General features: G+C 67.1%; 101 protein-coding genes, 3 tRNA genes and 1 pseudogene (2 of these 105 only partly in view). 59 read left to right on the plus strand and 46 right to left on the minus strand.

Annotated features, from left to right (window positions below; genetic code table 11):
- The 7 genes from C5E06_RS16110 to C5E06_RS16140 form a co-directional block, all read left to right on the plus strand.
- Nucleotides 1–2,090 carry the 3' portion of a DUF6049 family protein gene (locus C5E06_RS16110; protein WP_104307571.1) on the plus strand. Its footprint begins 325 nt before the window's first position, so only the last 2,090 of its 2,415 coding nucleotides appear in the window; its start codon lies beyond the left edge, outside the window; the stop codon is at nt 2,088–2,090.
- 2 nt (nt 2,091–2,092) lie between these two features.
- Complete coding sequence (gene murJ, locus C5E06_RS16115) at nt 2,093–4,174, plus strand: murein biosynthesis integral membrane protein MurJ (RefSeq protein ID WP_219820235.1); 2,082 nt, start codon at nt 2,093–2,095, stop codon at nt 4,172–4,174.
- Between the two features lie 71 nt (nt 4,175–4,245).
- Nucleotides 4,246–5,238: a thioredoxin-disulfide reductase gene (trxB, locus tag C5E06_RS16120; RefSeq protein WP_104244178.1), complete on the plus strand. Its 993-nt coding sequence runs from the start codon at nt 4,246–4,248 to the stop codon at nt 5,236–5,238.
- Nucleotides 5,239–5,329: 91 nt separating this feature from the next.
- On the plus strand, nt 5,330–5,653 hold the full coding sequence (gene trxA, locus C5E06_RS16125; RefSeq protein WP_104244011.1) for a thioredoxin: 324 nt from the start codon (nt 5,330–5,332) through the stop codon (nt 5,651–5,653).
- A gap of 24 nt (nt 5,654–5,677) precedes the next feature.
- Nucleotides 5,678–6,163 carry a Cys-tRNA(Pro) deacylase gene (ybaK, locus tag C5E06_RS16130; RefSeq protein WP_104244013.1) on the plus strand — a complete coding sequence of 162 codons (486 nt, stop codon included), beginning with the start codon at nt 5,678–5,680 and terminating at the stop codon, nt 6,161–6,163.
- Between the two features lie 150 nt (nt 6,164–6,313).
- Complete coding sequence (locus tag C5E06_RS16135; protein WP_104244015.1) at nt 6,314–7,636, plus strand: PLP-dependent aminotransferase family protein; 1,323 nt, start codon at nt 6,314–6,316, stop codon at nt 7,634–7,636.
- Between the two features lie 35 nt (nt 7,637–7,671).
- Entirely contained in the window at nt 7,672–8,634 is a 963-nt protein-coding gene (locus tag C5E06_RS16140) for a D-alanine--D-alanine ligase (RefSeq protein WP_104307572.1), read from the plus strand.
- Nucleotides 8,635–8,808: 174 nt separating this feature from the next.
- Here the strand turns inward: C5E06_RS16140 and C5E06_RS16145 are convergent, their stop codons facing one another.
- The 8 genes from C5E06_RS16145 to rpmH form a co-directional block, all read right to left on the minus strand.
- Nucleotides 8,809–9,783, minus strand: a complete 975-nt coding sequence (locus tag C5E06_RS16145; RefSeq protein WP_104307639.1) for a ParB/RepB/Spo0J family partition protein — start codon at nt 9,781–9,783, stop codon at nt 8,809–8,811.
- 458 nt (nt 9,784–10,241) lie between these two features.
- On the minus strand, nt 10,242–11,165 hold the full coding sequence (locus C5E06_RS16160; protein WP_104244018.1) for a ParA family protein: 924 nt from the start codon (nt 11,163–11,165) through the stop codon (nt 10,242–10,244).
- Nucleotides 11,166–18,197: 7,032 nt separating this feature from the next.
- Nucleotides 18,198–18,836 carry a 16S rRNA (guanine(527)-N(7))-methyltransferase RsmG gene (rsmG, locus tag C5E06_RS16165; RefSeq protein WP_104244020.1) on the minus strand — a complete coding sequence of 213 codons (639 nt, stop codon included), beginning with the start codon at nt 18,834–18,836 and terminating at the stop codon, nt 18,198–18,200.
- 280 nt (nt 18,837–19,116) lie between these two features.
- Nucleotides 19,117–19,626, minus strand: a complete 510-nt coding sequence (locus tag C5E06_RS16170; RefSeq protein WP_104244022.1) for a R3H domain-containing nucleic acid-binding protein — start codon at nt 19,624–19,626, stop codon at nt 19,117–19,119.
- A gap of 39 nt (nt 19,627–19,665) precedes the next feature.
- Nucleotides 19,666–20,676 carry a membrane protein insertase YidC gene (yidC, locus tag C5E06_RS16175; RefSeq protein ID WP_104244024.1) on the minus strand — a complete coding sequence of 337 codons (1,011 nt, stop codon included), beginning with the start codon at nt 20,674–20,676 and terminating at the stop codon, nt 19,666–19,668.
- 31 nt (nt 20,677–20,707) lie between these two features.
- Nucleotides 20,708–21,007: a membrane protein insertion efficiency factor YidD gene (gene yidD / locus C5E06_RS16180; protein ID WP_104244026.1), complete on the minus strand. Its 300-nt coding sequence runs from the start codon at nt 21,005–21,007 to the stop codon at nt 20,708–20,710.
- On the minus strand, nt 21,007–21,399 hold the full coding sequence (gene rnpA / locus C5E06_RS16185; protein ID WP_104244028.1) for a ribonuclease P protein component: 393 nt from the start codon (nt 21,397–21,399) through the stop codon (nt 21,007–21,009). The genes yidD and rnpA overlap by 1 nt, the downstream gene beginning before the upstream one ends.
- A gap of 4 nt (nt 21,400–21,403) precedes the next feature.
- Nucleotides 21,404–21,541, minus strand: a complete 138-nt coding sequence (gene rpmH, locus C5E06_RS16190) for a 50S ribosomal protein L34 (RefSeq protein WP_068484134.1) — start codon at nt 21,539–21,541, stop codon at nt 21,404–21,406.
- Nucleotides 21,542–21,962: 421 nt separating this feature from the next.
- Between rpmH and dnaA the strand changes: the two genes are divergently transcribed.
- The 9 genes from dnaA to C5E06_RS16235 all read left to right on the plus strand — a co-directional run bounded on the left by dnaA (nt 21,963) and on the right by C5E06_RS16235 (nt 32,433).
- Entirely contained in the window at nt 21,963–23,429 is a 1,467-nt protein-coding gene (gene dnaA, locus C5E06_RS16195; protein ID WP_258064842.1) for a chromosomal replication initiator protein DnaA, read from the plus strand.
- 479 nt (nt 23,430–23,908) lie between these two features.
- Nucleotides 23,909–25,048, plus strand: a complete 1,140-nt coding sequence (dnaN, locus tag C5E06_RS16200) for a DNA polymerase III subunit beta (protein WP_104244032.1) — start codon at nt 23,909–23,911, stop codon at nt 25,046–25,048.
- Between the two features lie 3 nt (nt 25,049–25,051).
- Entirely contained in the window at nt 25,052–26,233 is a 1,182-nt protein-coding gene (recF, locus tag C5E06_RS16205; RefSeq protein ID WP_104244034.1) for a DNA replication/repair protein RecF, read from the plus strand.
- Nucleotides 26,226–26,714, plus strand: coding sequence for a DUF721 domain-containing protein (locus C5E06_RS16210; protein ID WP_104244036.1), 489 nt, complete (start codon nt 26,226–26,228; stop codon nt 26,712–26,714). The genes recF and C5E06_RS16210 overlap by 8 nt, the downstream gene beginning before the upstream one ends.
- A 165-nt stretch (nt 26,715–26,879) precedes the next feature.
- A complete protein-coding gene (gene gyrB, locus C5E06_RS16215; RefSeq protein ID WP_104244038.1) occupies nt 26,880–29,102 on the plus strand; it encodes a DNA topoisomerase (ATP-hydrolyzing) subunit B in 2,223 nt (740 codons plus the stop codon).
- A gap of 17 nt (nt 29,103–29,119) precedes the next feature.
- On the plus strand, nt 29,120–31,774 hold the full coding sequence (gene gyrA, locus C5E06_RS16220; RefSeq protein WP_104244040.1) for a DNA gyrase subunit A: 2,655 nt from the start codon (nt 29,120–29,122) through the stop codon (nt 31,772–31,774).
- Nucleotides 31,775–31,785: 11 nt separating this feature from the next.
- Nucleotides 31,786–32,193 (plus strand): DUF3566 domain-containing protein, encoded by a 408-nt coding sequence (locus C5E06_RS16225; RefSeq protein WP_104244042.1) that lies wholly within the window; start codon nt 31,786–31,788, stop codon nt 32,191–32,193.
- 54 nt (nt 32,194–32,247) lie between these two features.
- A tRNA-Ile gene (locus tag C5E06_RS16230) sits at nt 32,248–32,321 on the plus strand.
- Between the two features lie 39 nt (nt 32,322–32,360).
- A tRNA-Ala gene (locus C5E06_RS16235) sits at nt 32,361–32,433 on the plus strand.
- A 220-nt stretch (nt 32,434–32,653) separates the two neighbouring features.
- Here C5E06_RS16235 and C5E06_RS16245 read toward each other — a convergent pair.
- The 4 genes from C5E06_RS16245 to C5E06_RS16260 all read right to left on the minus strand — a co-directional run bounded on the left by C5E06_RS16245 (nt 32,654) and on the right by C5E06_RS16260 (nt 36,907).
- A complete protein-coding gene (locus C5E06_RS16245) occupies nt 32,654–33,823 on the minus strand; it encodes an ATP-binding protein (protein ID WP_104307573.1) in 1,170 nt (389 codons plus the stop codon).
- 89 nt (nt 33,824–33,912) lie between these two features.
- On the minus strand, nt 33,913–34,758 hold the full coding sequence (locus tag C5E06_RS16250; RefSeq protein ID WP_258067710.1) for an NAD(P)-dependent oxidoreductase: 846 nt from the start codon (nt 34,756–34,758) through the stop codon (nt 33,913–33,915).
- A gap of 176 nt (nt 34,759–34,934) precedes the next feature.
- A complete protein-coding gene (locus C5E06_RS16255; RefSeq protein WP_104244046.1) occupies nt 34,935–36,566 on the minus strand; it encodes a cation acetate symporter in 1,632 nt (543 codons plus the stop codon).
- Nucleotides 36,563–36,907, minus strand: coding sequence for a DUF485 domain-containing protein (locus tag C5E06_RS16260; protein WP_104244049.1), 345 nt, complete (start codon nt 36,905–36,907; stop codon nt 36,563–36,565). The genes C5E06_RS16255 and C5E06_RS16260 overlap by 4 nt, the downstream gene beginning before the upstream one ends.
- Nucleotides 36,908–37,241: 334 nt before the next feature.
- Here C5E06_RS16260 and C5E06_RS16265 point away from each other — a divergent pair, with 334 nt between their 5' ends.
- From C5E06_RS16265 to C5E06_RS16285, 5 genes are all read left to right on the plus strand, one after another.
- Nucleotides 37,242–37,982, plus strand: a complete 741-nt coding sequence (locus C5E06_RS16265; protein ID WP_181063009.1) for a LuxR C-terminal-related transcriptional regulator — start codon at nt 37,242–37,244, stop codon at nt 37,980–37,982.
- 198 nt (nt 37,983–38,180) lie between these two features.
- Nucleotides 38,181–39,056: a MetQ/NlpA family ABC transporter substrate-binding protein gene (locus C5E06_RS16270; RefSeq protein WP_104244053.1), complete on the plus strand. Its 876-nt coding sequence runs from the start codon at nt 38,181–38,183 to the stop codon at nt 39,054–39,056.
- 151 nt (nt 39,057–39,207) lie between these two features.
- The gene (locus tag C5E06_RS16275; protein WP_104307574.1) at nt 39,208–40,260 is read left to right on the plus strand and encodes a methionine ABC transporter ATP-binding protein; all 1,053 of its coding nucleotides are present in this window, start codon (nt 39,208–39,210) and stop codon (nt 40,258–40,260) included.
- A complete protein-coding gene (locus C5E06_RS16280) occupies nt 40,257–40,916 on the plus strand; it encodes a methionine ABC transporter permease (RefSeq protein WP_104244057.1) in 660 nt (219 codons plus the stop codon). Before C5E06_RS16275 ends, C5E06_RS16280 begins: the two co-directional genes overlap by 4 nt.
- A 157-nt stretch (nt 40,917–41,073) precedes the next feature.
- Nucleotides 41,074–41,532: an NUDIX hydrolase gene (locus C5E06_RS16285; protein WP_104307575.1), complete on the plus strand. Its 459-nt coding sequence runs from the start codon at nt 41,074–41,076 to the stop codon at nt 41,530–41,532.
- Here the strand turns inward: C5E06_RS16285 and C5E06_RS16290 are convergent.
- Entirely contained in the window at nt 41,529–42,449 is a 921-nt protein-coding gene (locus C5E06_RS16290; protein WP_104307576.1) for a DMT family transporter, read from the minus strand. The two genes, C5E06_RS16285 and C5E06_RS16290, sit on opposite strands and share 4 nt — an antisense overlap.
- Before the next feature lie 68 nt (nt 42,450–42,517).
- Between C5E06_RS16290 and C5E06_RS16295 the strand changes: the two genes are divergently transcribed.
- The gene (locus C5E06_RS16295) at nt 42,518–43,387 is read left to right on the plus strand and encodes a LysR family transcriptional regulator (protein WP_104307577.1); all 870 of its coding nucleotides are present in this window, start codon (nt 42,518–42,520) and stop codon (nt 43,385–43,387) included.
- Between the two features lie 34 nt (nt 43,388–43,421).
- On the opposite strand, the gene C5E06_RS16300 is transcribed toward C5E06_RS16295, so the two are convergent.
- The gene (locus C5E06_RS16300; protein WP_104341950.1) at nt 43,422–44,027 is read right to left on the minus strand and encodes a hypothetical protein; all 606 of its coding nucleotides are present in this window, start codon (nt 44,025–44,027) and stop codon (nt 43,422–43,424) included.
- Nucleotides 44,028–44,158: 131 nt separating this feature from the next.
- On the opposite strand from C5E06_RS16300, the gene C5E06_RS16305 reads away from it, so the two are divergent.
- Entirely contained in the window at nt 44,159–44,698 is a 540-nt protein-coding gene (locus C5E06_RS16305) for a peptidylprolyl isomerase (protein ID WP_104244184.1), read from the plus strand.
- Between the two features lie 21 nt (nt 44,699–44,719).
- Nucleotides 44,720–45,595 (plus strand): rhomboid family intramembrane serine protease, encoded by an 876-nt coding sequence (locus tag C5E06_RS16310; protein WP_104307578.1) that lies wholly within the window; start codon nt 44,720–44,722, stop codon nt 45,593–45,595.
- 154 nt (nt 45,596–45,749) lie between these two features.
- On the opposite strand, the pseudogene C5E06_RS16315 reads toward C5E06_RS16310, so the two are convergent.
- A pseudogene (locus C5E06_RS16315) lies at nt 45,750–45,983 on the minus strand (cell division protein CrgA); the annotation flags it as partial.
- Between the two features lie 151 nt (nt 45,984–46,134).
- Between C5E06_RS16315 and C5E06_RS16320 the strand changes: the two are divergent.
- On the plus strand, nt 46,135–47,025 hold the full coding sequence (locus tag C5E06_RS16320; protein WP_181063010.1) for a class E sortase: 891 nt from the start codon (nt 46,135–46,137) through the stop codon (nt 47,023–47,025).
- Complete coding sequence (locus tag C5E06_RS16325) at nt 47,025–47,219, plus strand: hypothetical protein (RefSeq protein ID WP_104307580.1); 195 nt, start codon at nt 47,025–47,027, stop codon at nt 47,217–47,219. The genes C5E06_RS16320 and C5E06_RS16325 overlap by 1 nt, the downstream gene beginning before the upstream one ends.
- A gap of 85 nt (nt 47,220–47,304) precedes the next feature.
- On the opposite strand, the gene pknB is transcribed toward C5E06_RS16325, so the two are convergent.
- The 7 genes from pknB to C5E06_RS16360 all read right to left on the minus strand — a co-directional run bounded on the left by pknB (nt 47,305) and on the right by C5E06_RS16360 (nt 56,446).
- A complete protein-coding gene (pknB, locus tag C5E06_RS16330) occupies nt 47,305–49,080 on the minus strand; it encodes a Stk1 family PASTA domain-containing Ser/Thr kinase (RefSeq protein WP_104244186.1) in 1,776 nt (591 codons plus the stop codon).
- Nucleotides 49,081–49,264: 184 nt separating this feature from the next.
- Entirely contained in the window at nt 49,265–51,064 is a 1,800-nt protein-coding gene (locus tag C5E06_RS16335) for a protein kinase (protein ID WP_104244074.1), read from the minus strand.
- Complete coding sequence (locus tag C5E06_RS16340; protein WP_104244076.1) at nt 51,061–52,521, minus strand: penicillin-binding protein 2; 1,461 nt, start codon at nt 52,519–52,521, stop codon at nt 51,061–51,063. The genes C5E06_RS16335 and C5E06_RS16340 overlap by 4 nt, the downstream gene beginning before the upstream one ends.
- Nucleotides 52,518–53,912, minus strand: a complete 1,395-nt coding sequence (locus C5E06_RS16345) for an FtsW/RodA/SpoVE family cell cycle protein (protein ID WP_104307581.1) — start codon at nt 53,910–53,912, stop codon at nt 52,518–52,520. The genes C5E06_RS16340 and C5E06_RS16345 overlap by 4 nt, the downstream gene beginning before the upstream one ends.
- Nucleotides 53,896–55,146: a Stp1/IreP family PP2C-type Ser/Thr phosphatase gene (locus tag C5E06_RS16350; RefSeq protein WP_181063011.1), complete on the minus strand. Its 1,251-nt coding sequence runs from the start codon at nt 55,144–55,146 to the stop codon at nt 53,896–53,898. The genes C5E06_RS16345 and C5E06_RS16350 overlap by 17 nt, the downstream gene beginning before the upstream one ends.
- A gap of 2 nt (nt 55,147–55,148) precedes the next feature.
- The gene (locus C5E06_RS16355) at nt 55,149–55,739 is read right to left on the minus strand and encodes an FHA domain-containing protein (protein WP_104300370.1); all 591 of its coding nucleotides are present in this window, start codon (nt 55,737–55,739) and stop codon (nt 55,149–55,151) included.
- Nucleotides 55,736–56,446 carry a DUF3662 and FHA domain-containing protein gene (locus C5E06_RS16360; RefSeq protein ID WP_104244082.1) on the minus strand — a complete coding sequence of 237 codons (711 nt, stop codon included), beginning with the start codon at nt 56,444–56,446 and terminating at the stop codon, nt 55,736–55,738. Before C5E06_RS16360 ends, C5E06_RS16355 begins: the two co-directional genes overlap by 4 nt.
- A 222-nt stretch (nt 56,447–56,668) precedes the next feature.
- Here C5E06_RS16360 and C5E06_RS16365 point away from each other — a divergent pair.
- Nucleotides 56,669–56,753, plus strand: a tRNA-Leu gene (locus C5E06_RS16365).
- Nucleotides 56,754–56,980: 227 nt separating this feature from the next.
- A complete protein-coding gene (locus C5E06_RS16370; RefSeq protein ID WP_258067713.1) occupies nt 56,981–58,462 on the plus strand; it encodes an MFS transporter in 1,482 nt (493 codons plus the stop codon).
- 97 nt (nt 58,463–58,559) lie between these two features.
- On the opposite strand, the gene C5E06_RS16375 is transcribed toward C5E06_RS16370, so the two are convergent.
- Nucleotides 58,560–59,834 (minus strand): alpha-amylase family glycosyl hydrolase, encoded by a 1,275-nt coding sequence (locus C5E06_RS16375; protein ID WP_104307582.1) that lies wholly within the window; start codon nt 59,832–59,834, stop codon nt 58,560–58,562.
- 121 nt (nt 59,835–59,955) lie between these two features.
- Between C5E06_RS16375 and C5E06_RS16380 the strand changes: the two genes are divergently transcribed.
- On the plus strand, nt 59,956–60,876 hold the full coding sequence (locus C5E06_RS16380) for an aldose 1-epimerase family protein (RefSeq protein ID WP_104307583.1): 921 nt from the start codon (nt 59,956–59,958) through the stop codon (nt 60,874–60,876).
- A gap of 67 nt (nt 60,877–60,943) precedes the next feature.
- Here C5E06_RS16380 and C5E06_RS16385 read toward each other — a convergent pair whose 3' ends face one another.
- Entirely contained in the window at nt 60,944–61,873 is a 930-nt protein-coding gene (locus C5E06_RS16385) for an N-acetylglucosamine kinase (protein WP_104307584.1), read from the minus strand.
- 78 nt (nt 61,874–61,951) lie between these two features.
- On the opposite strand from C5E06_RS16385, the gene C5E06_RS16390 reads away from it, so the two are divergent.
- The 4 genes from C5E06_RS16390 to C5E06_RS16405 all read left to right on the plus strand — a co-directional run bounded on the left by C5E06_RS16390 (nt 61,952) and on the right by C5E06_RS16405 (nt 65,095).
- Entirely contained in the window at nt 61,952–62,659 is a 708-nt protein-coding gene (locus tag C5E06_RS16390; RefSeq protein ID WP_104307585.1) for a hypothetical protein, read from the plus strand.
- Between the two features lie 190 nt (nt 62,660–62,849).
- A complete protein-coding gene (locus tag C5E06_RS16395) occupies nt 62,850–63,668 on the plus strand; it encodes a CoA ester lyase (RefSeq protein ID WP_258063482.1) in 819 nt (272 codons plus the stop codon).
- Between the two features lie 162 nt (nt 63,669–63,830).
- The gene (locus C5E06_RS16400) at nt 63,831–64,295 is read left to right on the plus strand and encodes a peroxiredoxin (RefSeq protein WP_219819525.1); all 465 of its coding nucleotides are present in this window, start codon (nt 63,831–63,833) and stop codon (nt 64,293–64,295) included.
- A gap of 101 nt (nt 64,296–64,396) precedes the next feature.
- On the plus strand, nt 64,397–65,095 hold the full coding sequence (locus C5E06_RS16405; protein ID WP_104307586.1) for a GNAT family N-acetyltransferase: 699 nt from the start codon (nt 64,397–64,399) through the stop codon (nt 65,093–65,095).
- A gap of 45 nt (nt 65,096–65,140) precedes the next feature.
- Here the strand turns inward: C5E06_RS16405 and C5E06_RS16410 are convergent, their stop codons facing one another.
- The 4 genes from C5E06_RS16410 to nucS form a co-directional block, all read right to left on the minus strand.
- Nucleotides 65,141–66,349: an ATP-binding protein gene (locus C5E06_RS16410; RefSeq protein WP_219819524.1), complete on the minus strand. Its 1,209-nt coding sequence runs from the start codon at nt 66,347–66,349 to the stop codon at nt 65,141–65,143.
- Nucleotides 66,350–66,366: 17 nt separating this feature from the next.
- Entirely contained in the window at nt 66,367–66,849 is a 483-nt protein-coding gene (locus tag C5E06_RS16415) for a DUF3224 domain-containing protein (RefSeq protein ID WP_104300385.1), read from the minus strand.
- Between the two features lie 51 nt (nt 66,850–66,900).
- A complete protein-coding gene (locus C5E06_RS16420) occupies nt 66,901–67,668 on the minus strand; it encodes an HAD hydrolase-like protein (protein ID WP_104307587.1) in 768 nt (255 codons plus the stop codon).
- A gap of 71 nt (nt 67,669–67,739) precedes the next feature.
- On the minus strand, nt 67,740–68,435 hold the full coding sequence (nucS, locus tag C5E06_RS16425) for an endonuclease NucS (protein ID WP_104244101.1): 696 nt from the start codon (nt 68,433–68,435) through the stop codon (nt 67,740–67,742).
- 178 nt (nt 68,436–68,613) lie between these two features.
- Here nucS and C5E06_RS16430 point away from each other — a divergent pair, with 178 nt between their 5' ends.
- Nucleotides 68,614–70,290: an alkaline phosphatase gene (locus C5E06_RS16430; protein ID WP_219820237.1), complete on the plus strand. Its 1,677-nt coding sequence runs from the start codon at nt 68,614–68,616 to the stop codon at nt 70,288–70,290.
- Nucleotides 70,291–70,397: 107 nt separating this feature from the next.
- Here C5E06_RS16430 and C5E06_RS16435 read toward each other — a convergent pair whose 3' ends face one another.
- The 3 genes from C5E06_RS16435 to C5E06_RS16445 all read right to left on the minus strand — a co-directional run bounded on the left by C5E06_RS16435 (nt 70,398) and on the right by C5E06_RS16445 (nt 73,814).
- Nucleotides 70,398–71,030, minus strand: a complete 633-nt coding sequence (locus C5E06_RS16435; protein WP_104244103.1) for a LysE family translocator — start codon at nt 71,028–71,030, stop codon at nt 70,398–70,400.
- A 127-nt stretch (nt 71,031–71,157) separates the two neighbouring features.
- Nucleotides 71,158–72,276 carry a hypothetical protein gene (locus C5E06_RS16440; protein WP_104307588.1) on the minus strand — a complete coding sequence of 373 codons (1,119 nt, stop codon included), beginning with the start codon at nt 72,274–72,276 and terminating at the stop codon, nt 71,158–71,160.
- Nucleotides 72,277–72,452: 176 nt separating this feature from the next.
- On the minus strand, nt 72,453–73,814 hold the full coding sequence (locus C5E06_RS16445; RefSeq protein ID WP_258067717.1) for an MATE family efflux transporter: 1,362 nt from the start codon (nt 73,812–73,814) through the stop codon (nt 72,453–72,455).
- Between the two features lie 142 nt (nt 73,815–73,956).
- Here C5E06_RS16445 and C5E06_RS16450 point away from each other — a divergent pair, with 142 nt between their 5' ends.
- Complete coding sequence (locus tag C5E06_RS16450) at nt 73,957–75,969, plus strand: M13 family metallopeptidase (RefSeq protein ID WP_104307590.1); 2,013 nt, start codon at nt 73,957–73,959, stop codon at nt 75,967–75,969.
- An 86-nt stretch (nt 75,970–76,055) separates the two neighbouring features.
- Here the strand turns inward: C5E06_RS16450 and C5E06_RS16455 are convergent, their stop codons facing one another.
- Nucleotides 76,056–76,598, minus strand: a complete 543-nt coding sequence (locus tag C5E06_RS16455; RefSeq protein ID WP_181063012.1) for a hypothetical protein — start codon at nt 76,596–76,598, stop codon at nt 76,056–76,058.
- 133 nt (nt 76,599–76,731) lie between these two features.
- Nucleotides 76,732–78,084 (minus strand): glutamyl-tRNA reductase, encoded by a 1,353-nt coding sequence (locus tag C5E06_RS16460; RefSeq protein WP_104244113.1) that lies wholly within the window; start codon nt 78,082–78,084, stop codon nt 76,732–76,734.
- Between the two features lie 143 nt (nt 78,085–78,227).
- On the opposite strand from C5E06_RS16460, the gene hemE reads away from it, so the two are divergent.
- The 12 genes from hemE to C5E06_RS16520 all read left to right on the plus strand — a co-directional run bounded on the left by hemE (nt 78,228) and on the right by C5E06_RS16520 (nt 89,207).
- Nucleotides 78,228–79,361 carry a uroporphyrinogen decarboxylase gene (gene hemE, locus C5E06_RS16465; RefSeq protein WP_258067719.1) on the plus strand — a complete coding sequence of 378 codons (1,134 nt, stop codon included), beginning with the start codon at nt 78,228–78,230 and terminating at the stop codon, nt 79,359–79,361.
- On the plus strand, nt 79,358–80,827 hold the full coding sequence (locus C5E06_RS16470) for an NAD(P)/FAD-dependent oxidoreductase (protein ID WP_104307592.1): 1,470 nt from the start codon (nt 79,358–79,360) through the stop codon (nt 80,825–80,827). Before hemE ends, C5E06_RS16470 begins: the two co-directional genes overlap by 4 nt.
- A 97-nt stretch (nt 80,828–80,924) precedes the next feature.
- Nucleotides 80,925–81,248, plus strand: a complete 324-nt coding sequence (locus C5E06_RS16475) for a hypothetical protein (protein WP_104244117.1) — start codon at nt 80,925–80,927, stop codon at nt 81,246–81,248.
- A 30-nt stretch (nt 81,249–81,278) separates the two neighbouring features.
- The gene (locus C5E06_RS16480) at nt 81,279–81,740 is read left to right on the plus strand and encodes a phage holin family protein (protein WP_104307593.1); all 462 of its coding nucleotides are present in this window, start codon (nt 81,279–81,281) and stop codon (nt 81,738–81,740) included.
- Complete coding sequence (locus C5E06_RS16485; protein WP_104244121.1) at nt 81,733–82,029, plus strand: DUF3618 domain-containing protein; 297 nt, start codon at nt 81,733–81,735, stop codon at nt 82,027–82,029. The genes C5E06_RS16480 and C5E06_RS16485 overlap by 8 nt, the downstream gene beginning before the upstream one ends.
- A gap of 60 nt (nt 82,030–82,089) precedes the next feature.
- Nucleotides 82,090–82,902, plus strand: a complete 813-nt coding sequence (hemQ, locus tag C5E06_RS16490; protein WP_104244123.1) for a hydrogen peroxide-dependent heme synthase — start codon at nt 82,090–82,092, stop codon at nt 82,900–82,902.
- An 89-nt stretch (nt 82,903–82,991) separates the two neighbouring features.
- Nucleotides 82,992–84,185 carry a ferrochelatase gene (locus tag C5E06_RS16495; RefSeq protein ID WP_258064853.1) on the plus strand — a complete coding sequence of 398 codons (1,194 nt, stop codon included), beginning with the start codon at nt 82,992–82,994 and terminating at the stop codon, nt 84,183–84,185.
- Nucleotides 84,182–85,105, plus strand: a complete 924-nt coding sequence (gene hemC, locus C5E06_RS16500) for a hydroxymethylbilane synthase (RefSeq protein WP_258067721.1) — start codon at nt 84,182–84,184, stop codon at nt 85,103–85,105. Before C5E06_RS16495 ends, hemC begins: the two co-directional genes overlap by 4 nt.
- A 33-nt stretch (nt 85,106–85,138) precedes the next feature.
- Nucleotides 85,139–86,053 carry a uroporphyrinogen-III synthase gene (locus tag C5E06_RS16505; RefSeq protein WP_104244129.1) on the plus strand — a complete coding sequence of 305 codons (915 nt, stop codon included), beginning with the start codon at nt 85,139–85,141 and terminating at the stop codon, nt 86,051–86,053.
- A 96-nt stretch (nt 86,054–86,149) separates the two neighbouring features.
- The gene (hemB, locus tag C5E06_RS16510) at nt 86,150–87,175 is read left to right on the plus strand and encodes a porphobilinogen synthase (protein WP_104244131.1); all 1,026 of its coding nucleotides are present in this window, start codon (nt 86,150–86,152) and stop codon (nt 87,173–87,175) included.
- Nucleotides 87,172–88,524, plus strand: coding sequence for a glutamate-1-semialdehyde 2,1-aminomutase (hemL, locus tag C5E06_RS16515; RefSeq protein ID WP_104244133.1), 1,353 nt, complete (start codon nt 87,172–87,174; stop codon nt 88,522–88,524). Before hemB ends, hemL begins: the two co-directional genes overlap by 4 nt.
- 47 nt (nt 88,525–88,571) lie before the next feature.
- A complete protein-coding gene (locus C5E06_RS16520) occupies nt 88,572–89,207 on the plus strand; it encodes a DedA family protein (protein WP_104300405.1) in 636 nt (211 codons plus the stop codon).
- Nucleotides 89,208–89,351: 144 nt separating this feature from the next.
- Here C5E06_RS16520 and C5E06_RS16525 read toward each other — a convergent pair whose 3' ends face one another.
- On the minus strand, nt 89,352–90,011 hold the full coding sequence (locus C5E06_RS16525) for an FMN-dependent NADH-azoreductase (RefSeq protein ID WP_104300407.1): 660 nt from the start codon (nt 90,009–90,011) through the stop codon (nt 89,352–89,354).
- Between the two features lie 80 nt (nt 90,012–90,091).
- Between C5E06_RS16525 and C5E06_RS16530 the strand changes: the two genes are divergently transcribed.
- Complete coding sequence (locus C5E06_RS16530) at nt 90,092–90,439, plus strand: helix-turn-helix domain-containing protein (RefSeq protein ID WP_104307595.1); 348 nt, start codon at nt 90,092–90,094, stop codon at nt 90,437–90,439.
- A 22-nt stretch (nt 90,440–90,461) separates the two neighbouring features.
- On the opposite strand, the gene C5E06_RS16535 is transcribed toward C5E06_RS16530, so the two are convergent.
- Nucleotides 90,462–91,481 (minus strand): acryloyl-CoA reductase, encoded by a 1,020-nt coding sequence (locus C5E06_RS16535; RefSeq protein WP_104307596.1) that lies wholly within the window; start codon nt 91,479–91,481, stop codon nt 90,462–90,464.
- Nucleotides 91,482–91,590: 109 nt separating this feature from the next.
- Between C5E06_RS16535 and C5E06_RS16540 the strand changes: the two genes are divergently transcribed.
- On the plus strand, nt 91,591–92,067 hold the full coding sequence (locus tag C5E06_RS16540; RefSeq protein ID WP_104307597.1) for a GNAT family N-acetyltransferase: 477 nt from the start codon (nt 91,591–91,593) through the stop codon (nt 92,065–92,067).
- Nucleotides 92,068–92,177: 110 nt separating this feature from the next.
- Nucleotides 92,178–93,530, plus strand: a complete 1,353-nt coding sequence (locus C5E06_RS16545; RefSeq protein WP_104244143.1) for an ABC transporter substrate-binding protein — start codon at nt 92,178–92,180, stop codon at nt 93,528–93,530.
- Between the two features lie 428 nt (nt 93,531–93,958).
- On the opposite strand, the gene C5E06_RS16550 is transcribed toward C5E06_RS16545, so the two are convergent.
- The 5 genes from C5E06_RS16550 to C5E06_RS16570 all read right to left on the minus strand — a co-directional run bounded on the left by C5E06_RS16550 (nt 93,959) and on the right by C5E06_RS16570 (nt 99,349).
- On the minus strand, nt 93,959–94,765 hold the full coding sequence (locus tag C5E06_RS16550; protein ID WP_104243553.1) for an ABC transporter ATP-binding protein: 807 nt from the start codon (nt 94,763–94,765) through the stop codon (nt 93,959–93,961).
- Complete coding sequence (locus C5E06_RS16555; protein WP_181058078.1) at nt 94,762–95,781, minus strand: ABC transporter ATP-binding protein; 1,020 nt, start codon at nt 95,779–95,781, stop codon at nt 94,762–94,764. Before C5E06_RS16555 ends, C5E06_RS16550 begins: the two co-directional genes overlap by 4 nt.
- Complete coding sequence (locus C5E06_RS16560; protein ID WP_104300418.1) at nt 95,774–96,754, minus strand: branched-chain amino acid ABC transporter permease; 981 nt, start codon at nt 96,752–96,754, stop codon at nt 95,774–95,776. The genes C5E06_RS16555 and C5E06_RS16560 overlap by 8 nt, the downstream gene beginning before the upstream one ends.
- Before the next feature lie 10 nt (nt 96,755–96,764).
- Nucleotides 96,765–98,042, minus strand: coding sequence for a branched-chain amino acid ABC transporter permease (locus tag C5E06_RS16565; protein ID WP_104243549.1), 1,278 nt, complete (start codon nt 98,040–98,042; stop codon nt 96,765–96,767).
- A gap of 374 nt (nt 98,043–98,416) precedes the next feature.
- On the minus strand, nt 98,417–99,349 hold the full coding sequence (locus tag C5E06_RS16570) for a rhodanese-related sulfurtransferase (protein WP_104307598.1): 933 nt from the start codon (nt 99,347–99,349) through the stop codon (nt 98,417–98,419).
- A 61-nt stretch (nt 99,350–99,410) separates the two neighbouring features.
- On the opposite strand from C5E06_RS16570, the gene C5E06_RS16575 reads away from it, so the two are divergent.
- The gene (locus C5E06_RS16575) at nt 99,411–100,343 is read left to right on the plus strand and encodes a DNA-3-methyladenine glycosylase (RefSeq protein WP_104307599.1); all 933 of its coding nucleotides are present in this window, start codon (nt 99,411–99,413) and stop codon (nt 100,341–100,343) included.
- Between the two features lie 196 nt (nt 100,344–100,539).
- Nucleotides 100,540–100,953: an Hsp20/alpha crystallin family protein gene (locus C5E06_RS16580; RefSeq protein ID WP_104243543.1), complete on the plus strand. Its 414-nt coding sequence runs from the start codon at nt 100,540–100,542 to the stop codon at nt 100,951–100,953.
- Nucleotides 100,954–101,094: 141 nt separating this feature from the next.
- Here the strand turns inward: C5E06_RS16580 and C5E06_RS16585 are convergent, their stop codons facing one another.
- On the minus strand, nt 101,095–102,534 hold the full coding sequence (locus tag C5E06_RS16585; protein WP_104307600.1) for a xylulokinase: 1,440 nt from the start codon (nt 102,532–102,534) through the stop codon (nt 101,095–101,097).
- 155 nt (nt 102,535–102,689) lie between these two features.
- The gene (gene xylA, locus C5E06_RS16590) at nt 102,690–103,883 is read right to left on the minus strand and encodes a xylose isomerase (RefSeq protein WP_104307601.1); all 1,194 of its coding nucleotides are present in this window, start codon (nt 103,881–103,883) and stop codon (nt 102,690–102,692) included.
- 221 nt (nt 103,884–104,104) lie between these two features.
- On the opposite strand from xylA, the gene chvE reads away from it, so the two are divergent.
- From chvE to C5E06_RS16610, 4 genes are all read left to right on the plus strand, one after another.
- Nucleotides 104,105–105,226, plus strand: coding sequence for a multiple monosaccharide ABC transporter substrate-binding protein (chvE, locus tag C5E06_RS16595; RefSeq protein WP_104300638.1), 1,122 nt, complete (start codon nt 104,105–104,107; stop codon nt 105,224–105,226).
- A 162-nt stretch (nt 105,227–105,388) separates the two neighbouring features.
- Nucleotides 105,389–106,903 carry a multiple monosaccharide ABC transporter ATP-binding protein gene (gene mmsA, locus C5E06_RS16600; RefSeq protein WP_308471374.1) on the plus strand — a complete coding sequence of 505 codons (1,515 nt, stop codon included), beginning with the start codon at nt 105,389–105,391 and terminating at the stop codon, nt 106,901–106,903.
- 50 nt (nt 106,904–106,953) lie between these two features.
- Nucleotides 106,954–108,108, plus strand: coding sequence for a multiple monosaccharide ABC transporter permease (gene mmsB / locus C5E06_RS16605; RefSeq protein WP_104243587.1), 1,155 nt, complete (start codon nt 106,954–106,956; stop codon nt 108,106–108,108).
- A 140-nt stretch (nt 108,109–108,248) separates the two neighbouring features.
- Nucleotides 108,249–109,400, plus strand: a complete 1,152-nt coding sequence (locus C5E06_RS16610) for an ROK family transcriptional regulator (protein WP_104243534.1) — start codon at nt 108,249–108,251, stop codon at nt 109,398–109,400.
- A gap of 113 nt (nt 109,401–109,513) precedes the next feature.
- On the opposite strand, the gene C5E06_RS16615 is transcribed toward C5E06_RS16610, so the two are convergent.
- Nucleotides 109,514–110,494 carry a beta-ketoacyl-ACP synthase III gene (locus C5E06_RS16615; RefSeq protein ID WP_104307645.1) on the minus strand — a complete coding sequence of 327 codons (981 nt, stop codon included), beginning with the start codon at nt 110,492–110,494 and terminating at the stop codon, nt 109,514–109,516.
- Between the two features lie 108 nt (nt 110,495–110,602).
- On the minus strand, nt 110,603–110,995 hold the full coding sequence (locus C5E06_RS16620; protein WP_258063385.1) for an META domain-containing protein: 393 nt from the start codon (nt 110,993–110,995) through the stop codon (nt 110,603–110,605).
- A gap of 41 nt (nt 110,996–111,036) precedes the next feature.
- On the opposite strand from C5E06_RS16620, the gene C5E06_RS16625 reads away from it, so the two are divergent.
- The 3 genes from C5E06_RS16625 (at nt 111,037) to C5E06_RS19520 (ending at nt 112,960) form a co-directional block, all read left to right on the plus strand.
- Entirely contained in the window at nt 111,037–111,414 is a 378-nt protein-coding gene (locus C5E06_RS16625; RefSeq protein WP_104307602.1) for an ankyrin repeat domain-containing protein, read from the plus strand.
- Between the two features lie 108 nt (nt 111,415–111,522).
- The gene (locus C5E06_RS16630) at nt 111,523–112,023 is read left to right on the plus strand and encodes a DUF1990 family protein (RefSeq protein WP_104307646.1); all 501 of its coding nucleotides are present in this window, start codon (nt 111,523–111,525) and stop codon (nt 112,021–112,023) included.
- Between the two features lie 40 nt (nt 112,024–112,063).
- Nucleotides 112,064–112,960 carry an AraC family transcriptional regulator gene (locus C5E06_RS19520; protein ID WP_219819580.1) on the plus strand — a complete coding sequence of 299 codons (897 nt, stop codon included), beginning with the start codon at nt 112,064–112,066 and terminating at the stop codon, nt 112,958–112,960.
- A gap of 33 nt (nt 112,961–112,993) precedes the next feature.
- On the opposite strand, the gene C5E06_RS16640 is transcribed toward C5E06_RS19520, so the two are convergent.
- Both C5E06_RS16640 and C5E06_RS16645 read right to left on the minus strand, forming a co-directional pair.
- Nucleotides 112,994–114,208 (minus strand): MFS transporter, encoded by a 1,215-nt coding sequence (locus C5E06_RS16640; protein ID WP_104307603.1) that lies wholly within the window; start codon nt 114,206–114,208, stop codon nt 112,994–112,996.
- 92 nt (nt 114,209–114,300) lie between these two features.
- A protein-coding gene (locus C5E06_RS16645) for an FUSC family protein (RefSeq protein WP_104243527.1) crosses the window boundary here: on the minus strand, nt 114,301–115,343 show its final stretch. It continues 1,096 nt past the right edge of the window; only the last 1,043 of its 2,139 coding nucleotides appear in the window; its start codon lies off the right edge, out of view; it ends in the stop codon at nt 114,301–114,303.

The raw sequence follows: 115,343 nt of genomic DNA on the forward strand, positions 1-115,343 counted from the left end.
CGGTCGGTTCGTCGACGATCGACACGAGGTTCGCGTTGAATGCGTGGAGCTCCTCGAGCAACGAGTCCGCGGTTGACCGGCTCGACGTCGTCGCGGACCTCGCAACGGAGAGCGTCCCGCCCGGGGAGACCGAGCTCGTGAACGTGTCGGTATCTGCGGAGGGGCTGCCGTTCGCCGCCACCGACGACTTCGGTCCCCGAGCCATGGCCGCGACCCTCACGAACGGTGACTCGAAGCTCGCACAGGCGCGTTCCACGATCGTGCTCAACGGTGTCGCTGCCGCTGAGCCGACGCTCGTCTCGACCGTCGTTCCCATCACCTCCGGCCTGTTCGTCGACGCCGATGAGGCGCTGCTCAGCAGCGCGCGGCTCGCCGAGGAGACGGCCCCGGGCGGGCGCCTCGAGAAGATCCTCACCGCGGTCGAGGCCAGCCCGAACTCGACGGTCGCGATCGACCCCCGCCTCCTGGCCTCGATCCGCGTGCTCGGTTCTGCAGCCCCGCAGTCGGCGCTCACATGGCTGGACCGGCTGACGGCGATCGACAATCAGACGTTCGAGCTTCCCTTCGCAGATGCGAGCCTCACCCTCCAGTCGCAGTGGGGGGCCCAGCAGCCGCTGGAGGTCACGAACTTCGACTTCGACATCGATCCCGCGAACTTCGCCGATCCCGCGGAAACCCAGACGCCGACGCCGACGCCGACGCCGACCGAGAGCGCCGACACCGGGACGCTCACCCCCTCCGAGGACGAGGCGGCGGGCACCGACGCAGAGGGCAGCTCGGAATCGTCCTCGTCCCCCGAGGCGACCACGACCGAGTCCCCCGCGCCAACCGCCACAGAGGATCCTGAGCCGGTCGCACCGCCGCTGCCCACGACCGAGAGCCTCGTCAGCTTCCCGTACACGATGAGCGGCGTCGTCTGGCCGCAGGCTGGCACCGTCCAGTCGGCAGACCTCGACAGGTTCCGCGACTGGGGCGGCGAGTCCCTCATCCTGGACGACTCCAACACGGGGGTCAGCGCGGACGCGGACTTCACCGAGAGCGCGCAGGCCACGGTCGCAGGCTGGAGCGCGGTCATCGCCGAGAAGACCCTCGACGACGCGATCGACGACGCCGTGCACGCCACCACGGACGAGGAATGGAACGAGGCGGCGACGCGCATCGCGACGCTCCTGGCCGTCGTGACGCGCGAACTCCCCTACGAGCCGCGCACGCTGGTCGGCACGGTGACGCGCGACGAGTTCGACGGCGATCGCCTCGCACAGACCCTGCAGTTCGTGGATGGGCTGAGCTGGGCTTCAGCGACACCGCTGACGTTCCCGAGCGACGCCGACACCGGGCGGCGGGAGGCCTCCCTCATCGACGGAAGCGTCGGCGAGTCCGCGTTCAACCGCATGACGAACGTCATGCAGACCATCGAGCGCGCGCAGGTCATCTCGACGATCTTCGAGGACCCGCAGGACTACAGCGACCCGGTCCGAGTCGCCGGCATCGGTGCCCTCGCAACCGGGTGGGCGACCACACCGGCAGAGGCGCAGACTGCCGTCAGCGGGCTCCGCAACCACGTCACGCTCACGGAGTCGTATGTCCAGCTCGGGGACACGAGCGAGGCGCTCATCGTCGGCCGCGACACCGAGCTGCCGCTCTTCGTGTCCAACGCGATCCAGGACCGCAAAGTCACCGTGCTCGTCGAGTTGAGGCCGACGACGGGCGCCGTCGAGACTGGCGACGCCGTCGCCCTCACGATCGAGCCGAACTCGATGTCGCGGGTCGGCATCCCCATCAAGGCGATCGCCAACGGACCGACGTACGTCACCGTGAACGTCATGACCCCGGATGGCGAGCAGCTCTCCTCGACGAAGCAGATTCGCCTGGATGTGCGCGCCGAATGGGAGAGCATCGCGATCCTCGTCGCGAGCGCCGGCTTGGCCGTGCTCTTCATCGCGGGTCTCGTGCGCACCATCCGTCGTCGGCTCGCGGCAGTGGCCGGACCCGGAGCCGAGCCTTCGGACGCTCAGACCTCCGCCGAGGACAGCACCCAAGCCGACGCGGCTGACACCCAGACCGCCGACGCGGCGAAGACCGAGGAGTAGGCATGGCTCAGGGCATCGCTCGGGCGAGCGCGCTCCTGGCATCGGGCACCATGGTGTCTCGCGTGCTGGGCTTCGTGAAGGCCATCGTCATCGCGCAGACGATCGGTGTCATCGGCGTCTCCGCCGACGCCTACGCCGGGGCGAACCAGCTGCCGAGCAACATCTACTCGATCATCTCGGTCGGGCTCCTCAACGCCGTCATCGTGCCGCAGGTCGTCAAGGCAGCGAGACACGAAGACGGCGGTCAGCTCTACGTCAACAGGCTCGTGACGCTCGCCATGGTGCTGCTGGGCGGGCTGACGATCCTCGCGACCGTAGGCGCGCCCATCATCGGCGCGCTCTACGGCGCGAGCCTCAGCCCCGAACAGCTGGGGCTCCTCGTGGCGTTCGCCTACTGGTGCATGCCGCAGATCTTCTTCTACGGCATGTACGCCGTCCTCGGCGAGATCCTCAACGCCCGCGGCCTCTTCGGGCCGTTCGCGTGGGCGCCCGTCATCAACAACGTCGTCGGCATCGCAGGCCTGCTGCTGTTCAGCTCCGTGTTCGGCGCCGACCCGACGGGTACCGGGCGCAACATCGACTCGTGGGACCCGACGATGATCGCGACGCTCGGCGGCACCGCCACGCTCGGCGTCGCGATGCAGACGATCGTGCTGCTGTTCTTCTGGCGTCGCGCCGGCCTGCGCTTCGGCCTGGACTTCCAGTTCCGCGGCACGGGCCTCGGTCAGGTCGGCAAGCTCGCCGGGTGGACGCTCGGCATGCTGCTCGTCATGCAGCTCGCCGGCCTCGTCGAGACGATCGTCGCCTACCTGGCATCCGGTGAGAACGCGTCGATCGCGGCCATGCAGAACGCGTTCCTCATCTTCGCGCTCCCGCACGCCGTCATCGCCGTCTCGATCGCCACTGCGTTCTTCACCCGCATGAGCGCGGCGATCAGTGACGACAGACCCCAGGACTTCATCCGCGACCTCTCCGAGGGCTCGCGCCTCATCGGCATGTTCTTGCTGTTCGCCGGGTTCGGCCTCGCACTCGTGGCTGTGCCGTTCGCGCGGATCTTCGCGACGACGGATGCCGGCATCAACTCGATCGCGGCGATCCTCATCGCGTTCCTGGTCGGCCTCATCCCATTCAGTGGCCTGTTCCTCGTGCAGCGCGCCTTCTACGCGCTCGAGGACACCAAGACCATCTTCTTCGTGTTCCTCTTCACGTTGCCACTGCACATCTTCGGCATGGCGCTCGCCGCGATCGGGCCGGTCGAGCTCATCGTCGTGGGCCTCGCCCTGATGCAGTCGATCATGTCGACCCTGCGGCTCGCGATCCTGCTCTTCATCCTGCGGAAGCGGATGGGCCAGCTCGACTTCGCGAACATCGTTCGCTCCTACGTGCGCTTCACGATCGCGGCCATCGCTGCATCCATCCCAGCCCTGATCGTCATGGTGCTGCTCGGCACGTTCCAGGAGGACGGCTTCCCCCGCTCCGGCATCTTCCAGGCGCTCGTCTCGTGCGCGATCGGCGCCGGCATCATGGCCCTCTTCTACTTCCCCCTGCTCTGGCTGCTCAAGTCACCCGAGTTCCGGGGCTTCGCCGGCCCACTCCTGGCTCGTTTCGGCATCAAGCCCGGCCCGCCATCGAGTCCAGCCCGCCCCGGCGAGGAGGGGCTCGACGAGGATGACCTTCCGGCGTTCCCAGAAACCGTCTCCGTTGGCGCGGAGGACTCGGCACCGACGCCATGGAATCTCGCATCCGAGGAGATCGAGCCCGACCCTGCGGACGAACGCAGGCAGGCTGCGGAGCAGGAACAGCGCGAGGAGCGAGTCAACGCGGCCTCCTGGGCGTTCGGTGGCGCCACCGAGGACCTCTCGACCGCCGGCATCATCCTGCCCATGCACTCGCGGACGACCGAGATCCCGAAGGTCGGCCGACAGGAACCGCCCCGCACCCGCCGGGAGCGTCGCGAGGAGGAGCGCCGAGCTGTGATCGAGCTGGCCGCCCGCCGTGAAGAAGAGGCGCGTCTCGCCCGTGAGGCCCGGAGCCAGGCCGATGACGACGACGGGCGCGGTTCAACACCTCGTCCGAAGGAATAGTCGCTAGTCTCAACGCGTTTGCCTGTATGTCGAGCCGCGATTCCCGCGACTCGGAGAAGTGCGGAGGACTCATGCGGAACGTCATCATCATCGGTTCAGGCCCCGCCGGCTACACGGCTGCGATCTACGCGGCCCGTGCTGGCCTCAAGCCTGTCGTCATCACCTCGAGCGTCGAAGTCGGCGGCGAGCTGATGAACACGACCGACGTCGAGAACTTCCCCGGCTTCCCCGAGGGCATCCTCGGCCCAGACCTCATGGAGCGCATGCAGGCGCAGGCTGAGCGCTTCGGCGCCGAGCTCGTCTACGACGACGTCACGACGGTCGACCTCGAGGGCGACGTCAAGAAGGTCTCCACGTCGTACAGCGGCGACTTCGAGGCTCGCACGGTCATCATCTCGACCGGTTCCGCCTACCGGAAGCTGGGCCTCGACGCTGAAGGCAGGCTCTCGGGCCGCGGCGTCTCCTGGTGCGCGACCTGCGACGGCGCGTTCTTCAAGGACCAGCACATCGCGGTCGTCGGCGGCGGCGACTCGGCGATGGAGGAGGCGACCTTCCTGACGCGCTTCGCGAGCAAGGTCACGATCATCCACCGCTCCGAGAACCTCCGCGCATCGGTCATCATGCGCGAGCGTGCGGAGCAGAACCCGAAGATCGAGTGGATGCTCAACTCCCGTATCGAGGACATCACCGGTGAGGCGAGCGTCGAGTCGGCGAGCGTCCTCAACACGGCGACCGACGAGCGCACCGAGCTGCCCGTGACGGGCGTGTTCGTCGCGATCGGCAACGACCCCCGCATCGACCTCTTCAAGGATGTCCTCGACATCACCGAGGAGGGCACGATCTGGGTGGATGGCCGCTCCTCGCGCACGAGCATCCCCGGTGTCTTCGCCGCCGGCGACGTCATCGACCCCCACTACCGTCAGGCCATCACGGCTGCGGGTTCCGGCACGGTCGCGGCACTCGACGCGGAAGCGTTCCTGGCGGCTCTCCCCGAGCCGATCGCGGAGGAGTCGGAAGACCAGGCAGCCGCCGCGGTGACGGAGAGCGAAACCGTCATCGTCTGATCGACCGGAGCGCACGCAGACTCAATCCGAGCAGGCACTCCGCCCCGAACACCATTCACCACGAAGCACGACAACTCCCACGGAGGTACCAATGTCAGAACCGATCGTCGCCACCACGGCGAACTTCGACCAGATCGTGGCAGACGCCCCGGGTCCCGTCATCGTCGACTTCTGGGCGCCCTGGTGCGGCCCGTGCCGCCAGGTCGCCCCAGTGCTCGACCAGATGAGCGAGGCGCACGAGAACCTCTCCATCGTCAAGGTCAACGTCGATGACGAGCCCGACCTGGCCATGAAGTTCCGCATCACGAGCATCCCGGCCCTCAAGCTGTTCTCGAACGGCGAGGTCGTCAAGGAGGTCGTCGGCGCATACCCGCGTGCGGCGCTCGAGAAGCAGTTCGCCGACTACCTGGGCTAGACCCGACCGGCGAAGGAAGCAGACATGGCGAGGGCGCCGATAACGCCCGCAACGAAGGCGCTCGTCGCTGCCGGGGTCGAGCACGTGGTTCACAGCTACGTGCACGACCCCGGCGTCTCTGCGTTCGGCGCCGAGGCGGCTGCGAAGCTCGGCATCGACGAGGCCCGCGTCTTCAAGACGCTGATCGTGCAGCTCGACGAGAAGCAGCTGGCTGTCGCCGTCGTGCCCGTCAGCGGGTCGCTCGACCTGCGCGGGCTCGCTCAGGCAGCTGGCTGCAAGCGCGCGGCGCTCGCCGACACCGCGCTCGCAGAGAAGCGAACCGGGTACGTGCGAGGTGGCATCAGTCCGTTCGGCCAGCGGATGCGACTGCCGACGTACCTCGACGAGTCGGCGTTCGCGCATCCGACGGTCTTCGTCTCCGGCGGACGCCGAGGGCTCGACATCGAGGTCGCGCCGACGGCGTTCCTGCAGGTCGTCGACGGCCATCGCGCACCGATCTCGAAGCGCTGACTCGGGGGCTGGGGACGCAAACAGGGGTGCGCACGCACTTCGCCTGCAGCTCACGCACGCGGGCCGATCAGTCCACTTCCTGCATGCGGTTCGCGAGACAACGCTCGGCGCGGGCGTATCCTGGGATTTCGACTCTCGCGAAGGAACCCCGTGACGCATCCAGGAGACGTCGGCCCGCAGACAGGCCGAAACCTTGACCCGTGGTACACCAGCTACGCCGACCGCACCGCCGGTCTGGCCGCCAGCGAGGTCCGAGCCCTCTTCGCCGTCGCCTCTCGCCCCGAGGTCGTTTCGCTCGCCGGCGGCATGCCGTTCGTGCAGGCCCTCCCGGAAGAGCTCATCCACTCCGCTTTCTCCACGATGATGCGGGAGCACGGCTCCGAGGCACTGCAGTACGGGGGCGGGCAGGGCATCCCCGAGGTGCGCGAGCAGATCCTGCAGGTCATGAGCCTCGAAGGCATCAACGACGCGTCAGCGGACGACGTCGTCACGACGACCGGTTCGCAGCATGCCCTCGACCTCGTGTCGAAGCTCTTCCTGAATCCCGGAGATGTCGTCCTTGCGGAGGCACCCAGCTACGTGGGTGCGCTCGGCACGTTCAAGTCGTACCAGGCGGACGTTGCCCACGTCACGATCGACGACAACGGACTCATCCCAGAAGCGCTCGAGGAGACCATCGCGCACCTTCGTGCCGAAGGCAGGACCATCAAGTTCCTGTACACCGTCGCGAACTACAACAACCCCGCCGGCGTCACGATGAGCCTCGAGCGGCGCATCCGCGTGCTGGAGATCTGCAAGCGCGAGCACATCCTGATCCTCGAGGACAACCCGTACGGGCTCCTCTACTTCGACAAGCCCGGCCTGCCAGCGCTGCGTTCGATGGATGCAGAGAACGTGGTGTACCTCGGGTCGTTCTCGAAGATCCTCTCGCCGGGCCTCAGGGTCGGCTGGGCGCTCGCGCCGCACGCCATCCGCGAGAAGCTCATCCTCGCCGTCGAGGCGTCCATCCTCTCCCCGTCGACGTTCAACCAGTGGGTTGTCACCGAGTACCTGCGGCAGAGCGACTGGCAACAGCAGATCGAGGGCTACCGGGACGTGTACCGGGAGCGTCGCGACGCCATGGACCAGGCCCTGCAGGAGCACCTCCCGCAGCTCAGCTGGACGAAGCCGGACGGCGGCTTCTTCGTGTGGGTGCGCCTCACCGAGCAGCTCGATTCGAAGCAGATGCTGCCCCGCGCCGTGAAGGAGCTCGTCGCCTACACGCCAGGAACCGCGTTCTTCGCCGACGGCCGCGGCCGCCACGAGATGCGCCTCTCGTTCTGCTACCCGACCCCCGAGCGCATCAAGCTCGGTGTGCGGCGTCTCGCGAATGTCATCAACGGCGAACTCGACCTCGTCGAGACGTTCGGAACGTCGACGCGGCGCGGACCCGACGCGGACCGCGTCAACATGCCGCCGCCCAACATCTCCTGACCGCGGCACCTGACTCTCCTACGAAGGGAACCCCATTGAGCATCGAGGGCCTGCACGTCGTCATCCTCTCCGGCGGCATCTCGCATGAGCGGGACGTCTCGCTGCGATCTGGCAGGCGGGTCGCGGATGCGCTCAGCCGAGCGGGCGCGAACGTCACCATCCGCGAACCCGACGCCTCCCTGCTCAGCTTTCTCGAAGAGTCGAAACCCGACGTCGTCTGGCCCCTGCTGCACGGCTCGAGTGGCGAGAACGGTGCCCTGTACTCGCTGCTGCGCGCCGCACGCATCCCGTACGTGGGGTCCCGGCCGACGTCCGCGCGGCTCGCGTGGAACAAGGCGACCGCGAAGGCTCTCGCGAAGCGAGCAGGGCTGTCGACTCCCGCTTCGATCGTGCTCGAGAACAGCACGTTCCGCGAGCTCGGCGCCGAGGCCGTCATGCGCCTCATCGCGCGCGGCATCGAGCTGCCAGCTGTCGTGAAGCCCGTCGAGGGCGGGTCAGCGCAGGGTGTGACGTCGGTCTCGACGTTCGAGGAGTTCCCGCAGGCACTCGTCACCGCGTTCACCTACGACGACACGGTGCTCATCGAGAAGCGCATCGAGGGCCGCGAGGTGATGGTCGGCGTGCTCGACCTCGACGGCGAACCGCTTGCCCTGCCCGCAGTCGAGGTCGTGGCCAACAAGGGCGTCTACGACTACGAGGCCCGCTACAACGCCGGTGAGACGACGTACTACGCTCCGGCGAGACTGTCCGACGAGGAAGCCCAACGCGTCAGCGAGGCGGCCCTGCACGCGGTCGCGACGATCCGTCTCTCCGACATCGCACGGGTCGACTTCATCGTCGATGAGGCCGGCGTCGTGTGGTTCCTCGAGGCAGACCCCATCCCGGGGCTCACGGAGACCTCGATCGTGCCCCTCGGCATCGAGGCCGACGACTCCGAACTCAGCGCGATCTACGCGCAGCTCGCCGCATCTGCCGCAGCGCGCGGACCACTCGAGTAGGCAGCTCTTCCCCGCCGAACAGCTGAGGTGGATGTGCGGTCGACGCGCATCCACCTCAGCTGTTCCTGGGCGGGACTTCGCTGGACCTGCACCCGCGTGGCGAAGCAGTCCAGGGACGACAGGGAGACGGGCAGGCTGTCGGCGCCGCCAGGTGCGGCGCCGACGTGGGCCGAGCTACTTGCCGGGTGCCGACTCCCCGAGCTCCTCGAGGATCCGATTCAGGTCCGCAATGGAGGCGAAGTCAACGACGATCTGGCCCTTGGTGCGCCGCAGGGTGACCTTGACGCGAGTGTTGAGGCGGTCACCGAGCTGCTCCCCGATCTCGTCGAGGTACCCGGTGAGGCCGCTGCGGGGCTCCTTGTGGATGGGCGCCTGGGTGTCTGCCTTGGCGCTGCTCGACTTGGCGGCGGCAGCCTCGGCCGAGCGAACGCTCAGGTCCTCGTTGACGATCTTGTCGGCGAGCTGCTGCATGGCTGCCGGTTCGCCGGCGCTGAGGATCGCACGGGCGTGGCCTGCTGAGAGCACACCGGCTGCGACGCGACGCTGAACTTCCAGCGGAAGCCGAAGGAGGCGCAGCGTGTTGCTGATCTGCGGGCGCGATCGACCGATTCGCTCCGCGAGCACCTCCTGCGTGATCCCGAAGTCGTTGAGGAGCTGCTGGTACGCGGACGCCTCTTCAAGCGGGTTGAGCTGACTCCGGTGCAGGTTCTCGAGGAGCGCGTCACGCAGCATGACGTCGTCTTCGGTATTGCGGATGACGGCCGGGATGCTCGAGAGACCGGCTGCCTTCGTCGCCCGCAGGCGACGCTCACCCATGATGAGCTCGAAGTCGGCTTCGTCGCGGAGCGGGTGGTCGGCCGGGATCGGGCGAACGACGATCGGCTGGAGAACCCCGAACTCACGGACGGAGATGATGAGCTCCTGCAGCGCGGCCTCGTCGAACTCGGTTCGAGGCTGGTGCGCGTTCGGAACGATCCGGCTCGGGTCCAGGGCGCGCAGGGTCGCACCAGGGATCTCGATAAGGCCGTCTCCGTCGACACCGTTGTCGCTGTCAGCACTGCTCGGCGCAGCAGTTGCATCGAGCGCTTCGGGCGAACGCTCCGACGCCGGTGCGCTGGTGCTCGTGAGCTCCTGCGTGTCGTCGACCATGCTGGTTGAATCGATCTTCTTCGATTCAGCCCCGTTCTTCGGAGTCGCGGGGATGCCTGAAGCTGCCTTCGCAGCCGTGGTGCGGGCCTTGGCTCCGGCAGGGGCCTTGGCAGTAGAAGACTTGGCAGCAGGGGTCTTGGCAGCAGACACCTTGGCCGTTGGGGCCTTGGTCGTTGCCGCTCTCGCACGACTTGCACGAGTCGCGGGGGGCTTCGTTTCCGTACCCGTCTCTGCGGTCTTTGCGTCGTCTGATGCCGCCTCTTCGGCCGCCGCGGCATCAGACGCGACCGTTGTCGCCTCTTTTCCTGCATTGGTACGCGTCGATGCAGTCGTGGGATAAGCAGGTGTGTCACTGTCGAAGAAAACGTCGGAGGGGCGTGATGCACCTCGGTCTGACGTGGGGATGAGTGCCCCGATGCCCCGACCGAGTCCGGTCCGTTTTTTTGTAGCCATGTTGTTTATGCTCCTCGCTGGGCGATTTCGACGGCCGCTTCGAGATACGCGATCGCGCCGGTCGAGGTTGGTTCGTGGGAAATGATGGTCTTGCCGAAGCTCGGGGCTTCCGAGATACGGACGGTGCGAGGAATCGCAACCTTCAGCGTCTCCTGTGGGAAGTGCTCTCGAACGTCGGCGGCGACCTCCTGCGACAGGTTGGTGCGCCCGTCGTACATCGTCAGCAGGATCGTCGTGAGTCGAAGCTGCGGGTTGAGGTCCTGTGACAGGAGATTGAGGTTCGAGATCAGCTGTCCGAGTCCCTCAAGGGCGTAATACTCGCACTGGATGGGGATGAGTACCTCTCGCGCAGCGACGAAGGCGTTGATGGTCAACAGGCCGAGCGAGGGAGGGCAGTCGATGAAGACGTAGTGGAATTCCTGGTCAGTGCCTGTGGTCTCGTCGAGGAGCCCAGCGATTGCCTGACGCAGGCGGTAGTCGCGCTTGTCGAGGTTGACGAGCTCGATTTCTGCGCCCGCCAGGTCCAGTGTCGCCGGCACGCACCAGAGGGTGTCGATGTCTGGGCACTGCTGCATGAGCTCGCTGAGCGGTTCTCCGTCGAGGAGAGCCTCGTAGGTTCCCGCGGTCTCACCACGGTGTTCGATACCGAGCGCAGTAGAAGCATTGCCTTGTGGGTCCAGGTCTATGACCAGAACGCGGGCGCCGAGCGTCGCGAGGGCCGCCGCGAGGTTGACCGCGGTTGTTGTCTTCCCGACTCCACCCTTCTGGTTGGAGATCGTGAAGATGCGCGTGTGATCGGGGAGGGGAACCTCTCGTTTGACGAGGCTCTTTCTCCGCTGGTTCAGTTCAGAGAGAGCCGTGGCGAGCGGTGAATCGTCGAGCTGCGACGCTGGTGGCGAAGCGGCATCGCCGGCAGATGAAGCTTTCAAGAATGCTCTCCCTCAAGTAGACGTCTCAATTGTGCCCCAGATCGCACGCGGAAACGCGGTGACGCTCAGGCTTGTGGAATCAGTGCACCGCGGTGGGGGTAGTTGGTTTCACGTGGAACATAGTTCCGGCATCATCAACTTCAGCTAGAGGGTTGAGGTGTCGTGGAGACAGCTGACACCGATAGCTGGTCCTAGCGGGATCTGAAAAGGCTCGACCAGCCAACTCGAACTCGCCCATGCCCAAGCCCGCCCTCCTCGTAGCCTCAAACTTGGAGCCCCCAGGAGTGAGGTGAGGGGAAGTGGCGCACGCGCGTACACACCCACGGACCCACGGAGCGGATCCACGGACTCAGGGGCCCACGAACGGGTTGTGTTTCACGTGAAACGCTGGTCATCGGGTAACTGCACGAAAGCCCGGATGCCTGCCTGGCGCCCGCTCCCATTCCTCCGCGAACACGAACAGCTCGCCGCCGTGCATTTTTACTCGCCCTGATGCGAAGCTCAGGACCGTGTAACTGGACTGCGTAGCACCCTGCGTTGAATCACGATCCGAACGCGGTAGGCGCATCCCGCGTCGACCGCACCGTCTACCGCCAACAGCACCCGGACCTTCAGAAGAGAAGCCGATGGCGAGGGGCCAAGGACCCGGCGAGCCATCACGGGGCGGAACTGGATTCTGCAGCCCGTCGGGACCCGTTGTCGAACGGATCTGCGGACCCTGCTGCTGACCAGACCTACGGGCTATGAAGTGGGAGGGATCAGCGAGACCAGCACGACCGACGGGGCAGTCAGGAGGCCGGCGTCCTTGTTGTTGTCGTAAGCGACGGCGTGGCCTGCCCCTCCGCAGCTCAGAGATACAACCGGCGCCGCGGAAGCGGAGGCCGAAGCAGGAGCACGACCTGGTCCACCAACGGGCACACGGCTGTGTGCGCCTCAGTGGACTCGAACCGCACCCCGGCCACTGCAGTGGCGGGCAATCTGCGCGAAGGGAGAGGCGTGCCACTCAACAGACGTCCATTCACCTCGACGACTACGTTTCACGTGGAACGGCCGGAATTGCACCCAAGCTACCCCGTCCTTCAATGTTCCCGAGCGAGCCCGCACTCGACCTCAGAACCGACCGTCGACTGAAGACCGATGATCATGGTGCGCAAGAAGAGCTTGAGGACGGACCGAACCTCAGAGCTTTCGACAGGCCTGAATCGGGGTTGCCCAATGTCACCCTCCTGTGTGCGACGCGCAAGTTCGTCCCAGTGGGCCGACCCATGGTTGTCATCATCGCTGCCGCAGTAGTGGCGAGGAGCAACGATCTGAGGACAGGACCGATAGAGGCTGCCGAAATAGGCCCGATGGGACACTCACCTCTTCCTCAGGCCACGAAACCAATGAGCTCCGGCCGCTACAGGAGGATCGCCCTAGTCTGCTCTCTCCTCGGCACCAGTCCAGTCCGTCAGAGACGCAAATCAGCGTGGACTTCGGACACAAGACACGACAGGGCACTGAGGGGCCAGCAGACCAAACCGCAGGGTCCCAGCCCCACAGCACACAACGGGAACGCGGAACGCGAAGAGACGAGGAGATGGAGAGATGGAGAGATGGAGAGATGGAGAGATGGAGAGATGGAGAGTCCTCGATCTCATTCGCCTCCTGCGCGCGAGATCCCTGTGTTGATTGATCGCCGGCTCTCACTGACCTGTGACCTTGACCCGCTGACCTCCTTCAATCGCTCTGAAGGAAGTCAGCGTCATCACTGCAGTCCGTTTCACGTGGAACACACGGAGGACGTGAGCCCACCATTGTTTGGCGCCCGCCACCGTCTCTGCGGGGGCCAAGAGACTAGCAAGGGGTTTGCGACCCTCTTACGAGGCACCCACCCTCACCACTGGAGCGAATCGTTGATGTTCAGCCGGCGACGGCGCCCAACGTCGACGAACAGGATCGCGATGCAGCTGGCGAAGGGAAAGTACCACCCCCTGTATGCACCGGCGCGGGCACTTCGTTGACACCTCGGCTAATCACCCGCCACCACTCAAACGCCACTACGGGCCCAAAATGCGGCGACAATCATTAGTCAAACAACTGCGCACACGCAGTGCGGGTAAGGAGACTGTGGAACGAGATCTCCGCGGTACGGCGCCCCTACGAGCCCATGAGCATTCACGCTTCTTCGTCTAATGCCCGCCGCGACGCAGCATGGGCTCCGTGTCTCGCCCAGCAAACGCTTTCACGTGCATCCTGCTCTGCGTATTTTGCTTCGCTGGAAATGCCGAGCCGAGGCTAGTACTTCACACGTGGCTTCGGTCTCACCCAGCGGGCTAGGCGTTCAAGATTCGTTCCACGTGAAACACCTGAAAAGAGGCTGGTTCTGCTCTGGTCCGTTGCACGATCAGCCTGCGCCCAGACCCTAGGCGGCGGCCCTACTGGGGCCCAGTATGGGCCCGCTCACAGGGCCTGATGGGACGGACCGACGGACGACGAGATTCGACCGCTCAGCTTACACGTCCCACGGGACTGCCTTGTTTGTGACGATGGGACTTAATGGATCGCCCCCCTTCCACAGACCCCGAGACGAAGGTATTGGCTTCGTTTCACGTGGAGCAGAACCCGACGGCTGACAGCTCGGTTCGGGCCTCAAGCCAGGTCGGGTCTCAAGCTCCCGACAGCTACAAAGCCGCACGGCTCGACCTGGAAGACACGACAAGAGTGTGAGGACTCCAATATCCACGTCAGCGGGTTGTGTGGGCCGCAGAATGAGCACCGGACCTCGCAAGTGCGAGACCTCGAAGTTCGAACCGAAGAGTCCGGTCCGGCGCTCAGAAACAAGACCATCGGACGCTGAGATTCAAGGGATAGCCGAGCGCGCGCCGGTCATGTGATGAGGGCTCCATGATGAGCTCCGAACACCAGCGGATCGCAACTGCACCTCACGGCGACGGTCACGACTGGAACCACGGGCCTAATTCAACTTAGGCTACCGACTGCTTTCGCCAACGCCTTCACTCCCTGTCTTGTGTCATGCCGATTCCACGTTGCAGCACAACCGCGGGGTGCCCGTGGGTCGGTAGCGGTTGAACATGAGTACCTCACGCAACTCATATGAGAACCTAATCGAGTCCCGTCAGACCACTCCATTTGTTCCATGTCTGTCCAGTACTGGGACCCAGACTCCACCACACCAGTCGACTGTCAGCACTGCGGGAGCCTCTCAGCCCCCTAGACCCACCCTTTAACCTCGCCAGCAAGCCCCTGTTCTCAACGCACTCCTATCACTCGCGGCACAGACGTGCCATGATCCAGATGTGCTGTTACCTGTTGCCATTTGGCATTTGCGGCTGTTTGAGAGTTCAGGTGACCCAGCTAGCAGACCACGTTTCACGTGAAACGGGGCGCATTCCTAGCGCTCAATACGGTGGTCGAGCCCCAGTGCAGCAGCCGCTAACGGCGAACCGTTGACGAGGCCAGCCAGCATGACTCTGGGCGCATCTCACCAAGCTGTCGTTCCTTCTCCACTGGACGGTGCCTTCCTGAGCGTTCACATGACGTTTCACGTGGAACGCAATTCACTCCCAAAACTCGGGCGGGCCCAATTGACGTGTAGGGCTGTGTTGCAGTTGGCCCGAAGCGTTCATTCGCACGAGTCGCAATCCGTGACTGCCGCCCTCTCTCTCACGGATCAGAACCTCTGGCAGCCACGGGCACCGGAACTACCCTGACCTCACTGCTTGAGCACCTGGAGACGGACAGTCCACGGCGACTCATGCCGATATCGATCGAGAACTCCCGTAGGTATCGATCGCGGAGCAGATCACTGTTGAGAGATGGACCATCGACGCTTACACAAATGCGGTCTGGCAGGGCGGCCCACTCCGTTGCATTAGCTTTATGCGAAGGGCCTCTGCGCACGATCATCATCGCCCGAGACGTGACTCGACCTGTCAGCTGTCGGTCGTCAGCCGTCACGTTCTGTTTCACGTGGAACACAGCCCTCATCTCAGGATTCGCGGCTGGGATGACACCGTTCCTCCGGCCCGCTGCCCGAAGACGCGTCCCGATAGATCTCCCACATGGTGGGGGGCTGACCTGAGGTTCTCTTTTCCTATTAACCTACTTGGAGCTGAATCGAGTCCGGCCACGGCGTAGAGAGCACTCTCAACTCGTCGACAGACAGGAGTCTCAGATTGACAAGGTGGCACTGTTCCGAGCTATGCGCCCTTGCCCAAGGCCGGTGAGCCCAGCCGGCGCGTTCGACGAGCTGAACTCCTTGAGCCCCGTGGAACACTCCGCTCCGCCCCACAGAGAGGACCAGATGCCGCCGCTGAACATCCAGTATTCGGCGACGGCCGGCTGCTGGAGCCCGCTAGTCGACAACGAGGCGACACCGGCTCCTCATGGTGTTCGAGTCATGGTGCTCTAGCTTCAAGCGCCAACAATCATCCGTTTCACGTGGAACAACACCGCCCTAGAGACTCTCACTACCTACAGCCGGAGCAGGACCGCTACCCACTTCGCGCCGCGGTTACGATCCACAGTTCAGTCGTTGCACCTGTCCGGGACTCTGCTGCCGCGCCTGATTCGATGACAAACGCATTCTCGCGAACCCTCTCAGTCACACGATCCGTATCCTTCCGAACGAGGCGAAGTGCAGCAACTCCGAACGCCCGGGCCTACGGCGCAAATGAAAGCAGTACTACTCTCGCGCTCCACCAACCGTTAGCCGGCCCCAGCGGCCGCGAGCTTGGATCCAATTTGCCGCGACTGGGTTCCGGCGTGCGATTGAGATCGGACACATCGAACGTCAACGCTCGGAACTTCACGCAGCTGAGTCAGTGAATCACTGCATCACTAGGCAGCTAGGCCGCCGCAGAGACGCAGAGACGCAGAGACGCAGAGACGCAGAGACGCAGAGACGCAGAGACGCAGAGACGCAGTTCAGCTTGGCACCCCTAGTGCTGTCGCTGCACTTGATTCGGACTCCAGACCGCAAACTCACACGGTCGATATGCTTCGGCTGGCCCGCTCAATCTCATCCCATTCCCTCTCCCAACCCATGGTGAGAGTGGTCCCCAGGACTGCGGGGCCACTGGGTCCAGAGGGAATCCGATCGACAATGCCTTGGGAGATCCATGGGTGTACGCGCTTGCTCAGCCCAATGGTCATTGCAACAGGCTGAGTACTAGGCAGCGCAGGCACCCAATTTCCCTCGTACTTCCTCCTCGCTTCAACGCGCGAGCACGCAGGAACGCGAGTACACGAGCTCTATGTCCCAACAGGGTGACCACGGACTGCAAGCCTTGGCCTGCGCTGTGACGGTGCGACCGCCGTCGTTTCACGTGAAACAAGCCCAAGTCGGTCTTGGGATGAATAGTGGTGGATCGACAACGGGACGACCGGACGACTGGCCCGTCTTGATCAAGGAAGTTCTGAAACTGTGCGAGGAGCTCAACTGGCGGCCACCGCGGAATCCTCGATCTTGGATCCTGAATTGCACGATGTTTCACGTGGAACGATTTGAAGACAAGACATCGAGACTGGTTGAAGTCACGAGTTCGATCACGTGAACATAGTCATGTGCAGGCACTGCCCGCGACGGGACCGAACATCGAGCGGCTCACGTGAGCTCATCATCGACGCAATCGCATTTGGTAGTCCCGAGCGGGTACGGTCCCACAGCCAGGTCTGTGCCCCCACACGGGTAACCAGACGATTGGGAGCAGCACCGCACCCCACGAGACAGCCAACGCCGATCCGCGCACGGACAGGGGCAACGAGAGCGGCAGGGTCACGGTCACGGTCACAGTCACAGTCACAGTCACAGTCACAGTCACAGTCACAGTCACAGTCACAGTCACAGTCACAGTCACAGTCACAGTGAAGCTATCTCCACACCAGACCAGCTTCCAGCGCCCAACGCGCGCTCCGACAAGCTTGTGGACGGACAGTGACAGTGCCGGCTTTCACGCGCCGCGCCTCGATTTGCAGACGCTACCGACTCGGACGCTCTCCTCCTTCCTCTGCCCCTACCCCGTGCCCGTACCTGTATCGCCCCAACTGAACCGGAACCGCACCCCCACCGCCATTCGTCTGTCGCCCGCAGCCCGCCGTGACCAGTAGCTGGCCGCAAGCTCGTCACGTAGCCTTCCTCGCGCCAGCACGGCGATGGCGCGCGAGACTTCAGAGATCAGTGAACCGCGTCGGGGCGGTCGGGGGCGGTTCAGGGCGGTCACAGCGGCCTCAGACTTCCTGCACTCGCTCTGGACTGTCTCGGCGTGCGCCATGAAGGCTCGAGCCTTCATGTGCCCTTCCACACCTCCCCAAAGAGCAACGGGCGGAGAGCGATAGCAGAGAGCGACAGGGCTAAGGGCGACAGGCAAGAGAATTTGCCGCCCACCACCACACCACGATCGGCACTGCCGCGGTCAGCTCTCCGAGTCCGTCAATGTCCGGGGCACGCTTCCAAGGCATCTGAAACCGCCACATCCCCGTGGCGCCGCCATGAGCCACGTCGGTCAGACGGTGGTCAGGCCCGACTCATGGCTGCGCGGCGAGCGACGGTTTCGCGGCGCATAGGCCTTCTGGATAACAACGCGCCACGAAAATCCACCGTTTCACGTGAAACAGCCGCCGTTGTCGAAGAGCTTCATACGAATGGGTTGGGAGCACACAGTTCGGGAGTCGGGAGCTCGTAGGGCTCGATGGCCCGAGTTCGAGTGCCTCTGCGAGGGGCTCTTGCAACTGATCGAGGTTGGCGTCATGTGACGTGGGGACGGCGCCTGGGGTATCTATGAGCGAGAACGGTTCGCGTCTGACCGACTGACTCCGATTCCAGAGCTACGGCACGCTATTCCGTGCGGATTCAACACCGACAGACCAAGAATCCGACTTCGGGACACCTGATCGACAATGACCGGCAGATTCACGTGAGATAAATACCGCGCCCGTGTTGTTCACGAAGAAAACCAAGCTGCATCGAACTCCACCGATACAAAGATTCAGCGTTTAACTGTGACTCTGAGGACGACCGAACGAGAGCAGTCAGTCGACCGTCGCGCGAATAACTCGCGTCGTCTCGGTGTCCAGCTCTTCCCCGAGTTCTTCGACGCGAACATCGATGAGTCCGAACTTGCGAATCACCTTGCTGGCCTTCTCGATCTCCGCTTCTGCGGAGCGTCCCTTGAGGAAGACCAATTCGCCGCCTGAGCGGACGAGCGGAACCGTGATCGGGATCAGCTTGCTCAGAGCTGAAACTGCTCGGGCTGTCAGCTGGTCGAACGTGAACTCATCGTGGACCTCTTCGGCACGAGCACGACGCACCTGCACGTTCTCGAGGGCAAGCGCATCCACCTCACGCTGCAGCCAGTCGGTACGACGCTCCATCGGCTCGATCAGCACGAAGTTGACATCAGGGCGTGCGATAGCGAGCACGATACCCGGCAAGCCAGCACCAGAGCCGATGTCTCCGACGAGGCCCGGACGGAGCAGCGGCGCCATGAGCACCGAGTTCACGATATGGCGCGTCCACAACCGCGGGTACTCGAGGGGTCCAACCAGACCGAGCTGCTCCCCGTACTGGGCGAGGTCGGACGTGAACGCCCGCGCAAGGTCGATACGGTCAGCGAAGAGCTCGGCGGCGATCGCCGGCTCGACTTCGACCTCGGTCGGCTGCTCAGTCATACGGGAGATCCCTCTCGAACGTGAATGTTGACGCCAGACTGCAGTGCCTCCCGCAATCAGCTCGAACCAGTCTGACACGTGCGGCGGCGACCGCACCCGCCTGACAGTCGTCCACGGACAACAAAGCTGTGGATAACTTTGTGGAGAACGCGGGATCGAGGCGGGTCAAGAGTCAAATCGCCTGGAATAAGCCCCTGACCAGGCTTTTAACGAGGGAAGGTGTAGGACTCGCCGAGGAGCGTACTCTCGCCTGTGGAAACTCCTGTGGATAAGTCCTAGATCAGGCAGACGCGACTGGGCGGATGACGGTGTGACGCTCACGCGCCTCGCCCTCCGACTCGGACACGTAGCCACGCTCCGAGACGATGTCGTGCACGATCTTCCGCTCGTAGGACGACATCGGGGGAAGCGCAGCCGATGAGGCGCCTTCTTCGATGCGAGTCACGGCCCGGTCGACGAGACCGACGAGCTCGGTGCGGCGCGCATCGCGCGAGCCGCCGATGTCCAGAATGAGTCTCGAGAACTCTCCGGTCTCGGCTTGGACGGCCAGACGAGTCAAGTGCTGGAGAGCATCAACCGTCTCGCCATCCGCGAGCTTCGAGAGGTTCGACTCACCGTCTGAGTTCACGGAGATGTACGTGCGAGACTCGCGAACCTCGATGTCGAGGTCACCGTCGACGTCGCTGATGTCCAGCAGCTCCTCGAGGTAATCCGCCGCGATGTCACCGTCGTCACGGGGGTCCGGTGTGCTGACATCTGCGGGGATGGTCTCAGGAGTTGCTTCAGTCATGCGGGTTCCTTAAACAGTGTGGCAGCGAGAGTTGGGGAGCTACTTCTTGGCAGGTGGGCTGCTCTTGCCCGACGAGGTGCCACCGCTCGGCTTGCCGCCGGAGGCCTTCTTCTTGGCCCTGTTCTTCGACACGGGCTGCGTTCGCTGCACCGGCTGCTGGACGGGTGCCTCGATGATGACGTTGCCCTTGGCATCCTTGCGCTCAGGCTCGACCCACTTGCCCCGAGCCTTGAGCCGGTCCTCGCGAGCCTTCGCGGCTTCAGAGCCGGGCGTCGGCATGTTGCGGATGATGATGTACTGCTGCCCCATCGTCCAGAAGTTCGAGATGAGCCAGTACGTCATGACACCGAGCGGGAACATGACACCGGATACCAGGAACGTGAGCGGCAGGATGTACAGCAGCATCTGCTGCTGGCGGTACATCGGCGACTCCTTGGTCGCCTGCGACACGTTCTTCGAGGTGATCTGCTTCTGGGTGATGAACTGGGAGACCGTCATCACGACGACCATGACGCCGGCGAGGATCTGCACTCCGACGTTGCCGTCGTTGTTGAGGAACGTCGCACTCAGCGGTGCGCCCCAGATGTCTGCCTGCGAGAAGGATGTGGCGAGCTCCTGGTTGAGGAGGCCGACACCCACCGTGTTGTGCTGCGCGCCGTTGAGCACAGAGAACAGGCCGAAGAAGATCGGCATCTGCACGAGGAGCGGCCAGCAGCCAGCCATGGGGTTCGAGCCGGTGCGCTGGTAGACCGCCATGGTCTCGCGGCGCATCGCCTCCATGGAGAACTGGTCGCGTTTGCCCTTGTACTTGTCCTGGATCTTCTTGATCTCAGGAGCGACATCCATCATGGCTCGCTGGGACTTCACCTGCTTCACCATGAGGGGAATCATGGCGGAGCGGACGACGAGCACGAGGCCGAGGATCGCCAGGATCCAGGTCCAGCCGTCTGTGCCATCGAGACCGAGCGTCGTCCACAGCGAGTGGAATCCGACCAAGATGAGCTCGATGACCCATTTGATCGGCCACAGGATGGTTCCGAGGATATCCATGAGTGTGGTGACGTCTTTCTCTTAGATGCCGCTAGCTGCCCTGGACTACGAATCCGTGGGCAGTAGTGGTGGTGGTTCTGTGTTCAGGCTCTGGCACGTCGTCAATGCCTCCGGCAGCCCAGGGGTGGCAACGAACGAGTCGTCGCCCGGTGAGGAAGCCGCCCCGGAGGACGCCATGAACCTGCACGGCTCTTAAAGAGTACGCGGAGCAGCTGGGGTGATACCGGCAGACATCTCCGTAGAGCGGAGAGATCAACAGCCGGTAGCCGTTGAGCACAGCGATGACGACGTTGCGGGGAAACAGCGCGACCGCGCGGAGTGAGCCGCCCATCAGGTGCTCGAGCTCACGGTTCTCGGTGCACTCTCGTCGCCGCTGGCGGCGATACGACGCACTCCTCGTAAGGATCCGAACCGTGCACGCTCCCGCAGCTCCTCGAATCCGAGCGCAGCTGCTTCGGGGTGCACGCGGTAGACGATGTCGAAGCCCGACCCCACTTCAGGGAGAAGCTCCCTGGAGACGGCTTTGAGTCGACGACGGATGCGATTGCGCACAACCGCCACACCTACCCGCTTCGAGACAATGAAGCCGAAGCGAGTAGGTGTGTCGTTGGTGTCGCGCTCGCGCACGCTGACCGTGATTCCCCGAGCACCCACGCGAACGCCGCGTCGAACGATGGCTTGGTAGTCATCGCCCTTCGTGACGCGGTTCGCGTAGGGAAGCAAGAAGCTACGCGGAAAGCTCGGTGCGTCCCTTGCGGCGACGAGCCGAGAGGATGGCGCGACCCGCACGGGTGCGCATACGCAGGCGGAAGCCGTGGGTCTTCGCGCGGCGGCGGTTGTTTGGCTGGAAAGTACGCTTCGACATGAGAACTCCGGAAGATACGACCCGATCGGCGGACGCCGTACGGATTTTCACAAGTGCCCTACCGAAGGGCACAACTGCCTTAACCTACGTGACCTGCGCCTGGCAGTCAACTGCCGCCAGAAGCCCCGCATTATGCTCACGAGCTCGTGCCGACGAGCGGCGACATGCCGGATCCAGCGAAAGCGATTGGCGCACGCCCTGATCCGGCGTAGGCTGGACCCCTACCTCTGCGAGTTATGCACAGGCAGACGCCCGTTTGTCCACAGAAGTTGTGGATATCTCACCGGGTAGATCACAATGACTTGCGCACCAGTGCCACACGGCCGGTGCGTTGACCATGCTGCGAGTGCGCAGCCAAGAAGAAACGCCGGCCCACAGAGATGCGGAGCTGGGAAGTACAGAGGGACGGGGGAGTGCTTCGGTGACCGACCCCGTTTCGGAGACGTGGCAGACGCTGCTCTCCACACTGCGTGAAGACGACCGCGTCCCCGCTTCCCTTCTGGGGTTCCTCGGCCTCGTCGAGGCGAAGGGCGTCATGAGCGGCGCCCTGCTCCTCGAAGTCCCGAACGACATGACTCGCACGATGATCGAGACGCGCGCGCGGGTGCCGATGCTCGCCGCGATCGCTGAGCTCGACGAGTCCGAGATCAAGACCTTCGCGGTGCTCGTCAACCCGGATGCTGCGCCGCGAGCATCGGCGAGCGAGCCCCTGGACTCGCACGACTACATCGAGGTGGCACCACCACGCTCCGCTCCCGCGCCGACGAGCTCCGTCACCGTGGTCGAGTCGGAGGCGGTCGGCCTCCATTCCTCGTCGGATCAGGGAGCGCGCACACAGCCAGACCCGGAGTCGCGCCTCAACCCTCGCTACACCTTCGACAACTACATCATCGGAGGGTCGAACCGATTCGCGCATGCTGCCGCGGTCGCAGTAGCGGAAGCACCGGCTCGCTCGTACAACCCCCTCTTCGTCTACGGCGGCTCCGGGCTGGGCAAGACCCACATGCTCCACGCCATCGGCAACTACGCCGAGTCGATCTATCCGGGCATCCAGGTCAGGTACGTCTCGAGCGAAGAGTTCACGAACGACTTCATCAACTCGATCGCCAACAACAGGACGCAGTCGTTCCAGGCGCGCTACCGCGACAACGACATCCTCCTCATCGACGACATCCAGTTCCTCCAGGGCAAGGACTCGACGCAGGAGGCCTTCTTCCACACGTTCAACACCCTGCACGAGCACAACAAGCAGGTCGTGATCACGAGTGACCTCCCACCGAAGCAGCTGACGGGCTTCGAGGACCGGATGCGGTCGCGCTTCGAGTGGGGCCTCATCACCGACGTGCAGTCGCCTGACCTCGAGACGCGAATCGCCATCCTGAGGAAGAAGTCGCAGGTCGACAACCTCCTGATTCCCGACGATGCGCTCGAGTTCATCGCTGCACGGGTGTCTTCCAGCATCCGTGAACTCGAGGGCACGCTCATCAGAGTCACCGCGTATGCGAACCTCAACGGCGAGAAGGTCGATCTTGCGCTCGTCTCGACCGTCCTGAAGGATCTGGTCTCCGACCAGGACACGGGCATCGTGTCCCCGGTCGACATCATCAACCGCACTGCCGCGTACTTCCAGCTGACCGTCGATGACCTCTACGGCTCGTCCCGCTCTCAGGCGATCGCGACGAGCAGGCAGATCGCCATGTACATCTGCAGGGAGATGACGAACCTCTCGCTCCCGAAGATCGGGCAGCTGTTCGGCGGGCGAGACCACACGACCGTCATGTACGCCCACCGCAAGATCACGAAGCTCATGACCGAGCGACGAGACGTCTACAACCAGGTCACCGAGCTCACCGCGCGCATCCGCCAGAACGGCAACGGCCGCTCCTGAGCGACGCATCTGCTCCACATCACGACGCCACGTGCTCGGATGTGGAGTTTTTCTTGCCGTTTTCGCCTGTGGATAACTTGTGGACTGTGGAATCGACACGCGAGCACGGACTGTGGAAAACGCCCTCGACGCTGTGGAGTCCACGAAGTTGTGCACCCCAGTGCTCGTCAGCGTGCACAGGGCGTCCACCGCTCCACCACAACTTACATTCTTGTAGTTCCCGTGGGGCTGCTGGTGAGTTCGGAGTTATCCACAGTGTGCACAGCTGTTAATACGATGATGACAAGAAATCTATAGATATTGGGAGAGTCGATGACATCGATGGACGGTGGTCGGCTGGACGTCGGCGGGCTGGTATTTTCGCGTGCGCGACGCCTCGGGCATGCTGCTGCGTGCATCACAGGATGCACGGGCGATCGGTCACAACACACCGAATCGAGGCGGCTACCATTGGGGCATTCCAACGAGAGGAACGCCTAGTGAAGTTTGTTGTCAACCGTGACGTCTTCAGCGATGCGGTGTCGTTTGTCGTCAAGCTTCTGCCTCAGCGCCCGACCCTCCCCATCCTCAGCGGTGTCGTCGTCGAGGTCGGCGAGGCAGGCGTCACGCTCTCGTCGTTCGACTACGAGGTCTCAAGTCGCACCAGCATCGACGCTGATGTGCAGGAACCCGGTGCGGTCCTCGTACAGGGTCGTCTTCTCGCAGACATCGCGAACCGCCTCCCGCAGGCCCCCGTCGAGCTGAGCCGTGACGACTCCGGCGTTGTCATTCGCTGTGGAAGCGCTTCGTTCCACCTCCCGACGATGCCGATCGAGGAGTTCCCGAGCCTTCCCGTCGTCGAGGGTGCCAGCGGCTCCATCGCCGGCGACGTCTTCTCGGAAGCCATCTCCCAGGTCGCCGTCGCCGCTTCCCGTGAAGATGTCGCCCCCGTCATCACGGGCGTCAACCTCTCCCTGCAGGCAGACTCCATGAGCCTCGTCGCAACCGACCGCTACCGCGTCGCCGTTCGCACGATCGAATGGCAGAGCTCGCTCACGGAGACCGAGACGGCGCTCGTGCCGGCGAAGACGCTCGCCGAGGTCGGCAAGTCGCTCGGCAGCTCAGGTGAGATCACCATCACCCTCGTCAAGGACGACATCCGCGAGCTGATCGCCTTCTCTGCCGGCAACAAGACCGTCACCTCGCTGCTCATCAAGGGCAACTTCCCGGCCGTCGAGCGTCTGTTCCCTGCTGAGACGCCGCACTACGCGGTGCTCACGGTGAGCGACATCGTCGACGCGGTTCGTCGCGTGCAGCTCGTCCTCGAGCGCGAGGCGGCCTTGCGCTTCACGTTCACGACCGAGGGACTCCACCTGGAAGCGCTCGGCAGCGAGCAGGCGCAGGCGAGCGAGAACCTCGACGCGGTGCTCCAGGGGAACGACATGGTCGTCTCGCTCAAGCCGCAGTTCCTGCTCGACGGCGTCGGGGCCATCCACTCGCCGTTCGTTCGCATCGCGTTCACGAACTCCGAGAACCCCAACAAGCCCGGACCAGTGCTGCTCACGAGCCAGACCTCGCGCGATGAAGGCGAGTCGACGAACTACCGCTACCTGCTGCAGCCGAATCTGCTCATGCGGTAACCGGTGCACGTCACCCGTCTGCAGCTGCACGACTTCAGGAACTACGAGTCGGCCGACCTCTCGCTTGGACCCGGCGCTCACCTGTTCGTCGGCTCCAACGGCCAGGGAAAGACCAACCTCGTCGAGGCGATCGGATACCTGGCCACGCTCGGTTCGCACCGAGTCTCGAGCGACCAGGCGCTGGTGCGCTTCGGCCAGGAGTTCGCCGTCGTCAAGATGGAGTTGGCCCACGAGACGCGCTCGCTGCACCTCGACGTGCAGATCGCGAGCTCGGGTGCAAACAAGGCGCGGGTCGGCGGACAGAACGTCCGGTCTCGGGACCTGGCCAGGTACTTTGCCAGTGTGCTGTTCGCACCGGAGGATCTGACGCTCGTTCGCGGCGAGCCCGGGGCGCGGCGTCGGTTCCTGGACTCCCTGCTCGTGACCCACTCGCCCAGACTTGGCGGTGTCATCGCCGACTACGAGCGTGTGCTTCGGCAGCGGAACTCCCTGCTCCGCTCCATGCGCGGGCCGCGATCGTCCGACGCGATGATCGCGACGCTCGACGTGTGGGATGAGCGAATGCTCGAGCTCGGCTCGCAGATCATCGCGGAGCGGCTGCTGCTCTGCGACCGGCTCCTGCCTCACCTCGCCGGTTCGTATCAGCGTCTTGTCGGCGCCGACCACCGTCCGACGCTCTCCATGCGGGTGTCGGCATTCGGGCACGCAGCCTCCGTGATGGGCGACGCGGATGGCGAGGGGGCCGAGGTCGAGGGTGGCGAGGTCACGACGTCTGAGATCCGCGAGCGGTTCACAGCACAGCTCGCTGCCATGCGTCCGCGGGAGCTCGAGCGCGGAGTGAGCCTCGTGGGCCCGCACCGCGACGACGCCGTCTTCTGGTTGAACGGCCTGCCGGCCCGCGTCACGGCGAGCCACGGGGAGTCCTGGTCGTTCGCCCTCGCGCTCAAGCTCGCCGCTGCCGAGCTGGTGCGGAGCGAGTCGCGGGCTGGGGATCCCGTCCTGATCCTCGACGACGTCTTCGCCGAGCTCGATGCTTCGCGCCGATCGCGCCTTGCAGAGGCGATCGGCGACTTCGAGCAGGTCCTGATCACCGCGGCGGTCCTCGAAGATGTGCCAGCGGGGCTGCGGTCGCAGGTCATCCGCATCAGCGCCGGAACGATACAGACGGGCCAAGCCGATGAGTGAGGGCGCGGAAGTCTACGCGCGCTTCAAGGAGGTCTTCGGCGGGAAGACGACCTCCTTGCGCAGGCGACTGGCCGCCAAGGCGAAGGACGAGCAGGGCACCGACCTGTCCGAGCCTTTCGGCTTCGGCCGGGACCCCGTCGCTGCTGGTTCCGCTCTCGCGGCGCTCACCAGGCAGTTCGGCTGGAACGGCCCCATCAAGCAGGCGGAGCTGATGGATGCGTGGCCCGAGATCGTCGGCAAGGAGACGGCCGCGCATTCGACGCCCCTGCACATCGAGGACGGCGTGCTGCTCGTCCAGTGCGACTCGACAGCCTGGGCGACGCAGCTCCGCGGCATGCAGACGCTGCTGCTCACGAACCTCATCGAGAGGTACGCCGAGGCGAAGGTCGAGCGCATCCGCTTTCTGAACCCGGGTGCCCCCTCGTGGAAACGCGGTCCCAGATCGGTTCCAGGGCGTGGCCCACGCGATACCTACGGTTGACGAGGCATTTACGGTCCTGGCCATTGTTTTCGTCGCTTGACGCGCCTTCTTCGGGCTTCGGGCCGGGTTCCTTGGTAGACTGAACAGTCGCTGGATCCGCGTCGTGCGAGTTTGCTCGCAACGCGGATCTTGCATGTCGCCACACAGCAAGGAGACGCCCGAGTTATGGCATCAGAAACTTCCGACCCCGAGAACACGACTGAGACGCCAGAAGATGCGGGGAAGTCGGCCGGTCCAGGAACGTCGGAAGGCCAGACTGCGGCGGAAGGGCTGAGCGAGGCGCCCGCTGAAGTGGCTGAGACCCGCTCGCAGAACGATCGCGTCGAGAACGACTACGGCGCCGGGCAGATCCAGGTGCTCGAGGGTCTCGAGGCCGTGCGCAAACGCCCGGGCATGTACATCGGGTCGACAGGCCCCGAGGGCCTGCACCACCTGGTGTACGAAATTGTGGATAACTCTGTGGATGAATCGCTCGCGGGGTACTGCGACGACATCCAGGTCGCGCTCCAGGAAGACGGCGCCGTGCGCGTGAGCGACAACGGACGAGGCATCCCCGTCGAGCTGCACCCGATCGAGGGAATCTCCACTCTCGAGGTGGTCCTCACCAAGCTCCACGCCGGCGGCAAGTTCGGTGGCGGTGGCTACGCCGTCTCCGGTGGTCTCCACGGTGTCGGCTCTTCGGTGGTCAACGCGCTCTCCTACCGCCTCATCGCTCAGGTCAAGCGCGACGGCTTCGAATGGGAGATGGACTTCGAGAACGGCGTCCCGACGGGCGACATCCGCAAGGGTGAGCCGACGGAAGACACCGGGACCACCATCACGTTCTACGCGAACTCCGAGATCTTCGAGACCGTCGAGTACGACTTCGAAGTGCTGCGCGCCCGCTTCCAGCAGATGGCGTTCCTGAACAAGGGCCTCCGCATCTCGCTGGCCGACGACCGTGACCAGTCCACCCTCCAGGGTGATGGGCTCGCCGCTCAGATCACGGAGCTGCAGGACGAGTCCGCCGCCGATATCGACGAGGCGGAGCGCACCGAGACGGGTGAGCCGAAGGGCGTCACCGAGTCGATCGAGATCCCACAGAAGCGCTCGCAGACGTACCTGTTCGAGCGCGGTCTCGTCGACTACGTGCAGCACCTCGTCAGCCGCCGGAAGAAGCAGCCGGTCCACGAGGAGATCATCGAGGTCAACGCCGAGGACACCGAGCGCAAGATCTCGCTCGAGCTCGCCATGCAGTGGATCGACTCCTACTCGGAATCCATCCACTCGTTCGCGAACACGATCAACACCAAGGAGGGCGGCACGCACCTCGAGGGGTTCCGTGCAGCGCTGACCACGGTCGTGAACCGCTACGCGAGGGAGAAGAACCTCGTCAAGGAGAAGGACGAGAACTTCTCAGGCGAAGACGTCCGCGAGGGCCTCGCTGCAGTCATCTCCATCAAGCTCGGCGAGCCCCAGTTCGAGGGCCAGACGAAGACGAAGCTCGGCAACACGGAGGCCAAGTCCTACGTGCAGCGGATCGTCGGACAGGCCCTCCAGGACTGGTTCGACCGCAACCCCTCACAGGCGAGGGACATCATCCGCAAGGCCGGTCAGGCATCCGCCGCCCGCCTCGCCGCCCGCCGCGCGCGCGAGCAGACCAGGCGCAAGGGGCTCCTCGAGACCGGCGGCATGCCTGGCAAGCTCAAGGACTGTCAGTCGAAGGACCCGACTCGCTCTGAGGTCTTCATCGTCGAGGGTGACTCGGCAGGCGGCTCCGCGGTCCAGGGCCGTGATCCCGAGACGCAGGCGATCCTCCCGCTCCGTGGAAAGATCCTGAATGTCGAGAAGGCCCGCCTCGACCGTGCGCTGCAGAACAACGAAGTGCAGTCCATGATCACGGCCTTCGGAGCCGGCCTCGGCGACGACTTCGACCCTGACAAGGTCAGGTACCACAAGATCATCCTCATGGCAGACGCCGACGTCGACGGTCAGCACATCACGACCCTGCTGCTCACCCTGCTGTTCCGCTACATGCGTCCGCTCGTCGAGCTCGGGTACGTCTTCCTCGCCCAGCCGCCGCTGTACCGCATCAAGTGGTCGAATGCCGCGCACGACTTCGCGTACTCCGACCGTGAGCGCGACGCGATGCTCGCAGACGGCAAGGCAGCTGGCCGACGCATCCCCAAGGACAACGCCATCCAGCGCTACAAGGGGCTCGGCGAGATGAGCTACCAGGAACTCTGGGAGACGACCATGGACCCCGCGGTGCGCACGCTCCTGCAGGTCAAGGTGACCGACGCTGAGGCGGCTGACGCCGTGTTCAGCACGCTCATGGGCGAGGACGTCGAATCTCGCCGGACCTTCATTCAGCAGAACGCGCACGACGTGCGCTTCCTCGATATCTAAGGCACACAGGCACCTCTATGGCTGAAGAACGCGTCACAACCACCAACGCCGACGGCGGCGACCGCATCGGACAGGTCGACCTGCAGCTCGAGATGCAGCGCTCGTACCTCGACTACGCGATGAGCGTCATCGTCGGACGAGCACTGCCCGAGGTCCGGGATGGGCTCAAGCCCGTGCACCGTCGCGTCATCTACGCGATGTACGACGGCGGGTACCGCCCGGACAAGGCGTTCTCGAAGTGCGCCCGCGTCGTCGGCGACGTCATGGGGCAGTTCCACCCGCACGGTGACTCGGCGATCTACGACGCGCTGGTCCGCCTCGTGCAGCCGTGGTCCCTTCGCTACCCGCTTGCGCTCGGCCAGGGGAACTTCGGCTCCGCGGGCAACGACGGCGCCGCCGCCCCCCGCTACACCGAGACGAAGATGGCGCCGCTTGCGCTCGAGATGGTCAGGGACATCGACGAGGACACCGTCGACTTCCAGGACAACTACGACGGCCGCACGCGTGAGCCTGCCGTGCTGCCCGCTCGCTTCCCGAACCTCCTTGTCAACGGCTCCGTCGGCATCGCCGTCGGAATGGCCACGAACATCCCGCCGCACAACCTCCGTGAGGTCGCAGCAGGCGCGCTCTGGCACCTCGAACACCCGGACGCCTCTCGTGAGGAGCTCATGGATGCGCTCATGGAGCGCGTCCACGGTCCAGACTTCCCGACCGGTGCGCAGATCCTCGGCACCAAGGGCATCCAGGAGGCGTACCGCACCGGTCGCGGCTCCATCACGATGCGCGCGGTCGTCGCGATCGAGGAGATCCACGGACGCACGTGCCTGGTCATCACCGAGCTGCCGTACCAGGTCAACCCGGACAACCTCGCGCTCAAGGTCGCCGAGCTGGTCAAGGACCAGCGCCTCTCCGGCATCGCCGACATCCGCGACGAGTCCTCCGGCCGCACGGGACAGCGCCTCGTCATCGTGCTCAAGCGCGACGCCGTCGCCAAGGTCGTGCTGAACAACCTCTACAAGCACACGCAGCTGCAGGAGAACTTCGGCGCGAACATGCTCGCGATCGTCGACGGGGTTCCGCGCACGCTCGCCATCGACGGCTTCATCACCGCCTGGGTGCAGCACCAGGTGGAAGTCATCGTGCGTCGCACGAAGTTCCGCCTCAAGAAGGCCGAGGACGAGGTTCACATCCTCCGCGGCTACCTCAAGGCCCTCGACATGCTCGACGAGGTCATCGCGCTCATCCGCCGGTCTCCGACCGTCGAAGAGGCGCGTACCGGCCTCATGGAGCTGCTCGATGTGGACGAGCTGCAGGCAAGCGCCATCCTGAACCTCCAGCTCCGCCGCCTCGCGGCGCTCGAGCGCCAGAAGATCATGGAAGACGCGGCCCGCCTCGAGGCCATGATCGCCGAGTACAAGGCGATCCTCGCCGACCCAGTGCGCCAGCGCACCATCATCGGCGAAGAGCTGCAGGAGGTCGTCGACAAGTTCGGCGACGATCGTCGCACCGAGATCCTCCGTGGCTCCGGCGGCGACATGACCGACGAGGACCTGATCCCCGAGGAGGAGATGGTCGTCACCGTGACCCGTGGCGGCTACATCAAGCGCACGCGCAGCGACAACTACCGCTCGCAGCACCGCGGCGGCAAGGGCATCAAGGGCGCGCAGCTCCGCGCGGATGACGTCGTCGAGCAGTTCTTCGTGACGACGACGCACCACTGGCTGCTCTTCTTCACCAACCTGGGCCGCGTGTACCGGGCGAAGGCGTACGAGCTCATGGAGGCGGGACGGGACGCGAAGGGGCAGCACATCGCGAACCTCCTGCCGCTCCAGCCCGATGAGAAGGTCGCGCAGATCCTCGACATCAGCGACTACCGCCAGGCGCAGTATCTTGTCCTCGCCACACGCGAGGGGCTCGTCAAGAAGACGGCGCTCACCGAGTACGACACGAACCGTCAGGCTGGCATCATCGCGGTCAACCTTCGCGAAGGGGACGAGCTGGTCTCCGCCATGCTCGCCGACGAGTCGGACCACGTGTTCTGCGTCTCGCACCTCGGAATGTCGCTTCGCTTCGAGGCGAACGACGAGGCGCTTCGGCCCATGGGCCGGTCGACCTCCGGCGTCAAGGGAATGTCGTTCCGCGACGGCGACTACCTGCTGACGGCCGCGGTCACCTCGAGCGACGATGCCTACGTGTTCATCGTCACGGAGGGCGGCTACGCGAAGCGAACCTCGGTGTCGCAGTACCGCATCCAGAAGCGCGGCGGACTCGGCATCAAGGTCGCGAAGCTGAACGAGGAGCGCGGCGGCCTCGCCGGCGCGCTGCTCGTCCACGACAACGAAGAGGTCCTGGTCATCCTCGGCTCCGGCAAGGTCGTTCGCTCCAACGTCGCCGAGGTCTCGGTGACGGGACGCGACTCCATGGGCGTGACGTTCGCGAGGCTCGACAGCAGCGACTACGTGATCGCGATCGCGCAGAACGCCGACCGCGAACTCGAGAAGGAAGACGAGGAAGGTGAGGACGGTGAGACGGACGTCACCGCCGCCGACTCCGCCCTCGAGGAAGCGTCTGCAGGATCAGCTGACGGCGAGACTGCCCCAGCCGAGAGTGCCCAGAGTGAGACTGTGGCAGACTCTGTCACGTCGTTCGAGCAGGACGAGACCGAAGACTGAGGTACTGATCTATGACGAGCGTTGCTGACAAGCTGGCCCAGAAGTCCAGCAAGAAGACTGCGAGCAAGCAGGTGCGCCTCCGTTTGGTGCACATCGACTTCTGGTCTGTCGTGAAGTTCTCCTTCCTCCTGTCGATCTGCTTCGGCATCATCACGATCGTCGCGACGTTCCTGATGTGGACCGTCATCGAGAACACGGGTGTGCTCGGAAGCGTCAACGACCTGCTCAATGACGTCTCCGGCTCGGCCGGCGTGGGAGTCGACGACTTCGTCACCCTGCCTCAGCTGATGCTGTTCTCCCTTGTGGTCGCACTCCTCAACCTCGTCGCGGGCACGGCCCTCGGCGCAGTTGCGGCGTTCCTCTACAACCTCGCTGTGAAGGTCACGGGGGGCCTCGTGTTCGGTTTCACGAACAGCTAGCGGCTCGATTTCCCTTGACGTGCACTTTTCGTGTATGTTGGGGCAGTCGCTTCGGGGGCTATAGCTCAGGCGGTTAGAGCGCTTCGCTGATAACGAAGAGGTCCCAGGTTCAAGTCCTGGTAGCCCCACGGTTCGATACTGAAGGTTGGTATCGTTTCCACCCGAACGGGGCCTTAACTCAGTTGGTAGAGTGCCTGCTTTGCAAGCAGGATGTCAGGAGTTCGAATCTCCTAGGCTCCACGGTGACAAAGAACCCCGGTCAGAGAAATCTGACCGGGGTTCTTTCTTGTCGGCCTAGTCGACGAAGGCGTCGGAGTAGAGCTCGGAGGCGTCGACTCCCGGCGAGTACACGCTGAGGTCGCTCACGCCGGCGTCTGCGAGCACGTCCTCGCAGAGCAGCGTCTCGTCTCGTGACGGGGTGACAGTTTCCGCATCCGAACGAGTCGCTGGCCACGGTGGCTCAGGATTCGATCTGCCGTTCGATGAACGACGCCATACCGGGAACAGTGAAGGCCACGACCCCGTGGTCCGGCGCGTAGATCAGGCCCTTGTGGATGAGTTGAGCTCTGGCGGGGCCGAGACTGCTGATGGACTTCTTCAGTCGTGCGGCCACTTCGCCGGATCCAACGCCAGCATCGCCTTCCGGGCACATTGCCCGGAGGTATCGCTTCTCCGATGCCGTTGTCCGGTCCCACCGCGCTCGGAAGAACCCGTTGTCGAGGAGGTTCTGTCCGGTCGCTACCCCAAGACGAGAGTCTGCGAGGGTGATCTGGCTTCCGGTGGCGACATTCCAAGCTTCACGGCCGAATTGCTGGATGAAGTAGGGGTACTGTCCGGACTCCGTGATGAGGTGCTGGACGGCATCCTCTGCCCAGGTGACGAGTTCCGCGGCCGAAGGTTGAGCGATCGCGAGGTGGGCGTCAGCGCGCGAGAGTCGCTCGATCTGGTTGAACTGGAACCGTTCCGTATACGACTTCGCCTCGGCGAGGATCTGGGGCAGGTTGGGCAGCCCAGCGAGAGCAAACAATACTGGCCAGTTGTCCTGGGCAGCCGACTGTGTGACTGCGGCGAGCGTCGTGAGTTCTTCCGCTGAAAGGTCCTGCGCCTCATCGATGAGGATTGCGAGCCCGACTCCCTCTTCCCTCGCGGCGAGACCCACATCCTTGATGATCTTGCGGAGATCTGTATGCAGGACGCCACTGTCGGCACCGCCACCTGGCGTGTCAGACAGATCCACGCCGAATGTCCAGGATCCGTTCGCATCGTAGGACGCCTTGAACGACAGAGCCGTCCGGAGGGCCTTGAAAACTTTGCGGCCCGCCGATGGTCGGCTGATGTCAGACAGCGGTTCGTAGAGGCCCTCACCGATCAGCTCTCTGAGCTCACGATCGAAACCGGCCTCGATTTGCACGACCCACCAGTCGCGGTCTTCGGCGTCATGTCGGAACTGAGTCAAAAGCACGGTCTTCCCGACCCCGCGGAGGCCGTAGAGGACGAACGGTTGATCAGTGATCCCGTTTTCGGCTCGCTGGAGTGCGATCCGCCACCCGGTCATCGATGAGTCGCGACCTACGAGAGCGGCCGGTTTGCGACCAGCACCTGGCACGTAGGGGTTCTTGACCGGATCCATGTGACTCCAAGCACTTGCTAGCGAACTGTAGCCATGTATAGCAAATAACTATACTTACCTACAGTTGCCTACAATTGTTCCGCACCCGATCAGTCGACGAAGGCGTCGGGGTAGAGCTCGGAGGCGTCGACTCCCGGCGAGTACACGCTGAGGTCGCTCCCGCCGGCGTCTGCGAGCACGTCCTCGCAGAGCAGCGTCTGTCCTCGATACCGGCCCCGCGGGGCTGTGAGCACCGCGTGGGCGGCGTCGGCGTACAGCTCAGGGGTGCGGCTGCGGCGCATGAGCTCCTCGCCGCCGATGATGTTGGCTACCGCTGCTGTCTGGATGGTGGTGCGGGGCCACAGGGTGTTCGCATCCACACCCCGTTCAGCGAACTCGGCCGCGATACCGAGCGTCGCGAGCGTCATGCCGTATTTCGCGGTCATGTACGCCGGGTAGGCGCCGAGCCACTGGGGGGCGAGGTTGAGGGGCGGCGAGAGCGACAGGATGCGCGCATCCGGTGACTCGAGGAGGTGTGGCAGGGCCGCCCGCGAGAGCATGAATGTGCCGCGCTGGTTGATCTGGTGCATGAGGTCGTAGCGCTTCTCGTCGATGTCGAGCGTCGAGCGCAGGTCGATGGCGCTCGCATTGTTGACGACGATGTCGATGCCGCCGAACTCGGCGACGGCGCTGTCGACCGCCCGCTGCAGGTCGGAGTCGTCGCGCACGTCGCCGACGACCGGCAGCGCGCGTCCGCCGGCCTCGCGTATCTCCTCAGCGGCCGTGTACACCGTCCCTGGCAGCTTCGGATGCGGATCCCCGGTCTTGGCAAGGAGCACGACGTTCGCACCGTCACGCGCGGCGCGCTTCGCGATCGCGAGTCCGATGCCGCGGCTCCCGCCCGACATGATGATGGTCTTCCCCGCGAGGGAACCTGTCTCCGCTGACTGCGTCAAATCCGCACCTCCATGTGCATCGTGGACAGGCCCACGCTACCCACGCGCCTGCGGAACCTCATGTGCGTTGTGGCACCGAGACAACGCGGACGCGCAAATGGCCGCCCTGAGCGAGTCAGAGCGACCATTCGCGAACGCGAACGCGACGTGTCGACGAACGCGGTGCAGCGAGCTTCCTAGTGCTCGACGGCCTCCTCCGCGCCGTAGCCCGTGAGCGAGCGCACATCCATCTCCGCGGCGACCCGAGGGTCTTCCTTCTTCTGCGGCAGCACTGAGCCGAGCCAGCCGAGGAAGAACCCGACCGGGATCGAGACGATGCCGGGGTTGTTGAGTGGGAACCAGGCGAAGTCGATTCCCTCGCCGAGCATCGCCGTCTCGGCGCCGGAGACGACCTTCGAGAAGACGATCAGGATGATGGCCGTCGCGAGTCCGCCGTACATGCTCCACAGCGCCCCACGGGTCGTGAACTTGCGCCAGTAGAGCGAATACAGGATCGTCGGCAGGTTCGCGCTGGCCGCGACAGCGAAGGCGAGTGCCACGAGGAACGCGATGTTCTGCCCCTGCACGCCGATGCCACCGACGATGGCGACGACACCGAGGACGACCACCGTGTACTTGCCGACCTTCACCTCCTGCTCTGGGGTCGCCGTTCCACGCTTCACGACGCTGTTGTAGATGTCGTGGGCGAAGGATGCGGCAGCCGTGATCGCGAGGCCCGCGACGACCGCGAGGATCGTCGCGAATGCGACCGCCGAGATGAAGCCCATGAGGATCGGCCCGCCCAGCTCGAGGGCGAGCAGCGGGGCCGCAGAGTTGACGCCTCCTGGCGCATCCTTGATGGCCGGGGCCCCCACGAGTGCCGCTGCGCCGTAGCCGAGGATGAGCGTGAAGACGTAGAAGCCGCCGATGAGCCAGATGGCCCAGACCACCGACTTCCTGGCCTCCTTGGCGGTGGGCACCGTGTAGAAGCGCATGAGCACGTGCGGGAGTCCAGCTGTGCCGAGCACCAGCGCGAGTCCGAGCGAGACGAAGTCGATCGGGTTCTTGCCGTACTGCAGGCCAGGCGCGAGGATCGCGGCCGGATCCTCCGCACCGTCGAGGGCCGCCTTGTCGACCGCCGCCTGGAGGAGCGCGGAGAGATCGAAGCCGTTGATGACGAGCACCCAGATGGTCATCGCCCCCGCGCCGCCGATGAGCAGGAAGGCCTTGATGATCTGCACCCAGGTGGTGCCCTTCATTCCGCCGATGAGCACGTAGATGATCATGAGCACGCCGACGACGGCGACGACGATCGCGACCCCGATGTCGTCGGTGATGCCGAGGAGGAGGGCGACGAGGCCGCCGGCTCCCGCCATCTGCGCGAGCAGGTAGAAGAAGCACACCGCGAGGGTCGTGAGGGCTGCGGCGACGCGCACAGGACGCTGCTTGAGGCGGAACGAGAGCACGTCCGCCATCGTGAACTTGCCGGTGTTGCGCATGAGCTCGGCGACGAGCAGCAGAGCGACGAGCCAGGCGACAAGGAAGCCGATCGAATAGAGGAATCCGTCGTAGCCATTGATGGCGATAGCTCCGACAATGCCGAGGAACGACGCTGCTGACAGGTAATCACCCGAGATCGCGAACCCATTCTGGGTCCCGGAGAAGGATCGCCCGCCGGCGTAGTAGTCGGCTGCGGTCTTGCTGTTGCGGCTTGCGCGAATGACGATGAAGAGAGTGACCGCGACGAATGCCGCGAAGATCGCGATATTCAGGACGGGGTCATTGTTCGCGACAGCGCTGGCCTGGGGTGCCAGCAGCTGCCCGCTCATGCCTGGTCCGCCTTGGTGAGCTCAACGCGAAGGTCGTTCGCGAGCGGATCGAGCCGCCGATTGGCGTAGGAGACGTACCACATGGTGATCGCGAAGGTCGTCACGAACTGGCCCATGCCGAGCAGCAGACCCACGTTGATGTTGCCGAAGACCGGGGTGGCCATGAAGTCATGCGCGTAGGCGGCCACGATGATGTATGCGCCGTACCAGACCAGGAAGAAGATCGAGAGTGGGAAGACGAAGGAGCGCTGGCGCTTCTTCAGCTCCTTGAATTCAGCCGCTTCCTCGAATGCGACGTAGTCGATTCCGCCTGGGGGTTGAGATGACGTTTCGTGTCGCATGGGGCCTCCTTGCCTCAGTGCATTGCTGCGTTCGTCAGATATGTGCGTGCAGTTCTCGACGGCAAAAGGCGGGGCTTCTTCGCATCGTTGCGAACACGAAAGCCTCATTGCCTGCGTGATAGCATCCACGCTACGCATACGACGAAGTATCGAACTACCCCCGGAAGTTGGTAGTGACCACATGATGTTCCCAGAGGCAGCCACTGAGGCGGACGTCTTCGCCGAGGCCGTCGCCCGCCTGCGCGAGACCACGGGGTGTTCACTCTCGTTTGGCGGACCCACCCATCGCGACACGACGAACGTGCACACGATCTGTGGGAATCAGGGTCGTGGATTGGTCGGGTTGCGAGTGCAGCTCGGTCGAGGACTCGGCGGCCGCGCGATGCTGGAGCGTCGCGCGAAGGTCACGACGAACTACCGCGGCAGCAGCCGCATCACGCACGACTACGACGTGCAGGTCCTGTCTGAGGACGTCCAGAGCCTCATGGCGGTTCCGGTCATCGTCGACAAGCATGTTCGGGGCGTGCTCTACGGCGGGTTCCGCGCGGCTCCGGACTCCCAATCGATGTCGCTCGGTCAGGCCGTCGCCCTCGGCAAGAAGGTCGAGGATGAGCTGCGTCTCCGAGACGAGCTGAGGCGCCGAATGCGGGTGGGGTCCGCGAGCATCTCCGAACTCGGATCCGGCGGACTCACCGCAGCCCAGCTGGAGGAGCTGCGGGGCACCTTCTCCGATCTGCGCGAGGTCTCGTCGATGCTCGGCGACGCGCGCGTCCGTGCGCGCCTTCGAGGCGTCGAGGAGCGGCTTGTCAGATTCGCCGGAGATCACGGCGACCCCCGCGATCGGGAGCACTCGAAAGCTGTCGAGTCGACAGAGGCACCAGTCAGGCTCTCGCCGCGGGAGCTCGACGTGCTCGGGCAGATCGCCCTCGGACTCTCCAATCGGGACATCGCCGGAAAGCTGATCCTGACCGAAAGCACCGTCAAGAGCTACCTCGGTACGGCAATGACGAAGCTGGATGCGAGCTCGCGCTACCAAGCTCTTGCCAAGGCGAGGCAGCTGGGGCTCCTCCCCTGAGCTGAATGCGGATCAGAGCGCAACATTCTTGCGTTCATGACCCCGTCAGTGGACTGTTACGCAACGTGTCAGGATGTATCGGCGCGGAGACCCGCTGTTCTCTTATTCTTGCGACGCCTCGTGGCTCTTCTTGCGAGGCCCTCTAGAGCCTTAGAGGATGGCCGGCGCTTGCGCGCCGCATTGAAAGGACCCTCCTCCATGTCACGTCTCACCAAGATCGCCGCAGCAATCGGCGCGATCGCCCTCGTTGGAGGCCTCTCCGCGTGCTCCACCGGCGCATCCGATGAGAACACCATCAAGCTCGGCGTCGTCGGCGCATCCGACCCGTACTGGGAGGTGCTCGTCGAGGAGGCCGCAGCCCAGGACCTCACGGTCGAGCTCGTCGACTTCTCGGACTACAACCAGCCGAACCCGGCGACGACCGAGGGTGAGCTCGACGTCAACGCGTTCCAGCACATCATCTACCTCGCGCAGCACAACGCCGCCAGCGGCGACGACCTCGTGCCGATCGGCTCGACCGCGATCTACCCCCTCGGCTTCTACTCCTCGCAGTACGACTCCGTCGAGGCGATCCCGGATGGCGCCGAGGTTGCGGTGCCGAACGACGCGTCGAACCGCGCACGTGGCCTCCTCGTGCTCCAGGAAGCCGGTCTCATCTCGCTCAAGGACGGCGGCTCGCCGTTCTCGACCCTCGACGACGTGCTCCCCGAGTCGCGCGTCACGGTGACCGAGCTCGAGGCCTCGCTCACGGCGACCTCGCTGCCCGACCTCGCCGGTGCGATCATCAACAACGACTTCGTCGAGAACGCAGGCCTCACGACGGAAGACGCGCTCACTCGCGATGACCCCCAGAACGCCTCCGCGTTCCCGTACATCAACATCTTCGTCACGTCGGCCGAGAACGCCGACAACGCGAACTACCTGAAGCTGGTCGAGATCTACCAGAACTCCGAGGCAGTCGCGGCTTCGGTCAAGGAGACGTTCGGCGACACCGCCGTGCTCACCAAGACCCCCGTCGACGAGCTGCAGACGACGCTCGACGAGCTCGTCGCCGAGATCGAAGCGCAGGGCTAGAACCCACCGCTCGCGTGCTCGCCGCCCGGGACCCGATGATGATCATCAGGCCTCGGGCGGCGATCTCGCTTGCACCGACGGACGGCGTCCCGACGTCGTCCACCAGCATCACCCACACGGTTCGACCGTGAAAGAAGGCGAGAGCGAAGACATGGCCCTCATCACACTCACCGACGTCGTCAAGGAGTATCCGTCCCCGAAGCGCGGAGCCCCGGCGACCAGAGCCGTCGACGGCGTCTCGCTCAACGTCGAGGCCGGCGACATCTACGGGGTCATCGGCTACTCGGGGGCTGGCAAGTCGACCATGGTGCGCCTCATCAATGCGCTCGAGCCGACCACGTCCGGCAGCATCCACGTCGATGGCGTCGACATCACGACGCTCAGCGAGACGAAGCTGCGCTCGGTGCGCGCGGGCATCGGCATGATCTTCCAGCAGTTCAACCTCTTCAACTCCCGCAACGTCGCGGGCAACGTCGCGTATCCGCTGCGCGTCGCGAAGACTCCCAAGGCGGAGCGAAAGAAGCGCATCGCCGAGCTCCTGGAGTTCGTCGGGCTCTCCGAGAAGGCCCGCGCCTTCCCCGACCAGCTCTCCGGCGGTCAGAAGCAGCGTGTCGGCATCGCCCGTGCGCTCGCAACGAATCCCAGCATCCTGCTCGCCGACGAGTCCACGAGCGCCCTCGACCCGCAGACCACGGCCGACGTGCTGCAGCTGCTCAAGAAGGCCAACCAGGAGCTCGGGGTCACGATCATCGTCATCACCCACGAGATGGACGTCGTGAAGGAGATCGCGAGTCACGTCGCCGTCATGGAGCACGGCAAGATCGTCGAGCAGGGCGAGGTCTTCGACATCTTCGCGAACCCGCAGGCGCCCGCGACCCAGCGGTTCGTCTCAACGGTCGTCCAGGGAGTTCCGGATGCTGCCCTGCGGTCCGACCTGCATGCGCGACACCCGGGAACTCTCGTGACGCTGAGCTTCCGCGACGGGCGGACGAACCAGGGCCAGGCGCTGCGCATCCTGCACGACGCCGGCATCACCGTCGAGCTCGTCTACGGAGGCATGAACGAGATCCGCGGTCGGTCGTTCGGCGACCTGACGTTCGCCCTGCAGGGCGATGCCGCAGCGCAGCGCAGAGCGCTCGACCAGATCAGGGAACTCGCCGTCGTGACGGAATTCCAGGACACCAACGCTGGAGGTGCCGCATGAACGATGTGATCGACCTGCTGCCGAAGCTCTTCGAAGCCACAGGCGCCACCCTCTACATGGTGGCCCTGAGCCTCGTCTTCGGTGGCGTCGGCGGACTCTTCGTCGGCCTGCTGCTGTATCTGACGCGCAAGGGCAACCTCTACGAGCAGCCGGTCGTCAGCACGATCGTCAACATCATCGTGAACTTCTTCCGACCCATCCCGTTCATCATCTTCATCGCTGCGGTGCAGCCGGTCTCACGAATGATCGTCGGTGTGGGGATCGGGGCAGAAGCGGCCATCGTCGCCATGTCGCTCGCTGCGACGTTCGGTATCTCGCGCCTCGTCGAGCAGAACCTGCTCACGGTGTCGCCAGGCGTGGTGGAGGCCGCACGGTCCGCAGGAGCGGGGCGCTTCCAGATCGTATGGTCGGTTGTCGTTCCCGAGGCCCTCGGGCCCCTCATCCTCGGCTATACATTCGCGGTCGTCGCGCTCGTCGACATGTCGGCCATCGCCGGTGCGATCGGCGCAGGTGGTCTCGGTGACTTCGCCATCCAATACGGCTACCGCCAGTTCAACCCGGCCGTCACGTGGGCTGCGGTCATCGTCATCGTGGTGATCGTGCAGGGTCTGCAGTTCCTCGGGAACTGGGCGGCGCGCAAGACGCTGCGCCGCTGATCCGGGCAGACGACAGTGCCCGGCGACTGCGCGTCGGTGCCTCCCTGTACGGAGGCCCGGCGCGCGGCGGCGTACGATAGCGATCGCCCGTGGTTCGGGTCGGCCCAGGCATCAGGCCGCTGACCTCGAGACCTCGGCAGAGATCTTTGGGGGTTCCGTGCATCGACGACTCGCTTCCTACGGTGTCATCGTGCGCGACGGGCAGATCCTCCTCGCGCACTGGCATGACCGTGGTCGTTCCGGCTGGACCCTGCCCGGCGGTGGGACCGACCCCGGTGAGGATCCGATCGACGGCGTCGTCCGCGAGATCTGGGAGGAGACCGGCTACCACGCGTCCATCGACCGGCTCCTCGGCATCGACTCGCACATCATCGCGGGCCGCGACCGGCTCGAGCCAGGCAAGACGCCCATGCAGTCGGTTCGGGTCGTCTACGAGGCCAGCATCGTGAGCGGCGAGCTCCGCAACGAGCGGGGCGGCTCGACGGACGAGGCTCGCTGGTTCGACCTCGAGGAGATAGCCGCGCTCCGCACGGTGTCGCTCGTGGACGTGGGGCTCAGGCTCCACGAGGAGCGTCCGGCCAACGGCCACCTGCGTTCGGCTCGGGCCCCCCGCTAGGCGCTGGAGGGCGCGACCCCGTCACGGGGCTCGTGGGCGACACGAGACCCGCGAAGGCTGCGGGACACCGCGACGGCGTTGACAGCCACGATCATCGCCATCCCGATCCACTCATGCGCTGCGGGCACCTGCCCGAGCACCACGACGCCAGCGAGGGCCGCGAACATCGGGTTGATGCTCATGAACACCCCGAAGAACCTCGTCGTCACCCAGCGGAGGGCGATGACGTCGATGGAGTACGGGATGACGGAGCACAGTACGCCGGAGAGCGCGGCCAGCAGCAGCGGCCAGCCGAGCAGCCGGCCCTCCGCGATCAGCTGCACCGTGATCGGGAGCGTCAGCAGGCTCGACACGAGCGTTGCCGTAGCGGGCGCCTGGAGGCCGCTCAGGCGACCGCCGAGCATCCGATTGAGCAGGATGTAGCTCGCCCAGCAGCATGCCGCGAGCAGCCCGAGGGCATAGCCGAGGATGTCGCTCGACGCGTCTGGGAGCAGCAGCACGTAGACGCCGACGGCGGCGCCGGCCGCGAGCAGGAGATCGGCCTTCGTGCGGGATGCGCACAGCGCCACGGCGAGGGGTCCGAGGAACTCGAGGGTCACGGCAAGGCCGAGCCCGATGCGGTCGACGGCTCCGTACAAGGACAGGTTCATGGTCGCCAAGACGACGCCGAGCAACAGCGCGGGCCACCATTGCGCCCACGTGAAGCTCCGCAGGCGAGGACGCGCGACAGGCAGCAGGATGGCTGCGGACACGAGCTGGCGGATGGCCACGACGCCCGACGTGCCGAGGGGGCCGAAGGCCAGTGCGCCGAGTGCCGCGCCGAGCTGGTTGGAGAGTCCGCTTCCGGTCAGCATCGCTGCACCCGTCACCGCGCTGCGTGGTGCGGCAGCGGCGGCCGTTCTCCCGGTTCCTGTCATGCGCCCATGGTGAACCCGCCTGCGCAGGCCCAGAAATGCGCGACACGCGTGAGTTATACGCTGGACGCATGAGTTTGGAGATTCGCCACCTACGCGCCCTCGCTGCGGTCGTCGACACGGGAACCTTCACCGATGCGGCGATCGAGCTCCACTGCTCGCAGGCGGCCGTCTCCCGGGCGATCCTCGCCCTTGAGACGCAGCTCGGAGCCCAGCTGCTCTCCAGGTCGACTCGGCACGTCGCGCTCACCCCACTCGGCGAGCGTGTCCTGACCCGCGCCCGCCGGGTGCTGCTCGAGGTGCGTCTCATCAGCGACGAGGTCGCCGAGACGACCCGGGAGTTGCGCGTCGGCTATGCCTGGTCGACCCTCGGCGCGCACACCGGTGCCGTGCAGCGCACCTGGCGAGGACAGCATCCTGAGTCGCACCTCGTCTTCCGGCAGAGCAACACGGCGACGGCGGGGCTCCTCGACGGCGAGGTCGAGCTCGCCGTGTTCCGCACGGTTCCCCGTGATCCCCGAATCGAGACGGTCCGCCTCGGCGAGGAACGACGCGTCGCCGTCCTCGCGAACGACGATCCGCTCGCCAGACGCAGGGCGCTGCTCCTCGACGACTTCGCCGGCAGGACCATGGCGGTGGATGCACGCACCGGCACGACGGTCGGCTCACTCTGGCCGGCGGAACGCGCCCCGGTCTTCATCCCCACGAGCTCACTCGACGAGTGGCTCACCCTCATCGCGGACGGCGGCGTCTACGGGGTGACAAGCGAGGCCACGGCGGCGCAGCATCCGCGGCCCGGCATCGCCTACCGGCCGCTGCGGGACGCCCCCACGATCGAGGTCAGACTCGCGTGGTGGCGAGGCGCCAAGCCAGCGATGGCCGACGCGCTCGCGCAGGTCATCATCGCCGCCTACGACGAAGCCCCGCAGTTCACCAGGTGAGTGCGGGGCCAGTCGTGCGCGTGTGCGGCGCGGACTACTTCGCTGCCGAAGCGGGCGAGACCGTCGTGACGGGAGCGTCGAGCTCCTCGTCGGCGATCCACAGGTCGTCGTCTGCACGGAAGGTCTGCCAGAGTGCATAGCCGACAGCGGCGACGGCGGCGACGCCTGCGCCGATGAGCAGCCAGCCACCGACACCGACGCCGGAGCTGTTGTACTTCTTGTCGTACGCCTTCGAAGCCTTCTTGGCGCGCGAGTTGAGCTCCTTCGAGACCTTCTTCGCGGTGCCAGCGGCGTCCTTGAAGTCGTTGTTCTTCGAAGCGAGGTTGCTGACCGTGCCGGCAAGCGAGCCGGAGAGGCCGGCCACGACAGGGAGGACCTTGCCGTTGAAGCGGACGCTCGCGTCTTCGTACTTGTCGCGCGCTGCGTTGTAGCTGCGGTCGAAGCTGGGGCGAACGTTGTTGTCGTAGCTCTTCTGCAGCGCTGGCACGAGCTCGGACTCAGCCAAGCCCTTCGCGCTCACGCCTGCTGACTGCAGGATGCCTCGAGCGTGCTCGATGACAGACTGCTGCTCGCTCCACAAGTTTGTTGCGTCCTTGCGGAGACGCTTGAGTTCACGCGACTGCTTCCGTGAAAGGGCCATTGGTACCTCCGGACGTTGACAAGTAGGTACTGCATATCTTGGCACGCTTCTGCCACACGGAACCTGAATCACCGCACGCTGTCGGCGGACAGGGGGGAGAGAAGTCGGGGGGCTATGGAAAGATGACCAGCATGTCAATCGCCACTGCACTCGCAACGATCAACACGAACCACGGCCCCATCAAGGTGGAGCTCTTCGGCAACCACGCGCCGAACACGGTCAAGACCATCGTGGGCCTCGCCACGGGTGAGCTCGAATGGACCGACCCTCGTGACGGCCAGACGAAGAGCACGCCCTTGTACGACGGCGTGATCTTCCACCGCATCATCCCCAACTTCATGATCCAGGGCGGTGACCCCACGGGCACCGGCACCGGCGGTCCCGGATTCGCGTTCGACGACGAGATCCACCCCGAGCTCAACTTCAACGAGCCCTACATCTTCGCCATGGCGAACGCCGGCAAGCAGATGGGGCGCGGCACGAACGGCTCGCAGTTCTTCATCACGACGGACCCCACTCCCTGGCTCCAGGGAAAGCACACGATCTTCGGCCGCGTCGCGGACGATGAGTCGCGCACCGTCGTCGACGCGATCGCGAAGGTCCCCACCGACGGCCGTGACAAGCCGCTCAAGGACGTCGTCATCGAGAGCGTCACCGTCGAGCAGCTCTAACCTCCAGGAGCCACTCCCCGCATGACATCACCCGAGCTGTCGCAGCAGCGTGAGAACTTCTGCTACCGGCACCCAGACCGACAGAGCTTCGTGCTCTGTCAGCGATGCGGGCGCACCGTGTGCCCCGAATGCCAGACACTCGCGCCGGTCGGCGTGATCTGTCCAGAGTGCATCCGGGAGGCGAACGCGAAAGCCAAGGCCGCCCAGCGGCCCTCGGCTCGAACGCGGTTGCGACGGCTCGGGCAGGATCAGCGTCCGCTCGTCACCTACGCCATCATCGGCATCTCGGCGGTCCTCTGGCTGCTGCAGCAGGTGACGGGGGACTGGCTCACGGGCATCCTCGTCTACCACGGCATCTACTCTCACGCGGGTAGCGGGGCATTCGAGCCCTGGCGCATGCTGACCTCGGCGTTCGCGCACTCGACCGTCTTCCACCTGGCGTTCAACATGCTGACGCTGTGGATCTTCGGTCGGGTGCTCGAGCAGGTCTACGGGCACCTGAGGTTCGCAGCGCTCTATGTCGTCAGCGCGCTCGGCGGTTCGCTCGCGATCGCCCTGGTTGCCCCGAACACCACGGTGCTCGGCGCCTCCGGTGCCGTCTTCGGACTCTTCGGCGCGTACTTCGTCGTCATGCGTCAGGCGCGGATGAACACCATGTCACTCATCGTGCTGGTCGGCATCAACGTCGTCATGGGGTTCGTGATCCCAGGTATCGCCTGGCAGGCGCACCTCGGCGGGCTGGTCACGGGAGCACTGTGCTCCTGGCTGTTCCTGTGGGAGTCGAAGTCGGCGAAGCCCTCGCAGAAGGGGCTCTGGATAGTGGCGGCACTCGGCGTCCTCATCGTCGTGGGTGCCACCGTCAGCGTCTCCCAGCTGCCGCTGGCGGCAGCTGGCTAGCTCCCCGTCTCCGTCGCAGAACGAGAGAAGCCGCGCATCCGGTGGGATGCGCGGCTTCTCTGTGTTGTGTGAAAGTTATCCACAGGGTTATGCACACCTGGGGATGAATTACACAGCTGTCATTCGAGGCCCTGTGGATAACTCGTGGAGTCTGCTATCGCCAGTTCGTCGTCATGATGAAGCCGATGAACGCGATGCCGAAGCCCACGAGGATGTTCCATGAGCCGAGCTCGGCAATCGGGAGAGCGCCGCTCGTCAGGTAGAACACGATGATCCAGAGGAAGCCGAGCAGCAGGAAGCCGAACATGAGCGGCTTGAACCAGACCGGGTTCGGGTTGCGCTCGTCGCTGTCGCTCACCCCGGAGCTGCGCTTCTGCCGACGCTGCTTCTCCGTCGCCGCGAGAGCGGCCGCAGCTGCGGACGCTTCCGAGGAACGGTGCTTCTTCGTACCGGCCGGAGTCTTCTTCTCCGGCTCGTCGGACTTGGAGTCGCTGGACTTCTCACGAGACATGCGGGCCATCCTATCTATGATTGCTCCTATGCCATCTGCTGAACGGCCCGGACGAGACGACGGGACGACTTCGATCGAGTCTCTCCTCGCGGCCGACGACGGCTACGAGACCAGGTCGGAGCGACGCCTGCGAGAGCAGCGGGCCGCATCCCAGCAGCACAAGAACCCCTCGAAGCCCACCGGCTCGAAGCCGAGGCGGCGGCTCAGCATCATCGGCGTCTCGGGTGAAGTGCTTATGACCCTCGGGGTCGTCGTCCTGCTCTTCGTCGGGTGGAAGTACTGGCTCAACGACCTCATCGTCGGCGATGAGCAGAACCAGGCCGGGCAGGAACTCAGCCAGGTGCTCGCGGATGGCGGTGAAGAAACGACGACCGTGACCACAACAGATCCGGCGATCGGCATCCCCATCTCCTCGGCGCCGACGGTCACGAACGAGCGCTTCGCGATCCTCTACGTTCCCACCTGGGGGGCCGACTACGCCCGTCCCATCGCACAGGGCATCGAACAGCACGAGGTTCTCGACAACAACATCGGCCACTACCCCGACTCGCAGATGCCCGGTGAGGTCGGCAACTTCGCCATTGCTGGCCACCGTCTTGCCTACGGGGCTTCGATGCAGAAGATCCACGAGCTGCAGCTCGGCGACGAACTCGTCGTGGAGACCGCGGACGGCTGGTACACGTACTCCTACCGTTCCGGCGAGTACGTCGCCCCCACACAGGTCGACGTCCTCGGCTCGGTGCCTCGCTACCCGGAGCAGACTGGCACCGACCGGCTCATGATGATCATGAGCTGCAACCCGTTCTGGTCGACGGCAGAGCGAATCATCGGCTACGCGGTGTTCGACAGCTTCACGCCGCGGGCCGACGGCCCGCCGGCGTCGATCGCCGCGTCCGTCGCCACGCAAGGGGGTCTCTGATGTACGGCGCGCTCTGGCGTGTGCTCCCCGGGCCCTGGCCCGTCAAGCTCCTGATCACGCTCGTCGTGATCGCAGCCGTCCTGTACGGCCTGGTCTTCTACGCGTTCCCGTGGGCGGATGCACAGCTCACGCCCCAGAACGACGTCACCGTCGGCCTTGGAGTCGGCGGCTCCGCGGCCGCGCTGCGCTTCTGACGGCGACGGCTCCTCCCGGTCATCGGAAGGAGCCGGAGCGCGTTGCGCGGGCACCGCGACCGTGGCCGCGGGTCGTCGTGCGGCCCTAGTTCTCCGTTGAGGAGGAGGGCCCTGCGCTCGAGGTGGGCTCGGGTGCTGGCGCGGTCGTCTCCGGCGGGGCCGGCACGGACGTGCAGTAGGTGACCTCGACCTGGGAGTGCTGGGCGACTGGTCCTGGTGGAACCGACATGTTCACGATCGGGTCGCCGTCGACCGCGAGGCATCCAGGGTCCTGCTTCACGACCGCGAGGAGTCCGAGTTCTCGGAGCGTGGCGGTCGCGGATTCGAGGGGCTGACCGATGAGGTCAGGCAGCGCCACGTTGCCCGTGGAGGTCACGAGGTTGATGCTGGAGCCCGCGGCGACGCTGGACCCACCCGCAGGGTCGCTGCGGACGATCGTGCCGGCAGTGACCGTCGGAGAGTCCTCTGACGTGATCTGGCCGACGCTCAAGCCCGCCCCCTGGAGAGCGACAGTCGCCTGCTCCACGGTCATGCCGTTGATGTCGGGCATCGTGACCGCGGACGGGCCGGTGGAGACCAGGACGGTGATCTCCTGGCCGGGAGACACACTCAGTCCTGAGCCCGGGGTGGTGCTGATGACCTGGTTCTCGGGAACCTCATCGCTCGTCTGCGCCGCGCGCACGGGCGTCAAGCCTGCGTCTTCGAGCGTTGTGCGAGCCGCATCCCATTGCTCGCCCACGACGTCTGGCACATCGACGCTCGTTTCGGGCAGCTGGCCGACGTCGGGGAGGGAGGAGACCCAGATGCTGACGGCCACGATGACGACCACGAGGAGCGCCGCGGCGCCCCAGATCCACATCGCGGGGGGACGCCGCTGCACCTGTGGTGCGCGGTCATCGGTCTCGGAGAGCGAATTGAAGGCAGACTCCGTGGCGCTCACGCCAGAAGGGGCCGGCCCGAAGAGCTGGGTGCGGTCGTCGTCCTCGACCTTGGTGGCGAACGCCGGCATGATGCCCTGCGCTGCGAGGTCGAGGTCGCGACGGAACTCCGAAGCCGACTGGTAGCGGTCCTCGCGGTTCTTCGCGAGGGAGCGCTTGACGACCGCGTTCATCGCCTTCGAGACCTTCGGGTTGATCTCGTTGGCATCGATGGGGCGCTCGGTGACGTGCTGGTAGGCGACGGCAACGGCGGAGTCACCCTGGAACGGGACCTTGCCGGTGAGCATCTCGTAGAGGACGATGCCCGCGGAGTAGAGGTCGCTTCGCCCGTCGACGTTCTCGCCCTTGGCCTGCTCGGGGGAGAAGTAGGAGGCGGTGCCGAGGATCGCCGTCGTCTGGGCGATCGTGCCCGCCGTGTCGGAGATGGCTCTGGCGATGCCGAAGTCCATGACCTTGACCGTGTCCTCCGGCGTGATCATGATGTTGCCCGGCTTGATGTCGCGGTGTACGACGCCAGCGCGGTGCGAGTACTCGAGCGCCGTCAGGATGCCCGTCATGTACTCGTGGATCTGCGTGTCGGCGAGCGGGGCACCGGCCATGACGTCGCGGAGCTGCTGTCCCTCGATGTACTCCATGACGATGTAGGGCACGACGAGCTCATGACCATCGGCGCGCACGAACGTGTCCTCACCCGCGTCGAAGACGCGGACGATCGTCGGGTGCGTCATCCGTGCAGCGGCCTGGGCCTCCTGTCGGAAGCGCGACCGGAAGTCGGGCTCGCCGGAGAGCTGTGTGTTGAGGAGCTTGACGGCGACACGGCGGCCAAGACGCTCGTCGGTCCCGAGGTAGACCTCAGCCATACCTCCACGACCAATACGCCGGCCGATGTCGTATCGGCCAGCGAGCGTGCGTTCGCCCTGCATCACGGAAGCAAGCTCCTCTCCCCTTGGCAGTGTTCGCCAAGCTCAAGCCTCGTTAGTCTGCCGATCTTATCTCGACGCGAATGAGTGATCGGTGCCATCGAAGCTGTGAACCGCGCATTCCATGTGGATGCATGGAGTTGAGCGAATTCGTTGCTTTCCGGAGCCGCCCGCCGGGCCTCCGAGATCAGCCTCCCGTGCCGTTCGTCGGGGGAGTGGAACTGGTCGGCGTCGGCTGGGGGACGGTCGCCGAACCGGTCGGCGAGTCGGCACTCGTGTTGCCCGAGCCGCAGGTGGCGCTGTACGAGGCCTCGACGATCGTCGAACCCTCTTCGACGTTGACGTTCACCGAGGTTCCCGTCACGCTGCCCGGTGATTCGGCGCCGGACACGTTCACGTTGTACGCGGAGAGGCTCTGTCCTGGAGGGCACTGGAACGACGGCCAGCTGATGGTGGCCTGCGTGCCGGCCGCGTTGACGGTGACGGTAGGTGCCGTCGTCGGGGTGTTCGGCGTCTCCACGTTCGCGTAGACCGTGAGCGTCACGGTGGAACCGAGGTCGACGGTCCCGGTGGGGCTCACCGCCGTGACCGTGTTGACGTCTTCCTGGTTCGTCGCGACAGGGCCCTCGGCCCGCGCCGGCGTCAGCCCGAGCTCGGAGATGCGGTTCGCCGCCGTGTCGTAGTCGAGGCCGAGGAAGTCGGCCTGCGCGATCGACACGGTGGTCGGCGTGCTCACGCTGGGGGTCGGCTCCTGCGACGGAGTCTCGGCCGGCGTGGTCTGGGTGATCGAGGGCGGCGGTGTCGTCGCCCCATCGGCGTCGGTGTTGTTGGTCACCAGCGCGAACGCGAACCAGGCGAGGGCAGCAGCGAACAGGATGATCGCCCCGATGAGCACCCACAGCCAGGCAGCTGGCTTCTTGCGCTCCTCGTCGGCCGGCGAGACGAGCGAGGTCGACTCCTCTTCCGCGCCTTCGACGGGGGGTCCGCCGATGAGCGTGTCGAAGTCGTCCTTCATGACCTCGGTCGTGCCGGCGGCCGTGCCGAGCACGGTGGTGCGCGCACCCTCGTCCATGATGGCGGTGCGATCGAGCGGAGCGGTGGCGTCACCGACCTCGTCGGCGGAGGTCAGCCCCAGGACCGCGGGGACCGCCTGCGCTGCACGCGTGACGTTGCCGTCGCGGAGCGCGCGCGCAGCGCGCGCGAAGACCTCCGCCGAGACCGGCCGGTCTTCCGGCTTCTTCGCGATGGCAGCGAGCACGAGGTTGCGAACCGGCTCTGGCACCGTCACGGGAAGCGCCGGGGGTTCGTCGTTGATGTGCGCCATGGCGATCGCGACCTGCGATTCGCCGGTGAATGGTCGCCTGCCGGCGAGCGCCTCGTAGGCGACGATGCCAAGCGAGTAGATGTCGGTGGACGGGTTCGCGGCGTGGCCGGAGGCCTGCTCGGGCGAGAGGTACTGGACGGTGCCCATGACCTGGCCCGTCGCCGTGAGCGGCACCTGGTCGGCGATCCGAGCGATGCCGAAGTCGGTGATCTTCACGCGACGGTCCGGCGTGATGAGCAGGTTGCCTGGCTTGATGTCGCGGTGCACGAGACCCGCCTTGTGAGCGGCGTGCAGGGCGAGCGCCGTCTGGGACACGATGTCCATGACCTGGTCGGGCGGCAGCACCCGCTCGCGCTCGAGCACGGTCGACAGCGCCTCGCCCGGCACGAGCTCCATGACGAGGTAGGCGGAGCCGTTCTCCTCGCCGTAGTCGTACACGTTGGCGATGCCCTCGTGGTTCACGAGTGCGGCGTGCCTCGCCTCAGCGCGGAAGCGCTCGAGGAAGCCAGGGTCGCCCATGTACTCGTCTTTGAGGATCTTGATGGCAACGGTGCGCCCGATCACCTGATCGGTCGCCTCCCAGACCTCGCCCATGCCGCCGATGGCAATGCGCGAGCTCAGCTTGTATCGGTCTCCGAACGAAACACCTGCAGCTGGTCTCATCTGCTCAGCACCGCCTTCATCACTTGCTGCCCAATCGTCGCCGCCAGGCCGTTTCCGGTCCCAGACTGTCCCATTCCGCCACCGTCTTCGAGCACTACCGCGACCGCGATCTGCGTATCGCCCGATTCGGCGAATCCTGTGAACCACAGCGAGTACGGCTCACCCTGGCCGTTCTCCGCGGTCCCTGTCTTGCCAGCCACGTTGATCCCGTCAATTCTTGCATTACTGGCAACGCCCGAGTTCACGCTGCCCTCCATCATCGACTGGAGTGACGCCGCAGTCTCCTCGCTGATGGCCCTGCCATAGCTCGAGATCTCCGGCCCCTGGATCTCCTGGAACGTCGGAGTCTGGATGCTCTCGACAAGCGACGGGTTCATGACCTCGCCGCCGTTGGCGATGGCCGCCGAGATCATCGCGAACTGGAGTGGGGTCGCCCGCACGTCGAACTGGCCGAAGCCCGTCAGGGCGAGCTGCGCGTCGTCGTCGAGCGCCGTCGGGTAGCTGCTCGCGCTCGCCGTCATCGGGATCTCGAATTCGTGGTTGAAGCCGAACGCCTCGGCCATAGCGCGTACCTTGTCGGCACCGAGGTCCATGGCGAGCTGCGCGAACGGCACATTGCACGACTGCTCGATGGCGATACGGAGGTTCGTCGTGTCGCCGCTTCCGCACTTCGCGCCGGCGGACGGGTTGTTCACCGAGACGTTGGTGCCCGGGAGCGTGAGCGTCGCCGGGTTCGGGAGCGGGGACTCGGCCGTCGCGAGCCCGTTCTCCAGTGCCGCGGCGGCGACGACCAGCTTGAACACCGAGCCGGGCGGGTTCATGTCACCGCCGATCGCGCGGTTGCTGAGCGGATCGTTCGGGTCGGCCAGGAGCGCGTTGTACGACTCGAGCACGCTCGTCTGATCGTGGCTCGCCAGCAGCGCCGGGTCGTAGGTCGGCGTCGAGTACATGGCCAGGATCGCGCCCGTCGCCGGGTTGATCGCCACAGCCGCACCCTTGTACTCGCCGAGAGCATCCGCCGCCGTCTGCTGGGCGACGGGGTCGATTGTCGTCTCGACGAATGCGCCAGCAGGGTCCTGGCCCGTGAAGAGACGCTCGAGGCCCTGGAAGAACTGCGTGTCGCTGTTGCCGGAGAGCTCGGGATTCAGGGCGCCCTCGAGGCCCGTGGATGCCCCGTCGACCGAGTAGTACCCGGTCACGGCGGCGTAGAGGGGGCCGTTCTCGTACTGTCGCTCGTACTTGTAGGCAGTGTCGACGGGCGTCGAAGATGCGATCGGCGTCCCGTTGACGAGGATCGGCCCACGCTGGATCTCGAAGCTCTCCTCACGGGTCCGGCTGTTGCGCGGGTCGTCCCGGAGCGACTCGGCCTGGAAGACCTGGATGCTCGTCGACGCCACGAACAGCGACATGAACATGATCATGACGAGGACGCCAACGAGGCGGATGTTCTTGCTCATTCGTCGATCGCCTCCGTCGGCACGTTACGCACGGTGTCGCTCAGTCTGAGAAGGATCGCGACGATGATCCAGTTGGCGAGCAGGCTCGAGCCACCTGCCGCCATGAAGGGCATCGTGAGGCCCGTCAGGGGGATGACGCGCATGACGCCACCGGCCACGACGAAGACCTGCACGGCGATCGTGAACGCTAGGCCTGTCGCGAGGAGCCGCCCGAAGTCGTCGACCCCCTGCTGCCCGATGCGGAAGCCGCGCGCCACGAAGATCACGAAGAGGAGCAGCACGACGAAGATGCCGGCCATGCCGAGCTCCTCGCCGATGGCCGCGATGATGAAGTCGCTCGACGCGAGGGGGGTCGTGCCTGGGCTGCCCGAGCCGAGGCCCTTGCCGATGAGACCGCCAGCCGCGAGGCCGAAGAGTCCCGTCACGAGCTGCCCGCTGCCGCCGTCGGCGAAGTACATCTCGTCCTCGAACGGGTCGAGCCAGGCGTGGACGCGGAACTCGACGTAGCTCAGCGACGTCGCCGCGATGATTGCGCCGCCGACGAACAGGCCGAGGCCGATGAGCACCCACGAGAGGCGCCCCGTCGAGACGAAGACCATGACCAGGAACAGTCCGAAGTACAGGAGGGAGGTTCCCAGGTCGCGCTGGAAGACCAAGACCCCCATGCACACGGCCCACACGACGAGGATCGGTCCCAGGTCCCTGATGCGCGGGAAGCGCATCCACAGGAACTTCTTGCCGACGACGGAGAGCGAGTCGCGCGCGGTCACGAGGTAGCCCGCGAAGAAGATGGCGAGCGCGATCTTCGCGATCTCACCGGGCTGGAACGAGAAGCCCGCGACGCTGATCCACACGCGCGCGGCGACGTCGGTGCGCCCGAGGCCCGGGATGAGCGGCAGCAGCAGGAGGACGATGGCGATGGCCATGAACACGTACGTGTAGCGCTGCAGCACTCGGTGGTTCTTGAGCAGGATGAGCACCACGATGGCGACGCCGACGGCGAGCATCGTGAGCACGATCTGCTGCGTCGAAGCAGTCCAGAACACACCGTCGTTATCGGAATTGCCGATGTCGATGCGGTAGATCATCGCGATGCCGAGGCCGTTGAGCACCGCCGCGATGGGCAGGATGAACGGGTCGGCGCCCGGCGCGCGGAAGCGCAGCACGATGTTCACGCCGAGGGTCAGCGCGCCGATGATGGCCGACAGGGTAACGACGTTGAAGTCGAAGGTGCCGCGCACGCCGAGCTGCACGAGCAGCAGCGCCGAGAAGTTGATGATGAACGCGAAGACCAGCAGGCCGAGCTCCATGTTGCGGAGCCCCTGACCGGTCTTCCTCGGGGCGCCTGGTACGACTGGCGCCTCTTCGCGTTGCTTACTCAGGAATGGCATCTCGGAGCCGTTCCACGATCTCGTTGGCGGCCTCGCGGTCGCCGGCGCTGATCGTCTTGTCGACCTGCGACTGCTGGTACTCAGGCAGGCTCGAGATCTTGATGTCGGTCGTCTCGGTGAGCTCGTGCAGGGTGATCGGGCCGATGCCCTGCTGCACGCCCTGGTAGACGGCGACGTAGCCGACGCTCTCACCGACGTAGTACTGCTGCTGCGTCCAGTTGTAGGCGAGGAGCCCAGCACCGGCGACCGCCGCGAGGAAGACGATGGATGCCGCGAGCCACGAGACCTGCCGGAGCCGCTTGCGTCGCTTGTCCTCCGCGATGAGCTCCTGCAGCGCCTCGTCGCTGAACGGCACGAACTCCTCGTCCTGCGGGCGAGGAGCTGGCCGCCGTAGGGGGTGCAGGATGGACGGGATGATCTGGTTGCTGCGCTTCTGCAGGTTCGCCGAGTAGCGCAGGGGGTTCGCGGCCGACCCCACGACTCGCGTCTTCATCGGCTCGAGCGGCTCGGGGCCGATTTCGAGCATCACCACGGTCACGTTGTCCGGTGCGCCGTTGTCGAGCGCGAGCTGCACGAGGTCATCGCTGATCTCGCGGCTCGACTCGTCCATGCGGGCCAGGGTGCGCTCGATCTGCGACTCGTCGACGTAGCTCGAGAGGCCGTCCGAGCAGAGCAGCCAGCGGTCGCCCTCCTGGATATCGAAGACCTCGGTGTCGACGTCGGGCCTGGTCTCGACGTCGCCGAGCACGCGCATGAGCACCGAGCGCCTTGGGTGCGTGAGCGCTTCCTCAGCTGTGATGCGGCCCGCATCCACGAGCCGCTGCACGAACGTGTGGTCGACGGTCATCTGCACGAGGGATCCCTCGCGGAAGCGGTACACCCGCGAGTCGCCGATGTGCGCGAGCACGAGGGACTGGCCGACGAGGCTGAGGGCGCTCACCGTGGTTCCCATGCCGCGGAGCTCGCTGTGCTCCTCGACGGCACCCGCGATGAGGGCGTTCGCGTCGAGGAGCATCTCCGTCATGGCCTGCTCGGCATCATCGGTGCTCGAGTACTGCTCGTCGTTCTCCGCGAAGTGCTTGACCGCGATCGCGCTCGCCACGTCACCGCCGGCGTGCCCGCCCATGCCATCCGCGACGACGAACAGGTTGGTGCCGACGAAGCCGGAGTCCTGGTTGTTGCTTCTGACCTTGCCGACGTGGGAGACGGCGCCGGCGCGCGCGATGACCAGCATGCCTATCGCAGCTCGAACGTCGTCGTCCCGATGCGGACAGGCGTGCCGACCGGTACGTGGGTCGGCTGGGAGACGCGCTTGCCGTTGACGTAGGTGCCGTTCGTCGAGTCGAGGTCCTGCACCATCCACGCATCGTTCCAGAGCAGCAGGCGCGCGTGGTGCGTGGAGCTGTAGTCGTCCTGGATGACGAGGTCGGAGTCGCCGGATCGGCCGATCGAGAGCGGTTCGCTGCGCAGCGACAGCTCCGTGCCGCGCTTCGGCCCGGAGGTGATGACCAGCTTGCTCGGCCGCTCGGAGCGCGCAGCCGGACTGGGCACGGGGGTCGGCGGCCGGTGGCTGCCGGGACCAGCATCGCCCGAGTCGGAGGAGCGGACGGGAGCAGCAGGCGTGGGGGCCGGTGCCGCCGCCGGTGCCGCGTCGTTGTCGGCCGAGGCGAACACCTGCTGGCGCGACTTCTCCATGGCCTGCTTGTAGGCGGAGGACCGGGTGCCGAAGAGGTCGCTGCGAAGCGAGTAGATGACGGAGAACACGAAGATCCACAGCGCGGCCAGGAAGGCGAGGCGCAAGACGAGGAGAGTCAGCTCACTGGTCACGTGAGGCCTCCCTGTCGCGGGAGGTACCCGGTGTCGTCGCTCGGGTCGGCCTGGGGGATCACCCGGAACACAATACGGTGACGACCGATCTGAATCGTCGAATCGGGCTCGAGACCCGCCTGGGAGATCGAACGGCCGTTGACCTTCGTGCCGTTCGTCGAGCCGAGATCGCGGATACCCGCACGCTTCCCGTCCCACACGACTTCGGCGTGCTTTCGCGAGGCTCCGGTGTCCGCGATCGTGATGTCGGCTTCGGAGCCGCGCCCGATGACCGTCGATCCGACGCCCACGTGGATGCGCTCGCCATCGACGTCCAGGATGGGAGCCCAGGCGACCTGGCCCTGCACGCTGCGCGAGTCGACCTCGATGCGCCCCTCGGAGAGCGAGTCGTTCTCCAGGAACTTGATGCTGAGGCCGCCCGAGAACTGGTAGCCCTGCTTGGCGGCGTGCTGCTCGACGACGCGCATGAGCTCGTCCTGGATGCCAGCGATCTGCGAGATGCGCGTGTAGTCGACCTGCGACATCTGCACGTTGAAGCGATTCGGGACCAGCACGCGGTCGCGTGTGACGATCGACGCCCTGGTGTCCATCTCGCGTTTCAGCGCGGCGCTGATCTCGACGGGCTGGAGCCCAGAGCGGAAGGTCTTCGCGAACGCACCATTGAAGAGACGCTCGAGCCCACGCTCAAATCTGTCGAGGATTCCCACATGTCTCCTGGTTCTCGAGGGCACGCAACAGCCCGCACCGGGTGGCGCGAATCTGTTTCATGCTAACGGCACTGGGCTGGATGTCCGACTTCTTTGCCTTGGCTATGGGCTTCCGGTGCCCCGCCTGGTCGCTTCCCGGAGGGCGTTCTCGGGTCTGAAACGCGTGCATCCGCGCCTCGGTTTCGCACTCTGCGACAGTGTCTGGTAATCTCTCGGAGGTTGGCGCGAGTGGCGGAATTGGCAGACGCGCACGGTTCAGGTCCGTGTGCCTTCGGGTGTGGGGGTTCAAGTCCCCCCTCGCGCACCAGGGTCCCAGAGCAAGAGCACTGGGAATGCGAAACCCCCGGAACTTCGGTTCCGGGGGTTTCGTCGTCCCGGCGCGAACCCACACCGGTGGACTTATGTCGAGCTTCAGGACTTGCTAAGGTGGCCGATCTGTCGAGCGTCGCCGCTCGGGTAGGTCGAGGCGGCGACGTCCTCGGTCCGAGGCTTGAAACCTCCAGCACTCGCTTTCTGAGAACCTGGAGGGTTTTCTTGTCTTCTGACGCGTCTTCCGTCGAGCGCGCATCCGCGCCACGCACCATCTCCAAGTGGTGGGCACTCGCCGTGCTCGCCCTCACCCAGCTCGTCGTCGTGCTCGACGGCACGATCGTCACGATCGCACTGCCGCAGGCGCAGATCGATCTCGGCCTCACCGACGTGCAGCGGCAGTGGGTCGTCACCGCGTACGCCCTCGTCTTCGGAGCGCTCCTCCTGCTCGGCGGTCGTATCGCCGACTACTGGGGACGCAAGCGCGCCTTCCTCGTCGGCATGATCGGCTTCGGGGTCGCCTCGGTCTACGGCGGCTTCGCCCAGAGTGCCTTCGACCTCATCCTCGCCCGCGGACTCCAGGGGCTCTTCGCAGCGCTCCTCGCCCCAGCCGCTCTCGCGCTGCTCACCGTCAGCTTCCCCTCCGGCAAGGAGCGCACCACCGCGTTCGCCGTCTTCGGCGCCATCGGCGGAAGCGGGGCCGCGGTCGGCCTGGTGCTCGGCGGAGCGCTCACCGAGTTCGCCAGCTGGCGCTGGTGCCTGCTCGTCAACGTCTTCTTCGTCATCGCCGGTGTCATCGGCGCGCTCATCGTCCTGAAGGAGAGCAAGGCAGAGGGCGACAACACCTACGACCTCTGGGGCACCGTCACGGTGTCGCTCGGGCTCGGCTCGCTCGTCTACGGGTTCAGCCTCGCCGAGGAGGGCTGGGGATCCCTCGGGACCATCGGCTTCCTCGCGCTCGGCGTTGCACTCCTCGCCGCGTTCGTGTGGATCGAGACCCGCGTCGCCCAGCCCCTGCTCCCGCTGCGGGTCGTGCTCGACCGGGTGCGCGGCGGAGCGTTCCTCATCCAGGCCGTCATCGGCAGCGTGCTCATCGGCGCCACCATGTACCTCGCGCTGCACCTGCAGATCGTCATGGGGATGGAGCCGCTCGTCGCGGGCCTCGCCAACGTCGCGATGACCGTCGTCATCCTCGTGTGCGTCCCCGTCTGGGCGCGTCTGCTCCCCAAGTTCGGGCCACGCCCGTTCATGGTCGTCGGCCCGATCGTCGTCGCCGGCGGACTCCTGCTGCTCTCCGGTGTGACCGTCGACGGCAGCTACCTCACGCACATCCTGCCCGGACTCGTGCTGCTCGGCATCGGCCTCTCGATGATCTTCGTCCCGCTGCAGAACCTCGCGCTCACGGGCGTGGAACCGCACGACGCTGGAGCCGCCGCGGCAACCGTGAACTCGACCATGCAGATCGGCGGGTCGATCGGCCTCTCCGTCTTCACCGTGTTCTACGCGAACGCCGTGGCTTCGGGAGTGGAGGCGGGTGAGACGCAGCTGCAGGCCTTCACGAACGGCTACTCGGCGGTCTTCCTGGCCGCGGCGGGTGCCATGCTCCTCGCGGCGCTCATTGCCGGCTTCATGATCAGGGGCACCAAGGACCGCCCGCTCGTGCAGTCGGAAACAGCCGAGCAGGACTCCCTCGTCTCGATGCGCTGACGCGCGCCCTGACCAACTTCAGTGCTGATCTGGTCGTTCCGGGTCGTCTCGGGCGAATCCGGGGCTTCTCTGCACTGAAGTTGGTCAGTCGTCGTCGCTAGCTGCCGTCGCTCCAGCGCTCGAGACCGTGGCCGTCGACCGATCGGCCGCCGAGCAGCACCGAGTCGTCGCCGAGGTTCACCGCGAGGAGAGCACGCTCGCCCTCGCTGCCCTCGGCGATGAACAGTGCCGCCGTGTTCGCGAGCTCTTCCGTGCGGATGCGCGCTGTCGCGAGCCAGGGATGCTGGCGCCGGAACGCGATCGCGTCTCGGTGCGCCTGCGAGTAGGCGTTCTCCGGCCACTCCTTCGGGTCGCGGGGGAACTCGGGCCTGATGGCGTCGTCTCCGCCGGCTCGCTCCTCCTTCAGCGCCTCGAGTCCCCGCTCGTCGCCCGCGTACACGCTCGGGGCGCCCGAGAAGAAGAACAGCATGGCGATGGCGATGGCGTGGTTGCGCTCATCGTCGATGGCGCTCGCGATGCGCGTCACGTCGTGGTTGCCGAGGAAGGTCATCGGCAGGAAATGCTCCGCGAAGTCGTTGTGTCGCTGCAGCGACCAGTCGAGCTCGAAGAGGTTCTGCTCCTGCACGGACGAGCGCAGCGCCTTCCACAGCTCGTACTGCGTCACCGAGTCGAGGCCGGACTCTCGCACGTACTCCTCGTAGTCGCCGTGAATGACCTCGCCGACGAACCAGGAGTCCGGGAACCGCTCGCGCAACGGGTCGATCGTCGACCGCCAGAACAGCGGCGGCACTGCGTAGGCCGCGTCGAGGCGCCATCCGTCGACGCCCCGCTCCAGCCAGTGCGCCATGGCGTCCTCGACGAGCTCGACGACCTCCGGATGCTGGTGGTTGAGCACCACAAGCGCGTCGTGGCCCTCGAACACGTCGACGGGGAGTCCATCGACCTCGCGTGCATCCGCGCCTCTCGCGAACCGCGCGGCGGCTCCCGAGTCGGGCCCCGCCTCGACCGCCTCGCGCCACCACGGGTGCTCGCGGCCCACATGGTTGAAGACTCCGTCGAGGAGCACGCGCACGCCGCGTTCGCGGCAGGCGGCGATGAGCGCGTCGAAGTCGGCCTCGTCGCCGAGCCGCGGGTCGATGCGGAGATGGTCGACCGTGTCGTAGCCGTGGGTCTGCGACGCGAAGATCGGGCCGAGCAGCAAGCCGTTGAGGCCGAGAGCGACGAGTTCGTCCAGCCACGCCGTGATGCGATCGAGGCGGTGCTCGACCGGGCTCGAGAGGGGAGTGCCCGCCGTATCCGCACCGACGAAGCCGAGCGGGTACACGTGCCACCAGAGTGCGGTCTGCGGCCAGGGCTGAGGAGCTGGAGTCATCGTCTCAGGCTAGTGACGCGGTCTGGGAAGCACTCCGTGAGCTCCTGCGACCCGCCCGCCTCGCCTCGGCGTGAAAGACTGCCTTGGTCCTACCCCCGACAGCACCGAGGAGTCCCCACAGATGTCGATCACCCCGCGCTCAGGCTCCTCCTACTTCCTCTCGCACGGTGCCTACGAGGCCTCGATCTCCAGCGTCGGCGCGACCCTGCGCGAGCTCACGCACAACGGCAGGCACCTCGTGCACACCTTCGACATGGATGAGGTTCGGCCCGCGTACAAGGGGGCGACGCTCGCCCCATGGCCGAACCGCATCATCGACGGCCGATACCACATCGACGGGCAGGAGCTGCAGCTGCCCCTCTCCGAGCCCAAGCGCGGGCACGCCCTGCACGGCCTCGCCCTCTGGCTCGACTTCACACCGGAGGATGTGCGCCCCGACCTCGTCGTGCTGACGGCCACGATCGAGCCGCAGACGGGCTACCCGTTCCGCATCGAGGTGCGCACGAGCTACGTGCTCGGCGACGACGGCCTCACCACGACGGTGGAGCTGCGGAACGTCGGAGCCGGGACCGCACCGGCCGGCGCATCCACGCACTCGTACCTTGTCGCCGGCGAGGGACAGATCGACGAATGGACCCTCGAGTCTCCCGCGCAGAAGCTCATGCACGCCCACGGCGCACGTCTGCTCCCCGGCTCTGTCGTCTCGGTCGAAGAGGTCGCGGGGGCCTTCGACTTCCGCGCCGCCCGGCGCATCGGCGAGATGGAGATCGACCACGCCTTCACCGATGTCTTCGGCCAGGGCGACACCGCCACGGTGACGCTCACGACCCCCGACGGCACGGGCGTCGGCATGACCTGGGGCACGGATGCACCGTGGGTGCAGGTCTTCACGAGCGACCAGCCTGGCATCGAATGGGACCGCCAGGCCGTCGCGGTGGAGCCCATGACCTGCGCACCCGACGCCTTCAACTCCGGCCTCGACCTCGCCTGGCTCGAGCCCGGCGAGAAGCTGGAGACCTCGCAGCGCATCTTCGCGATCTGACGATCGAGCCTCTCAGGGAGGCCGTCCGCGCGCGAGCCTCGAACGTCACGATCTCGAGCGTCACGACCTAGAGCGTCACGACCCCGATCGAGGCGATGAGCGCGTGGTCCCTCTCCAGATGGGGGAGCATCGCCGCCCCGTCCAGCGGGTGGCTCTCGCCCACCGCCACCCGAGCCTCCGGCACCCGCTCGAGCAGCGAGCGCCGGAACGCCGCGGCCACATGCGGCGACGAGAACACGTTGCCGATCGCCCGCACCTGCACGACCTCACGCCCGCCGGGCAGACCGACCCGCGCGAGCCCGGCCGCGACCGAGGCGGCTAGCTCCGAGCCCGCCGCCGCCAGGATTCCAGCAGCGACCGCATCCGTCTCCGCCAGGTCGCCGACCGACCGAGCGAACGACGCGATGTGACGGACCTTCCCCTCGTTCGTCTGCAGCGACACGTACATGCTCGGCAGATCCGGGTGGTGGGCGAGCACGACCTCGGTGAGCGCCGTCTCCGGGCCACGGCCATCGAAGGCGCGCATCACCGAGTCCAGCGCGGCGCGACCGATCCAGTACCCGGAACCTGCATCGCCGACGAGGTAGCCCCAGCCGTCGACCTGCGCGAGGCGTTCCGCGCCGACCGCGAGCGTCACGACACCCGTGCCAGCAGCGACGACCGCACCGAGCTCGGACCCGAGGGCCCCCAGGAAGGCCGAGATCGAATCGTGCGCGATGAAGACTCTCGCGACGCCGAACTGCCCGACCAGCAGAGCGAGTTCATCCGCAACCGTCTGCGCGTGCGTCACCCCCGACACGCCACCGGACACTGTGACCCCCGCCAACCCAGAATCACGCAGCGACTGCTCCACGACGCTCGCGAGCTGCGGTGCCAACGGGAGGTCGGTGCGAATCGCGGCGAAGGAGCGAACCTCGCCGGAATCGATCTGCGAGCGGATGCCGCTCTGGCCAGCGTCGATGGCAAGAACAGGCGAGGGGGAGAACGTCGTCGTCATGCACCGAATCGTATTGCAGAGAGGCGACGGGCAGAGGTGCCCGCGTCACGAACACACCAACGGTCCTAGGGTGAACGCATGACGACACCGAGCCAGTGGAACGGACAGCACAGCCCCGACCCCCAGTCGAACGCAGCCCAGGGCGCCTCCGGCTACGGCACCCCGCCGAGCGGCACACCCGCCGCCTACGGTCCTGCTGGCCAGGCGCCGTCGGGGCAGGGATACGGTCAGGTAGCGGGTGACCCTCAGCAGCCTGGCGAGTACCAGCAGCCCGGCGGCTACGCACAGCCTGGGGGCTACGCACAGCCTGGCGGCTACGCACAGCCCGATGCCCACCAGCAGCCGGGGAGCTATGCCCAGCCTGGCGAGTACGCCCAACCGGGTGGCTACCAGCAGCCGGGCAGCCCCCAGCAGGCCAAGGCGCCGAGTCGAACGCAGCTGGCCAGCTTCTCGAGCCTGCGCGAAGAGCTCTCCTTCTCGACGAACCGCTTCGGCATGATCTCGCTGGCGAGCGCGCTCGGAGGGTGGGCGATCAACACGTTCCTCTCCTTCGTGATGAGCATCCTGGCGCGCACTGGCGGCTACGAGATCTACGGGGTGCTGAGCCCCGCGACCGGCATCCTGCAGCTGCTGACCTCCGCTGCCGCCATCGTCTTCGGCGTCCTCGCGCTTCGATCGAGCGGATGGCGCAACATGCCAGCCGCTGTCGGCTCCGTCGTCGGCGTCATCACCCTCGTTCCCGCAGTTCTCTTCTTCCTCATCGGCCTGATCCCGTTCTCCTACTGATCAGGATCCCTGGCCGTTCTTGTAGAGGTCCGCAAGAGGACACCGCGTTTCGTCGTACTAAGCTCACACCTTGGCTGCGTGTCACGCGGCCGTACGCGGTCGAGCAGGCCCGTGCATCCAGTCGATGAATGAGGCGAGAGTTCTGAACGCTCCAGCGAGCCCCCACCCCAAGTCAACCGCCGGACACGTCGTGCCCCCGGCAGACGCCAGGTCCTGGTTGCTCGTCCCGGCGTCCAAGCCCGAAGCCTTCGACGCTGCGGCAGCCTCGCGCGCCGACGTCGTCATCCTCGATATCGAGGACGCCGTCGACCCCAAGCACAAGGCCGCCGCCCGGGCTGATGTCATCGCCTGGCTCAAGGCCGGCAACGCCGCCTGGGTGCGCATCAACGACACCCTGTCCGACTTCTGGGCCGACGACGTCGACGAGCTCGCGGGAGTCCCCGGTCTCCTCGGAGTCGTGCTCGCCAAGACGGAGCAGGCCGAGCAGGTCGTCAACACGTACCAGCGACTCGGCGCCCGCATCCCCGTGGTGCCGCTCATCGAGTCGGCACTCGGACTCGAAGAGGCCACGAACATCGCCCGCGCCGACGGCGCCTTCCGCCTCGCCTTCGGCAGCGGCGACTTCCGTCGCGACACCGGCATGTGGGCGACGCGCGAGGCCATGGCCTACGCACGCTCGCGCCTCACCGTCTCCTCCAAGGCGGCCGGCCTCCCGGGCCCCGTCGACGGACCCACCACCGACGAGAGCCTCCGTGTCCTCCGCAACGAGTCCGAGTGGACGCTCGAGCACGGCATGACCGGCAAGCTGTGCCTCCGCCTCGAGCAGACGGCCGTCGTCAACGAGGTCATCTGCCCGCAGACGAGCGACATCCTCTGGGCACGCGAGTTCCTCGCCGACTTCGACGCTTCCGGCGGCGTGGTCCGCGACGGCAGCGACCTCCCGCGTCTCGGTCGCGCACGCAAGATCCTGCGCCTCGCAGAAGCCTTCGGCATCACCGTGGAGGCCTAGAGAGTCCAGCCAGGGTCGGCTTCGCGCCGACCGCTCGGTTCCGTTCTGCAGTTGCGGGCCGCTCGCCCCCGGTGGGCGGGTGGCCCGCGACTCGTTCACAGGCGACGGTGGATGCGCGCTCGCTAGAGTCGGGCAGGTCTGATTCCCGAGCGAGGAGCAATCTTGGTCACCACTCTCAGCGTTGGCGACAGCGCCCCCGATTTCGCGCTCACCGACCAGCACGGCGAGATCATCCGCCTCAGCGACCTCGCCGGCTCGCCAGTCGTCGTCTACTTCTACCCGAAGGCCGGCACGCGCAAGTGCACGCAGCAGGCGTGCGACTTCCGCGACAACTACGCCGCACTCAGCGACGCCGGAGTCACCGTGCTCGGCATCTCGCTCGACCAGCCGCGAGAGCTGGCCATCTTCGGCGAGGAGCAGCGGGTGCCCTACTCGCTCCTCAGCGACTCGGGGGCGACCGCCATGGAATGGGGCGCGTGGGGCGAGCGTCCCGTCGCGGGAATCGCGGGGACCGGAGTCATCAGGTCGACGTTCATCGTGGATGCCACCGGGAAGCTCTCCTGGGTCGCCTACGACATCGACCCGGACGGCCACGTGGAGGAGCTGCGCGCGAAGCTCGGCATCTGAGCCGAGCGGGAGGCAACGGGTCGTAACCGTCGGTCACGACGTCGAGAGCATCGTGCCGTGTGCGTGACAATCGGAGACACATCCACCGTCTCGAGGACCTCATGACCGACACCACCATCGCCTCCACCTCCGTGCTCGACAACCCCGCCTGGAACTCGCTGACGGGCGCCCACGCGCACCTCGCGGTCGGCGGCGACCTCGTCAAGCGGTATCCGGCCGACGTGTCGCCGTTCGTGGGCGTCCGCTCCTGGGAGGAGCCCGACGTCTGGGACGCGATCGCCGAGCTCCTCGGCTCCGGGGCCGAGCTCGCGATCTCGCACGCAGACCCCGAGGTTCCGGCCGGCTGGGCGCAGACCTGGCGCGGCGAAGGGGTGCAGCTGGTCGAGACGCCTCGTCTGCAGACGAGACCCGACGAGGAGGTCGTCGAGCTCGGGGCAGACGACGCCCCCGAGATGCTGGCGCTCGTGGAGCGCAACCAGCCCGGCCCCTTCCTGCCGCGAACGTACGTGCTCGGGCGCTACGTCGGCATCCGCCGCGACGGCAAGCTCATCGCCATGGCCGGAGAGCGACTCCACCCGGCGGGTTGGACGGAGATCAGCGCGGTCGCGACCGACGCCGACTACCGCCGACAGGGACTCGCATCACGTCTTGTGCTCGACGTCGCCTTCCACATCCAGGAACGCGGCGATCGTGCGCTCATGCACGCTGCGGCCGCCAACACGGGTGCCATCGCCGCGTACGAGAAGCTGGGCTTCGAGCTGCGTCGAGCGACGCCGTTCACCGGCGTGCGCGTTCCCTGAGTCCGTCGAGGCCGACCCCGCCCTCACGACTGGGCCCGGAGGGGCTCAGTCGTCGAGGTCCTCGTCCTCATCGGGCGGCGGCGGGAATGCCCGCCCCTGCGGAAGCGCGATGGCCTCGCTCACCACGTGCTCTCGCAGATACTCCCGCAGGTACGGCGTCGTGAACTGCACGCTGCCGTAGCCCGCGGGCTCGATGATGCCGGCGTTGATGAGCCGCTGGCGGTACACGCCCACGTAGCCGGCCTTCGCGCGCATCCGCAACCGGATATCGCTCGAGCGCGACGGCCCGTCGTCGCTCGCCATGGCGGCCAGGTAGGTCCGGTCGCCGACGGACAGTGCGGCGAGGGTGGGTTCGTAGATGTACTGGCCCATGGCCTGCCGTGCGAGCCGAACGGCCCGGCGGGCGTGCGCGAGCTGGATGCGCTCGGCGGCGCCTGCCTCCTGCCACGATTTCGAGCCGATGAACTGCACGAGGAACGGGTACCCCTGCGTGCCTCGCACCGCGTAGTCGAGGGCGTCGTCGTCGATGCTGCGCCCACCCTCCGCGATGGGCTCCCGGAGAGCCCTCGCCGACGCCTCGTAGTCGAGCTGCCCGAGTTCCTGGACGTGCGCGCGGCGCAGGAACGTCAGCATGCGGTCGCTGCGCAGCTCGTTGATGTTCGGCTTGAGGCCGGCGCCGACGAACGCGACGTCGAGCCCCTCGCGGAACGCGTGCTGCACGACCGTCGTGATCTCGCGGAGGTCGTCGATCGCGCCGCGGTGGATCTCGTCGACGGTGATGAGGACCCCTGTGCCGTTCGGGGCGAGCAGACGCGTGAGCTCCGTCAGCTGTGACCGCAGGTTGGCGACGGGTCGGTAGCGCTCCTCGACCGTCGACACGAACCCTCCGGTGCCCATCGGCAGGGTGACTCCCGTGATGCGGCGCTTGCTGGCCCTCGGGTCGTGCTCGGCCAGGAGCTTGGGGAGCGCTTCGGTGGTCATCCGCTCGGCCAGCCCCTTCGTGGCCGTCTCCGAGATCACGAGCCAGCCGCGTGTGACGGCGATGTCCTCCAGCGCGTTGAGCATGACGGTCTTGCCGACGCCGCGCAGCCCGGTGACGAGGGTCGCCCTCCCCACCTCGCCCGGCGTGCCGTCGATCGCCGCTTCGAACGACGCCAGCATCGCCGACCGGCCGACAAGCAGCGGCGGCGTCACGCCGAATGAGGGCGTGAAGGGGTTCGGCCGCGTGGATGCGGCTCCCGCCTTCGTTGGCACGGGCGGCCGGCTTCCCGTCAGGCCTCGCTCTTCGACGAGCCCGCCTCGACCTCGCCCGCGAGCACCTCGCCGTCGATCTCCACGTCGTCGGCATCGTCGAACTCGATCTGCAGGACAAGCGTGTGGTCGTCGCCACGGGCGATGATCTCCCCCGTGCCGCTCGCGCCGATCAGCTCTCCGGTGCCCGAGTCGGGGACGATATGCAGCACGCCGCCGCCAGCAGCAGGACGGCCCCTCGCGACCGTGTTCGCGTGCCAGAACGCGAGCGTGCCGGTCCTGCCCGCTATCGAGCCCTCGAAGGCGTCGATCGCGACGTACGTGCCCGAACCGTGCTTCTCGTTGAAGGCACCAGCGAAGAGCACCTCGCTGCGCCCCTCGATGTCACCGCCCGAGATCGCACGGACGATGAATGCACCGCCAAGCGGTGCGGCGGTCTCGATGCCGACGGCCCTGCCGTTGGCGTCCCAGGCTTCGATGGTGAAAGAGCTCTCTGCGCGCATGCCATGAGGATACGACGACGCACCGACAAAGCGACGGGAACTCCGGCGTGGTCAGTCGAGCGAGAGGAAGGCTCGGAGTCGTTCCGCCGAATCGGCGACCGCGACGGAGCCCGCCTCCTCGCCGAGGCGGCCGTAGCCCCAGGACACGTAGACCGCGGGCACGCCGTGCTCGGCAGCCCCCTCGACGTCGTAGAACCGGTCGCCGATCATCAGCACGTTGCTGAGGTCGACGCCCGCCACGTCGAGTCGACGAAGCGCCTCCTCGATGACGTCGGCCTTGGCCGAACGCACCTCGTCGTCGGAGGCTCCCGTGATGGTGAGGAATCTGTCGGCGACCCCGTAGCTCTCGAGGATGACCCTCGCCGAGCTCTCCGGCTTGCTCGTCGCCGTCGATTGCGGGATGCCCGCGGCGTGCACGTCGCGGATGACCTGGAGCACCCCCGGGTACGCGTCGCCGATGAACGACTCAGAGGCGCGGTAGATCGCGCGATAGCGTTCGGTCGCCTCGATGGGGTCGAGCCCGTAGGCGGCGAACGTCTCGTGGATCGGCGGGCCCACGTGCTTGAGCAGCTCGCTGTCGCTCGGGATCGGCAGCCCGTAGCTCGAGAGGACGGTGCGCAGGCTGTTCAGGATGCCCGGCGCCGAGTCGCTGATCGTCCCGTCCAGGTCCCAGAGCACCGCCGTGTACGGGGCGATGCCGGTACCGCGCTCGAGGTCGACCCTGCGCGTCGTCGTGGTCGCCGCAGGCTGGACGGCCGGTGCCGGCTGCGGGTCTGTCGGGACCCGGCCTTCCGTTTCTGGAGAGCTTGTGTGCGTCATGTCCGAGCCAGTGTAGTGAGGGCTGGCCGAGCGGCAGGCGACAGCCCGCTGAACGGTTGGGGTGCGCGCGGCTAGAACAGGCGCATGTGGCGCGGGTCGACGCCGCGCATCTCGTCGTAGTCGAGGATGACGCAGCGGATGCCGCGGTCCTCGGCGAGCGTGCGTGCCTGCGGGGCGATCTCCTGCGCGGCGAACACCCCCGAGACGGGAGCGAGCAGCGGGTCGCGGTTCATGAGCTCGAGGTAGCGCGTCAGCTGCTCGACGCCGTCGATGCCTCCACGGCGCTTGATCTCCACGGCAACAGAAGCGCCGCTCTCGTCGCGCGCCAGGATGTCGACCGGCCCGATGGCGGTCATGTACTCCCGGCGCACGAGGGCATGCCCCTCGCCGAGCAGGTCGATCTGGTCGGCGAGCAGCTTCTGGAGGTGCGCCTCGACGCCGTCCTTCTCGAGGCCGGGGTCTTTGCCGAGCTCGTGCGAGTGGTCGCCGAAGACCTCGCCGATCGTGACGAGCAGCTGGTCGCCGGTCTTCGTCTGCGTGACCCGCCAGAGCGCGGTGATGCCAGCTTCGAGCTGGGTCGCGTCCGGTTCCTCCTCGACGATGGAGCAGGGTGCGCTCATCCAGTTCAGCGGCTTGTAGCTGCCGCCGTCCGAGTGCACCAGGAGGCTGCCGTCGGCCTTGCGCATGAGCACCCGTGGGGCCATGGGGAGGTGGGCGGTGAGACGGCCGATGTAATCGACGCTGCAGTTCGCAATGACAAGACGCACCTGACGAGGGTAATCGCTCCCGATGCACCGGGTGGTCGTGCGCGCCGGTTTCGGCCCTCGATGAGGTCACTCGAAATTCACCGGGGAGCTACCCGGGGGAAACTGCGGCTTCGCCGGACATGCGAATGGTTCTCATAGCGTCGCCGAGGTACCCCGAAGACGGACCGGAAGGAACCAGATGCCCAGCATCATCCGCAGACCACTCGCCGGAGGCGCAGTCGCGCTCACCGCGCTCGCCATCGCAGGCACCGCGTTCGCCGCGACGCCGGCCGTCGCCGACGAGACCGGCCCGAAGAACGTCATCGTGCTCATCGGCGACGGCATGGGCTACAACTTCGTCGACCTCGCGAACGCCCACACCAGCGGCGAGACCTACTACCAGGTCACCACGGGCGGGGACAAGAAGGTCATCCCAGCTGGCAGCAACGCTGACCGGCCGACGGAGGGCTTCCAGAGCTGGGACCTCGCCGGCATGTCCACGAACTGGGCTGAGGGCCCCGCGTACGACCCCGCGGAGTCCTGGACCGACTTCGAGTGGAACAAGAACGACCCGACCGACTCCGCCGCGGCAGGAACCGCCATGGCGACAGGCGTCAAGACCTACAACGCGGGCATCGGAGTGGACGTCGACGAGAACGTGGTCGAGAATCTCTCGGAGCGTGCGAACTCGCTCGGCAAGTCGACGGGCGTCGTCACGAGCGTGCCGTTCTCGCACGCCACACCCGCTGCCTACTCGGCACACAACGTGTCGCGCAACGACTACCACGGCATCGCCGCCCAGCAGCTCTCTGGCGAGATGGACGTCGTGATCGGCGCGGGCCACCCGTTCTACGACGACGACAACCAGCCCTTGGCCGCACCGAACTACCAGTACGTCGGCCAAGCGGAGTGGGAGGCCGCCACGAACGGCGCGAGCGACTACGCCTTCCTGGAGACGAATGAGGACTTCGCGGCGCTCACCGAGGGCGACACCCCCGAGCAGGTCTTCGGGGTCCCCCAGGTCGGCTCGACGCTGCAGCAGGGCCGCACGGACAGTGGCGCGAGGAACGACGTGCCGGGTCTCGCGACGCTCACCGAGGGCGCCCTGAACGTGCTCGACAACAACGACAGCGGCATGTTCCTCATGGTCGAGGGCGGCGCGATCGACTGGACCGGGCACGCCAACCAGACCGACCGAGCACTCGAGGAGACCCTCGCCTTCAACGACGCCGTGGATTCCGTCATCGACTGGGTCGAGACCGAGTCGAGCTGGGATGAGACGCTCGTCGTCGTCACCGCCGACCACGAGACCGGCTACCTCTCTGGCCCGGTCGAAGGCCAGTTCACGCCCATGACGGTCGAGAACCACCTCGACTACGCCACCCACTCGTGGAACTCCACGAACCACACCAACCAGCTCGTGCCCTTCTTCTACAAGGGTGCAGGTGCCGAGCAGCTCACGGCGCTCGCCGATCAGCGGGACCCGCTGCGCGGCCACTACCTCGACAACACCGAGATGGCGCAGTGGCTGCTGACGTCCGCGTGGGTCGAGGTCGCTCCGCCGGCTCCGACCGTGCCGACCGAGCCGACGGCCACGACCGTGCCGACCGCGACCACAGAGCCGACGGCGACCGCGACCAACGAACCGACGGCGACGACCGAGCCGACCGCGTCCACGACGGCATCCGCCACCGCTCCTGCCAGTGCGGCTCCAGCACCCACGAGCACCTCGGCGACCGGCCGGGGCGGGGACTCGCTGGCCACGACCGGCGCCGAGGGTGCCGCGCCCATCGCGATCGGCGCTGGTCTGCTCCTCGCCGCAGGCATCACCGTGGCACTCGTCGCCCGTCGCCGCGCCGCGCCCGAGCGCGAGTAGCGGAGGAGCTCCCAACAGCGAGGCGTCACCAAGAGCACGCCGCTCGCGCGCGGAGCGCATGGCTGGCCGGTCCCGGATGCACGGGACCGGCCAGCCTGACCGCGTCTCTAGGACTTCGCGCCGGTGAAGGCGAGCGCCCCGCCGAGCCCGATCATCATGGCTCCACCCGTCGCTGACATGCCGGAGATGCGCTTGGGGGAGCGTGCGAACCAGGCCCGTGCGGTGCCGGCGAAGAGCGCCCACGCACCGTCGAAGACGAGCGCCAGCAGAAGGAAGCAGACGCCGAGCTCCATGAGCTGGAGCCAGGCCGGCCCGGCCGCCGGCGACACGAACTGGGGGAGCACGGCCACGAAGAACGCGATCGTCTTCGGGTTCGTGCTGCCGACGATGAAGCCCTGCGTGAGCAGCTTGAAGGCGCTCGCGGGAACGGGCGGTGCGGCCTCGAGATGGGCGTTCCTCGTGCGGATCGCCTGCACGCCGAGCCAGACGAGGTAGACCGCGCCGACGATCTTGATGATCGTGAACGCCACGACCGACGAGGCGACAAGAGCCCCGACCCCGAGCGCCACCGCGAGGACCGCCGGGATCATCCCGATGGCGTTGCCGACGACGCTCAGCACGCCGGCCCGACGGCCGAGCGCGATCGACCTGCCGATCACGAAGAGCACGCTCGGCCCCGGGATGAGGATGAGCAGCACCGACGCGATGGCGAAGGCGAGCAGGCTGTCGAGTGGGACCATGACGAGAACGTACCGCTCCCGAGGCCCGAGCGCGAGCGATCCTGGGGGACGGTCAGGCCCATGTTCGGACCCTCCCCGAGTGGGCCTCGCTCTCAGCCGGAGCCCTTCGGAGGCCCGCCCTTCACGCTCAGGCCGGGACGACGCCGTAGGCGTAGGCGAACTCGGTGGTGCGCTGGTTGCGATCGTTGTTGTCGGCCGGAAGGAAGCCCACGTGCCCAGCGGTCGACGCCACGTCGAAGGAACCAGCGCCCGGAGCGTCGTAGACGATGTCGAACTCGAGGAAATCGTCAGCGTCGAGCGGTGTCCCGAACACGGCGACAAGCTCCTGCACACTCGAGCCTGCCTGACGCTCCGGTGCGGTCACGTTCTGGAGGAAGTCACCGGTCGCGGTGCCGTTGCGGCGGACGTTGGCGATGGAGAAGGTCGTCGTCGAGCGGTAGTCGAACCTGACGACGGCTGAGCCCGACGCGGGAAGCGGGCTCGGGCCGACCGACGTGATCTTGACCGACGTCGGACGGCTCGTGCGGGCCGGCCCGGTGCCGAGGGGCACCGTCTCGAAGCTCGCCTCGGTCTCCGCGGCGTACGGTGCGGCCGGCTCGAGCTCGGTGACGCCGACGCCCTGCAGCACGTTGTTGTCGGTCTTGGTCTCGGGAGCCAGAGACGTGGCGCTGACCCGGGATCCCGTGATCTTCGCCGGGTCGTACGCGTCGTTCGGGTAGCGCAGGAGCACGGTCGACTCGACGACGAGCACCACCGCACCGGTGGGGAAGATCGGGTCGTCGGACTCGTTGACGGGAACCGAGACGGGGACGAGCCACCTGTGCTCGGTGCGCGTTCCGGTCACGATCGTCTCGACATCGTCGACGTACGTGGGCTCAGCGGCCCCGGCGACCCGGTACCCGACGCGGTCGATCGTGGCCACCTCGTTGTCGACCGTGTAGCTGGCCTGGAAGCCCGAAGCAGGGGAAGGCGTGTCGCCGAAGTTCGCGACGGCGAAGTTGCTGAGCGGCACGAACGACGTGTACCGCTGGGAGTAGTCCGGCGTGAAGAGGGGGAGGGAATCCCCGAACTGCAGGCCGACGATCGCGAGGTCGAACCCGGCGGTCGTCGTGCTCGCCGACGCCGACGGTGCTCCGACGGCCAGTGTCACGAGGGGAATGCTCCAGGCGCCGGCAGTCACGATGGCGCGCCGCGAGGGGAGCTGCTTGTCGGTCGAGCTGCTGTTCGAGGGAAGGGATGCACGCATGGTGGAACTCCAGAGGGGGATCTGTTGGCGCCGGCGTCAGATGCGCGCAGCGTCTGCGAGCCCAGGGGCGACCCGCAATCCCCACATTTGCAGGAAATCACCCGGGGAGCGATGGGGAGAACTCCCCGTGGCTCGGCTCGGCTCCGCGAGGACGAGCAAGCGGATCCGTGCGTCCGCTACCTCGCGGCGCCCGGGACGAGCCACTTCGTGCCGCGCTCCCTGGCACCCAGGACGAGCGCCCGAGCGCCCATGGTGCCAACGGCGAACGACGCCCACAGCACTCCGAGACCAGCCGCACCCTGCATCCCGAGCTGCAGCACGACCGTCACGCCGACCACCAGCACGAGCAGCGGCGGGATGCCAGCCAGCGCCAGGTAGCGAACGTCACCCGCCCCGATGAGGATGCCGTCGAGCACGTAGACGAACCCCGCGATCGGAGTCCCGGCAGCGAGGATGAGGAACCCGACGGGCAAGAGGGAGAGCACGGCGGTGTCGCTCGTGAAGACGTACCCGAGAACCCACGCGAGGGCCGCGAACACGACCGCGAGGATCACGCCGAACCAGAACCCCCACTGCTTGAGGCGGCGGGAGATCGCCGTGACCCGCTTCGTGTCACCGGCACCGAGGGCGTGCCCGACCATCGCCTGGCCCGCGATGGCGAGCGCATCCAGGGTGAAGGCGATGAGGCTGTTGACCGAGAGGAGGATCTGCAGGGAGGCCAGCTCCGCGACCCCCTGCTGCCCGGCCGCCCAGACCAGCACGACGAGGGAAGCGCGCAGCGTGAGGGTGCGCAGCACCATGAACGCGTTCGCCGAGAACACCGTCCGAGGGTCGCCGATACCCGGCCGCAGCGAGACGCCGAGCTCGCGGCCCGCTCGGACCGCGATGACGATGTAGACGATGGCCATGCCCCACTGCGCGATGACCGTTCCGAGGGCAGACCCCGCGATGCCCCAGCCGAAGCCGTAGATGAAGACCGCGTTCAGCCCCCCGTTCACGGCGAAGCCCGCGATGGCGACGACCAGCGGCACCTTGGTGTTCTGCAGGCCGCGCAGCAGGCCCATGGCGGCGATGACGAGCAGCATCGCGGGGAGACCCCACAGGCTCAGGGACAGGTACGTGTTCGCGGCATCGATGGCGCCGGGATCGCTCGTGAAGACGCCGACGAGCGGAGCGCTCAGGGGGAGGCCGACGATGAGGAGCACGAGCCCGCAGAAGGCCGCCAGCCACATGCCCTCGATACCGGCGCGGATGGCGCCTGGCCGGTTGCCGGAGCCGAGCAGCCGCGCCACGACCGGGGTCGTCGTGTAGGCCAGGAACACCATGATGCCGACGATCGTGTGCAGGATCGTCGCCGCGACTCCGAGGCCAGCGAGCGCCGTATCGCCGAGGTGGCCGACGAGGGCCGTGTCGGTGAGCAGGAACAGCGGCTCGGCGACGAGCGCCCCGAACGCCGGAACCGCGAGGGTCAGGATGCTGCGGTCGAGCGCGCGTGCATCGGCGCGTCCAGCGGGTTGGGGGTTCCGAGATGCGCGCACGGATCCATCCTCCCAGGAGTCAGCGCGAAGCCCGTTGCCCAGACGCGGGCAGGTGCACGGTGGGTGACCCCGCGTCCCCTCGCGTGTTCGCCCTGAGGTGATCTCAGCGCCTGTGTCGGTGGCGTGTTCTAGCCTGAGGGACATGTCACAGACGGACGACCTCGCCTCCACCGCTCCCGCAACCGAGCAGCTGCCCTCGGGCATCGACCTGGAGGCGCTCGACGCCTCGGTCCGCCCCGCAGACGACCTGTTCAGGCACACCAACGGCAAGTGGATCGCTGCCACGGAGGTGCCCGCGTACCTGCCCGCCTACGGCAGCTTCATCCAGTTGCGCGAAGACGCCGAGAAGGCGGTCCTCGACATCCTGAAGAGCGGCACGGACGCGGAGCCCGGGTCGGAGCTGCGCAAGGCGGCAGACGCCTACGCGGCGTTCATGGACGAGGAGAAGCTCGAGGCCCTCGGCTTCGACCCGGTTCGCCCCGACATCGACCGCGCACTCGCCGCATCGACGATCGACGAGTTCCTCCACGTGCTCGGCGACCTCGAGCGCACCGGCCTCGGCTCGTTCGTCTCGGCCTATGTCTACCCCGACCTCAAGTCGCCCGCAGAGTACGCCCTCTACTTCGAGCAGTCGGGCCTCGGCCTGCCTGACGAGAGCTACTACCGCGAGGAGCAGTACGCCGAGATCCGCGAGCAGTACACGGCGCACATCGCCCGCATGCTCGGCCTCGCCGGACTGCCGGACGCGGAGGCTCGGGCCGCGCGCGTCTTCGCGCTCGAGACCGAGATCGCCAAGCTCCACTGGGACGTCGTCAAGTCGCGCGAGGCGGAGCTCGCGTACAACCCGCGCACCTTCGCGGAACTCAGCGCGGCCTACGCGAACGTCGACTTCGCGGGCTGGACCGCACGCTGGGGTGCACCGGCCGGCGCACTCGACCGCGTCATCGTCCGTCAGCCGGACTTCTTCGAGGGTGCAGCTGACCTGCTCACGCACGAGCGGCTCCAGGCCTGGCAGGACTGGCTCGTCTGGGGCATCGTCTCGCAGTACTCGGGCATCCTCGCCCCGTCGGTCTCCGCGGCCAACTTCGACTTCTACGGCAAGACCCTCCAGGGCACGCCAGAGCAGCGCGAGCGCTGGAAGCGGGGCACGGGCCACGCTGAGGGCAAGCTCCCCGAGGCCATCGGCAAGGCCTACGTCGAGCGGCACTTCTCGCCGACCGCGAAGGCCAAGATGCTCGAGCTCGTCGGCTACCTCACCGGGGCCTACCGCGCATCCATCGCCGAACTCGAGTGGATGAGCCCAGAGACCCGTGAGCGAGCCCTCGACAAGCTCGAGAAGTTCGTCACCAAGATCGGGTACCCCGACCGCTGGCGCGACTACTCCGACCTGGAGATCAGGGACGACGACGTGGTCGGCAACTCGCGCCGGGCCTCCGTCTACGAGGCGGCCTACGAATTCGCCAAGCTCGGCACGCCCGTGCGACGCGACGAGTGGATGATGCCGCCACAGACCGTCAACGCCTACTACTCGCCAGGCGAGAATGAGATCGTCTTCCCCGCCGCGATCCTCCAGCTGCCATTCTTCGACGAGCACCGCGACCCCGCCGCGAACTTCGGCGCCATCGGCGCCGTCATCGGCCACGAGATCGGGCACGGCTTCGACGACCAGGGGTCCAAGTACGACGGAGACGGGCGCCTCGAGGACTGGTGGACCGCGACCGACCGCACCGCCTTCGAGCAGCGCACCCGGGCGCTCATCGACCAGTACAACGAACTCTCACCTGAGGGCACCGAGGGCCAGAAGGTCAACGGCGAGCTCACCATCGGCGAGAACATCGGCGACCTCGGCGGACTCGGCATCGCCTGGAAGGCGTACCGCGCCTACCGCGCAGACGTCGGCTTCGACGCAGACGACGAGAACGTCATCGACGGGCTCACCGCGGCGCAGCGGTTCTTCCTCAGCTGGGCGCAGGCGTGGCAGCAGAAGGCGCGCCCCGAGTACGCGAAGCTGCTCCTCGCGGTAGACCCGCATTCGCCCGCCGAATTCCGATGCAATCAGATCGTCCGCAACGTCGATGCCTTCTACGACGCCTTCGACGTCACCGAGAGCGATGCCCTCTGGCTCGCCCCGGAATCCCGGGTCACCATCTGGTAGCCGAGCGCTGAGCCAGGCATCACCTCGACGCCTCCCGGGACGCAAGACGGCTCCGGGAGGCGTCGTCTCGTCTCGTCGCTGCGCCGCTACTCGACGCCGATCGGTGCCCAGGCCCCGGTCGACCCCGTCAGCATGATGCGGGCGCCTGAACCCAGGTACGTCGACGCGAGGGCGTCACCTGCACACAGGTCGACGCCTTCCCCCGCGTACACGGTCGACGTCGTGATCCTGTCTTCCGCATCGCCGAAGAGCAGGGCGAACGAGCCATCGGCGACCGGCAGGGTTCCATCCGCGAGCTCGTAGTTCCCCGCGTCGATGCCAGTGCTCTCAGCAAGCGACTCGACCGTATCGCCGGGGCAGGCGATGACCGCGCCGGTCGCGCCGCTCGGCAGAAGCGCGGCGAAATCGAGGGTGGCGCCCATCTCGTTCTCGCTCAGGGCATCCGCGATCGACGTGCCTGGCGGCTGCATGCCCTCCTCGGGGACGGCACCATCGGTCTGCCCGGAGCCCGAGCATCCGCTCAGCGCGAGGAGCGCGGTCGCAGCAACGGTGCCGACAAGCAGCTTGGAGCGGTGTTCGCGGAGCATTCGCAGGGGTTCCCATCGACGGAGCGTGCACTCGGTGGTCATCTCGGGATGCTCAGCCCAGGGCGAGAAGGTGCGGTTCCCGAGATCGCCGGCGCGCATCGATTCTGCCCCGGGTGCTTGAGGATTCGGGTGAGCCTGACCGCAGTGCCGCGCATTCGGCGTCGGGTGGGGGCTGCTAGGAGGTGTGCACGGGGCACTCGAGCGCCCCGTCGTCTTCCGCCTGAGCGACGCGGGGGAGCGCGGTGGGCACGACGGGTGCCGCCGCCGGGGTCGCCGGCTTCGTCGCGGGGGTCTCGCGCTCGACGGTGATGCCGAAGAGCAGCTCGATCGCGTCGAGGTACTCGTCGCCGCGACCAGCGCGGGCGAGTTCCTTCGCGCGCACCGACGGGCTGTGCAGGAGCGTGTTCGCGAGGCGACGCAGAGCAGCCTCGGCGACGCCCGATTCGTCCTTGTTCGCGACGCGCTCGGTCTCCGCGCGCGCGATGTCGGTGATGTGCGAGCGGAGCGCTGCGATGCCCTCCGCGACGCTCGTCTCAGCCTGCTGCTCGACGAACTCGCTGGCTGCGCGGGACACGATGCAGCGAGCCTCATCGGCGGCCCCGAGCTCCTCGAGGGGAGCGTGGATGCGGATGGTCTCGAGGTCGAGCACCGAGATGCCGTCGAGGCGGCCCACGGCCGGGTCGACGTTGCGCGGCATGCCGAGGTCGATGATGAGCGTGGCCTCGGCGCATCCGGGCGCGAGTCGCGCGCCGAGCATGAGGTCGTAGTCGATGACCACCGTGTCGGCGCTCGAGCAGGTGACGACGAGGTCGGCGTTCGAGAGGTGCTCTGGCAGGTTCTGGCCGTCGATGACGAAGACGCCGTCGCGCTCGGCGAACTTGTGGGCGCGACCCGAGGGGGAGTACACGCCGACGCGGGTCACGCCGCGGTCCTGCAGGGCCTTGAGCGAGGCTGCCGCGTACGAGCCGGTGCCGACGAGCACGACCTGCGCGGTGCTCCAGTCGGCGATCTGGGATGCGGCGAGCTCGAGCGAGAGGCGCACGAGCGATCGGCCAGCGCTCTGGAGCTTCGTGCCCGACTTGATGCCACGCGATGTGGTGGACGCCGACTGGAAGAGACGCTCGAGCTGCGAGGTCGACATGCCGGCCGCACGTGATTCCTCGAGCGCGCGGCGCACCTGACCGGAGATCTCGCCCTCGCCCACGACCACGGACTCGAGGCCGCTCGAGACGGCGAAGAGGTACTCGGGCACCTGCGTGTCGTGGATGACGGCCATGTTGGCGCGGAGCGTCTCGACGGAGACGTCGAGTGCCGTCGCGATGGTCGGCATGAGCTCGGGAGCGACCGGCTGAGCCGTGTCGATGTCGAGGTAGATCTCGAAGCGGTTGCAGGTGGCGAGCACAATGGCTCCGTCGACGCCTGGGGCGTCGCGGAGCGCGGACTCAAGTCCGCCATCTTCGCGGGCCGCGAGCTTTTCAAGGACTGGGAAGCTCGCGGTGCGGTGATTGGCACTCAGACACAGCAACACGATTACTTATTGTAGAAGTTCTCCGCGTTTCCGCTTCTGAGCCATACCTTCCCTTAAATCTCTTGCGGTCCGCCAGAGCCGGGAATCCATCGTCGGATGCCCGCTGTACGGCCCCGTCCGGGCGCCGGGTGGAGAATGGGCGGGTGACCGAAACAGCTCCCGCACCCCTGCCGCTCAGCGACTCGCATCCACTCTCCTCCGGCCTCACCGCCGATGCTCCGCTCATCCGCGCGGCACGCGGGGACCGGCCTGAGACGCTCCCGGTGTGGTTCATGCGACAGGCTGGCCGTTCGCTGCCCGAGTACCGCGAGCTGCGCAAGGGCATCGAGATGCTCGACTCCTGCCTGCGCCCGGAGCTCGCCGCGGAGATCACGCTGCAGCCCGTGCGCCGTCACGGCGTCGACGCGGCGGTCTTCTTCAGCGACATCGTGGTTCCGCTCAAGCTCATCGGCGAGGCCGTCGATATCGTTCCAGGCACCGGCCCGGTCTTCGAGAACCCGGTGCGCTCCTCGCAGGAGGCGCACGAGTTCGCCGCGCGCATCAGGGCCCGCATCAGCCCGGAGCTCTTCGCTCCCATCACCGAGGCCGTCTCGCTGACGGTGGCGGAGCTCGGCTCCACGCCGCTCATCGGCTTCGCCGGGGCGCCGTTCACGGTCGCCGCGTACGTCGTCGAGGGCGGCCCCTCGAAGGACCACCTCCGCACGCGCACGCTCATGCAGGCCGACCCCGAGGCGTGGGCCGACCTCTCCGGCGCGATCGCCGAGCTCTCGGCCGCGTTCCTGGAGGCGCAGGTGCGCGCGGGAGCGAGCATCGTGCAGCTCTTCGACTCGTGGGCTGGCTCGCTCAGTCGCGATCGCTACCAGAAGTCGATCGCCGCCTCGAGCGGACTGGCGCTCGAGCGGGTACGGGCCCTTCGCACGCCGGGTGGCGAGCGGGTCCGTACGATCCACTTCGGCGTGGGCACTGCCGAGCTGCTGCCGGACATGCACGCGATCGGGGCCGACGTCATGGGGGTCGATGACCGCATCACGCTCGACGAGGCCTCGCGGCGCCTCGGCGGCGGAGTGCCGCTGCAGGGCAACGTCGACCCTGCTGTGCTCGGAGCGGGCGCCGCGGTGCTGCAGGAGCACGTGCGAGATGTCGTTCGCCGGGGGAACTCGGCGCCCGCGCACATCCTCAACCTCGGCCACGGCGTTCCGCCGTCCGCCGATCCAGCGGTGCTGACCGGCCTCGTGGAGTTCGCCCACTCGCTGCCGGACGGCGGTCGGGTCGAGTGAACCGATCGCCCCTCGGCCAGTCGACGCCCGACCTCGTCGTCGTCGGCGGGGGCATCGCGGGCATGCTCGCCGCCAGACGGGCAGCTGGCCGCGGTGCCAGCGTGGTGATCGTCGAGGCGGGAGATCGGCTCGGCGGGATGATCTGCCGCGCAGACCTGGGCGGGCTGCCGATCGACATCGGTGCGGAGGCGTTCGCCACGCGCGGTGGCGCGTTCGCGGCCCTGCTGCACGAGCTCGGGATGCACGATGACATCGTCGAGCCGCGAGCACTGGGGTCCTGGGTCGTGACCGATGCGACTGCTGCTCCGATGCCGGCCGGGGGGATGCTCGGCATACCCGGGGAAGCGGCTCTGCGTGATGTGGAGTCCCGCGCCGCGGTGCACGCCGCGATCGGCGATGAGGGCATCGCGGAGCTCGAACGCGACCGGACGCTCGACCCGCGTGTCGGCGCCGACGCCTCCGACCTCGAGTCGCTGGTGCTCGCGCGCATGGGGCCGACGGTGCTCGGCCGGCTCGTCGCGCCGGTCACGCGGGGCGTGTACTCGCTCGACCCGGCGGAGCTCGACCACCGGGTGCTCATCCCCGGTCTCGCCGAGCGCGTCCACGAGCACGGCTCCCTGTCGGCCGCCGTCGCGGCGCTCAGGAAGAGCGCGCCCCCTGGCGCCGCAGTTCGCACCGTCGAGGGAGGCATGCACCGCGTGGTGGCGCGGCTCGAGCACGAGCTCGCTGAGCTCGGCGTCGATGTCCGGCTCTCCACTCGCGTCGCCTCAGTGCTCGAAGACGGCTCCGCCCTCGAGCAGGCCTGGCGCGTCGAGCTCGAGGGCGCTGGGTCGCTCTTCGCGAAGCGCATCCTGTCGACCGTCGCCGTGCCGCGCTCCGTCTCCGCCCGCGGTGACGACTCCGAGGGGCCATCCGGCGAGGCGGTTGCGATCGGCGGCGCTGCCGCAGTCCCCGCCGAGGTCGTCGCGCTGCTCGTGCAAGCCCCGCAGCTCGACGCTCACCCGCGAGGCACTGGCGTGCTCGTCGGCGACCCGAGTACGACCATCCGGGCGAAGGCCCTGACTCACGTCACCGCGAAATGGGCCTGGCAGGAGGCGGCAGCCGACGGGATGCACGTGCTCCGGCTCTCCTACGGTCCACACGCTCGCGGGGGCAGCGAGCCGCTCACGCATTCGCTCAGCGACGACGAGACGACCGAGCTCGCGCGCGGCGATGCCGGGCGCCTGCTCGGCACGACCATCGAGCGCGAGGACGTCATCGCGATGGCCAGGCACGTCTGGCGCATCCCGGCCCCGGCCGCGCGCATCGGAAGATCCGCAGAGCTCCGGGGTGCGCGGGACGAGGCGCGGCGGACGGCTGGGGTCGCGCTCGCCGGCACCTGGATCGACGGAACGGGGCTCGCGAGCGTCATCCCAGGGGTGCTGCGCGCCGTGGATGAGCTCTTCCCCGAGGACGCACAGGCTTAGCGCGAGTTGAGATGCCTCGCGGGGCTAGGCTTGCTCCGTGGCTTGATCGCGCCCGATTGACCGATCGCTGGCGTACCGGCGAACGATAGGAGTTTTCATGAAGAAGTTCGTGTTTGTGCTTGGCCTCGGTGCCGGGTACGTCCTTGGTGCTCGCGCGGGGCGCAAGCGCTACGAGCAGATCTCCTCCGTCGCGCAGACGGTGTGGGACACGAAGCTCGTCCGCTCCAAGCGCGCTGAGGTCGACGAGTTCTCCCGCAAGCTGGCTCCGAAGGTCGCCGACGCGGCCGTCAGCGGTGCGAAGCTCGTGACGGCCCAGGTCACGAAGGCGGTCAAGGACAACGGCAAGAAGAGCTCGTCCGGCAAGTCGAACCCGCCTGCTCCCTCCGGAACCGTCGGCAACCCGAGCAGCGACGCGTCCTAACCAGCACTCCCAGCAGAGAGCGACACACCCATGTCTGAGTCGTCAGAAAAGACGCCGATCCGCGGGCCCTTCCCCGGCATCGGCCGCACGAGGGCCAACCCGAAGTCACGGTCGAGCCTCGGCGCGCTCGTGACCGACGTCCCCAAGCTCCTCACGAAGCTCGTGCGCGACGAGGTCGAGCAGGGCAAGCGAGAGCTCATCTCGACCGGCACGAAGTACGGCATCGCGGTCGGTCTCTTCGCCGCCGCGGCGTTCTTCGCGCTCACGCTGTGGGCTGTGCTCGTGACCGCCGCCGTCCTCGGACTCAACACGGTGTTCGCGCCGTGGCTCTCCGCGCTCATCGTGGCAGGCGCGTTCCTGCTGTTGGTCATCGTGCTCGGCCTCGCCGGCTACCTCGCGCTGAAGCGCGCGGGCAAGCTCGCGCCGGAGCGCACGATCGCCAGTGTCAAGCAGGATGTCAACGCAGTGAAGGGGCTCGGACAGTATGAGTGAGCAGAACGGCGAGGCGACTCTCGCGAAGAAGGAAGACAAGCGCAACGACGGCCAGCTGAAGGCCGACATCGAGCGCACCCGACGTGAGCTCGCGGCGACGCTCGACGCGATCGAGGTGAAGGTCGACCCGCGCATCCGCGGCCGCGAGCTCCTCGAATCAACGCGTCACAGCATCCAGCGCCTGAAGGAAGACAATCCGCTCCTGCTCGCGGGCATCGCAACTGGTGCCGCGGTCGTCGTGGCCGGTGGCGTGACCGCCGCCGTCGCCCTGTACCGCCGCTCCCGCTGAGCTCGTGGTCGGCTGTGCGCCGCACCCCAAACACTCCTCGACATTTCGTAGAATAGGACCATGACCCACTCGAATGAGGTCCCGGCTTTCGCCGCCGAGCCCAACGCAACGTCCGCAGTCCCCGCAGAGCACGCATCGGCTGCTCAGCAGGGCGCCCCAGAGGCCCACCATGGCGCTGAGGAGCAGGGGGGAGGCGCGACGCTCACCGAGTACACGATGATCTCGGTCTTCCGACGAGAGACGCTCAACGAGCTCGTCCTGTCCGGGCGCGACGCCATCAAGGCCGTCGACGAACTCGACGGCATCGTCGCGGAGCTGGCGGAGAACGGCGTCAAGGTGCGCGGCTTCTACGACGTCTCCGGGTTCCGGCACGACGGCGAGCTCATGGTCTGGCTGCACGGTGAAGTGCCCGAGAGCCTGCAGTGGGGCCTGCGCCAGATCCGCCGAAGCGAGCTCATCGCGCCGCTCACGCCGTCCTGGCAGATCGTCGGGGTGCATCGCGCCGCCGAGTTCAGCGCGCGCCACATGCCGGCGTACATGCTCGGCAAGGAGCCGCGCCAGTGGGTCACCGTCTACCCGTTCGTGCGCTCCTACGAGTGGTACCTGCTGCCAGAGGACGAGCGTCGTCAGATGCTCGCCGAGCACGGCCGAGCCGGATCGGCGTACACGTCGACGCTCACCAACACCGTCGCATCCTTCGGCATCAGCGACTACGAGTGGCTCCTCGCGCTCGAGGACGACAACCTCCTCAACCTGGTCGACATGATGCGTGACCTGCGACAGACCGACGCTCGGCGCCACGTGCGCGAGGAGGTGCCGTTCTACACGGGTCGCTTCCTGCAGACCTCCGAGATCGTCGAGGTGCTGCAGTGACCGACGTCGCCGCACAGCAGACCGGTTCGAAGCCGCAGGGCCGCAAGCCCGGCCCGGCGACCTTCACCCGCGTCGAGGTCAATGCTGCCGTGAGCGCCGCCTCCGACGCAGCCAAGTTCGGCCCCGAGCACACGACCGAGCCGGTCGCCTACGACGGCATCCTGCTCGCCTCCTTCGGTGGCCCGGAAGGACAGGACGAGGTCATCCCGTTCCTGCGCAACGTCACGGCAGGCCGTGGCATCCCCGACGAGCGGCTCGAGGAGGTGGCCCACCACTACCGGCACTACGGCGGCGTGAGCCCCATCAACGAGCAGAACCGTCAGCTGAAGGCCTCCATCGAGCGGGAGCTCGAGCGGCGCGGCATCGACCTGCCCGTCTTCTGGGGCAACCGCAACTCCGAGCCGTACTTCAACGACGTGCTGCTCGACGCCCGCGAAGCGGGCTGCTCGACGCTCATCGCAGTCGCCACGAGCGCCTACTCGTCGTTCTCCAGCTGCCGTCAGTACCGCGAGGACTTCGCTGACGCGCTCGAGGACACGGGGCTCGGCGGGCAGCTCACGATCGACAAGGTGCGCGCCTTCTTCGACCACCCTGGCTTCATCGCCCCCTTCATCGAGGGTGTTCGCGACGCCGTGCTCAGCCTCGCTCGAGAAGACGCCGAACTCGACCTGGCCACCGAGGTCGAGGTGCTCTTCACGACGCATTCGGTGCCGATGGCGGACGCCGCGAACTCGGGCCCTCCTGGCGCGGGCTTCGGTGAGAGCGGCGCATACGCCGCCCAGCATCTCGCCGTCGCGGAAGTCGTGGCCCTCGCGGCCCTGCAGGAGCTCGCGGAGGACACGACCATCTCAGGCCGAGTGCCAGAGCAGCTCTCCTGGCAGCTCGTGTACCAGTCGCGCTCCGGCCCGCCCTCGCAGCCGTGGCTCGAGCCCGACATCAACGACGTCATCGCCGAGCTCCCCTCGAAGGGCGCCAAGGCGGTCGTCGTCGTGCCGATCGGCTTCGTCTCCGACCACATGGAGGTGCTCTGGGACCTCGACAACGAGGCGAAGGACTCGGCAGCGGATGCGGGACTCGCGTTCCGCCGCACTCCGACCCCCGGCATCCACGCCAAGTACGTCGAAGGGCTCGTCGACCTCGTCCTGGAGCGCCGCGACGCGCTCCCCGTCGAAGAGCGTCCTGCGATGACCTCGATCGGACCGTGGTTCGACGTGTGCCGTCCAGGGTGCTGCGCGAACAAGCGACTGGGCTTCAAGCCGGCGGTCTCCGGACTGCTGCCGTGACCCTGCGGATCGGCACGCGAGGCAGCGCGCTCGCGGTCGCGCAGACGTCGACGATGGCTCGGGCGCTCGAGCGCATCACGGGCGAGCAGACCGAGCTGGTGCGAGTGACCACGCACGGCGACGTGACGCGCGCCGCACTGTCGTCGCTCGGCGGCACCGGTGTGTTCGCGAGCGAGCTGCGGGATGCGCTGCTCGCGGGGGAGTGCGACCTCGTCGTGCATTCGCTCAAGGATCTCCCGACCGCGAAGGCTCCCGGCCTCACGGTGGCCGCGTACCCCGAGCGGGAAGATGCGCGTGACGCGCTCTGCTCGCTGGGCGGAGCCTCCGGACTCTCCCTCGCGGAGCTTCCGCACGGCGCGAAGGTCGGCACCGGTTCGCCGCGGCGCGTGGCGCAGCTCCTGACGCTGCGGCCCGACCTCGAGATCCGCGATATCCGCGGCAACGTCGAGCGTCGTCTCCGCTTCGTCACGGACGGCGAGCTCGACGCCGTCGTGCTCGCTGCTGCCGGGCTCGAGCGGCTCGGCTTCGCGGATGCCATCACCGAGCGCTTCGACCTCGCCGACTTCCCCAACGCTCCCGGTCAGGGCTGCTTGGCCATCGAGGTGCGCGACGATGACGCACCTGCGGGCGTCTCCGAACTCGACGACCGAGAAGCGCGTGCGGCGGTGCTCGTCGAACGCGGCATTCTCGCGACGCTCGAAGCCGGATGCGCGGCTCCCGTCGGCGCTGCAGCCCGGTACGCCGACGGAAAACTCGAGGCGTGGGCTACCGTGTATGCAGTAGACGGATCTTCGCGGGTCTCCAGCAGGCGTGCCGTGGAGGTCTCCGACCCCGGCGCATTCGATGCCGCCCAGGCAGAACTGGTCTCGCTCATCTCGACGGACCTCTTCGATCAGGGTGCTGTCGCGCTGATGGCCTGAACGGAGGGTCCGGACGTGAACGGAGGAACCACGATGGATGCACCGCTGAAGGGCTGGAAGATCCTCGTACCCCGTGGAGGCGTCTGGGGTGGCGACGTCGCGGAGGCCGTTCGCGCCCGTTCGGCGTTCCCCATCACGGCCCCGCTCATCAACTTCGCGAGCCCGAACGAGGACGACTCCCGGGTGCTGAGCGACAAGATCCGCCTGCTCGAGAGCGGGCACTACAACTGGATCGCGGTCACGAGCGCCACGGCTGCCGATGTCATGCACTCGCTCGGCGTGAAGGTGCCGGACCACACGCTCATCGCGGCGGTCGGCGAGACGACCGCGGCCTCGCTGACGACGGCCGGGTACCGGGTGGACTTCGTTCCCACGCACGACAACTCCGCCAAGGGGCTGCTCCTGGAGTGGGCCGAGGCGGCTCGCCGCCAGCCGCCCATCTCGGTGCTGTGGCTGCGCTCGGAGGTCGCTCGACCGACGCTCGCGGAAGGGCTCGCCAGGCGCGGGCACCTCGTCGACTCGGTCGTCGCGTACCGCACGGTGGGTGTGCCGGCGGCGGAGAGCATCCAGTACGACATCCGCAACAGCCGGATCCGAGCGATCCTCGTGACGAGCGGATCCGTGGCGGAGCAGGTGCACAAGCAGTTCTCGCCGATCCCTGATGAGATCTACATCGCCGCGATCGGCCCCCGGACCGCGAAGGACGCCAGGCAGCTGGGTCTCCGCGTCGACGTCGTCGCCAAGCAGCGCTCGGTCGCGTCGCTGCTCGACGGGCTCGAGTGGCTTGCGAGCGGCAGCGACATGCCGGTGACCGAGGCCATCGATCTGAAGGCGCTCCGCGCGTTCGAGGCGAGCGAGCTGCAGGCCGAGCACGACAGTCGACCGGTGCCGAAGGAAGACATCCCGGCCCTCGACGAGGGACGCGGTCAAGCCCCCAATGACCGCTGAGTTCGCCGCCTGCTGGGCGGATCGGACCCACACGCCGACAAGCCGGGCCGCGTCCGCGACCGTCGGCACAGAACTCCTGAGGAAGGACACGATCGCATGATCTCCCCGAGCCGCAGGCCTCGTCGCCTGCGCCAGAGCGACGCCGTGCGCCGCCAGGTCCGCGAGGTGCGCGTGCACCCGAACGACCTCATCCTGCCGCTGTTCGTCCGCGAGGGCGTGAGCGAGCCGATCGCGATCTCGTCGATGCCCGGCGTGCAGCAGCACTCGCTCGACTCGCTGCGCCGCGCGGTCGAGGAGGCGGCGACGCTCGGAGTCGGCGGGGTGATGCTCTTCGGCGTGCCGGAGACTCGCGACGCCGTGGGCTCGGGCGCGACCGATCCGAACGGCATCCTCAACGTCGCGGCCCGCAAGCTGGCGGAGGAATTCGGCGAGGACATCGTCGTGCAGACCGACCTCTGCCTCGACGAGTTCACCGACCACGGCCACTGCGGCGTGCTGGATGCGGCCGGTCGTGTCGACAACGACGCGACGCTCGAGCGGTACGACGCGATGGCGATCGCCCAGGCCGACTCCGGTGCCGCGATGCTCGGGATGTCGGGGATGATGGACGGCCAGGTCGCGAGTGCGAGGGCCGCCCTCGACGCAGCCGGGCACACCGACGTCGCGATCGTCGCCTACTCCGCGAAGTACGCGTCGGCGTTCTACGGCCCGTTCCGGGAGGCTGTGGACTCGCAGCTCCAGGGAGACCGTCGCACCTACCAGCTCGACCCGGCCAACCGCCGCGAGGGCATGCGGGAGGCGCTCATCGACATCGATGAGGGCGCCGACGTCGTCATGGTGAAGCCGGCTGGCTCGTACCTCGACGTGCTCGCCGATGTCGCCGCGGAGTCGATCGTTCCCGTGTGGGCCTACCAGGTCAGCGGCGAGTACGCCATGATCGAGGCCGCCGCGGCGAACGGCTGGATCGACCGCGATCGCGCGATCGCGGAGTCCATCACGTCGATTCGACGCGCTGGCGCCGATGCCGTGCTGACCTACTACGCGAGTGAGCTCGCGCGCACCCTGGCGTCGCAGTCGGGCACGCCAGTGTCGGCGGCCCATGGCAGAGTGGATGCACGATGAACCACGACGTCTCCGCCTCGCTCTTCGCCCGCTCGCTCGAGGTCACGCCCGGGGGTGTGAACTCGCCGGTCCGCGCGTACGGCTCGGTTGGGGGCACGCCTCCCTTCGCTGCCTCCGCGACGGGTCCGTACCTGACCGACGTCGACGGCAACGAGTACGTCGACCTCGTCAGCGGGTGGGGCCCCATGCTGCTCGGGCACGCGCATCCCGCCGTCGTCGAGGCAGTCCAAGACGCGGCGGCTCGCGGACTCTCGTTCGGAGCCCCCACCCCCGCTGAGACGCAGCTCGCGGAGCTCGTCGTCGATCGCATCGCCCCCATCGAGCAGGTGCGCCTCGTCTCCACGGGAACCGAGGCGACCATGACGGCCCTGCGGCTCGCACGCGGCTACACGGGCCGCGACCTCATCGTGAAGTTCGCGGGCTGCTATCACGGCCACTCCGACGGCCTCCTCGCGGCCGCGGGCTCGGGCCTCGCCACGCTCGCGCTCCCGGGCTCTGCCGGTGTGCCGGAAGCCATCACCTCGCAGACCATCGTCGTCCCGTTCAACGACCTCGACGCCGTGCGCGCCGCGTTCGCCGAGCATCCCGGCGAGATCGCCGCTGTCATCACCGAGGCGTCACCCGCGAACATGGGCGTCGTCCCTCCCGAGCCTGGCTTCAATCGCGAGCTCGCCCAGCTGTGCTCGTCCGAGGGTGCCCTGCTCGTCTGCGACGAGGTGCTCACCGGGTTCCGCACCGGGCCAGCAGGTTGGTGGGGCGAGGAGCAGAAGACCGAGTCCTCGAGCGGATGGCAGGCCGACCTGTACACGTTCGGCAAGGTCATCGGCGGCGGCATGCCCGTCGCGGCCCTGGGCGGTCCGCGCGAGATCATGAGCCACCTCGCCCCGCAGGGCCCCGTCTACCAGGCTGGCACGCTCTCGGGGAACCCCGTCGCGGTCGCCGCCGGCATCGCGACGCTCTCGCACGCCGACGACGCCGTCTACGCTCGCGTCGACGCGGCTGCCGAGCGCATCCGCACCGCGACCTCCGAGGCGCTCACCGCCGCGGGCGTCGCCCACTCGGTGCAGAACGTCGGCAACCTCTTCAGCTTCACCTTCGGCGATGGCGCGGCGCTCGGCTGGACCGGAACCGGCGGCGGGCCGCGGAACGAGGACGAGGTCAAGCGCCAGGAGGCCTGGCGCTACCCGCCGTTCTTCGCCGCGATGCTCGACGCCGGTGTCAACCTGCCGCCGAGCGTCTTCGAGGCCTGGTTCGTCTCGGCTGCCCACGACGATGCGGCCATCGACCGCGTTCTCGCGGCGCTCCCCGCAGCAGCCCGGGCCGCGGCCAACGCCTCGGCACCCGAGTAGGGCCGCGTTGGAACGCCGAGCCGTCGACGAAAGGGCCTAGAAGCCACGTGGAGGAACTCACCAACTGGGTGCTCGACCTGAGGGGCTCCGGCTGGAGCTTCGCGGTCGTGGCGCTCGTGCTGCTCGTCGGCGGCGTCGTCACCTTCCTGCCGAGTCAATCGCTGGTCGTGGCGATCTCCGCCCTCACCGCCGGAGATCAGGGGTGGACGGCCCTCATCAACCTCTTCGGACTCTTCGCGTTCTGCGTCGTCGGCATGGTCCTCGGCGACATCGGCACGTACTGGCTCGCCAGGGGCGTCGGGTTCGGCAAATGGAGCTGGATGAACGGGCGCCGGCTCACGGCCGTGCGAACGCGAGTCGGCGATCAGCTGAAGACCCGTCCGAAGTGGGTCATGGTCACCGTGCGGCTCCTGCCGCTTGGGCGCATCGCGACGGTGCTCGCCGCATCCGACGCCCGGATGCCGATGCCCACCTTCCTTCCGCTTTCCGTGCTCGCGAGTGCCGTGTGGGTTGGCTACGCGGTGGTGATCGGCGCCGTGTTCGGCTCGTTCAGCACGGACAACCCGCTGCTCATGATGGTGCTCGCCGTGGTCACGGCCATTGCTCTTGGCCTTCTCGCGCAGGTGGTCAACGGCTGGCTCGAGAAGCTCACCGACCGCCGGAAGGCCGACGTCGCAAGCTAGGTGGACCCCCGACCCCGGAGTCCGAGAGTCTGCGGGATGCAGAACGCGCTTCGCTGAGAGGCGTTTCCCTCAAGGACGCGAGTTCCGTATCCCGAGACTGCCCGGCTGTCGACGGTCGGAGCGGTGGAGCTGGGCTCCGCCTGCCTACGCGGCGTCGGTCTTGCCGCGGAGCTCGGCGAGCTCGCGGCCGGACTCCACCGCCTTCGTCTCGGCTTCGGACTTGAGGTCGGCGGCGAGGTCGGCGAACTGGTCGAGTGCCGGGTTGACGCCCACGAGCGTGAAGGGACGCTGCACGACGCGGAGGTCGAGGCCCCATGCGTCCTGGAGCAGACGGGTGAGGTACGGCGTGGAGTGGTCCCAGCCTTCCTTCGGGGTGCCCTCGTCGTAGTTGCCACCGAGGACGGTCGCGAGGGTTGCGGGCTTCCCGGCGAGCGTCGTGCTTCCAGCGTTGGTGCGCGGGTCGGTGTAGGCGAGGTCGAACCAGAGCTTGAAGTGCTGCGAGATGCCGTAGTTGTAGAGCGGCACGGTGAAGAGCAGGGCGTCGGCCGCGATGATCTCGTCGGCCAGCTGCGCTGCCAGGGCGACAGCGGCGCGCTGCTCCTCGGTGCGGTCGTCCTCGGGCGTGAAGCCAGCGTAGACGGCGTTCTGCCAGGCGTCGGCGGGGATGGGCGACTCGATGAGGTTGCGGCGTGTGACGACCGAGTCGGGGTGTGCCTGGGTCCACTCGGCCTCGACGAGGTCGCCGAGCGCGCGGCTGGCGGAGGTGGCGGGGAGCAGGCTGGCATCGATACGGAGAAGGGACATGCGGGGCTCCTTGAAATTTCACAGAGTCGCTATGAAAACCAGAGCGACTCTGTGCAGATTAGCACGGGTACACTGGCGGCATGGCAGAGAAAGCGCAGGAGCACGGCGCCGCGGAATGCGACGGCGCCATCTCGCTCGCCTTCACGCTGCTTGGCAAGCGCTGGAACGGCATGATCATCGATGTGCTCGGCTCGCAGCCCCTCACCTTCGTCGCCCTGCGCCGTGCGGTGACGGGCATCAGCGACGCGGTCCTCTCCGACCGCCTGACCGAGCTCGCCGGGGCCGGACTCGTCGCGCGCACCGTCAACGACGGCCCGCCGGTCTCGGTCAGCTACGAGCTCACGACGGCAGGTCAGCGCCTCATTCCGGTGCTCAAGCAGCTCGGCACGTGGGCTTCGGAGAACCTCGAGCACGCCCCGCTGGCCTGATCCAGCGTCAGTCGCCCTCGAATCAGGCGTCACCCCGCACGCGCACGACCGTTCGCCCGCGCACCGTCCCATCGAGGATGGGCTGCGCGACCTCGATCGCCTCCTCGAGGGCGACGACTTCGGTCATCGACTCGAGCAGTTCGCTGTCGAGCTCGAGGAGCCTGTTCCAGGCCTCGGCCCGCACCTCCAGGCTCTGCACGACCGAGTTGATGCCGCGCAGCGTCACGCCGCGCAGGATGAACGGCAGGACCGTCGTCGGCAGGTCGGTACCCTGCGCCAGCCCGCACGCCGTCACCAGCCCTTCTCGTCTCGTCTGCGCGATCACGTTCGCGAGGGTCGTCGAGCCGACCGCGTCAATGGCCCCGGCCCAGCGCTCCGTCTGCAGTCCCTTGCCCGGCGCATCGGAGAGCACGTGCCGGTCGATGATCTCGGCCGCGCCGAGGCGGCGCAGGTAGTCACCCTCCTCGTCACCGCGGCCAGTGGATGCGACGACCCGGTAGCCGAGTCCCGCCAGCAGGGCGATCGCCACGCTGCCGACGCCACCCGCCGCACCCGTCACGAGCACATCGCCGTCGCCGGGCGCGACCTGCTTCTCGAGCGCCAGCACCGACAGCATCGCCGTGTACCCGGCAGTGCCGATGGCGGCCCCCTGCAAGAGGGACATCTCCTCGGGTAGGTGGATGAGCGACTCGTCGTCGACGAGGCACAGCCCGGCGAGGCCGCCGTGCCTGCTCTCGCCGAGCCCCGCACCGTTCAGCACGACGCGGTCGCCTGGCACGAAGTTCGGCGTGCGCGACTCCCGAACGACGCCGACGACGTCGATACCCGGGACGAGCACATCCGCTCGACTCACGCCGGGCCTGCCGGCGAGCAGCAGGGCGTCCTTGTAGTTGAGGCTCGAGTAGGCCACGTCGACGAGCACCTGGCCGCGATGGAGGCGGCCGTCGCCGAACAGCTCGTCGCCGAGCTCATCGAACGCGACGTCGATGCGAGGCTTCCCCGCGTCGTCGGTGGACTTCGTCGTCAGGTATCCGCGAACCATGGCGCCATCGTAGGGGGCGCGGATCAGAGCTCCCCAGCATCCGCTGCACGGAGCCGACCGCTCGCCGCTCGCTGCTCTGCTGCTCTGCCGCTCTGCAAGACTGGCTGGCATGATCACGGTCCGCACCTTCACCGAACTCAGTGCCGCCGAGCTCTGGGGCATCCTGCACCTGCGCTCGAGCATCTTCGTCGTCGAGCAGGACTGCGTGTACCTCGACCCGGACACGGCCGACTTCGCCGACGGCACCCTGCATGCGTTCATCGGCGAGGACCCCCTCTACCCGCACAGCTACGCGAGACTCCTCCCCATCGGCTGGCCGGACGAGCACCTGCCGACGCACCTGTCACGCCCCATCGGCAGGGTCGTGACGGCCGAGAGCTCCCGCGGCCTCGGATACTCGGCTCAGATCATCCGCCACCTCGTCGAGATCGCCGAGAGTGAAGGCCTCTCGACCTCCCTCAACGGGCAGGCCCACCTCGAATCCTGGTACGCGAGATTCGGGTTCGAACGATGCGGTGAGAACTTCATGGAGGACGACATTCCCCACGTGCCGATGGTGAAATACACATCGAGCCCTGACTCATGATTTACTCGCTCGTAACAAGCATGAATCAGTTAGTCGCAGTGCCGCGGCTAGCTTGAGATCCGGGCGCCGCTGCGCGGCGCTCGCTCTCTGCTTACGTATAAAGGAGCACCATGAGTAACTTTGCCAAGTCGTCTCCCTCCAGGAAGTTGCGCATCACCACAGGAATCGCCGCCATGAGCGTCGGCGTCTTCATGCTGGCTGCGTGTTCGTCGACGACCGAAGGTGGCAGTCCAGATGCGGAGGGCGATGCTGCCGCTGCCGTCTGTGGGCCCGACACGGCTGCATCCGTAGCCGACGTCACGCCCGTCGACGCACCGACCGCTCAGGAGCGCTCCGAGGCGCTCAAGATCGGCTCGCTGCTTCCGCAGACTGGAACCCTCGCCTTCCTCGGCCCGCCCGAGATCGCGGGTGTCGACCTCGCAGTCGCCGAGATCAACGCCTCGCCGTCCGGTGTGCTCGGCGGGAACATCACCGTCGTCCACCGTGACTCGGGCGACACGTCGACCGACATCGCGACGCAGTCGGTCACCGACCTGCTGAGCCAGAACGTGTCCGCCATCGTCGGCGCGGCATCCTCGGGCGTCTCGATGACGGTCATCGACCAGATCACCGGTGCAGGCGTCGTGCAGATCTCGCCGGCGAACACCTCGGCCGAGTTCTCCACCTACGCCGACAACGGCTTCTACTTCCGCACGGCCCCCTCGGACATCCTCCAGGGACGCGTCAACGGAAACACGATCGTCAACGACGGCAACGCATCCGTCGGCATCATCTACCTGAATGACGCCTACGGCTCGGGCCTCTCCGAGAGCATCACCACAGCAGTCGAGGCTGCTGGCGGCGAGGTCGTCGCGTCTGAAGCCTTCAACGAGGGCGACAGCCAGTTCTCCGCGCAGATCGACGCCGTCACGGCCGCCGACCCCGACGCGATCGCGCTCGTCGCGTTCGACCAGACGGCGACCATCGTTCCGCAGCTCATCGGCACCAAGGGCTTCCCCGCCGACAAGCTCTACATGGTCGACGGCAACATGGCCGACTACTCCGCTGACTTCGAAGAGGGCACGCTGAACTGCGCCAAGGGCACCATCCCCGGTGTCGTCGCCTCCGACGACTTCCGCGCCCAGCTGCTCGGTATCGACCCGGACCTGAAGGACTTCACGTACGGCGCTGAGTCGTACGACGCGGTCATCCTGGCAGCCCTCGCCGCACAGGCCGGCGGTGCCGCTGACCCGGCGACGATCAAGGACAACATGCAGAAGGTCTCCGTAGAGGGTGAGAAGTGCACCACCTACGCCGACTGCGTCGCGCTCCTCGAAGCTGGAACCGACATCGACTACGACGGCGTCTCCGGACCGATCTCGTTCGACGAGAACGGCGACCCGTCAGAGGCAACGATCGGCATCTACCAGTACGGCAACGGCAACACCTACTCCAACATCGGAGAAGAGGCTGGCCAGCTCTAAGCTGACCCGCTGACCGAAGGGCCCGGGATGCACGCATCCCGGGCCCTTTTGTGTGCCCTGGCGGGGCTGGGCTTGGCCCTATCGCATGCCCGAGCCGAGCATCCGCCCGCCCCGATGCCGTCCTCTCCCTCCCCCCTGCACCCCCCGCAAGCAGCCAACGCTGCCCGACGTTTCCCCCTCTGCGGGCCGTCGCAGCGGGGGAAACGCCGGGCAGCGTTTACCTCCCTCCGGGGAGGGGAGCCTTCTGCAGAACCTGGGCGTGGGGAGGCCCCCCGCTGCCCGAGCATCGCTGCCCGCGAGGGCAACCAACACTGCCCGGCGTTTCGCCCCCTGCGCAGTCTGGCAGGGGGCGAAACGCCGGGCAGTGATCGGCTTCGGCTTCGCCTTCGCGGGGGCGCCGGGCCGGGGGCCGGGGCGGATGCTCGCGGCTAGTGGGCCGCGTCGCCGTCCTTCGCCTGTTCGTCGGCCGCGAGCGTGCCGAGGTAGAGGGCGATGACCTTCGGGTCGTTGAGCAGCTCGCGTCCGGTGCCCGTGTACGCGTCCTTGCCCTGGTCGAGCACGTAGGCGCGGTCGCAGATCTGCAGGCAGCGGCGCGCGTTCTGCTCGACCATGATGACGGAGACGCCGGCACGGTTGATCTGGCGCACACGCAGGAACGTCTCGTCCTGACGGACCGGGGAGAGGCCTGCCGACGGCTCGTCGAGGAGCAGCACCGACGGGTCCATCATGAGGGCCCGCGCCATGGCGACCATCTGCCGCTCACCGCCGGAGAGGGAGCTCGCGCGCTGCTTGCGGCGCTTCCCGAGCTCGGGGAAGAGGTCGGCGACGAACTCGAACCGCTCGTTGAAGACCTTGGGCCGCAGGAAGAGCCCCATCTCGAGGTTCTCCTCGATCGTGAGCGACGGGAAGACGTTGTTGTTCTGCGGCACGAGCCCGACGCCCTTGGCGACGAGCTTGTCGGCGCGCAGGCCCGTGATGTCCTCGCCCTTCAGCATGACGCTGCCGCCGCGGATCTTGATCTGCCCGAAGATGGCCTTGAGCACCGTCGACTTGCCGGCGCCATTGGGCCCGATGATGCCGATGAGCTCGCCGGGGTAGGCGTCGATCGAGCATCCGTTGAGGATGTTCACGCCGGGCAGGTAGCCGCCGACGAGGTCGATCGTCGACAGCACAGCGTCGCTTCTGGGGGTCGTCGCTGTCGCAGAACCGGATGCGTTTGGCGTCGTCTCGCTCATTTGCTGTCACTCTCCGTCGTCTCGGTCCCGGGCTTCGTCTCGGCGATCTCCTCGGCGATCGTGGTCGTCCCGAGCACTTCGGCCTCGTACTCGGCCGCCGCTTCGACGCCCTGCTCCTCGGCGATGCGCTCGACTTCCAGCTCCTGGATGTCGAGGTCGCCGAGGTCCTGGTCGTGGTGCGCGCCGAGGTAGGCGTCGATCACGGCCTGGTCCTTCATGACCGTCTCAGGCGGGCCCTCCGCGACGATCTGGCCTTCGGCCATGACGACGACCCAGTCGGAGATGTTCGTGACCATGTGCATGTCGTGCTCGACGAACAGCACCGTGGTGCCGTCGTTCTTGAGCTCCTTGACGTGGCCGAGGAGCGACTGCACGAGGGCCGGGTTGACGCCGGCCATGGGCTCGTCGAGCATGATGAGCTTCGGGCTGCTCATGAGGGCGCGGGCCATCTCGAGGAGCTTGCGCTGTCCGCCGGAGAGGGACGCCGCGTAGTCCTCGCGCTTCGCGTCGAGCTTGAAGCGGGCGAGGAGCTCGTCGGCCTTCTCGGTGATCTCCTTCTCGCGGTCGCGCCAGAGCGGCTTGAACAGCGCGCGCAGCATGCCCTCGCCGCCCTGCTGGTCGGCGCCGAGGAGCATGTTGTCGAGCACCGTCATGCGTCCGAGGGACTTCGTGAGCTGGAAGGTGCGGACCATGCCGGAGCGGGCCACCTTGAAGGCGGGCACGTTGGCAAGGGAGGTGCCGTCGAACGACCACGTGCCCGTGTTGGGCTTGTCGAAGCCCGTCAGCAGGTTGAACATGGTGGTCTTGCCGGCGCCGTTGGGGCCGATGAGCGCCGTGATCTTGCCGCGCGGGATCTCGAGGTGCTGCACATCCACGGCCGTGTTGCCGCCGAACTGGCGGGTGACGCCGTCGGCGATGACGATCGGGTCGACCTTCTTGCAGCCGGGGCCGACCTTGCCGTCGACGAACTCGTGGGTGGGGAGGATGCCCGTTGGGGGGCTCGTCTGCTCAGGCACTGAAGCTCAGCTCCTTCTTGTTTCCGAAGATGCCCTGGGGTCTGAAGACCACCAGCAGCATGAGCGCGATTCCGACGATGATGAAGCGCAGCTGGCCCGCCTGCGTCGTCGAGAGGAAGGTGATCGCGCCCGATTCGATCGCGCCGTACAGGATGCCCTGCGTGAGCGAGAGCACGACCCAGAAGATCATCGCTCCCACGATGGGCCCGAAGATCGTCGCGGCTCCTCCGAGCAGCATGATCGTCCAGATGAAGAACGTGAGACCCGTCGTGTAGTTCGCGGGTTGCACGGCTCTCGGCAGGATGAAGATGATGCCGGCGAGGGAGCCGAGGAGGCCACCCGTGATGAGGGCCTGCATCTTGTAGGCGAAGACGTTCTTGCCGAGGCTGCGCACGGCGTCCTCGTCTTCGCGGATGCCGCGGACGACGCGACCCCACGGGCTGCGCATGAGCGCCCACACGAGGAGGGTCGCGAGGATGACGAGGCCCCAGCCGACGATGCGGGTCCACCAGTCGTAGGCGTTGTAGGTGAAGGGGCCGAAGCCGTAGGTGCCGTCGGGGATCGGGTTGATGGCCGCGAAGGTTCCCTTGAAGCCGTTCAGGCCGTTGGCCGCGCCCGTCACGGGGGTGAGGCCGGTTGTCGTCACGATGTACCGCAGGATCTCGGCGGAGGCGATCGTGACGATGGCCAGGTAGTCGGCGCGCAGCCGCAGCGTCGGGACGCCGAGGATGAACGAGAAGACGATCGAGACGACGATGACGCACAGCACGGCGGCCCAGATGGGCCAGCCGAGGCTGATCGTCGGGATCGCGAACGCGTACGCGCCGAGCAGCATGTACGCGGCCTGGCCGAAGTTGAGGAGGCCGGTGTAGCCGAAGTGGATGCCGAGGCCGATCGCGGCGAGCGCGTAGGCAGCGGTGGTGGGGCTGAGGAGCTCGCCGATGGCGTTGCTCAGGATGTTTGACCAGTCCATGGTTCGTCTCCTAGCCGACTCGCTCGCGGCGGCCGAGAATGCCCTGGGGCCTGACGAGCAGGACCAGGATGAGGATGAGGAGCGCCGCCGCGTACTTGAGGTCGGCGGGGATGAAGAGGGTCGAGAGCTCGACGAAGATGCCGACGACGAGCGAGCCGACGAGGGCGCCGTAGGCGGAGCCGAGGCCACCGAGGGTGACGGCGGCGAACATCAGCAGGAGCACCTGGAAGCCCATGTCCCACGAGGATTGGCGGTAGAGGGCGAGCATGACGCCGGCGAGGGCGGCGAGGCCACCTGCCGTGGTCCACACGATGCGGATGATGCGGTCGACGTTGATGCCGGATGCGCTTGCGAGCGACGGGTTGTCGGACACGGCTCGTGTGGCCTTGCCGACGCGGGTGCGCGTCAGGAACAGGGCCACGAGGAGGAGCGTGACGATCGAGATGCCCATGCTGAGGAGCGAGCCCGTCGTGATGCGCACGGGGCCGAACTCCACGGCTCCGCTGAGGCCCACCGAGCTCATCGGGAGGATCGCCCCGCCGAAGAAGAACTGGTAGAGGTAGCGGAGTGCGAGGCCGAGGCCGATGCTCACGATCATCGCCGGGACGAGGCGCACGCCGCGCTTGCGGAGCGGCTTCCAGAGGGTCGCATCCTGGAGCCAGCCGAAGGCGGCGCCGAGGATCACGACGACGATGATGGCGACGAAGATGTTGAGCCCCATGACGACGGCGAAGAGCCAGGCCATGAGTCCGCCGAAGGTGACGAGCTCGCCGTGGGAGAAGTTGTTCAGCCCGGTGGTGCCGAAGATGAGGGTGATGCCGATCGCGCCGAGCGCGATGAGGAGGCCGAAGTTGAGGCCGGCGACGAGGCGCTCGATGAGCTGCGAGCCGAAGTTGCTGCTCTGCCTCGTGTCCTCTCCGAGTGCGAAGAGGCGTCCGACGTTGGTCGTCGACCATTCGTCCTCGGTGACCTCTGCGGTGGCGCCGTCCTCGTTCCGCAGGTCGATGCCGTCTGGCAGGGTCTCCGTGTCGAGCGTGACCGTGTAGTTGCCTGGGCCTGGGACGGGCACGCGCCAGCGGCCGTCTTCACCCGACTCCACCGTCTCGGAGTAGCCGTCGCCGTCGACGGTGAGCGAGACGCCCGCGACGGGTTCTCCCTCGTAGTTGAGGATGCCGCTGATCGAGTACGGCGACTCCTCATCGACGGGGTCGGCTGCCGCGTTCGCGGGGCCGGCCATCGCGAAGACGCCGAGGAACGCGAAGAGCGACATCGCGAGTGCTGCGAGCATTCGGTGGGTTCGGGTGAGCCGGGAACGCCGGGCGGTCGCTGAGCGCGAACCGGCTGGCGTGAGCGGACTGGGGAGAAGGGGCACGGAGTACCTCCAGTGCGAGTCGGGCTGGGCACGACGACTGAACGAGATTCTGGAACTGCTATTTCTGCAAGCGAGGATTCGCCACTCTGCGAATCTACGGATGGTTTGTATCGGCAATGTTTCACTGCCGCTACACACGATAGCCGTGCGGAAGAGGCTCTGCTCGCAGCCAGGAGCCTCAGCGCGCAATTTTGTTCTACGTCACCACAATTGTGGTGCCTCAGCACGGCACAGTGTGCCGCCACATCCAAGATCTCCGATTTGTGAAGATGTCTTTCGTCTCCGGCGTGTCACCGACCGGATGGTGCCCCCGCCGCGGCACTGAGGCCCGCGGGCGTGTGCTCGGGACAGTGGAGTGCGCGCTCGCCGCAGTCCGCACAGGCGACGAAGCGTTCCCTGCAGGAGGGGTCGCTGCAGTTCTGGGTGCGGTGCGTGGGCCTCTCGCATTCGCGGCAGCGGCCGAGGACGTCGGTGTCGGGGCCGAACTCGAGGTGCTCGCGAGCGTCGAAGACCGCGAGGGAGCCCTTCCAGAGCCCCTCGTTGCCGAACTGCTCCGCGTATCGGACGATGCCGCCGTCGAGCTGGTACACCTCGCTGAAGCCGCGCTTGAGCATGAGCGCTGAGAGGACCTCGCAGCGCACGCCTCCCGTGCAGTAGGTGACGACGGGCTTCGACTTGAGGTCGTCGTACTTGCCCGATTCGAGCTCGGCGATGAAGTCGCGGGTGGTTCCGGTCTCCGGAACGATGGCGCCCTCGAAGCGGCCGATCTGCGCCTCGATCGCGTTGCGGCCGTCGAAGAAGACGATCTCTTCGCGCGATTCGACGAGTGCGTGCAGCTCATCCGGCGCGAGGTGGGTGCCGCCGCCCTTGACGCCGTGCTCGTCGACCTCGAGCTCGCCCGGCGCCCCGAAGCTGACGATCTCGTCGCGCACCTTGACGCTGAGGCGTGGGAAGTCGAGGCTCTGTCCCTGCTCGTCGAGGCCGGTGCCCTCCGACCACTTGTAGTCGGCGTCCTTGAAGGCCGCGTACTCCCGGGTGGTGCGCACGTAGCGCTTGAGCGCGTTCAGCTCGCCGCCGAGGGTGCCGTTGATGCCGTCCTTGGAGATCAGGATGCGCCCACGCAGCCCCAGGGACGCCGCGAGGTCGCGCTGCCAGAGGCGGATCGCCTCCGGGTCGGCGAGGGGCGCGAAGGCGTAGTAGAGCACGATCTTGGGGACAGCCATGAGGACGATTTTAGGTGAGGGGCTCACGCCGAATGTCCGTGGGTCTGCGTACCCTTGCCGCATGCCAGATCGGGTCATGTCGCTCTATCGGCCGGCGTCACCGGTCGATGTGCAGCAGACCCTGTCTCCCCTCATGCGGGGCAGGCGAGATCCGACGTGCTGGGTGCATCCGGTGTCGCGGGACGTGTGGCGCACGTCCCACACGCTGGCGGGAGGCGCGACCACGGTGTTCCGCCAAGCCCGGGAGGGGGTGCGGGTCGTGTCGTGGGGTGCGGCCGCCGAGATCGCGGTCGACGAGGCTCCCACGCTGCTGGGCCGCGACGACGACTGGAGCGAGCTCTGCCTCGACGCCCTGCCGGAGCTGGCGGATGTGCGGCGACGGAACGAGGGGCTGCGGCTCCCGAAGTCGGGCGCGGTGTTCGAGGCGCTGAGCGCGGCGATCATCGAGCAGAAGATCACGGGCCTCGAGGCGCATCGCGCTTGGGACATCCTGCACCGCGACCACGCCGACGCGGCGCCAGGGCCGGCCGGTCTCGTGCCGCGGCACCTGCGCCTGCCGCTCACGCCGGAGCAGTGGCGGCGCATTCCGAGCTGGGACTGGCATCGGGCCGGCGTCGACTACTCGCGGTCCGGAACGGTGATCCGCTCGGCGACGGTCGCGTCGGCACTCGAGCGCACGAGCGGCCTGCCGACGGGGTCGGAGGAGCCGCTCCGCCGTCTTCGCTCGATCGTGGGGGTCGGCGTGTGGACGGCCAACGAGACCGTGCAGCGCTCGCATGGCGACCCTGACGCCCCGAGCTTCAGCGATTACCACATCCCCAACATGGTCGGGTGGGCGCTCGCGGGCTGCGACGTCGACGACGACGGCATGCGGGAGCTGCTCGAGCCGTGGCGCGGACACCGCGAGCGGGTCGTGCGGCTCATCAAGCTCGCGGGCAACCCGCGCCCGAAGCACGGCCCCCGTATGACTGTGCAAGACCACCGCTCCCACTGAGCTCTGCGCCCGGCGTCGACGTGCGCTGACCTTTTCGAGAGGCGTTCGCCCACGGCTGACGGGGTTTTCAGCAAACTTTCTGGCACTCGATGGGGCAGAGTGCTAATTTTCTGCTCAAGGAAGTTGACACCAGTCGACTCAAGTTCACCGCACCGTCTCGCGCTGACGAGCGTGCGTACAAGGAAGGGAAAACGACATGGCACGCGTCTTCGATCCGTTCCAGGAGATGGAACGACTTTTCCAGGGAGCACCGAACAGCCCGCGTTCGATGCCCATCGACCTCTACCGCGAGGCCGACCACTACATCCTCACCGCTGACCTGCCCGGCATCGACCCGAGCTCGATCGACGTCGACCTCGACGGCCAGCAGCTGACGATCCGCGCCGAGCGCAGCACGGTCAACGCCGAGGGCGCCAAGTGGCTCGTCCGTGAGCGCAACGGCGGCAGCTACCTCCGCCAGTTCACGCTCGGCCAGGGGCTCGACACCGAGCGCATCGCGGCGAGCTACGAGCACGGCGTGCTGACCGTGACCGTGCCGGTCAGCGAGCGCGCGAAGCCACGCAAGATCGAGGTCGAGAGCGGCACGAAGGTCGAGACCATCCAGGCCTGAGCGGCCCGGTGATCACCGCTTCGTGATGTGACCTCTGTGACGCAGTGAGGGGCAGCGCCGACTGGCGCTGCCCCTCACTGCGTCGGTAGGTCTGTGGGTCTCTGTGCTCGTCCTCGACTCGCGCTCGCGCCTTCGTTCGCGTCAGGCGGCGTGGAGTCCCGTTCCTGCCTCTTCGGTCTCGCGGGCGAGCTTCGCGGCCGCCGCGTAGCGGGTGCGGAGTGCCGCGTCGGGGGCGGGCTCGAGGCGAGCGATGGTCTCGACGGGCCAGTCCGGACGTGTCCCGGTCGCCACCCAGGCGGCCTGGCGGGCTGCACCGTCGGCGACGTACTCACCCGGTGCCGGGATCTCGACGGGCACGTCGAAGAGCGTCGGCGCGACGGCGCGGACGCCCTCGCTCAGCGCGGCGCCGCCGATGAGCATGACTCGCTTCGCCTCGACGCCGAGCGCACGGTGGGCGTCGAGTGCCTGCGCGAGGCTGCCGAGCATGCCCTCGACTGCGGCCCTGGCGAGGTTCTCGCGGGTGAACGAGCCGCGGGTCATGCCGAGGAGCGACGCGGTCGCATCCGGCAGGTCGGGGGTGCGCTCGCCGTCGAGGTACGGCACAAACGCGAGACCACCAGAGCCCGCGGGTGCGGATGCGGCGAGCCGACCGAACTCCTCATGGTCGACGCCGAGCACCTCGGCGGTCGTGTCGATGACCCGAGCGGCGTTGAGGGTCGCGGACAGGGGAAGGAATGCTCCCGTCGCGTCCGCGAACCCCGCGAGCCCACCGCGGGGGTCGACCACCGGTCGGTCGGCGACGGAGAAGACGGTGCCTGAGGTGCCGATCGAGACGACGACGTCGCCCGCACGCGCGTTGAGGCCGAGCGCCGCACCAGCGTTGTCGCCGGCGCCCGCGGCGACGAGTGCGCCGGCCGGTGTCTTCCCAGCGACCTCGTCCGGTCCGAGCACACGGGGCAGGATGGCGTCGTGGCCGAGCGCCGCGATGAGCAGCTCGCGGTCGTAGTCGAGCGTGAACGGCGACCAGTAGCCGGTCCCCGACGCGTCGGAGCGGTCGGTCGTGAGCTTCGTCAGGTCCGGGCCGAGGGGGCTCTCGCCTGCTGGGCCGTAGCCGAGGAGGCGCCACGTGAGCCAGTCGTGGGGGAGGGCGACGGCCGCGACGCGCGCCGCGTTCTCGGGTTCCGCATCCCGCAGCCAGCGCAGCTTCGTGATCGTGAACGAGGCGACGGGCACGAGTCCCGTGCGCTCGACGAGCGCATCCTGGCCGAACTCGGCGATGAGGTCTCGTGCTGCGCCTGCGCTGCGGGTGTCGTTCCAGAGGAGGGCGTCGCGGACGACGCGGCCCTCGGCGTCGAGGGCGACCATGCCGTGCTGCTGGCCGGCGACGGAGATCGCCGCCACATCGTCGAGCCCGCCGGCGGCCTCGGTCGCGCCCTGGACGGCAGCCCACCAGTTCGCCGGGTCGATCTCCGTGCCGGGGAGGTGAGCTGCGCGCCCCTGGCGGACGAGCGCACCCGTCTCCGCATCGCGGATGACGAGCTTGCAGCTCTGCGTACTCGAGTCGAAGCCGGCGACGAGCATGGTGGTCTGCTTTCTATAGGGCGAGTGCGGTGGTGAGGTTCAGGCGCTGGTCGAGCATGCACGACAGAGCTGGGGCGGATGCACGCGCGTGGTGAGTGCATCCGCCACAGCTCTGTGCGGGGGACGGGGGAACCCGTCAGTCGGTGGGACGTGGGCTAGCCGCGTGCACCCATGAGGTGCTCGAGCGCGAGCTGCTGCAGGCGCACGAAGCCGAAGCCCTTGCCGTTGAAGTACGCGTCGGCGTCGAAGTCCTCGAAGGCGGAGCGGTCAGCGAGGAAGTCGTCGTAGGTCTCGCCGTCGCCGAGCGTGTTCGTGGAGAGCTCGTCGACGCGGGAAGCTGCGAGCGTCTCCTGCACCTCGGGGTCGGCGCGGAAGGCCGCCGCGCGCTCCTTGAGGAGGAGGTAGGTGCGCATGTTCGCTGCCGCCGACTCCCAGACGCCCGTCTCGTCCTCGGTGCGCGAGGGCTTGTAGTCGAAGTGGCGGGGGCCCGTGTAGGTCTGGCCGCCGTTGGGGCCGCCGTTCTCGAGCAGGTCGACGAGCGCGAACGCGTTCTGCAGGTCGCCGTGGCCGAACACGAGGTCCTGGTCGTACTTGATGCCGCGCTGGCCGTTGAGGTCGATGTGGAAGAGCTTGCCCTGGTAGAGGGCCTGCGCGATGCCTGCCGCGAAGTTGAGGCCGGCCATCTGCTCGTGACCGACCTCGGGGTTCACGCCGACGAGCTCCGGGCGCTCGAGGGTCTCGATGAAGGCGAGTGCGTGGCCGACCGTGGGGAGCAGGATGTCGCCGCGGGGCTCGTTCGGCTTCGGCTCGATCGCGAAGCGGATGTTGTAGCCCTTGTCGGTGACGTAGTCGCCGAGGAGGTTGACGGCCTCGCGGTAGCGCTCGAGGGCCTGGCGGATGTCCTTCGCGGAGTCGTACTCCGCACCCTCGCGGCCGCCCCACATGACGAACGTCTCGGCGCCGAGCGACGCGGCGAGGTCGAGGTTGCGGAGCACCTTGCGCAGTGCGAAACGGCGCACGTCGCGGTCGTTGGAGGTGAAGCCGCCGTCCTTGAACACGGGAGCGGAGAAGAGGTTCGTCGTGACCATGGGAACCACGAGCCCGGTCGCATCCAGTGCGCCACGGAGGCGGGAGATCTGCGAGTCGCGGACCTCGTCACTCGAGCCGAACGGGAAGAGGTCGTCGTCGTGGAAGGTGAGGCCGTAAGCGCCGGCTTCTGCGAGCTTCTCGACGACGTGCACGACGTCGAGGTCGGCGCGCGTCGGGCCGCCGAACGGGTCGGTCCCGTTGTAGCCGACGGTCCACAGACCGAATGAGAACTTGTCTGCGGGGGTGGGAGTCAGAGACATGGGAGTCCGTTCTAGGTATCGTCGTTGATAAGTTCCAGAGAGCAACATATAGCACTTCGTTGTGTCACTTCCACCACGAGTTCCGGATGAGACGGGGTTCGGATGGCGCCTGGGGCCAGTTTTGTCACGAATCTGACACGGGGTTGCACAACCTGACCCAAGTGGGTATATGTTTGGCGCGACAACTTAGGGCAACACATTTCAGAGAGGAAATGACCGTCATGTCAGCAACGAAGAAGTTGCTCGGTCTCGCAGTCGTTGGAGGCCTCGCACTCGGTCTCACCGCATGCGACGCGCCAGCAGACCCAGCAGCAACCGGCGAAGCAGGAGCAGCAGTCGAGGTCGAGAGCGTTGGCATCTCGATGCCCACCCGCGAGCTCGAGCGCTGGATCAACGACGGAGCGCAGCTCCAGAGCAAGCTCGACGAGGCCGGCTTCACGACCGACCTGCAGTACGCCGAGAACGACCCGGACACGCAGATCTCGCAGATCCAGAACCAGATCGCATCCGGAGTCGACGTGCTCGTCGTCGCCGCCATCGACGGCTCGGTGCTCGCACCGGTGCTGCAGGATGCGGCTGACGAAGGCGTCACGATCATCGCCTACGACCGCCTCATCAACGACACGGAGAACGTCGACTACTACGCGACGTTCGACAACTACGCGGTGGGCAAGCTCCAGGGCGAGTACATCGTCGACAGCCTGGACCTCGAGAACCAGCCCGGCCCGTTCTACCTCGAGCCCTTCGCCGGCAGCCCGGACGACAACAACGCCAAGTTCTTCTTCTCCGGAGCCTGGGACGTCCTCAAGCCGTACATCGACGAAGGCAAGCTCGTCGTCGGCTCCGGCAAGTCGCCGGCATCGAACGACGACTGGGCCTCGGTCGGCATCCAGGGCTGGGAGAGCGCCGGCGCTCAGGACGAGATGGAGACCCGTCTCGCCTCGAACTACGCCGACAAGAAGGTCGACGTCGTCCTCTCGCCGAACGACAGCCTCGCCCAGGGCATCGCGGAGGCGCTCGTCTCCGCCGGCTACACGCCCGGCTCCGAGTGGCCCATCCTCACGGGTCAGGACGCTGACAAGGCATCGGTCACGAACATCCTCGCCGACAAGCAGTCGATGACGGTCTGGAAGGACACCCGCCTCCTCGGCGACCAGGTCTTCGCCATGGTCGAGTCGCTCAAGGCGGGCACCGAGGTCGAGGTCAACGACACCGAGAGCTACGACAACGGCGTCAAGGTCGTCCCCTCGTACCTCCTCGACCCCGAGGTCGTCACGAAGGACACCGTGCAGGAGAAGCTCATCGACAGTGGCTTCCTCAAGGCATCGGACGTCGGACTCTAACGAGTCACCGACACCACACTGAACGCGCTCGGGCTGGCTGTGCCCCCACACCAGCCCGAGCGCGCTTCTGTTGCAGCTCGCGCCCTCGAGGCGCAGCAGTGCCGAGCGGTGACGCTCGGAAAGTGAGACGGAGCAATGGTGCAAGACGACACAATCCTGAAGATGTCGAACATCGTGAAGGAATTCAGCGGTGTGCGAGCCCTCGCGGGCGTCGACATCGAAGTCCGTCGCGGCGAGGTGCACGGCATCTGCGGCGAGAACGGCGCGGGCAAGTCGACGCTCATGAAGGTCCTGAGCGGCGTCTACCCCTACGGCACCTTCGAGGGGACCATCGAGTTCGATGGCCGCGAGGTGCGGTACAAGACCATCAACGACAGCGAGCAAGACGGCATCGTCATCATCCACCAGGAGCTCGCCCTCAGCCCCTACCTGTCGATCGCGGAGAACATCTTCCTCGGCAACGAGATCCAGCGCTTCGGCGTCATCGACTGGGACGAGACCAACCGCCGTGCGGCGGAGCTGCTCAAGCGGGTCGGCCTCAACGAGAACCCCGCAACCGTCATCCGCGAGATCGGCGTCGGCAAGCAGCAGCTCGTGGAGATCGCCAAGGCGCTGTCGAAGGACGTGAAGCTGCTCATCCTCGATGAGCCGACCGCGGCCCTCAACGACGAAGACTCCGCGCACCTGCTCGGCCTCATCGAGCAGCTGCGCGAGCAGGGCATCACGTCGATCATCATCTCCCACAAGCTCAAGGAGATCCGGCGCATCGCAGACCGCGTCACGATCATCCGCGACGGGGCGACGATCGACTCGATCGACATGACCGAGCCGGATGCGACCGAGGGTCGGATCATCCGCGCCATGGTCGGCCGCGAGCTCTCCTCCATGTTCCCGCCCCGCGAGGCGGTCATCGGGGAGGAGAAGCTGCGCGTCGAGAACTGGACGGTGCACCACCCGGCCGACCCGAGCCGCAAGGTCGTCGACGACGTGTCGTTCCACGTGCGCGCCGGCGAGATCATCGGCTTCGCCGGCCTCATGGGCGCAGGCCGCACGGAGCTCGCCATGAGCATCTTCGGCCGCAGCTACGGCACGAACATCTCTGGGGAGGTGTACAAGTCGGGACAGCTGATCTCCACGAAGACGATCAACGAATCCATCAAGAACGGCCTGGCGTACACCACCGAGGATCGCAAGCACCTCGGCCTCAACCTCATCGGCGACATCCAGGCCAACATCTCCGCGGCCGCCGCGAAGAAGGTCGCCCGTTGGGGCATCGTCGACGGCATCAAGGAGAACGGCGTCGCCGAGGGCTACCGCAAGTCCATGAACATCAAGACGGCGAGCGTCGCAACGCCCACGGGCAAGCTCTCCGGCGGCAATCAGCAGAAGGTCGTGCTCAGCAAGTGGCTGCAGACCGACCCTGACGTGCTGTTCCTCGACGAGCCCACCCGCGGCATCGACGTCGGCGCGAAGTACGAGATCTACGGGCTCATCAACAAGCTCGTCGAGCAGGGCAGGGCGGTCGTCGTGATCTCCTCCGAGCTCCCCGAGCTGCTCGGCCTCGCCGACCGCATCTACACGATCTCCGAAGGACGCCTCACGGGCGAGGTCTCCAAGGAGAACGCAACACAGGAACTGCTCATGCAGTACATGACCGCTGGAAAGGACGAGTCGTGACCACCACGAACACCGAGGCCGCGAGCGAAGCAGGCACCCGGAAAGTGAGGATGTCGGTCGACGTCCGCCAATACGGGATCCTCGGCGCACTCGCCGTCATCATCATCCTGTTCCAGATCCTCACCGGCGGGAAGCTCCTGCTGCCCGCGAACATCAACAACCTCATCCAGCAGAACGCGTACGTGCTGATCCTCGCGGTCGGCATGATCATCGTCATCATCGCTGGCCACATCGACCTGTCGGTCGGCTCGGTCGTCGCCGTCGTGGGCGCCATCACGGCCATCGCCATCACCCAATGGGGGCTGCCGTGGTTCGCGGCGGTGCTCATCGGCCTCGCGGCCGGGGCGGTGATCGGCATCTGGCAGGGATTCTGGATCGCCTACGTGGGCATACCGGCGTTCATCGTGACGCTAGCGGGCATGCTGCTCTTCCGAGGTCTCACGCTCGTGCTCCTCACGGGTGGAACGATCAACGCGCTGCCGGACGAGTTCGTCGCCATCGGCAAGGGCTCGCTGCCGCAGTCGATGGGCACGATGCTCGGCGGACACGACGTCGTCACGATGCTCATCGCGCTTGTCGTCGTCGCAGCCGTCATCGGAAGCCAGCTCCGCACCCGCGCACGCCGCAAGAAGCTCGACCTCCCCGTCGAGCCCGGGGCTGCGCTCATCGCGAAGCTCGCGATCGTCGCCATCGCAGTCCTCGCGTTCGCGTGGCTGCTCTCGGCGCACAAGGGCCTGCCGATCATCCTCATCATCCTGGCCGTGCTGATCATGCTCTACACGTTCATCCTGCAGCGCACCGTCTTCGGCCGGAACGTCTACGCCATGGGTGGCAACCTCTTCGCGGCCAAGATGAGCGGTGTGCGCACGGAGCGCGTCAACTTCCTCATCTTCGTCAACATGGGTGTGCTCGCGGCGCTCGCCGGCATCGTGACGACGGCCCGCGCAGGTGGTGCCGTCGCCTCAGCCGGCAACACCTACGAGCTCGACGCCATCGCGGCGGCGTTCATCGGCGGCGCGGCCGTGACCGGTGGTGTTGGTACGGTTATCGGCGCAGTCATCGGCGCGATGATCATGGGTGTCCTCAACATGGGACTCTCGATCCTCTCGGTCGACTCGGCCTGGCAGTCGGTCATCAAGGGCCTCGTGCTGCTGCTCGCCGTGGCGATCGACGTGCTCGGCAAGCGCCGAGGCGGACGCAGCTGATCGATCTCCGTCGCCCGCGCTGAACCCAGCGCGGGCGACGGAACGGCTCGGCCGAGCGCCAGCCTGCCCGGAAGCAGAAGCAGAAGCAGAACCAGAACCAGACACGCATTGCCGTGACAAGCGAGAGAAAGAGGACGGGCATGGCCACCGATCGTGTCGCCTCTTCGAACCTCTCCCTCATCCTCGAACGCCTCCACCGCGGTGGGCAGGCGTCCAGAGCGGAGCTGACCCGCGAGACCGGCCTCAACCGTTCCACCATCGCCGCGCTCGTCTCCGAGCTCGCCGACCGCGGCATCGTCGAGGAGCACGAACCCGTCGCGACGAATCTCGTCGGCAGGCCGAGCCCCGTCGTCGGCGTCTGCGACAAGATCGTCGCCGTCGCGGTAGTGCCGGAGGTAGATGCCCTCAACGTCGGCGTCGTCAGCTTCCGCGGCGAGCTGCTGAAGCGCATCCGCTTCGAAACCGAGAAGCCGCCGACCGCGAGGGAAGCCGTCGCCATCGTGAAGGCCCTCGTCGAGGGGCTCAGCGAGAGCCTCGACACGCTCTACGAGTGCGTCGGCATCGGCGTCGCCGTGCCAGGACTCGTCCGGGCCTCCGACGGATTCGTGCGCTGGGTGCCCCACTTCGAGTGGCGCGACGTGCCGCTCGCCGACCAGCTGCAGAAGGCCACGGGCCTGCCGGTGCTCGCCGCGAACGACGCCAACCTCGGCGCGGTCGCCGAGCACATCTTCGGCGCTGGCCGCGGCATCAGCAACATGCTCTACATGAACGGCGGCGCGAGCGGCATCGGCGGCGGCATCATCGCCGACGACAGACTCCTGCACGGCGTCGCCGGCTACGCGGGCGAGTTCGGGCACAACCTCGTGGCGACTCCCGCGGCGCTCGGCAACTCGGGCGACGACGAGCTCGAGCGAGTCGTCAGCAGGCGCCGATTGCTCGCCGCCCTCGGCACGAAGAGCGCCAGCGACGACGAGCTGGAGCGGATGCTGCAGCAGAACATCGACCCGGCGGTGAAGCTCGAGACGCACCGCCAGCTCGGGGTGCTCAGCGTCGGCGTGCGCAACATGATCAACATCCTGAACCCCGAGCGGGTGGTGCTCGGCGGGTTCCTCGGCGTGCTGCTTGACCTCGAGCGCGACTACTTCCTCGAGATCCTCGCCGAGCACACGCTCGCCCCGAACTACGGCGAGGTCGAGGTGGTGCGGGCCGGGCTCGGCAGCGACCTGCTGTTCATCGGCGCCGCCGAGCTGCAGTTCCAGGCGCTCATCGAACGCGCCCACCTGCGCCGCTAGCGCCCGCTGCCGACGCGGTTTCAGGATGGGGAATCCGCTTCGGGATGGTCTGTTTTCCATCCGGAAGCGGATTTCCCATCCGCAGACTGGGTCCAGCGGGCCGCGTTGGCGAGCTACGCGGGGTTGCGGACCTCGGGGAACGCGATGACCTGACCCGAGTAGCAGAAGCCGCCGCCGAAGCCGAGCAGGAGGGCGGGGCCACCGGGCTCGGCGACGCCAGCCTCGACCTGCTTGGCGAGGGCGATGGGGATGGAGGCGGCTGAGGTGTTTCCCGAGTAGACGACGTCGCGAGCGACCACGTCGTCGGCGAGGCCGAGCTGCTTGCCGAGGGCGTCGATGATGCGCAGGTTCGCCTGGTGCGGGACGAACGCGACGAGCTCGTCCGCTCGCACCCCGCCCTTCGCGAGCGCATCGACCGCGACGTGCTGCGCCTGCGTGATCGCCCAGCGGAAGACGCTGCGGCCCTCCTGCTCGAAGCGGCCGGACGGCTGCTGGATGCGCACGAGGTTGCCGAGCTCCGGCTGCGAACCCCACGCGACGGGGGCGACGCCGGGAGTCTCGCTGCGTTCGAGCACGACCGCGCCTGCGCCGTCTGCCATGAGGATGGCGGTGGTGCGGTCGGTCCAGTCCATGAAGTCGCTCATGCGCTCGGCGCCGATGATGAGGGCGCGGCTCGCGGAGCCGGCGCTGATCGCCTGGTCGGCGACGGCGAGCGCCTGCGAGAAGCCCGCGCATGCCGCGTTGAGGTCGAAGGCGACGGGGTGCGTCGCGCCGATGCGGGTCGCGACCTGCGCGGCCGTCGACGGCGAACGGTCCATGGCAGTCATCGTCGCGACGATGACCATGTCGATGTCCGTGCCCTGCACGTCCGCGGAGAGGAGCGCCTTGACGCCGGCCGCTGCGGCCAGGTCGGTGACGCTCTGCCCGTCTGCGGCAAGTCGACGCTCGCGGATGCCGACGCGTGACGTGATCCACTCGTCGCTCGTGTCGAGAGTCTGCGAGAGCTCATCGTTCGTCACGATGCGCTCCGGCGACTCGTAGCCGACTCCGACGATGCGCGAGTGCACTGGCTGAGGCTGGGGGAAGGAAAGCATGATCAACGCAGAATCCTACCCTCCGGTCAGTGCTGGTCTCTGTGGGGGTATTCGGAGCGTGCGCGTCGCCCGGATTGCCGCATCGAACGGGGGCGCCCGGGGTGCGCGTCAGCTTCGGGGGAGCGTGCCGATCTCGTCGCCGGCGTCGTTGTAGATCAGGAGCGAGTCGCCGTCGACCGAGGCCGACGCGGCGCCGACGAGCCAGGTGTCGACACCCTCGCAGAACATCATCGTCGACGCGAGGGCTCCGAACTCGATCTTCCCGTCGGTCTCGCTCCAGTCGCCCATGAGCCGGTTGCAGCCGTCGTTGCCCGTCACCCTGCCGTCGTCGGAGAGGCGCAGGCCGGGTTCGCCCTGGCCGCTCGAGTCGGGGGTGCCCCAGGTGCCGGCCGCCGACGCGGCTGTCTGCGCGCATCCGCTGAGGAACAGGAGGGTCGCTGCCGCGACTGCGATGCTGACGCCGATGGTCTTCACGAGGGCTCCGATGCTTGGGGTGGCCACATCGTAGCGAGTCAAACCGGAGCGGCGGATACCCTGTTGCCATGCCCGAACTGACGCCAGAACAAGTCGAGACGCTGACGGGGCTCGCGATGGGCTGTGCTCGCCGCGGTGACAGCAAGACGCTGGTGGATCTCATCGACCAGGGCATGCCCGTCGACCTGCAGGATGCGGCCGGCAACACCGCGCTGATGCTCGCCGCGTACAGCGGCCACGCGGGGGCCGTTCAGGCGCTCATCCGTCACGGAGCCGACGTGGACCTGTGCAACGCGCGGAATCAGTCGCCCATCGCGGGGGCGCTCTTCAAGGGCGAGGACGAGATCGTGCGCCTGCTCCGGGACGCGGGCGCGGACCTCGACGCGGGAACGCCTACTGCGCGCGCGACCGCGGAGATGTTCGGGCAGAAGCACCTGCTGGACTGACCGTCCCGACTGGAAGCGGGAACCGGCAGCGGGCGACCTGCGGTGCAGGAACCGAGCGCTTCGGAACTCGAGCTCGCCGAGGAGTCAGCCGGATGCCAGGCTGGGGGCATGGCCACGTCCGTTCCGCAGGCGCTCACGCAACCGCACCTCGACGTGTGGCGCCCTGAGGCTGGGCGGCTCCGACGCTTCGAGAAGACGGTCGCCCTCGGCGACGGGGATGCGCTGTGGGAGCGGGCCGCGGCAGACGTGCTCGTCTGGCGAGTGAAGACGCGCAGCGGGTTCGAGGTGCACCCGGACGGGGCCCGTGCGGTTGTGGGGGCACGCCCGACGATCATCGCCGGGTGGGGTGGGGTGCGCATCCAGGAGCCCGTCGAGGTCGTGGCCGTCGTCGACGAGCCGACGAGGGTGGGGTTCGCCTACCGGACCCTGCCGGGTCATCCCGTGCAGGGCGAGGAGGCGTTCATCGTCCGCCGAGTGGATGCTCGGGTCGAGTTCACGATCCGCTCGCTGACCCGAGCGGCGCCATCGGGACCTTGGCGCACGCTGTTCCCGTTCCTCCGGGCCGCGCAGATCGTGGCGAGGCGGAGGTACGAGCGCGCGCTTCGGTGAGGCGCGGAACAAGCGCCGGGTCCGTGGTGTTCGACTCAGTGTGACGACCACGATGCTGCAGGCGCCCCCGAGTGATGCGTTCGACCGCGCCCTTGCCACCCTGGAGTGGACGCTCATCGGATCGCACCGCCACCAGCTCGCTGCTGGGGAGCCGGTTGTGCGCCGCCATGCCGGTCCGGGGTTCGTGTTCGTCTTCCGCGGCGCCATCCGACTCTCGGCCTTGGGGGCACCGGTCGTCGACCTCGTGGCGGGTGACCTGGTGTTCTTCCCCAGGGGGCACGTGTCCTCGGTGCTCGCGAGCGTCGAAGCCGAGTTCATCGACGTCGGCTTCGAGGAGGCACCACAGGCGCAGACCGCGGCCGAGGCGCTGCCGGCTTCCCTGATCGTGCGTGACTTCGCCGCGCAGGAGCCCTCGATGGTGGCGCTCATCGATGGCATGGCGTGCGCCTGGAGTCTCGGGGGCGCTCACCCTCGGCCGGGTGACGCCGTGATCTGCAGCCGCATCGCGACGACGATCGTGTCGACGGCGCTCCGTGCCTGGAACGAGGCGGGATGCGCGCCTGCGGGCTGGTTGCGTGACGTCGCCGAGCCACAGCTCGCGGCCGCCCTCGAGGCCCTCCACCAGAAGCCGGGCGACCCGTGGACGCTCGACGAGCTCGCCCGCGTCGCGCGGATGTCGCGCTCGGTCTTCGCCGCGCGGTTCCAGGAGTCCGTCGGCGAGACGCCCATCGGATACCTGACACGCGTGCGCATCGAGACGGCCAAGGGACTGCTCCTGCGGAGCGAGCTGACGATCGGGGCGGTCGCGAGCGGGCTCGGCTACGAGTCGCAGGCGGGCTTCAGCCGCGCGTTCCAGCGGCACACGGGATCCACGCCCGGACGCTGGCGTGCCGAGGCGAGAGCACGGTCGGAGCGCGGGATGCGCGCCAGCTCCTGACGCGCATCCGCTCGACCTGGGCAGTCGAGCCGCTCAGCTGGTGCGGCCGGGGAAGCGCGCGCTGCCGAAGATGAGGCCGCCGACGATCGCCGATACGGACGCGACGACCAGTGCGGGCGTGACGCCGATCAGGTCGATGAGCAGGCCGCCGACACCGGCACCGAGGGTGATGGCGAGCTGGAAGCCGGCGACCGAGAGCCCGCCACCCGATTCCATGCGGTCGGGGACGAGGCGACCCATCCACGTTCCCAGTGTCGTGAGCCAGCCGCCGAACCCGATGCCCCACGTGGTGACGGCGACCGCGACGAGCCAGATCTGGCCGGGTGCGAGCGCCACGATGCCGATCGAGACGCCGATGAGCAGGGGCACGGCGAAGCGGAGCACGGCGAGGTGCCGGTCGACGAGCAGGCCTACGACGAAGTTGCCGATGACACCGCCGATGCCGAAGGCGACGAGCAGCGCGGCGACGCCGACCCCGTCGAGTCCGGGCACTCGGTCGATGGCGAGACGGATGTACGTGAAGGCCACGAAGTGGCCGAGGACGGTGAGGATGTGTCCGGTGAGTCCCACGCGGATGCCGGGGACGCGGAGCGTCTCCACGAGCGAGCGGAAGCCGCCGCTCGATGCGGTCGGGGGAACGTGCGGGAGGGCCAGTCGCAGCGCGATCGCGACGACGACGGTCACGATGGCGACGCTCGCGAAGATGAGGCGCCAGTCCATGATCGTGCCTAGGTAGCTGCCGAGCGGCACGCCGGCGACGGTCGCGACCGTGGTGCCCGTGTTGACGAGCATGATGGCCCTGCCCAGGTGCTTGGGCTGGGAGAGGCTCGCGGCGATGGCGATGGACATGGCCCAGAAGGCGCCGAGTGCCGCGCCGAGCAGGAGCCGGGCGATGAGCAGGAGCACGAACCCGGGGGCCACGGCGACGACCGCGCTCGAGAGTGCGGCGGCGCCGGCGAGCACCACGAGCAGGGTGCGACGGTCGAGGCGCGGCACGAGGATGCCGATCGTGGGGGCCGTGAGGAACCCGACGAACGCGGTCACGGTGACGGTCTGGCCGGCCTGCCCCTCCGTGATGCCGAGGGAGGCGGCCATGGACGGCAGGAGGCTCGGTGGGAGGAACTCGGCGACGACGAGGACGAAGCTCGTCGCCATCATGGCCGCGATGGCGGCCCACGCCGTCTTTGGGGGAGTCTGCGTCTGAGGAGTCGGCGTCGCAGCGACGGTGGGGATGGTTCCTGTGGTCATGTGCCAAGCATCCTCGAACTCGCGATCGAGCGTGTGACCGTCCGTCCGATTCGTTGCACCGATCGTCCGCCGCCGTCAGAGTCGCCGCCCTGTCACACGGGTGGCACGGACACCTTGAGCGCGGGCTTCCTCTTCCGTCCACCGCGCTCGAGGGGCAGCTCAGCCGTGCTGTCGTCGATGACCTGGGCGAGCGTCCAGTCCATCCGGAGCAGCGCGATCAGCGCTTCTCCGGATGGTGATCTGGGGTCGAAGGAGCTGGCTTGGTCCTGCAGCAGAGCGTTGACCGACTGGTGGTCGTCGGCGTCCCTGTCGATCGCGGGCTGGCCGCGAGCCTCGGCCAGCGCGTGGCGGGCGGCGGATGCGCGCGCGGCGACCCTCGAGATCGCGGCGGCCACCAGCGGGTCCGGCCGGGCGAGATCGCCGTCGAGCTGGACGAGACGAGCTGCGGATCTCGTGGCGATGTACATGAGGTGCACGGCGTTCCCTGTTCTCCTCGGGCCGGTGACGAGGAAGGCCGTGGACATGCCGGAGACGGCGGTGTCGACGTCGCCTTGCGCGAGTTCCAGCGTGCGAAGTCCCGTTCGGAGCGCGGTGGTCGTGACGGGGTTCACCGGGGTCGCCAGCAGTCTGCCGAGGAGCGCCTCCAACGCGTCCAGGTAGGCGTTCACCTTCGCCTCGAGCGCCGGTTTCGAGCTGGACGAGAGGATGAGGTAGGCGCAGAGCACGCCGATGACGCCGCCCGCGATGGTCTCCTCGAGGCGAGTCTCGAGGACATCGGCGCCGAGCTTCCCGAGTAGGCGGTACAGGGCGACGAGGATGGTCGTGGTGAAGAGCGCCGAGTAGAGGGAGTTGAGCGGCCCGAAGTAGAGCGCCCCGAAGACGCCGAGGACGCAGATCGCGCTCAGCACGTTCACGTTCCCCGAGGCGAGGGCCACCGCGGCGATGCCGACGATGATGCCGATGGCGGTGCCGAGGATCCGACGGAAGGCGCGCGTGAGGATGCCGCCTCTTGTGGTGGTTCCGGTGAAGATCAGGGAGGCGGTGATGACCGCCCAGTACCAGTGCGAGGCGGAGATAGCCTCGCCGACGATGGATGCGATCGATGCCGCGGCCATGGCCTGCACCGTCATGCGCG

This window comes from Pseudoclavibacter sp. RFBI5 (assembly GCF_002931395.1).
Lineage (GTDB): Bacteria > Actinomycetota > Actinomycetes > Actinomycetales > Microbacteriaceae > Pseudoclavibacter.

Bases quoted from the DNA above. Each gene is read 5' to 3' on its own strand.
- C5E06_RS16540 (WP_104307597.1), top strand. From the start codon at position 91,591: ATGATCACGGTCCGCACCTTCACCGAACTCAGTGCCGCCGAGCTCTGG.
- C5E06_RS16340 (WP_104244076.1), bottom strand. From the start codon at position 52,521: ATGAGCAAGAACATCCGCCTCGTTGGCGTCCTCGTCATGATCATGTTC.
- C5E06_RS16350 (WP_181063011.1), bottom strand. From the start codon at position 55,146: ATGCTGGTCATCGCGCGCGCCGGCGCCGTCTCCCACGTCGGCAAGGTC.
- C5E06_RS16580 (WP_104243543.1), top strand. From the start codon at position 100,540: ATGGCACGCGTCTTCGATCCGTTCCAGGAGATGGAACGACTTTTCCAG.
- rsmG (WP_104244020.1), bottom strand. From the start codon at position 18,836: ATGACTGAGCAGCCGACCGAGGTCGAAGTCGAGCCGGCGATCGCCGCC.
- C5E06_RS16560 (WP_104300418.1), bottom strand. From the start codon at position 96,754: ATGGACTGGTCAAACATCCTGAGCAACGCCATCGGCGAGCTCCTCAGC.
- C5E06_RS16440 (WP_104307588.1), bottom strand. From the start codon at position 72,276: ATGCGTGCATCCCTTCCCTCGAACAGCAGCTCGACCGACAAGCAGCTC.
- C5E06_RS16420 (WP_104307587.1), bottom strand. From the start codon at position 67,668: ATGACGCACACAAGCTCTCCAGAAACGGAAGGCCGGGTCCCGACAGAC.
- C5E06_RS16270 (WP_104244053.1), top strand. From the start codon at position 38,181: ATGTCACGTCTCACCAAGATCGCCGCAGCAATCGGCGCGATCGCCCTC.
- C5E06_RS16380 (WP_104307583.1), top strand. From the start codon at position 59,956: ATGTCGATCACCCCGCGCTCAGGCTCCTCCTACTTCCTCTCGCACGGT.
- C5E06_RS16550 (WP_104243553.1), bottom strand. From the start codon at position 94,765: ATGAGCGAGACGACGCCAAACGCATCCGGTTCTGCGACAGCGACGACC.
- C5E06_RS16530 (WP_104307595.1), top strand. From the start codon at position 90,092: ATGGCAGAGAAAGCGCAGGAGCACGGCGCCGCGGAATGCGACGGCGCC.
- C5E06_RS16345 (WP_104307581.1), bottom strand. From the start codon at position 53,912: ATGCCATTCCTGAGTAAGCAACGCGAAGAGGCGCCAGTCGTACCAGGC.
- C5E06_RS16535 (WP_104307596.1), bottom strand. From the start codon at position 91,481: ATGGTTCGCGGATACCTGACGACGAAGTCCACCGACGACGCGGGGAAG.
- C5E06_RS16385 (WP_104307584.1), bottom strand. From the start codon at position 61,873: ATGACGACGACGTTCTCCCCCTCGCCTGTTCTTGCCATCGACGCTGGC.
- C5E06_RS16640 (WP_104307603.1), bottom strand. From the start codon at position 114,208: ATGACCACAGGAACCATCCCCACCGTCGCTGCGACGCCGACTCCTCAG.
- C5E06_RS16225 (WP_104244042.1), top strand. From the start codon at position 31,786: ATGACGAGCGTTGCTGACAAGCTGGCCCAGAAGTCCAGCAAGAAGACT.
- xylA (WP_104307601.1), bottom strand. From the start codon at position 103,883: ATGTCTCTGACTCCCACCCCCGCAGACAAGTTCTCATTCGGTCTGTGG.
- C5E06_RS16310 (WP_104307578.1), top strand. From the start codon at position 44,720: ATGACATCACCCGAGCTGTCGCAGCAGCGTGAGAACTTCTGCTACCGG.
- C5E06_RS16545 (WP_104244143.1), top strand. From the start codon at position 92,178: ATGAGTAACTTTGCCAAGTCGTCTCCCTCCAGGAAGTTGCGCATCACC.
- C5E06_RS16325 (WP_104307580.1), top strand. From the start codon at position 47,025: ATGTACGGCGCGCTCTGGCGTGTGCTCCCCGGGCCCTGGCCCGTCAAG.
- C5E06_RS16280 (WP_104244057.1), top strand. From the start codon at position 40,257: ATGAACGATGTGATCGACCTGCTGCCGAAGCTCTTCGAAGCCACAGGC.
- murJ (WP_219820235.1), top strand. From the start codon at position 2,093: ATGGCTCAGGGCATCGCTCGGGCGAGCGCGCTCCTGGCATCGGGCACC.
- hemQ (WP_104244123.1), top strand. From the start codon at position 82,090: ATGACCCACTCGAATGAGGTCCCGGCTTTCGCCGCCGAGCCCAACGCA.
- C5E06_RS16570 (WP_104307598.1), bottom strand. From the start codon at position 99,349: ATGGCTGTCCCCAAGATCGTGCTCTACTACGCCTTCGCGCCCCTCGCC.
- C5E06_RS16335 (WP_104244074.1), bottom strand. From the start codon at position 51,064: ATGAGACCAGCTGCAGGTGTTTCGTTCGGAGACCGATACAAGCTGAGC.
- C5E06_RS16390 (WP_104307585.1), top strand. From the start codon at position 61,952: ATGACGACACCGAGCCAGTGGAACGGACAGCACAGCCCCGACCCCCAG.
- C5E06_RS16275 (WP_104307574.1), top strand. From the start codon at position 39,208: ATGGCCCTCATCACACTCACCGACGTCGTCAAGGAGTATCCGTCCCCG.
- trxB (WP_104244178.1), top strand. From the start codon at position 4,246: ATGCGGAACGTCATCATCATCGGTTCAGGCCCCGCCGGCTACACGGCT.
- C5E06_RS16405 (WP_104307586.1), top strand. From the start codon at position 64,397: ATGACCGACACCACCATCGCCTCCACCTCCGTGCTCGACAACCCCGCC.
- C5E06_RS16480 (WP_104307593.1), top strand. From the start codon at position 81,279: ATGTCTGAGTCGTCAGAAAAGACGCCGATCCGCGGGCCCTTCCCCGGC.
- C5E06_RS16435 (WP_104244103.1), bottom strand. From the start codon at position 71,030: ATGGTCCCACTCGACAGCCTGCTCGCCTTCGCCATCGCGTCGGTGCTG.
- C5E06_RS16430 (WP_219820237.1), top strand. From the start codon at position 68,614: ATGCCCAGCATCATCCGCAGACCACTCGCCGGAGGCGCAGTCGCGCTC.
- C5E06_RS16255 (WP_104244046.1), bottom strand. From the start codon at position 36,566: ATGAGCGGGCAGCTGCTGGCACCCCAGGCCAGCGCTGTCGCGAACAAT.
- C5E06_RS16260 (WP_104244049.1), bottom strand. From the start codon at position 36,907: ATGCGACACGAAACGTCATCTCAACCCCCAGGCGGAATCGACTACGTC.
- C5E06_RS16575 (WP_104307599.1), top strand. From the start codon at position 99,411: ATGCCAGATCGGGTCATGTCGCTCTATCGGCCGGCGTCACCGGTCGAT.
- trxA (WP_104244011.1), top strand. From the start codon at position 5,330: ATGTCAGAACCGATCGTCGCCACCACGGCGAACTTCGACCAGATCGTG.
- ybaK (WP_104244013.1), top strand. From the start codon at position 5,678: ATGGCGAGGGCGCCGATAACGCCCGCAACGAAGGCGCTCGTCGCTGCC.
- C5E06_RS16210 (WP_104244036.1), top strand. From the start codon at position 26,226: ATGAGTGAGGGCGCGGAAGTCTACGCGCGCTTCAAGGAGGTCTTCGGC.
- C5E06_RS16565 (WP_104243549.1), bottom strand. From the start codon at position 98,042: ATGCTCGCAGCACTCGCGATGTCGCTCTTCGCGTTCCTCGGCGTCTTC.
- C5E06_RS16455 (WP_181063012.1), bottom strand. From the start codon at position 76,598: ATGACCACCGAGTGCACGCTCCGTCGATGGGAACCCCTGCGAATGCTC.
- C5E06_RS16475 (WP_104244117.1), top strand. From the start codon at position 80,925: ATGAAGAAGTTCGTGTTTGTGCTTGGCCTCGGTGCCGGGTACGTCCTT.
- C5E06_RS16485 (WP_104244121.1), top strand. From the start codon at position 81,733: ATGAGTGAGCAGAACGGCGAGGCGACTCTCGCGAAGAAGGAAGACAAG.
- C5E06_RS16415 (WP_104300385.1), bottom strand. From the start codon at position 66,849: ATGCGCGCAGAGAGCTCTTTCACCATCGAAGCCTGGGACGCCAACGGC.
- mmsB (WP_104243587.1), top strand. From the start codon at position 106,954: ATGTCGGTCGACGTCCGCCAATACGGGATCCTCGGCGCACTCGCCGTC.
- C5E06_RS16625 (WP_104307602.1), top strand. From the start codon at position 111,037: ATGCCCGAACTGACGCCAGAACAAGTCGAGACGCTGACGGGGCTCGCG.
- C5E06_RS16630 (WP_104307646.1), top strand. From the start codon at position 111,523: ATGGCCACGTCCGTTCCGCAGGCGCTCACGCAACCGCACCTCGACGTG.
- C5E06_RS16290 (WP_104307576.1), bottom strand. From the start codon at position 42,449: ATGACAGGAACCGGGAGAACGGCCGCCGCTGCCGCACCACGCAGCGCG.
- C5E06_RS16610 (WP_104243534.1), top strand. From the start codon at position 108,249: ATGGCCACCGATCGTGTCGCCTCTTCGAACCTCTCCCTCATCCTCGAA.
- C5E06_RS16245 (WP_104307573.1), bottom strand. From the start codon at position 33,823: ATGGATCCGGTCAAGAACCCCTACGTGCCAGGTGCTGGTCGCAAACCG.
- C5E06_RS16525 (WP_104300407.1), bottom strand. From the start codon at position 90,011: ATGTCCCTTCTCCGTATCGATGCCAGCCTGCTCCCCGCCACCTCCGCC.
- C5E06_RS16170 (WP_104244022.1), bottom strand. From the start codon at position 19,626: ATGACTGAAGCAACTCCTGAGACCATCCCCGCAGATGTCAGCACACCG.
- C5E06_RS16300 (WP_104341950.1), bottom strand. From the start codon at position 44,027: ATGGCCCTTTCACGGAAGCAGTCGCGTGAACTCAAGCGTCTCCGCAAG.
- rpmH (WP_068484134.1), bottom strand. From the start codon at position 21,541: ATGTCGAAGCGTACTTTCCAGCCAAACAACCGCCGCCGCGCGAAGACC.
- C5E06_RS16320 (WP_181063010.1), top strand. From the start codon at position 46,135: ATGCCATCTGCTGAACGGCCCGGACGAGACGACGGGACGACTTCGATC.
- gyrA (WP_104244040.1), top strand. From the start codon at position 29,120: ATGGCTGAAGAACGCGTCACAACCACCAACGCCGACGGCGGCGACCGC.
- C5E06_RS16450 (WP_104307590.1), top strand. From the start codon at position 73,957: ATGTCACAGACGGACGACCTCGCCTCCACCGCTCCCGCAACCGAGCAG.
- chvE (WP_104300638.1), top strand. From the start codon at position 104,105: ATGTCAGCAACGAAGAAGTTGCTCGGTCTCGCAGTCGTTGGAGGCCTC.
- hemL (WP_104244133.1), top strand. From the start codon at position 87,172: ATGAACCACGACGTCTCCGCCTCGCTCTTCGCCCGCTCGCTCGAGGTC.
- mmsA (WP_308471374.1), top strand. From the start codon at position 105,389: ATGTCGAACATCGTGAAGGAATTCAGCGGTGTGCGAGCCCTCGCGGGC.
- C5E06_RS16615 (WP_104307645.1), bottom strand. From the start codon at position 110,494: ATGCTTTCCTTCCCCCAGCCTCAGCCAGTGCACTCGCGCATCGTCGGA.
- hemB (WP_104244131.1), top strand. From the start codon at position 86,150: ATGATCTCCCCGAGCCGCAGGCCTCGTCGCCTGCGCCAGAGCGACGCC.
- yidC (WP_104244024.1), bottom strand. From the start codon at position 20,676: ATGGATATCCTCGGAACCATCCTGTGGCCGATCAAATGGGTCATCGAG.
- C5E06_RS16505 (WP_104244129.1), top strand. From the start codon at position 85,139: ATGGATGCACCGCTGAAGGGCTGGAAGATCCTCGTACCCCGTGGAGGC.
- yidD (WP_104244026.1), bottom strand. From the start codon at position 21,007: ATGGGCGGCTCACTCCGCGCGGTCGCGCTGTTTCCCCGCAACGTCGTC.
- C5E06_RS16145 (WP_104307639.1), bottom strand. From the start codon at position 9,783: ATGGTCGACGACACGCAGGAGCTCACGAGCACCAGCGCACCGGCGTCG.
- C5E06_RS16585 (WP_104307600.1), bottom strand. From the start codon at position 102,534: ATGCTCGTCGCCGGCTTCGACTCGAGTACGCAGAGCTGCAAGCTCGTC.
- C5E06_RS16305 (WP_104244184.1), top strand. From the start codon at position 44,159: ATGTCAATCGCCACTGCACTCGCAACGATCAACACGAACCACGGCCCC.
- pknB (WP_104244186.1), bottom strand. From the start codon at position 49,080: ATGCAGGGCGAACGCACGCTCGCTGGCCGATACGACATCGGCCGGCGT.
- C5E06_RS16295 (WP_104307577.1), top strand. From the start codon at position 42,518: ATGAGTTTGGAGATTCGCCACCTACGCGCCCTCGCTGCGGTCGTCGAC.
- C5E06_RS16375 (WP_104307582.1), bottom strand. From the start codon at position 59,834: ATGACTCCAGCTCCTCAGCCCTGGCCGCAGACCGCACTCTGGTGGCAC.
- gyrB (WP_104244038.1), top strand. From the start codon at position 26,880: ATGGCATCAGAAACTTCCGACCCCGAGAACACGACTGAGACGCCAGAA.